At 60.0% G+C, this 115343-nt stretch carries 102 protein-coding genes, 1 tRNA gene and 1 pseudogene (1 of these 104 running past the window's edge); 57 read left to right on the top strand and 47 right to left on the bottom strand.

Features of this window, described 5'->3' with window-relative positions; translation table 11 throughout:
- Nucleotides 1-315 precede the first annotated feature (315 nt).
- Nucleotides 316-1515, bottom strand: coding sequence for a tyrosine--tRNA ligase (gene tyrS, locus AAEZ05_RS00005; protein WP_045060002.1), 1200 nt, complete (start codon nt 1513-1515; stop codon nt 316-318).
- Between the two features lie 212 nt (nt 1516-1727).
- On the opposite strand from tyrS, the gene AAEZ05_RS00010 reads away from it, so the two are divergent.
- Both AAEZ05_RS00010 and AAEZ05_RS00015 read left to right on the top strand, forming a co-directional pair.
- A complete protein-coding gene (locus AAEZ05_RS00010; RefSeq protein WP_350646411.1) occupies nt 1728-3149 on the top strand; it encodes a peptidoglycan DD-metalloendopeptidase family protein in 1422 nt (473 codons plus the stop codon).
- A gap of 3 nt (nt 3150-3152) precedes the next feature.
- Complete coding sequence (locus tag AAEZ05_RS00015; protein ID WP_350646412.1) at nt 3153-4244, top strand: anhydro-N-acetylmuramic acid kinase; 1092 nt, start codon at nt 3153-3155, stop codon at nt 4242-4244.
- 80 nt (nt 4245-4324) lie between these two features.
- Here AAEZ05_RS00015 and erpA read toward each other — a convergent pair whose 3' ends face one another.
- Nucleotides 4325-4675, bottom strand: a complete 351-nt coding sequence (erpA, locus tag AAEZ05_RS00020; RefSeq protein WP_007947969.1) for an iron-sulfur cluster insertion protein ErpA — start codon at nt 4673-4675, stop codon at nt 4325-4327.
- Between the two features lie 168 nt (nt 4676-4843).
- Nucleotides 4844-5878 (bottom strand): N-acetyl-gamma-glutamyl-phosphate reductase, encoded by a 1035-nt coding sequence (gene argC, locus AAEZ05_RS00025; RefSeq protein ID WP_045059999.1) that lies wholly within the window; start codon nt 5876-5878, stop codon nt 4844-4846.
- Nucleotides 5879-6012: 134 nt separating this feature from the next.
- Between argC and hemJ the strand changes: the two genes are divergently transcribed.
- The 6 genes from hemJ to coq7 all read left to right on the top strand — a co-directional run bounded on the left by hemJ (nt 6013) and on the right by coq7 (nt 10543).
- The gene (hemJ, locus tag AAEZ05_RS00030) at nt 6013-6441 is read left to right on the top strand and encodes a protoporphyrinogen oxidase HemJ (protein ID WP_045059998.1); all 429 of its coding nucleotides are present in this window, start codon (nt 6013-6015) and stop codon (nt 6439-6441) included.
- A gap of 33 nt (nt 6442-6474) precedes the next feature.
- Complete coding sequence (locus tag AAEZ05_RS00035; protein ID WP_045059997.1) at nt 6475-7443, top strand: NAD(P)H-dependent flavin oxidoreductase; 969 nt, start codon at nt 6475-6477, stop codon at nt 7441-7443.
- A 48-nt stretch (nt 7444-7491) separates the two neighbouring features.
- Nucleotides 7492-8463 carry a DUF805 domain-containing protein gene (locus AAEZ05_RS00040; protein ID WP_045059996.1) on the top strand — a complete coding sequence of 324 codons (972 nt, stop codon included), beginning with the start codon at nt 7492-7494 and terminating at the stop codon, nt 8461-8463.
- Nucleotides 8464-8525: 62 nt separating this feature from the next.
- A complete protein-coding gene (locus AAEZ05_RS00045) occupies nt 8526-9314 on the top strand; it encodes an SDR family NAD(P)-dependent oxidoreductase (protein ID WP_045059995.1) in 789 nt (262 codons plus the stop codon).
- 80 nt (nt 9315-9394) lie between these two features.
- The gene (locus AAEZ05_RS00050) at nt 9395-9733 is read left to right on the top strand and encodes a histidine triad nucleotide-binding protein (protein WP_045059994.1); all 339 of its coding nucleotides are present in this window, start codon (nt 9395-9397) and stop codon (nt 9731-9733) included.
- Between the two features lie 162 nt (nt 9734-9895).
- Nucleotides 9896-10543 (top strand): 2-polyprenyl-3-methyl-6-methoxy-1,4-benzoquinone monooxygenase, encoded by a 648-nt coding sequence (gene coq7 / locus AAEZ05_RS00055; RefSeq protein ID WP_045059993.1) that lies wholly within the window; start codon nt 9896-9898, stop codon nt 10541-10543.
- Between the two features lie 190 nt (nt 10544-10733).
- Here coq7 and speD read toward each other — a convergent pair whose 3' ends face one another.
- A complete protein-coding gene (speD, locus tag AAEZ05_RS00060; protein WP_045059992.1) occupies nt 10734-11528 on the bottom strand; it encodes an adenosylmethionine decarboxylase in 795 nt (264 codons plus the stop codon).
- A gap of 239 nt (nt 11529-11767) precedes the next feature.
- On the bottom strand, nt 11768-12190 hold the full coding sequence (locus AAEZ05_RS00065; protein ID WP_045059991.1) for an OsmC family protein: 423 nt from the start codon (nt 12188-12190) through the stop codon (nt 11768-11770).
- Nucleotides 12191-12450: 260 nt separating this feature from the next.
- On the opposite strand from AAEZ05_RS00065, the gene crp reads away from it, so the two are divergent.
- Entirely contained in the window at nt 12451-13095 is a 645-nt protein-coding gene (gene crp, locus AAEZ05_RS00070) for a cAMP-activated global transcriptional regulator CRP (protein WP_045059990.1), read from the top strand.
- On the opposite strand, the gene AAEZ05_RS00075 is transcribed toward crp, so the two are convergent.
- The 4 genes from AAEZ05_RS00075 to AAEZ05_RS00090 form a co-directional block, all read right to left on the bottom strand.
- Nucleotides 13092-13793 (bottom strand): lipoate--protein ligase family protein, encoded by a 702-nt coding sequence (locus tag AAEZ05_RS00075; protein ID WP_350646413.1) that lies wholly within the window; start codon nt 13791-13793, stop codon nt 13092-13094. The genes crp and AAEZ05_RS00075 overlap by 4 nt on opposite strands.
- Before the next feature lie 97 nt (nt 13794-13890).
- Nucleotides 13891-14727, bottom strand: coding sequence for an indole-3-glycerol phosphate synthase TrpC (trpC, locus tag AAEZ05_RS00080; RefSeq protein WP_350646414.1), 837 nt, complete (start codon nt 14725-14727; stop codon nt 13891-13893).
- Nucleotides 14724-15773: an anthranilate phosphoribosyltransferase gene (gene trpD / locus AAEZ05_RS00085; RefSeq protein WP_045059987.1), complete on the bottom strand. Its 1050-nt coding sequence runs from the start codon at nt 15771-15773 to the stop codon at nt 14724-14726. The genes trpC and trpD overlap by 4 nt, the downstream gene beginning before the upstream one ends.
- A 9-nt stretch (nt 15774-15782) precedes the next feature.
- On the bottom strand, nt 15783-16376 hold the full coding sequence (locus tag AAEZ05_RS00090) for an aminodeoxychorismate/anthranilate synthase component II (RefSeq protein ID WP_007980194.1): 594 nt from the start codon (nt 16374-16376) through the stop codon (nt 15783-15785).
- A gap of 407 nt (nt 16377-16783) precedes the next feature.
- Between AAEZ05_RS00090 and estP the strand changes: the two genes are divergently transcribed.
- Nucleotides 16784-18691 carry an esterase EstP gene (gene estP / locus AAEZ05_RS00095; RefSeq protein WP_350646415.1) on the top strand — a complete coding sequence of 636 codons (1908 nt, stop codon included), beginning with the start codon at nt 16784-16786 and terminating at the stop codon, nt 18689-18691.
- 78 nt (nt 18692-18769) lie between these two features.
- Here estP and trpE read toward each other — a convergent pair whose 3' ends face one another.
- The 10 genes from trpE to AAEZ05_RS00145 all read right to left on the bottom strand — a co-directional run bounded on the left by trpE (nt 18770) and on the right by AAEZ05_RS00145 (nt 31121).
- Nucleotides 18770-20251, bottom strand: coding sequence for an anthranilate synthase component I (trpE, locus tag AAEZ05_RS00100; RefSeq protein ID WP_045059985.1), 1482 nt, complete (start codon nt 20249-20251; stop codon nt 18770-18772).
- A gap of 71 nt (nt 20252-20322) precedes the next feature.
- On the bottom strand, nt 20323-21141 hold the full coding sequence (locus AAEZ05_RS00105; protein WP_045059984.1) for a phosphoglycolate phosphatase: 819 nt from the start codon (nt 21139-21141) through the stop codon (nt 20323-20325).
- Nucleotides 21138-21812, bottom strand: a complete 675-nt coding sequence (gene rpe / locus AAEZ05_RS00110; protein ID WP_045059983.1) for a ribulose-phosphate 3-epimerase — start codon at nt 21810-21812, stop codon at nt 21138-21140. Before rpe ends, AAEZ05_RS00105 begins: the two co-directional genes overlap by 4 nt.
- Nucleotides 21813-21892: 80 nt before the next feature.
- The gene (locus AAEZ05_RS00115) at nt 21893-23041 is read right to left on the bottom strand and encodes an iron-containing alcohol dehydrogenase (protein WP_350646416.1); all 1149 of its coding nucleotides are present in this window, start codon (nt 23039-23041) and stop codon (nt 21893-21895) included.
- 203 nt (nt 23042-23244) lie between these two features.
- Nucleotides 23245-24069 (bottom strand): ABC transporter permease, encoded by an 825-nt coding sequence (locus AAEZ05_RS00120; protein WP_045059981.1) that lies wholly within the window; start codon nt 24067-24069, stop codon nt 23245-23247.
- 12 nt (nt 24070-24081) lie between these two features.
- The gene (locus AAEZ05_RS00125; RefSeq protein ID WP_045059980.1) at nt 24082-25329 is read right to left on the bottom strand and encodes an ABC transporter permease; all 1248 of its coding nucleotides are present in this window, start codon (nt 25327-25329) and stop codon (nt 24082-24084) included.
- Between the two features lie 169 nt (nt 25330-25498).
- Nucleotides 25499-26542 carry an ABC transporter substrate-binding protein gene (locus AAEZ05_RS00130; protein ID WP_045059979.1) on the bottom strand — a complete coding sequence of 348 codons (1044 nt, stop codon included), beginning with the start codon at nt 26540-26542 and terminating at the stop codon, nt 25499-25501.
- A gap of 43 nt (nt 26543-26585) precedes the next feature.
- Complete coding sequence (locus AAEZ05_RS00135; protein WP_045059978.1) at nt 26586-27710, bottom strand: ABC transporter ATP-binding protein; 1125 nt, start codon at nt 27708-27710, stop codon at nt 26586-26588.
- A 229-nt stretch (nt 27711-27939) separates the two neighbouring features.
- A complete protein-coding gene (locus AAEZ05_RS00140) occupies nt 27940-28569 on the bottom strand; it encodes a response regulator (protein WP_003210977.1) in 630 nt (209 codons plus the stop codon).
- Nucleotides 28570-28724: 155 nt separating this feature from the next.
- A complete protein-coding gene (locus AAEZ05_RS00145; protein WP_045059977.1) occupies nt 28725-31121 on the bottom strand; it encodes a PAS domain-containing sensor histidine kinase in 2397 nt (798 codons plus the stop codon).
- Nucleotides 31122-31194: 73 nt separating this feature from the next.
- Here AAEZ05_RS00145 and AAEZ05_RS00150 point away from each other — a divergent pair, with 73 nt between their 5' ends.
- Nucleotides 31195-32181, top strand: a complete 987-nt coding sequence (locus AAEZ05_RS00150; RefSeq protein WP_045059976.1) for an alpha/beta hydrolase family protein — start codon at nt 31195-31197, stop codon at nt 32179-32181.
- A 5-nt stretch (nt 32182-32186) separates the two neighbouring features.
- On the opposite strand, the gene AAEZ05_RS00155 is transcribed toward AAEZ05_RS00150, so the two are convergent.
- From AAEZ05_RS00155 to AAEZ05_RS00165, 3 genes are read right to left on the bottom strand one after another with little or no spacing between them, the layout of a single operon-like run.
- Complete coding sequence (locus AAEZ05_RS00155) at nt 32187-32954, bottom strand: DnaJ domain-containing protein (protein ID WP_045059975.1); 768 nt, start codon at nt 32952-32954, stop codon at nt 32187-32189.
- A gap of 1 nt (nt 32955) precedes the next feature.
- Nucleotides 32956-33627: an N-acetylmuramate alpha-1-phosphate uridylyltransferase MurU gene (murU, locus tag AAEZ05_RS00160; RefSeq protein WP_350646417.1), complete on the bottom strand. Its 672-nt coding sequence runs from the start codon at nt 33625-33627 to the stop codon at nt 32956-32958.
- The gene (locus tag AAEZ05_RS00165) at nt 33624-34643 is read right to left on the bottom strand and encodes an aminoglycoside phosphotransferase family protein (protein ID WP_045059973.1); all 1020 of its coding nucleotides are present in this window, start codon (nt 34641-34643) and stop codon (nt 33624-33626) included. Before AAEZ05_RS00165 ends, murU begins: the two co-directional genes overlap by 4 nt.
- A gap of 130 nt (nt 34644-34773) precedes the next feature.
- Between AAEZ05_RS00165 and AAEZ05_RS00170 the strand changes: the two genes are divergently transcribed.
- From AAEZ05_RS00170 to AAEZ05_RS00220, 11 genes are all read left to right on the top strand, one after another.
- Nucleotides 34774-37572 (top strand): LPS-assembly protein LptD, encoded by a 2799-nt coding sequence (locus AAEZ05_RS00170; protein WP_045059972.1) that lies wholly within the window; start codon nt 34774-34776, stop codon nt 37570-37572.
- The gene (surA, locus tag AAEZ05_RS00175) at nt 37553-38869 is read left to right on the top strand and encodes a peptidylprolyl isomerase SurA (RefSeq protein ID WP_045059971.1); all 1317 of its coding nucleotides are present in this window, start codon (nt 37553-37555) and stop codon (nt 38867-38869) included. The genes AAEZ05_RS00170 and surA overlap by 20 nt, the downstream gene beginning before the upstream one ends.
- The gene (gene pdxA / locus AAEZ05_RS00180) at nt 38866-39855 is read left to right on the top strand and encodes a 4-hydroxythreonine-4-phosphate dehydrogenase PdxA (protein ID WP_045059970.1); all 990 of its coding nucleotides are present in this window, start codon (nt 38866-38868) and stop codon (nt 39853-39855) included. Before surA ends, pdxA begins: the two co-directional genes overlap by 4 nt.
- A complete protein-coding gene (gene rsmA, locus AAEZ05_RS00185) occupies nt 39852-40670 on the top strand; it encodes a 16S rRNA (adenine(1518)-N(6)/adenine(1519)-N(6))-dimethyltransferase RsmA (RefSeq protein ID WP_122841255.1) in 819 nt (272 codons plus the stop codon). The genes pdxA and rsmA overlap by 4 nt, the downstream gene beginning before the upstream one ends.
- Before the next feature lie 114 nt (nt 40671-40784).
- Nucleotides 40785-41165, top strand: a complete 381-nt coding sequence (gene apaG, locus AAEZ05_RS00190) for a Co2+/Mg2+ efflux facilitator ApaG/CorD (protein ID WP_045059968.1) — start codon at nt 40785-40787, stop codon at nt 41163-41165.
- Nucleotides 41165-42049, top strand: a complete 885-nt coding sequence (locus tag AAEZ05_RS00195; protein ID WP_045059967.1) for a symmetrical bis(5'-nucleosyl)-tetraphosphatase — start codon at nt 41165-41167, stop codon at nt 42047-42049. The genes apaG and AAEZ05_RS00195 overlap by 1 nt, the downstream gene beginning before the upstream one ends.
- Before the next feature lie 33 nt (nt 42050-42082).
- A complete protein-coding gene (gene glpE, locus AAEZ05_RS00200; RefSeq protein WP_205893520.1) occupies nt 42083-42412 on the top strand; it encodes a thiosulfate sulfurtransferase GlpE in 330 nt (109 codons plus the stop codon).
- Between the two features lie 296 nt (nt 42413-42708).
- Nucleotides 42709-44631 carry a PrkA family serine protein kinase gene (locus AAEZ05_RS00205; RefSeq protein WP_045059965.1) on the top strand — a complete coding sequence of 641 codons (1923 nt, stop codon included), beginning with the start codon at nt 42709-42711 and terminating at the stop codon, nt 44629-44631.
- Nucleotides 44632-44772: 141 nt separating this feature from the next.
- A complete protein-coding gene (locus AAEZ05_RS00210; protein ID WP_045059964.1) occupies nt 44773-46044 on the top strand; it encodes a YeaH/YhbH family protein in 1272 nt (423 codons plus the stop codon).
- Nucleotides 46041-47603 (top strand): SpoVR family protein, encoded by a 1563-nt coding sequence (locus AAEZ05_RS00215; protein WP_350646418.1) that lies wholly within the window; start codon nt 46041-46043, stop codon nt 47601-47603. The genes AAEZ05_RS00210 and AAEZ05_RS00215 overlap by 4 nt, the downstream gene beginning before the upstream one ends.
- 63 nt (nt 47604-47666) lie before the next feature.
- A complete protein-coding gene (locus AAEZ05_RS00220) occupies nt 47667-48890 on the top strand; it encodes a multifunctional CCA addition/repair protein (protein WP_350646419.1) in 1224 nt (407 codons plus the stop codon).
- A gap of 89 nt (nt 48891-48979) precedes the next feature.
- Here AAEZ05_RS00220 and folK read toward each other — a convergent pair whose 3' ends face one another.
- Both folK and folB read right to left on the bottom strand, forming a co-directional pair.
- Nucleotides 48980-49498, bottom strand: a complete 519-nt coding sequence (gene folK, locus AAEZ05_RS00225; RefSeq protein WP_205893522.1) for a 2-amino-4-hydroxy-6-hydroxymethyldihydropteridine diphosphokinase — start codon at nt 49496-49498, stop codon at nt 48980-48982.
- Nucleotides 49489-49845, bottom strand: coding sequence for a dihydroneopterin aldolase (gene folB / locus AAEZ05_RS00230; RefSeq protein ID WP_045059960.1), 357 nt, complete (start codon nt 49843-49845; stop codon nt 49489-49491). Before folB ends, folK begins: the two co-directional genes overlap by 10 nt.
- 74 nt (nt 49846-49919) lie before the next feature.
- Between folB and plsY the strand changes: the two genes are divergently transcribed.
- A complete protein-coding gene (plsY, locus tag AAEZ05_RS00235; protein WP_045059959.1) occupies nt 49920-50489 on the top strand; it encodes a glycerol-3-phosphate 1-O-acyltransferase PlsY in 570 nt (189 codons plus the stop codon).
- 34 nt (nt 50490-50523) lie between these two features.
- Here the strand turns inward: plsY and tsaD are convergent, their stop codons facing one another.
- Nucleotides 50524-51549: a tRNA (adenosine(37)-N6)-threonylcarbamoyltransferase complex transferase subunit TsaD gene (gene tsaD, locus AAEZ05_RS00240; protein WP_045059958.1), complete on the bottom strand. Its 1026-nt coding sequence runs from the start codon at nt 51547-51549 to the stop codon at nt 50524-50526.
- A gap of 199 nt (nt 51550-51748) precedes the next feature.
- Here tsaD and rpsU point away from each other — a divergent pair, with 199 nt between their 5' ends.
- The 5 genes from rpsU (at nt 51749) to AAEZ05_RS00265 (ending at nt 60300) form a co-directional block, all read left to right on the top strand.
- A complete protein-coding gene (gene rpsU / locus AAEZ05_RS00245; protein WP_002551877.1) occupies nt 51749-51964 on the top strand; it encodes a 30S ribosomal protein S21 in 216 nt (71 codons plus the stop codon).
- A gap of 480 nt (nt 51965-52444) precedes the next feature.
- Nucleotides 52445-54424, top strand: a complete 1980-nt coding sequence (dnaG, locus tag AAEZ05_RS00250) for a DNA primase (protein ID WP_350646420.1) — start codon at nt 52445-52447, stop codon at nt 54422-54424.
- Between the two features lie 67 nt (nt 54425-54491).
- Nucleotides 54492-56339, top strand: coding sequence for an RNA polymerase sigma factor RpoD (gene rpoD, locus AAEZ05_RS00255; protein ID WP_045059956.1), 1848 nt, complete (start codon nt 54492-54494; stop codon nt 56337-56339).
- Between the two features lie 122 nt (nt 56340-56461).
- Nucleotides 56462-60208 (top strand): EAL domain-containing protein, encoded by a 3747-nt coding sequence (locus AAEZ05_RS00260; protein ID WP_350646421.1) that lies wholly within the window; start codon nt 56462-56464, stop codon nt 60206-60208.
- A 15-nt stretch (nt 60209-60223) separates the two neighbouring features.
- A tRNA-Ile gene (locus AAEZ05_RS00265) sits at nt 60224-60300 on the top strand.
- 79 nt (nt 60301-60379) lie between these two features.
- On the opposite strand, the gene AAEZ05_RS00270 is transcribed toward AAEZ05_RS00265, so the two are convergent.
- The gene (locus AAEZ05_RS00270) at nt 60380-61033 is read right to left on the bottom strand and encodes a hypothetical protein (protein WP_045060011.1); all 654 of its coding nucleotides are present in this window, start codon (nt 61031-61033) and stop codon (nt 60380-60382) included.
- Between the two features lie 259 nt (nt 61034-61292).
- Between AAEZ05_RS00270 and AAEZ05_RS00275 the strand changes: the two genes are divergently transcribed.
- The 10 genes from AAEZ05_RS00275 to AAEZ05_RS00320 all read left to right on the top strand — a co-directional run bounded on the left by AAEZ05_RS00275 (nt 61293) and on the right by AAEZ05_RS00320 (nt 72234).
- Nucleotides 61293-61754, top strand: coding sequence for an Lrp/AsnC family transcriptional regulator (locus AAEZ05_RS00275; protein WP_045059954.1), 462 nt, complete (start codon nt 61293-61295; stop codon nt 61752-61754).
- Nucleotides 61755-61968: 214 nt separating this feature from the next.
- Nucleotides 61969-63666 carry a flavin monoamine oxidase family protein gene (locus AAEZ05_RS00280; protein ID WP_350598924.1) on the top strand — a complete coding sequence of 566 codons (1698 nt, stop codon included), beginning with the start codon at nt 61969-61971 and terminating at the stop codon, nt 63664-63666.
- An 11-nt stretch (nt 63667-63677) separates the two neighbouring features.
- Nucleotides 63678-64472, top strand: a complete 795-nt coding sequence (locus AAEZ05_RS00285) for a carbon-nitrogen hydrolase family protein (RefSeq protein WP_350646422.1) — start codon at nt 63678-63680, stop codon at nt 64470-64472.
- Nucleotides 64473-64520: 48 nt separating this feature from the next.
- Nucleotides 64521-66947, top strand: a complete 2427-nt coding sequence (pqqF, locus tag AAEZ05_RS00290; RefSeq protein ID WP_350646423.1) for a pyrroloquinoline quinone biosynthesis protein PqqF — start codon at nt 64521-64523, stop codon at nt 66945-66947.
- A gap of 156 nt (nt 66948-67103) precedes the next feature.
- Nucleotides 67104-67178 carry a pyrroloquinoline quinone precursor peptide PqqA gene (gene pqqA / locus AAEZ05_RS00295; RefSeq protein ID WP_009045898.1) on the top strand — a complete coding sequence of 25 codons (75 nt, stop codon included), beginning with the start codon at nt 67104-67106 and terminating at the stop codon, nt 67176-67178.
- A gap of 76 nt (nt 67179-67254) precedes the next feature.
- Nucleotides 67255-68166 (top strand): pyrroloquinoline quinone biosynthesis protein PqqB, encoded by a 912-nt coding sequence (gene pqqB / locus AAEZ05_RS00300; RefSeq protein ID WP_045059950.1) that lies wholly within the window; start codon nt 67255-67257, stop codon nt 68164-68166.
- Between the two features lie 101 nt (nt 68167-68267).
- Nucleotides 68268-69020: a pyrroloquinoline-quinone synthase PqqC gene (gene pqqC / locus AAEZ05_RS00305; RefSeq protein ID WP_045059949.1), complete on the top strand. Its 753-nt coding sequence runs from the start codon at nt 68268-68270 to the stop codon at nt 69018-69020.
- Nucleotides 69017-69292, top strand: a complete 276-nt coding sequence (gene pqqD / locus AAEZ05_RS00310; protein ID WP_045059948.1) for a pyrroloquinoline quinone biosynthesis peptide chaperone PqqD — start codon at nt 69017-69019, stop codon at nt 69290-69292. Before pqqC ends, pqqD begins: the two co-directional genes overlap by 4 nt.
- A gap of 4 nt (nt 69293-69296) precedes the next feature.
- Nucleotides 69297-70439: a pyrroloquinoline quinone biosynthesis protein PqqE gene (gene pqqE / locus AAEZ05_RS00315; protein WP_163019526.1), complete on the top strand. Its 1143-nt coding sequence runs from the start codon at nt 69297-69299 to the stop codon at nt 70437-70439.
- Nucleotides 70405-72234: a S9 family peptidase gene (locus tag AAEZ05_RS00320; RefSeq protein ID WP_350646424.1), complete on the top strand. Its 1830-nt coding sequence runs from the start codon at nt 70405-70407 to the stop codon at nt 72232-72234. The genes pqqE and AAEZ05_RS00320 overlap by 35 nt, the downstream gene beginning before the upstream one ends.
- Before the next feature lie 90 nt (nt 72235-72324).
- Here the strand turns inward: AAEZ05_RS00320 and AAEZ05_RS00325 are convergent, their stop codons facing one another.
- Nucleotides 72325-72483 (bottom strand): YqaE/Pmp3 family membrane protein, encoded by a 159-nt coding sequence (locus AAEZ05_RS00325; RefSeq protein WP_033050408.1) that lies wholly within the window; start codon nt 72481-72483, stop codon nt 72325-72327.
- A 194-nt stretch (nt 72484-72677) separates the two neighbouring features.
- Entirely contained in the window at nt 72678-73961 is a 1284-nt protein-coding gene (locus AAEZ05_RS00330; protein ID WP_045059945.1) for an aspartate aminotransferase family protein, read from the bottom strand.
- Between the two features lie 169 nt (nt 73962-74130).
- Here AAEZ05_RS00330 and AAEZ05_RS00335 point away from each other — a divergent pair, with 169 nt between their 5' ends.
- Entirely contained in the window at nt 74131-75027 is an 897-nt protein-coding gene (locus AAEZ05_RS00335) for a LysR family transcriptional regulator (RefSeq protein WP_045059944.1), read from the top strand.
- A 238-nt stretch (nt 75028-75265) separates the two neighbouring features.
- On the opposite strand, the gene AAEZ05_RS00340 is transcribed toward AAEZ05_RS00335, so the two are convergent.
- From AAEZ05_RS00340 to bioB, 10 genes are all read right to left on the bottom strand, one after another.
- Entirely contained in the window at nt 75266-77044 is a 1779-nt protein-coding gene (locus tag AAEZ05_RS00340) for an acyl-CoA dehydrogenase C-terminal domain-containing protein (protein ID WP_350598917.1), read from the bottom strand.
- Between the two features lie 188 nt (nt 77045-77232).
- Complete coding sequence (locus AAEZ05_RS00345; RefSeq protein ID WP_205892095.1) at nt 77233-79029, bottom strand: acyl-CoA dehydrogenase C-terminal domain-containing protein; 1797 nt, start codon at nt 79027-79029, stop codon at nt 77233-77235.
- A 90-nt stretch (nt 79030-79119) separates the two neighbouring features.
- Nucleotides 79120-80409 (bottom strand): GGDEF domain-containing protein, encoded by a 1290-nt coding sequence (locus tag AAEZ05_RS00350; RefSeq protein WP_350646425.1) that lies wholly within the window; start codon nt 80407-80409, stop codon nt 79120-79122.
- A gap of 230 nt (nt 80410-80639) precedes the next feature.
- Entirely contained in the window at nt 80640-82445 is a 1806-nt protein-coding gene (locus tag AAEZ05_RS00355; RefSeq protein WP_045059940.1) for a phenylacyl-CoA dehydrogenase, read from the bottom strand.
- 276 nt (nt 82446-82721) lie between these two features.
- Nucleotides 82722-83018, bottom strand: coding sequence for a hypothetical protein (locus AAEZ05_RS00360; protein ID WP_045059939.1), 297 nt, complete (start codon nt 83016-83018; stop codon nt 82722-82724).
- Nucleotides 83019-83125: 107 nt separating this feature from the next.
- The gene (gene bioD / locus AAEZ05_RS00365; protein ID WP_350646426.1) at nt 83126-83806 is read right to left on the bottom strand and encodes a dethiobiotin synthase; all 681 of its coding nucleotides are present in this window, start codon (nt 83804-83806) and stop codon (nt 83126-83128) included.
- On the bottom strand, nt 83803-84615 hold the full coding sequence (gene bioC / locus AAEZ05_RS00370; RefSeq protein ID WP_350646427.1) for a malonyl-ACP O-methyltransferase BioC: 813 nt from the start codon (nt 84613-84615) through the stop codon (nt 83803-83805). Before bioC ends, bioD begins: the two co-directional genes overlap by 4 nt.
- Nucleotides 84608-85339 (bottom strand): alpha/beta fold hydrolase, encoded by a 732-nt coding sequence (locus AAEZ05_RS00375; RefSeq protein ID WP_045059936.1) that lies wholly within the window; start codon nt 85337-85339, stop codon nt 84608-84610. The genes bioC and AAEZ05_RS00375 overlap by 8 nt, the downstream gene beginning before the upstream one ends.
- A complete protein-coding gene (gene bioF, locus AAEZ05_RS00380; protein WP_045059935.1) occupies nt 85332-86510 on the bottom strand; it encodes an 8-amino-7-oxononanoate synthase in 1179 nt (392 codons plus the stop codon). The genes AAEZ05_RS00375 and bioF overlap by 8 nt, the downstream gene beginning before the upstream one ends.
- Before the next feature lie 169 nt (nt 86511-86679).
- Nucleotides 86680-87735: a biotin synthase BioB gene (gene bioB / locus AAEZ05_RS00385; protein ID WP_350646428.1), complete on the bottom strand. Its 1056-nt coding sequence runs from the start codon at nt 87733-87735 to the stop codon at nt 86680-86682.
- Between the two features lie 89 nt (nt 87736-87824).
- On the opposite strand from bioB, the gene AAEZ05_RS00390 reads away from it, so the two are divergent.
- The 5 genes from AAEZ05_RS00390 (at nt 87825) to rarD (ending at nt 93637) form a co-directional block, all read left to right on the top strand.
- Nucleotides 87825-88514 carry a ComF family protein gene (locus tag AAEZ05_RS00390; protein ID WP_350646429.1) on the top strand — a complete coding sequence of 230 codons (690 nt, stop codon included), beginning with the start codon at nt 87825-87827 and terminating at the stop codon, nt 88512-88514.
- Between the two features lie 190 nt (nt 88515-88704).
- The gene (locus AAEZ05_RS00395) at nt 88705-89469 is read left to right on the top strand and encodes a TOBE domain-containing protein (RefSeq protein ID WP_045059932.1); all 765 of its coding nucleotides are present in this window, start codon (nt 88705-88707) and stop codon (nt 89467-89469) included.
- A 58-nt stretch (nt 89470-89527) separates the two neighbouring features.
- Nucleotides 89528-91429, top strand: coding sequence for a PhoX family protein (locus tag AAEZ05_RS00400; protein ID WP_045059931.1), 1902 nt, complete (start codon nt 89528-89530; stop codon nt 91427-91429).
- 213 nt (nt 91430-91642) lie between these two features.
- A complete protein-coding gene (locus tag AAEZ05_RS00405; protein WP_045059930.1) occupies nt 91643-92617 on the top strand; it encodes a serine/threonine protein kinase in 975 nt (324 codons plus the stop codon).
- 132 nt (nt 92618-92749) lie between these two features.
- Complete coding sequence (rarD, locus tag AAEZ05_RS00410) at nt 92750-93637, top strand: EamA family transporter RarD (protein WP_045059929.1); 888 nt, start codon at nt 92750-92752, stop codon at nt 93635-93637.
- 215 nt (nt 93638-93852) lie between these two features.
- On the opposite strand, the gene AAEZ05_RS00415 is transcribed toward rarD, so the two are convergent.
- On the bottom strand, nt 93853-94371 hold the full coding sequence (locus AAEZ05_RS00415; protein ID WP_045059928.1) for a glycine cleavage system transcriptional repressor: 519 nt from the start codon (nt 94369-94371) through the stop codon (nt 93853-93855).
- A 531-nt stretch (nt 94372-94902) separates the two neighbouring features.
- Between AAEZ05_RS00415 and AAEZ05_RS00420 the strand changes: the two genes are divergently transcribed.
- On the top strand, nt 94903-97080 hold the full coding sequence (locus tag AAEZ05_RS00420; RefSeq protein WP_350646430.1) for a malate synthase G: 2178 nt from the start codon (nt 94903-94905) through the stop codon (nt 97078-97080).
- An 86-nt stretch (nt 97081-97166) separates the two neighbouring features.
- Here AAEZ05_RS00420 and AAEZ05_RS00425 read toward each other — a convergent pair whose 3' ends face one another.
- Nucleotides 97167-97613 (bottom strand): response regulator, encoded by a 447-nt coding sequence (locus AAEZ05_RS00425; protein ID WP_045059926.1) that lies wholly within the window; start codon nt 97611-97613, stop codon nt 97167-97169.
- 249 nt (nt 97614-97862) lie between these two features.
- Here AAEZ05_RS00425 and AAEZ05_RS00430 point away from each other — a divergent pair, with 249 nt between their 5' ends.
- The 8 genes from AAEZ05_RS00430 (at nt 97863) to AAEZ05_RS00465 (ending at nt 106929) form a co-directional block, all read left to right on the top strand.
- Nucleotides 97863-99803, top strand: a complete 1941-nt coding sequence (locus AAEZ05_RS00430) for a putative nucleotidyltransferase substrate binding domain-containing protein (RefSeq protein ID WP_045059925.1) — start codon at nt 97863-97865, stop codon at nt 99801-99803.
- Complete coding sequence (locus AAEZ05_RS00435) at nt 99800-100507, top strand: 3'-5' exonuclease (protein ID WP_045059924.1); 708 nt, start codon at nt 99800-99802, stop codon at nt 100505-100507. Before AAEZ05_RS00430 ends, AAEZ05_RS00435 begins: the two co-directional genes overlap by 4 nt.
- Before the next feature lie 112 nt (nt 100508-100619).
- Nucleotides 100620-101138, top strand: a complete 519-nt coding sequence (locus AAEZ05_RS00440; protein WP_350598901.1) for an RNA polymerase sigma factor — start codon at nt 100620-100622, stop codon at nt 101136-101138.
- Entirely contained in the window at nt 101135-102100 is a 966-nt protein-coding gene (locus tag AAEZ05_RS00445) for a FecR domain-containing protein (protein WP_350646431.1), read from the top strand. Before AAEZ05_RS00440 ends, AAEZ05_RS00445 begins: the two co-directional genes overlap by 4 nt.
- Nucleotides 102101-102248: 148 nt before the next feature.
- Nucleotides 102249-104678, top strand: coding sequence for a TonB-dependent siderophore receptor (locus AAEZ05_RS00450; RefSeq protein WP_350598895.1), 2430 nt, complete (start codon nt 102249-102251; stop codon nt 104676-104678).
- A gap of 71 nt (nt 104679-104749) precedes the next feature.
- Complete coding sequence (locus tag AAEZ05_RS00455; protein WP_350598893.1) at nt 104750-105880, top strand: PepSY-associated TM helix domain-containing protein; 1131 nt, start codon at nt 104750-104752, stop codon at nt 105878-105880.
- On the top strand, nt 105877-106056 hold the full coding sequence (locus AAEZ05_RS00460; RefSeq protein ID WP_045059919.1) for a hypothetical protein: 180 nt from the start codon (nt 105877-105879) through the stop codon (nt 106054-106056). The genes AAEZ05_RS00455 and AAEZ05_RS00460 overlap by 4 nt, the downstream gene beginning before the upstream one ends.
- 243 nt (nt 106057-106299) lie before the next feature.
- The gene (locus tag AAEZ05_RS00465) at nt 106300-106929 is read left to right on the top strand and encodes a glutathione S-transferase (RefSeq protein WP_045060010.1); all 630 of its coding nucleotides are present in this window, start codon (nt 106300-106302) and stop codon (nt 106927-106929) included.
- A gap of 83 nt (nt 106930-107012) precedes the next feature.
- On the opposite strand, the pseudogene AAEZ05_RS00470 reads toward AAEZ05_RS00465, so the two are convergent.
- Together AAEZ05_RS00470 and rloA2 are read right to left on the bottom strand one after the other, a co-directional pair.
- A pseudogene (locus tag AAEZ05_RS00470) lies at nt 107013-107143 on the bottom strand (two-component system response regulator CreB); the annotation flags it as partial.
- Between the two features lie 74 nt (nt 107144-107217).
- Entirely contained in the window at nt 107218-107724 is a 507-nt protein-coding gene (rloA2, locus tag AAEZ05_RS00475; protein ID WP_350646432.1) for a retropepsin-like aspartic peptidase RloA2, read from the bottom strand.
- Between the two features lie 310 nt (nt 107725-108034).
- Here rloA2 and yihG point away from each other — a divergent pair, with 310 nt between their 5' ends.
- Nucleotides 108035-108922 (top strand): 1-acylglycerol-3-phosphate O-acyltransferase, YihG family, encoded by an 888-nt coding sequence (gene yihG / locus AAEZ05_RS00480; RefSeq protein ID WP_045059917.1) that lies wholly within the window; start codon nt 108035-108037, stop codon nt 108920-108922.
- A 1-nt stretch (nt 108923) separates the two neighbouring features.
- Here the strand turns inward: yihG and AAEZ05_RS00485 are convergent, their stop codons facing one another.
- Entirely contained in the window at nt 108924-109481 is a 558-nt protein-coding gene (locus tag AAEZ05_RS00485; RefSeq protein ID WP_205892084.1) for a DUF2780 domain-containing protein, read from the bottom strand.
- 328 nt (nt 109482-109809) lie between these two features.
- Between AAEZ05_RS00485 and AAEZ05_RS00490 the strand changes: the two genes are divergently transcribed.
- The 3 genes from AAEZ05_RS00490 to AAEZ05_RS00500 are packed head-to-tail and all read left to right on the top strand — an operon-like array spanning nt 109810 to nt 111775.
- On the top strand, nt 109810-110403 hold the full coding sequence (locus tag AAEZ05_RS00490; protein WP_082069185.1) for a fasciclin domain-containing protein: 594 nt from the start codon (nt 109810-109812) through the stop codon (nt 110401-110403).
- A gap of 56 nt (nt 110404-110459) precedes the next feature.
- Nucleotides 110460-111104 carry a sigma-70 family RNA polymerase sigma factor gene (locus AAEZ05_RS00495; protein ID WP_350598885.1) on the top strand — a complete coding sequence of 215 codons (645 nt, stop codon included), beginning with the start codon at nt 110460-110462 and terminating at the stop codon, nt 111102-111104.
- Nucleotides 111101-111775 carry an anti-sigma factor gene (locus AAEZ05_RS00500; protein WP_350598883.1) on the top strand — a complete coding sequence of 225 codons (675 nt, stop codon included), beginning with the start codon at nt 111101-111103 and terminating at the stop codon, nt 111773-111775. The genes AAEZ05_RS00495 and AAEZ05_RS00500 overlap by 4 nt, the downstream gene beginning before the upstream one ends.
- Before the next feature lie 139 nt (nt 111776-111914).
- On the opposite strand, the gene fdhA is transcribed toward AAEZ05_RS00500, so the two are convergent.
- The 4 genes from fdhA to AAEZ05_RS00520 form a co-directional block, all read right to left on the bottom strand.
- Nucleotides 111915-113114 (bottom strand): formaldehyde dehydrogenase, glutathione-independent, encoded by a 1200-nt coding sequence (gene fdhA / locus AAEZ05_RS00505; protein WP_045059914.1) that lies wholly within the window; start codon nt 113112-113114, stop codon nt 111915-111917.
- A gap of 209 nt (nt 113115-113323) precedes the next feature.
- Nucleotides 113324-114181: a formyltetrahydrofolate deformylase gene (gene purU / locus AAEZ05_RS00510; protein WP_122841212.1), complete on the bottom strand. Its 858-nt coding sequence runs from the start codon at nt 114179-114181 to the stop codon at nt 113324-113326.
- Between the two features lie 156 nt (nt 114182-114337).
- On the bottom strand, nt 114338-114970 hold the full coding sequence (locus tag AAEZ05_RS00515) for a sarcosine oxidase subunit gamma (protein WP_045059912.1): 633 nt from the start codon (nt 114968-114970) through the stop codon (nt 114338-114340).
- Between the two features lie 145 nt (nt 114971-115115).
- Nucleotides 115116-115343, bottom strand: the 3' portion of a protein-coding gene (locus tag AAEZ05_RS00520) for a sarcosine oxidase subunit alpha (protein ID WP_045059911.1). 2790 nt of this gene lie beyond the right edge of the window; the window shows 228 of its 3018 coding nt (coding positions 2791-3018); its start codon lies off the right edge, out of view — the gene reads right to left on this strand; its stop codon occupies nt 115116-115118.

The raw sequence follows: 115343 nt of genomic DNA on the forward strand, positions 1-115343 counted from the left end.
GTCTCAACCGAGGCGCGCATTCTACAGCAGCCTCATTTGCTGTCAAGTGATTATTTTCAGAAGTTTTCCAAGTTTCCTTAGTAACTTCAACCACTTGCGCTTTCGATCTCTCGTTAGCGGGAGGCGAATTCTACAGCGTTACACGCTGCTGTCAACACCTCTTTTTCAACTTCTTTTGCGCTTCGATGACCTGAAGCAGCTGACCGTCAAAACTGCGTAACTCATTGTTTACCAAGGAGTTTTCCGTTTCGACTGCGCCGGAAGTGGGGCGAATTATAGACCGTTACAATTCGCCGTCAAGCGCTTATTTCAGCTTTACTCGGATTTGAGCGTAATGCGCGCAAATGCCTTCTTGCCAGCCTGGCAAACGTGGGTTGCGCCCAGTACGTATATAAAGGTGCGATCAACCACTTCACCATCTATACGCACACCACCAGAATTGAGCAGGTCACGCGCCACTGCCGAATTCTTCACCAGGCCTGCCTTATTAAGGACGGCTGCGATCGGCATGTCTTCAGCTGCGGTCAATTCGATTTCAGGCAGGTCATCGGGCAACTCGCCCTCTTTCATCCGGTTGCCTGCAGCACGATGGGCATTGGCCGCCGCTTCTTCGCCGTGGAAACGCGCAACGATCTCCTCGGCCAGCTTGATCTTGATGTCACGCGGATTAGCGCCCGCTTCGACGTCGGCACGCAAGGCATTGATCTCATCCATCGAGCGGAAGCTGAGCAATTCGAAGTAGCGCCACATCAGCGCATCAGGAATCGAAACCAGCTTGCTGTACATCACACCCGGTGCTTCCTGGATACCCACGTAGTTGCCCAACGACTTGGACATCTTCTTCACGCCATCCAGACCTTCCAACAGCGGCATGGTCAGGATGCACTGAGGCTCCTGCCCATAACCCCGCTGCAGCTCACGCCCCATCAGCAGGTTGAACTTCTGATCGGTGCCGCCCAACTCCACGTCTGCGCGCAAGGCAACGGAGTCATAGCCCTGGACCAGCGGGTACAGGAACTCATGGATAGCGATTGGCTGGTTGGTGGTATAGCGCTTGTCGAAGTCATCGCGCTCAAGCATGCGAGCGACAGTGTATTGCGACGTCAGGCGAATGAAGTCCGCCGGCCCCATCTGATCCATCCAGGTGGAGTTGAACGCCACTTCGGTCTTGGCCGGATCGAGGATCTTGAACACCTGGGTCTTGTAGGTCTCGGCGTTGTCGAGAACCTGCTCGCGCGTCAGCGGCGGACGCGTGGCGCTCTTGCCGCTCGGATCGCCGATCATCCCGGTGAAGTCACCTATAAGGAAGATCACCTGATGCCCCAGCTCCTGGAACTGGCGCAGCTTGTTGATAAGCACCGTGTGACCCAGGTGCAAATCCGGCGCCGTCGGATCGAAGCCGGCCTTAATACGTAGCGGTTGGCCACGCTTGAGCTTTTCGATCAGCTCGGACTCGACCAACAGTTCTTCCGCACCACGTTTGATCAGCGCTAGCTGCTCTTCAACCGACTTCATAACAGACCCGCAAGGCTCGAATTCAAAGGGAACCAACCATACAAGATCACGGGTCAAATACAAAGTTTGGCCGGCGCAATGACGCCAATCCGCCGGCAGAGTGACCGCGGACTTGCTTCAAGGATGATTTGGTTATATTTTATACAGTTATTTCATCTTCATCATGTCATTCATCTTTTCCAATTCATCTTTTTCAAAGTCAAAAATTACCCATGACCAAAGAATCGTCTAAAGCGCCACCGCTTTACCCGAAGACCCATCTGCTCGCTGCAAGCGGTATCGCCGCCCTGCTGAGCCTGGCACTTCTGGTATTCCCTTCCAGTGATGTAGAAGCCAAAAAGACAACCCTGAGCCTTGAACTGGAAAGCCCTGCTGAACAACTGACACAAGATCAAGACGCCGCAGAAGCCGTTCAAGCCACAAATGAAACCGCCGCTTCGCCTTTCGCACAGATCGACAACAGCGCTGAACAGCCCCAGGAAACCGCTCAGGCCGAGCCAGCGCCTACGCCAGTGGTTGAAGAAAAGAAAGCCCCAACCCATCGGGAAGTGATAGTTGTCAAAGGGGACACGCTGTCCACCCTGTTCGAGAAAGTCGGCCTGCCCGCCACTTCCGTGCACGATGTACTGGCCAGCGACAAACAAGCCAAGCAGTTCAGCCAGCTCAAGCGCGGCCAGAAACTCGAATTCGAACTGAACCCGGACGGCCAGCTGGCCACGCTGCACAGCAAGGTCAGCGATCTCGAAACCATCACCCTGACCAGGAACGACAAGGGCTATGCCTTCAACCGCGTAACCGCCAAGCCGAGTGTGCGCTCTGCCTACGCCCACGGCGTGATCAACAGCTCGCTTTCGCAGTCTGCCGCTCGCGCCGGCCTGTCCCACAGCCTGACCATGGACATGGCCAGCGTATTTGGCTACGACGTCGACTTCGCCCAGGATATTCGCCAGGGCGACGAGTTCGATGTGATCTACGAACAGAAAGTCGTCAACGGCAAGGCCGTGGGCAATGGCCCTATCCTCTCTGCGCGCTTCACCAACCGTGGCAAGACCTATACCGCTGTTCGCTACACCAACAAGCAAGGCAACAGCAGCTATTACACGGCTGACGGCAACAGCATGCGCAAGGCATTCATCCGTACACCGGTAGATTTCGCCCGCATCAGCTCCAAGTTTTCCATGGGCCGCAAGCACCCGATCCTGAACAAGATCCGTGCGCACAAGGGTGTCGACTACGCCGCCCCTCGCGGCACGCCGATCAAGGCCGCCGGTGACGGCAAGGTGTTGCTGGCCGGTCGTCGCGGCGGCTACGGCAACACGGTGATCATCCAGCACGGCAACACTTACCGTACGCTGTATGGCCACATGCAAGGCTTCGCCAAGGGCGTGAAGACCGGCGGTTCCGTCAAACAGGGCCAGGTCATCGGCTACATCGGCACCACCGGCCTCTCCACTGGCCCGCATTTGCACTACGAATTCCAGGTCAATGGCGTGCACGTCGATCCCCTGGGCCAGAAAGTCGCGATGGCAGACCCGATCTCCAAGGCCGAACGCGCACGCTTCCTGGCCCAGAGCCAGCCGCTGATGGCCCGCATGGACCAGGAAAAATCCACCATGCTGGCTTCGAAGCGCTAAGCCATGACGCTCTACATAGGCGTGATGTCTGGAACCAGCCTGGATGGCCTGGACATCGCGCTGGTGGAGCTGGACCCGGCGATCAATTTGATCGCCACCCACTACATCCCCATGCCCGACTCCTTGCGCTGTGAGCTGCTGGCATTGTGCGCCAGTGGCCCCGACGAAATAGCCCGCTCGGCAATTGCCCAGCAAAACTGGGTCAAGCTTGCGGCGCAGGGCATCGCCACCCTCCTCGCTAAACAGAACCTGCAGCCCGCAAATATCCGCGCGATCGGCAGTCACGGCCAGACCATTCGGCACGAACCGGCGCGGGGTTTCACGGTACAAATCGGCAACCCTGCCCTGCTCACCGAGCTGACCAACATCACCGTAGTCAGTGATTTCCGCAGCCGTGACGTAGCGGCTGGAGGTCAAGGTGCGCCGCTGGTTCCCGCTTTCCACGAAGCGCTGTTTGAAGAACAGCCTGGCAACCGCGCAGTCTTGAATGTTGGCGGCTTTAGTAATCTGAGCCTGATCGAACCCGGCAAAGCGGTATCGGGTTTCGATTGTGGCCCGGGAAATGTGCTGCTGGATGCCTGGATTCACCAGCAACGCGGCGATAATTACGATCGCGATGGCCAGTGGGCGGCCAGCGGCAAGGTTGAACCAGCGTTATTGCGGGCCTTGCTGAGCGATCCATTCTTCGTGACCCAAGGCCCGAAAAGTACCGGGCGCGAGGTGTTCAACCTGCCATGGCTGACACAGCATCTGTCCCGGCTGACGGCATTCGCTGCACAAGACGTGCAGGCAACGCTGCTGGAGCTCACGGCATTGACCATCGTCGAGTCGCTGCAACAGGCACAATCGGCGACTCGGGAACTGCTGGTCTGCGGAGGAGGCGCGCATAACCTCGCGTTGATGGCACGCCTGGCCAGCCTGCTGCCCGACGCAACAGTCAGTAGCACCGGCGCCTATGGCGTAGATCCTGACTGGGTCGAGGCCATGGCCTTCGCCTGGCTGGCTCACTGCTGCCTTGAAGGTATCGCAGCCAATCGCCCTAGCGTCACCGGCGCTCGCGGCTTGCGCGTGCTTGGCGCCATCTATCCCGCCTGAACATCCACCGAATCCCGCACAGCAAAACGCCGCACAACCCAATGGGAGTGTGCGGCGCTTGATTTGGAATAGACGTGCGATCAGATCGAGAACGAAGAACCGCAACCACAGGTGGTCGAAGCGTTCGGATTCTTGATCACGAAGCGCGACCCTTCCAGCCCTTCCTGATAGTCGACCTCGGCACCCGCCAGGTACTGAAAACTCATAGGGTCCACAACCAGGCTGACACCTTCGCGCTCGACGATGGTGTCGTCATCGGCCACTTCTTCATCGAAGGTGAAGCCGTACTGAAAACCTGAACAACCGCCGCCCGTAACAAATACGCGCAGCTTCAAGCGATCATTCCCCTCTTCATCGACCAGGCTCTTCACCTTGTGCGCAGCACCGTGGGTAAATTGCAAAGCCGTGGGGGTGAAGGATTCGACGCTCATGCTAACTATCTCCCGGCGTTACGCCGCCATAATGCGTGATGACGGGCATTATCCGCTTCTCCTAGAAAATTGGTCAACTATTGTTACGGTATATCAATCACACCTATTGTCAGACCAGAATGCAAAAAGGCCCGCTTAACGGGCCTTTTTGCCGATCAAGGTAAGGCGTTACGGCAGCATGCCTGCGTGGGACAGCCCCAGGCGCTCATCGAGGCCGAACAGGATATTGAGGTTCTGCACGGCCTGACCGGAGGCGCCCTTCACCAGATTGTCGATGACCGACAACACCACGACCAGATCACCATCCTGCGGACGATGCACCGCGATTCGGCAGACATTCGCGCCGCGCACACTGCGGGTTTCCGGGTGGCTGCCAGCGGGCATTACATCGACGAACGGTTCGTTGGCATAGCGCTTTTCGAACAGCGCCTGCAGGTCGACGGAGCGATCGACAACCGTTGCATACAGCGTCGAGTGAATACCGCGAATCATTGGCGTCAGGTGCGGAACGAAGGTCAGACCGACTTCCTTGCCCGAGGCACGACGCAGGCCCTGGCGAATTTCCGGCAAATGACGGTGCCCTTTGACGGCGTAAGCCTTCATGCTTTCCGACGTCTCGGAGTACAGCGAACCGACTGCAGCCCCACGACCGGCTCCGCTGACACCGGACTTGCAGTCGGCGATCAGGCGAGAAGTGTCGGCCAGACCGGCTTCGAGCAGCGGCAGGAAACCCAATTGGGTAGCGGTCGGATAGCAACCCGGCACCGCGATCAGGCGCGCCTGGCTGATTTGCTCGCGGTTTACTTCCGGCAGACCGTATACCGCTTCCTCAAGCAATTGCGGGGCACCGTGAGGCTGGCCGTACCACTTGGCCCACTCATCTGCGTCCTGCAAGCGGAAGTCTGCCGACAGGTCAATGACCTTGGTGCCCGCCGCCAGCAACTCGCCAGCAAGGGCGTGCGCGACACCGTGGGGCGTGGCAAAAAACACCACGTCGCAGGCGCCCAGGGTCTTGATGTCCGGAACGCTGAAGGCCAGGCCGTCGTAATGACCGCGCAGGTTGGGATACATATCAGCCACGGCCAGACCGGCCTCGGATCGGGAAGTGATCACTGCCACTTCAGCTTGCGGATGCTGTGCCAACAGACGCAGCAGTTCGACACCGGTGTAACCCGTGCCGCCGACGATACCGACCTTGACCATAAACCTGCCCTCAACGAACCCACTGGAAAGCCGACGATAATAGGGCCCGTATCGTTCTGCGACAACCGGCAAGGTGACGTGCGGGCGCTCAAGCCTCTACTATTCGGGCTACCGTGAACCTGGGAATAACTAAAATGCTTTATCTGTGGCTCAAAGCGCTTCATATCGTCAGCATGGTCTGCTGGTTTGCCGGCCTTTTCTACTTGCCGCGCCTGTTCGTGTATCACGCGCAAAGCGAGGACACCGTCAGCAAGGAACGCTTCAGCCTGATGGAACGCAAGCTGTACCGCGGCATCATGGGCCCGGCGATGATCGCCACGCTGGTCTTCGGTGTCGCCCTGATCTACCTCAACCCCAGCATCTTCACCCAGGGCGCCTGGATTCACGCCAAGCTAACGCTGGTCGTGTTGCTGATTGGCTACCACCACATGTGCGGCGCCCAAGTGAAACGTTTTGCCCGTGGCGAAAACACCCGCAGCCATGTCTTCTTTCGCTGGTTCAATGAAGTGCCGGTTCTGTTATTGCTGGCTATCGTAATTCTGGTCGTGGTTCGGCCGTTCTAAACTCAACAGACACAACTCACCGGGGTACTTCCAATGTCGCTGCCCGCTTTGCTCGAACAACGTCTGCGCCTGCCTGTAGTGGCGGCGCCGATGTTCCTGATCTCCAACCCGCAACTGGTGCTGGCCTGCTGCAGAAATGGCGTGGTTGGCAGTTTTCCAGCACTGAACCAGCGCGAAAGCAGCGGCTTCAAGGCGTGGCTGGAAGAGATCGAAGCGGGTCTGGCGGTTCTGGACAACCCGGCGCCTTACGCAGTAAATCTCATCGTCCACAACAGCAACCCCAGACTGCAGGCGGATCTGCACATTTGCGTCGAGCATAAAGTGCCGATCGTGATTACCAGCCTGGGCGCAGTCAAGGAGTTGGTAGACGCGGTTCACAGCTATGGCGGCCTGGTGTTTCACGACGTGACGACTCGTCGCCATGCCGAGAAAGCTGCCGAGGCTGGGGTGGATGGCCTGATCGCGGTAGCGGCCGGCGCCGGGGGCCATGCCGGAACATGGAGCCCGTTCTCGCTCATTGCCGAGATCCGTCAATTCTTCGACAAGACGCTGCTACTGGCTGGCTGCCTGAACCACGGCCACGAGATCCTCGCCGCGCAACTGCTGGGGGCTGATCTCGCCTATTTCGGTACACGGTTTATCGGTACGACCGAAAGCCATGCGCCTGAAGCCTATAAACAAATGCTGCTGGACTCCCGGGCGGCGGATATCGTCCATACTCCAGCCGTGTCGGGTGTGCCGGCCAGTTTCATGCGCCAGAGCCTGGAAGCGGCCGGATTCGATACCGCGGCTTTGCAAGGGAAGGGCGAAGTGAACTTCGGTGCCAAACTGAAGCCGATCAGCGACGAAGCCAAGGCGTGGAAGACGGTGTGGTCCGCGGGCCAGGGCGTTGGTGAAATCGACGACCTGCCAAGCGTGGATGAACTGGTGGCACGCCTTGATGCCGAATACCGCAAGGCGCTGGAACTGGCCTCGACGCTGCCCAAACGCTGGCCGCGCTGAGCCCCTACCCGCCTCCTCAATGACCACTCGCGACAAGGATGCCTCGCAATGAGCGAAAACCGTTTCAAGATCATGTTCGACGGAGCTCTGCTGTCAGGCGTTGACATCACCACCGCCAAGCTCAACCTTGCCGAGCTGTTCAAGAGCGATGTGGCTGCCATCGAACGGCTATTCAGCGGCCGGCCGGTTGCGCTCAAACGCGACCTGTCGCACTCCGATGCCCAGACCTATCTTCAGGCACTGGCAAAAACCGGCATTGATGCACGGATCGAAAGTGAACCTTCGATCGAGCTGAGCCTGTCTGACGTCCCTGAACCCGCCCCTGTGGCAGCCTTCGTCCAGGATCCGCAATCGCCTTACGCGCCCCCGCACGCAGCAGTTGGTGAAACGGTGACGGGGTTCGCCCCACTCAAACCGTTCAGCTTCCAGGGTCGTATCGGTCGCTTGCGCTTTCTCGCCTGGACGATGGTCCTGACGTTGGTGACACTTGGCCTGGGCAGCGTATTGGCGCTCATGGGCCTGGCCGTCTTGAGTTCGGACTCGAGCGGCGGCCTGATTCTCGCCGGCCTGCTGGCTTTCATCCTGATCGCCGCGCTCGGGTTCGTGAGCATTCAGTTCAGCGTCCAGCGCCTGCATGACATTGGTTGGTCGGGCTGGCTGTGGCTATTGAACCTGGTGCCTTTTGTTGGCAGCTTTTTTCCTTTTGTCATGATGATCATGCCGGGCAACAGTGTCGCCAACCGCTATGGTGCTCCGCCTCCTCCCAACAGCAACGCTGTCAAAGTCCTGTCTTGCTTGTGGGTGGTATTTATTGCCCTGGTTTTCATTGGCGGCCTGGCCGGTGGCCTCTCGGCCATTCAGGATGAATACCAGAACGCGACCCAAAGCGCTTATGAAAGTGACTCCATCAGCCCTTCCGAGATCGAAGATCAAACCGCGGTGGAAACAGAGCTGGTGCCGAATTCAGCTGACGATGCAGCCGAAGAAGCCCAGCCACCTGTAGACTCTGCGAAAGAATGAACAGCACTCCCCGCCGGTGACACCTGCGTCGCGGGCGCGGAGCTGTTGCGATGGAGAACTGCATGACCCGTTACGCTCTGATCACTGGTGCCTCCAGCGGTATCGGCCTGGCGATGGCCGAAGCGCTGGCCCGGCGCGGCCGTAGCCTGCTCCTGGTGGCCCGACAGCGTGATCAGCTGGAAAGCATTGCCATTGAACTGACTCAACGTTTTGGCGTGGAGGTGCTTTTTCGCGCCTGCGACCTGGGCGAACCCTTGCGGCTGTCCGGTTTCCTGCTGGAGCTTGAAGAAGGCGACCGGCAGATCGACCTGCTGGTGAACTGCGCCGGTATTGGCACCTGCGGCCCGTTCCTCGCACAGGACTGGATGACCGAGCAGGACCTGATCGAAGTGAACATCCTGGCGATGACTCGCCTGTGTCATGCCATCGGCAATAGCATGGCGCTGCACGGTGGCGGGCAAATCCTCAACGTGGCATCGGTCGCAGCCTTCCACCCAGGTCCCTGGATGAGCACCTATTACGCCAGCAAAGCCTACGTACTGAATTTCTCCGAAGGGTTGCGCGTAGAACTGAAGAAGTGTGCGATCAAGGTTTCGGTGCTTTGCCCTGGCCCTACCCGTACCGGATTTTTCCGCACGGCCCAACTGAACACCGACAAGCTGAACAACACCCGGCTGACAATGAGCCCCGAAGAAGTCGCGCTCTATACCGTTCGCGCCCTGGAAAAAAATCGCGCGATCATCATCCCGGGGCGACGCAACCGCTGGCGGGCGTTCCTGCCGCGCCTGGGTTCACGCTGGCTCAACCGGACAATCGCGGGCATGGTCAACAAGGCCTATTGCCCGCGCTGATACCCTGCAAGGTAAAACCCTGGGCCCGGGCCAGCTCCGTGGGTACACTCAGGCCAGACCAAACAACGGAGAAAACAGCTGTGGATACTCTGTTCACCAAGATCATCAACCGGGAGATCCCGGCCAGGATCATTTACGAAGACGACCAGGTTCTGGCCTTCCACGACATCGCGCCACAGGCACCGGTGCATTTCCTGGTGATCCCGAAAAAGCCGGTGCGCACCCTCAACGACCTCACCGAGGAAGACAAAACGCTGGCCGGGCACATCCTCTTCACCGCCCAGCGCCTGGCACTGGAACTGGGTTGCGAGAAGGGTTTTCGTGTCGTGATGAACTGCAATGAAGATGGCGGGCAGACCGTCTATCACATCCATATGCACGTACTGGGTCAACGGCAGATGACCTGGCCGCCGGGCTAAGACATACCGCGACCTGTGTGTAGGAGCTGCCGAACGCGGCCCGAGCCTTCGGCAGCTCCTACATAAGCGTATAAAACATCACCGCGTGGCAAATGACCCAACGCAAACCTTCCCCGGCCGATTCGGTTAAACTGGTAGCCGAGATTCTTCCCGGAGGTCAGCATGACTACCCAACGTCACTACTCGCCCATTGACCGTCTACTGCTGCAAGCCGATGCTGCCATGCGTACCCTGCTGCCCTTCAGTGGCCAGCCGTACCGCCCATCGCCCGCTATCGTGCAACCGGATGTGCAGATGAGCGACGAAGACACCCGGCATGTCGCCGGCCTGATGCGCATCAACCATACCGGCGAAGTCTGCGCCCAGGCGCTTTACCAAGGCCAGGCCCTGACCGCCAAGCTGCCGCACGTGCGCGCTGCCATGGAACATGCTGCAGAAGAAGAGATCGATCACCTGGTCTGGTGCGAACAACGCATCCACCAGTTGGGGAGCCACACCAGCATTCTCAACCCGCTGTTCTACGGCATGTCGTTCGGTATTGGCGCAGTGGCCGGTTTGATCAGCGACAAGGTTAGCCTGGGCTTCGTTGCCGCCACCGAACACCAGGTGTGCAAACACCTGAACGAACACCTTGAGCAGTTGCCGGCCGAGGACGAAAAGTCCCGGGCGATATTGCAGCAGATGCGCACTGATGAAGAACACCACGCGGAAAGCGCGCTGGATGCGGGCGGGTTTCGTTTTCCGGCGCCGGTGAAGTTCGGGATGAGCTTGTTGGCCAAGGTGATGACCAAGAGCACCTACCGGATCTGATCTGATCTGATCTGATCTGATCTGATCTGATCTGATCTGTGGGAGCAAGGCTTGCCCGCGATGGCATTCTCCGGATCGCCATCGCGGGCAAGCCTTGCTCCCACAAGAGCGCTGCATCAGCCAGAGGTGTGCGGAAACCATAAAAAAGGCGACTACCGTTAGGAAGTCGCCTTTTTTGTACCCGTAAATCTTAGGTCGGCATGTTGCGCGCGTAGAAGATTTCCAGCATTTCGTGCTTCACACGGTCGGTCACCCGGGCGCGTTGCTCAGAGGACAGGCTGTTGGTGGCATCGCCGAACAGGTAGTTATCCAGTTCGAAGTTCTTCAACAGCATTTTGGTGTGGAACAGGTTTTCCTGGTACACGTTCACGTCGGTCATCTGGTAACTGGCGCGGGTGTCTTCGGAGAGGTAGTTCTGGATCGAGTTGATCTCGTGGTCGATGAAGTGCTTCTTGCCCTCAACGTCACGGGTGAAACCGCGCACACGATAATCCACGGTCACGATGTCCGAATCGAACTGGTGAATCAGGAAATTGAGCGCTTTAAGCGGTGAAATGACGCCACAGGTCGATACGTCAATGTCTACACGGAACGTTGCAATACCGTCATCCGGATGGATTTCCGGGTAGGTGTGCACCGTGATGTGGCTCTTGTCGAGGTGGGCCAGGATAATTTCAGGCAACGGCCCCGGAGACTCTTCGATCTGGCTGTCGGTCGGGGTGACCGGCTCTTCCGAGATCAGAATCGTGACGCTGGCACCCTGGGGTTCATAGTCCTGACTGGCAATGTTCAGGATGTTGGCACCAATGATATCGACAACTTCAGTGAGGATCTGCGTCAGGCGCTTGGCGTTGTACTCTTTATTGATGTACTCGACGTAAGCCTGTTGGTCTTGCGGGGTTTCCGCGTAGCAGATGTCATAGATGTTGAAGCTCAAGGTCTTTGTCAGGTTATTGAACCCGTGGAGCTTGAGTTTGCTTTTCACCGTTAAAAACTCTCTATGTATTGCGGCCCGGGCCGCGTGATCAAGCATGCCCGTCAGATGCGAACAACGCAGCTGCGTAGGACGGTTAACACCTCTTCGCGATGGCGATTTTGGTTGTCTGTTCGGGTGAGTGGCCTGTCGGCAGACGGTCCACGACCCTGAAAAAAGTGGCGCATTATGCAGACGTCAGCTTGGGATCGCCAGAGTCTGCACTGCATTTATGATAGTTGAATGTCGATTCAACCGAGTTCGATGATTTCGTAGTCGTGGGTGATGGCCACGCCCGCCGCCCCAAGCATGATCGAAGCCGAGCAATATTTCTCCGCTGACAGCTCGATGGCACGCTTGACCTGAGCCTCTTTGAGCCCGCGGCCCTTGACCACGAAATGCATGTGGATCTTGGTGAATACCTTTGGATCTTCATTCGCGCGCTCGGCCTCGAGGAAGGCTTCGCAGCTTTCGACAGCCTGGCGCGACTTCTTGAGAATGCTGACGACGTCGAAATTGCTGCAACCGCCGACGCCCAGAAGGAGCATTTCCATCGGCCGGACACCCAGATTACGGCCGCCGGCATCGGGAGGACCGTCCATGACCACGACATGACCGCTGCCGGATTCGCCGAGGAACATGGCTTCGCCAGCCCATTGGATGCGTGCCTTCATCGCCCAGACTCCACTACATAAAAAAGGGTCGCCAGCTTAGCACAGGGCCCGTGGTTGACAGGGTTCACCTGTGCAGGACATAACCGCTCGCCCCAGGCAAAATCTCGAAAACTGCAGAAAGTGTCTGTTATGCTGGCGCCAAATCGCTGGCGCCTTGCCAGACCTGAAGCGAACAACAAGATCGTCCGATCGCGGCCTGAACTGTCGTCAGCTCGTGCAAATAAATCCAACTTACTGCGCAGTCTTTTCGGGATACAACCATGGTTGCTATTGCCCCCACCCCCAAGATCAAGAACCTCGACAAGCTGCTCATGCATTGCCAGCGCCGTCGGTATCAGGCCAAGAGCAACATCATTTGTGCCGGCGACCGCTCCGATACCCTGTTCTTCATCATCAAGGGCTCGGTCACGATCCTGATTGAAGACGATGATGGCCGCGAGATGATCATCGCGTACCTTAACTCCGGGGACTTTTTCGGTGAGCTGGGCCTGTTCGAACAGGCCGGCCAGGAGCAGCAACGCAGCGCCTGGGTGCGGGCGAAGATTGAATGCGAAGTCGCGGAGATCAGCTATGCGAAATTTCGCGAATTATCCCTGCAGGACCCAGACATTCTTTACGTGCTCAGCGGACAGATCGCCCAGCGCCTGCGCAATACCACCCGCAAAGTCGGTGACCTGGCCTTCTTCGACGTGACGGGCCGCGTCGCGCGCTGCCTGCTGGAACTGTGCAAGCAACCCGACGCCATGACTCATCCCGACGGGATGCAGATCAAGGTGACCCGCCAGGAAATCGGGCGGATTGTCGGGTGTTCCCGGGAGATGGTCGGTCGCGTGCTCAAGGATCTGGAAGAGCGCAACCTGGTAAACGTCAAAGGCAAGACCATGGTGATCTTCGGCACGCGTTAACCACCGAACATCTGCTTGAGCATTTGCCGGTAGAGTTGGTCCAGTCGCATCAACGCTTGCGGTGCGGCGAATTTCTCATGCAACGCAATGTGGCTATCGGCGCGTACTCGCTGCTCCAGGCCACAGGCTTGATTAAAACGATTGACCGCAGCCACCATGGATTCGCGCTGGTTATCGAGCAGCAAGGCCCCATGCACCAGGCCGACCGGCCGCGTACCACCCTTGCTTTGCCGCCAGCGTTGAGCGGTGCCAACCATTTTCCGACCGTCCAGGTTGACGTTGAAGCGACCATCACAGAATGCACCTTCCACTTCACCGATGGACGACGCCCCGCCCAACTCATCCAGCAGCTGACAGATAGGATCGCAGAGGCGGCGATAGGCTGTTTCGATACGATTCTGGTCACCCTCGCTGCGCGGTGGAGCATAAACCAACGCAATGTTGATCGTGGCAGCGGACTGCGGCACGGGCTCGCCGCCGGTTTCACGCAACAAGACTGGCCAACCGGCTGCCGCTGAAACTTCGCAGGCGGATTCGAACGGAGGCAGGCGATTGAGACGACGCGGCATGACCAGCGCCTGATCATTGGGCTGCCAGAACAGCAGGCCGAATTCCGATTCACCGGTGCAGACCTGCGCAAGCAGTTCCTGTTCGGCGAGCAAGCCGGCTTCTACAGAATGAGAGATTGGCTGGGGCATGGATGACTCAGCAAGACATGACGTCTGTGGGGTTCTTGATGGCCTCTTCGCGGGCAAGCCCGCTCCCACAGGGATTGGGTTGCCTACGAAAATGCACTCAGTCGAGGGTAGAACCGCTGACTGCAGTACCACGCTCGGGGAAAAACAGACGCTGCAGTTCAGTACCCGGGCTTTCCGCGCGCATGAACGCTTCACCCACGAGGAACGCGTAGACGTCGCTGATTTCCATCAGTTCCACATCGGCACGGTTGAGAATGCCGCTTTCGGTAATCACCAAACGATCCCGCGGAATTCGCGGCAACAGATCCAGGGTAATCTCCAGGCTCACGTCGAAGGTATGCAGGTTGCGGTTGTTGATGCCCACCAGCGGAGTGTCGAGGGTTTTCAAGGCCCGCTCCAGCTCGTCTCCATCGTGAACTTCCACCAGTACGTCCAGGCCGACACCTTTGGCGACAGCCGCCAGCTCGGCCATTTTCACGTCGTCCAGGGCGGAAACGATCAACAGCACACAGTCGGCGCCCAATGCCCGGGCTTCGACGATCTGGTAAGGATCGATCATGAAGTCCTTGCGGATCACCGGCAGTTTGCACGCCGCTCGCGCCTGCTGCAGGTAAGCATCGGCACCCTGGAAGTAATCGATATCAGTGAGTACCGACAGGCAGGTGGCGCCGCCTTTTTCGTAACTTCTGGCGATATCGGCCGGTACGAAGTGCTCGCGGATCACACCTTTGCTGGGTGAGGCTTTCTTGATTTCAGCGATGACGGCAGGCTGCTTCGACTTGGCCTGGGCGATCAATGCGTTGGCAAAACCACGGGGGGCATCGGCCGCCTTGGCCAGGCTTTCCAGCTCGGCCAGACTCACACGAGCACTGCGCTCGGCGACTTCCTGGACTTTACGCGCCAGAATGTTTTCCAGAACCGTCGGTACACTCATCCTTCATTCTCCACTCTGAATACCGCGGTAAATGCACCCAGTTCCTCAAGCTTTTCCCGAGCAAGACCTGTGTGCAGCGCATCGTGCGCCAGGGCAACGCCCTCTTTCAAACTGGTGGCATGGTCGGCGGCGTACAACGCCGCACCGGCGTTGAGCACAATCATCTCGGCCGCTTTCTGACCGTTCTCGGTCTTGCGCTTGCCCAGGGCATCGCGAATCAGCTCCAGCGATGCCGCCGGACTCTCGACAGCCAGGCCGTGCAGGCTCTGGCTCTTCATGCCCAGGTCTTCAGGCTCTACCCAATACTCTGTGATCTGGTCGTTCTTCAATTCCGCAACGAAAGTCGGCGCGGCAAGACTGAATTCATCCAGGCCATCCTTGGAATGCACCACCAGCACGTGCTTGCTGCCAAGCCGCTGCAAGACTTCGGCCAAGGGACGGCACAACGCCTGGCTGAACACACCCACTACCTGATGTTTGACACCGGCCGGATTCGTAAGCGGGCCGAGCATGTTGAACATCGTGCGCAAGCCCAGCTCGCGGCGCGGGCCGGCGGCGTGCTTCATGGCACTGTGGTGGGTCTGGGCAAACATGAAGCCGATGCCGACGTTGTCGATGCAGCGCGCCACCTGGACCGGCGTCAGGTTCAAGTAGATGCCAGCAGCCTCCAGCAGGTCCGCGCTGCCGCTTTTGCCAGACACCGCACGGTTACCGTGCTTGGCGACGGTGCAGCCGGCGGCCGCGACTACAAACGAAGACGCGGTCGACACGTTAAAGATGTTGGCACCGTCACCGCCGGTACCCACCACGTCGACCACACCGTCAAGGGTCTTGAGTTCGACCTTGTCCGCAAGCTCGCGCATGGCCGACACCGCGCCGACGATCTCGTCGATGCTCTCACTTTTCATGCGCATGGCCATCATGAATGCGCCGATCTGCGCATCCGTGCATTGTCCGGTCATGATTTCGCGCATCACATCGCGCATCTCGTCCGTGCTCAGGTCGAGTTGGCCGACGATACGACTCAGGGCTGTCTTGATATCCATGGAAAGTCCTTAGCGTGTGCCGCCGGTTTGTTTGAGGAAGTTGGCGAACAGTTCGTGGCCCTGCTCGGTGAGGATCGACTCGGGGTGAAACTGCACCCCCTCGATGTTCAGCGTCTTGTGGCGCAAGCCCATGATTTCGTCGACCGAGCCATCTTCCAGCTGAGTCCAGGCCGTCAGCTCCAGACAGTCGGGGAGGGTTTCGCGCTTGACGATCAGCGAGTGATAACGAGTGACCGTCAGCGGTCGATTCAGGCCGGCGAATACGCCCTTGTCCTCGTGGAATACCGGGCTAGTCTTACCGTGCATGACCTGGCGCGCGCGAACCACGTCACCACCAAAGGCCTGGCCGATGGATTGATGCCCGAGGCACACGCCCAGGATCGGCAGCTTGCCGGCGAAATGCTTGATGGCTTCGATGGAAATGCCGGCTTCGGTCGGTGTGCAAGGACCGGGGGACACCACGATGCGCTCAGGGTTGAGGGCTTCGATTTCGGCAATGGTGAGCTCATCGTTGCGCACGACTTTGACCTGGGAGCCGAGCTCACCAAGGTACTGCACAACGTTGTAGGTAAAGGAGTCGTAGTTATCGATCATCAGCAACATGGCGCTGGGAACCTCTTGAATTCACTGATTTTTGAACATGACCTTCAGATGATTACCCGCAGGGCGCTGCGCTTTGTCGGGTGCTGGAGTGGCGCCAGCAAAGCGGCAGGTGAAACGGGCAACGAAGGTAAATCGGTACAGGTCCGGCGAGGCCGGCAAAGAATTCAGGCGCGCCAACGCCAGCGGGCGTGTGCCTTGATGACTTGATCCAGGAGTTTGCTGATGATCAACACGGGGAAGGTCTCATTCATACGTCTTGGCACAGTAACTTAGCTGGGCGGAGCGTGCAATATCGCGGTGACGCCCGCAGGCGAATCATTAGAAGGGATCGCGACGGATGGCGAAAGGCCGGTTTTTTTTGGTACTGTCGTTTCGTTCACTACAACAATAAATAAACGGACTTGCTCATGATCAAACAGACGCTGTTTGTACCGCTCGCCGGATGCTTGCTCGCAATGGCCTGCACCCAAGCGATCGCCGCTCCCAACCCATACTCCAACTTTGTCGTGTTCGGCGACAGCCTCAACGATGCCGGGACCTTTACCGATTCAGGCGGGCCGGCAGGTGCGACCCAGCGCTACACCAACCGGACGGGGCCGGTTTATCAGGATGGCAGCGGCGAGTCGCGCTCGCTCAACTCTACCCAATTGCTGGGTGGCCGACTCGGGTTCTCTGCCGACGAAACCGCAGCGTCGACTTCGGCCGTGCGGGCCAACCAGGGTTTGGCGGATGGTAACAACTGGGCGGTCGGCGGCTACCGCACCGACCAGATCCTTGACTCGATCACCACCCAGTCCGCTACAGGGGAGCGCACCCGGGTCGGTTATCTGCCGTCGAACAATTTCCAGGCTGACCCAAACGCGCTGTACTACCTCTCGGGAGGTGGTAACGACTTCCTTCAGGGGCGCATCCTCAGCCCCGCCCAGGCGAACGCCGCCGCAGACCGCCTGGCCGACAGCGTGCAAGTGCTGCAGACCGCCGGCGCGAAATACGTGATGGTCTGGTTGCTGCCGGACATCGGCCTGACGCCGGCCATCAATGGCACCGGCCTGCAAACGGCCGCCACCCAGCTCAGCAATCAGTTCAACCTGCAGCTGGTGCAGCGCCTGCAGGGCATCAACGCCGAAATCATCCCGCTGAACATTCCCCTGCTGCTGCAGGAGAGCTTTGCGGATCCGGGACGTTTCGGCCTGGCGACTGACCAGAACCTGACGGCAACCTGCTTCAGTGGCAATGGCTGCACGGAAAACGCTACCTATGGCATCAACAGTGCCACGCCAGACCCGACCAAGCTGATCTACAACGATGGGGTCCATCCGACCGAAGCCGGGCAAAAGCTGATCGCCGATTACGCCTATTCGCTGCTCGCCGCGCCATGGGAGCTGACGCTGCTGCCGGAAATGGCCCACGCCACCTTGCGCGCGCATCAGGACGAACTGCGCAGCCAATGGCAATCGGACTGGGAAGACTGGCAAGCGGTCGGGCAATGGCGAGCCATTGTTGCCGGGGGCGGCCAGCATCTTGACCTCGACAGCCAGAGCAGCGGCGCCAGCGCCGACGGCAGCGGTTACAACCTGAATGTGGGCGGCAGCTACCGGCTCAACGACGCCTGGCGCGTAGGTGTCGCCGCAGGTTTCTACCGGCAGAACCTGGATGCCGGCAATAACGACTCGGACTACAAGCTCAATAGCTACCTGGCTACAGCATTTGCCCAGTTCCAGCAGAACCGCTGGTGGGCGGATGCTGCGCTGACAGGTGGAAAGCTGGACTACGACAACCTCAAGCGCAAGTTCGACCTGGGCGCCAGCGAAGGTGCCGAGAAAGGCGATACTGACGGGCATTTGTGGGCATTCAGCACGCGCATTGGCTACGACATTGCCCAACCGGGCAGCGAGTGGCACCTGTCACCGTTTGTCAGTGCCGATTACGCCAAGGTGGAAGTCGACGGGTACTCGGAGAATAGCAATCGCGCAACCGCGTTGAGTTTTGATGACCAGACCCGTAACTCGAAACGCCTGGGCGTTGGCCTGCAGGGCAAGTACCAGATCACCTCGCAAACCCGGGTGTTTGGTGAGTATGCCTACGAGCGCGAGTACGAGGACGATGTGCAGAAGATCAACATCGCCCTCAATAGCTTGCCGGCCAATGATTTCACCCTGCAAGGCTATACCCCGCAGAGTCATTTGAACCGGGTGAACCTGGGGGTGAGTCACAACCTCACCAAAGACCTCGCACTGCGCGCGAGCTACATCATTCGCAAGGATGACGACTTTACCCAACAAGGCGTAAACCTGGGTGTGGCGCTGGATTTCTGATCGGCTGATCGACAGGTGAAAAAAAACGGCGCCCTCACAGGCGCCGCTTTTTTTGGGGGTGCCCCCCTTTGTGTCAACTCATGCGTCCGGGGTTTGCTCGGCCAGCGCCACCGCGCGGAACATGGCGCGTCGCTTGTTCAATGTTTCTTCCCATTCCAGGGCCGGCACCGAGTCGGCAACGATCCCGCCACCGGCCTGCACGTGGAGCTCGCCATTCTTGATCACCGCCGTGCGGATCGCGATGGCGGTGTCCATGTTACCGTTCCAGGCAAAATAACCCACCGCTCCACCGTAGACTCCGCGTTTGACCGGTTCCAGCTCGTCGATGATTTCCATCGCACGAATCTTCGGTGCACCCGACAAGGTGCCAGCCGGCAGAATTGCCCGCAGCGCGTCCATCGCGGTCAGCCCGGCTTTCAATTGCCCGGTGACGTTGGAAACGATATGCATCACGTTGGAATAACGCTCGATGACCATCTTCTCGGTGAGTTTCACCGAGCCGATTTCCGATACGCGACCGGTGTCATTACGTCCCAGGTCGATGAGCATCAAGTGCTCGGCGATTTCCTTGTCGTCGGACAGCAGGTCTTGCTCCAGCGCCAGGTCCGCTTCTTCGTTGGCGCCCCGTGGGCGGGTGCCGGCGATCGGGCGCACGGTGATCAGGTTGTCTTCGACCCGCACCAACACTTCCGGCGAACTGCCAACGACGTGGAAATCACCGAAGTTGAAGAAGTACATGTAGGGCGTCGGGTTGAAGCAGCGCAGTGCCCGGTACAGATCAATCGGTGCCGCCTTGAAGTCGATCGACATGCGCTGGGAAGGTACGACCTGCATGCAATCACCAGCGAGGATGTATTCCTTGATGGTGTCGACGGCTTTTTCGTAATCGTCCTGGGTGAAGCTGGAGCGGAACACCGGGTCCGCCGCTTGCTGCTTGCTGAAGTCCAGGCCACGGCGCGGAGTGATTGGCTGGCGCAGTTGCTCCAGCAACTCCTGCAGCCGTGCCTGTCCCTGCTCGAATGCACCTTCCTGAGCTGGATCAGCCAGGACAATGGCGTGCATCTTGCCGGCCAGGTTGTCGAAAACCACCACCGCATCCGAGACCATCAGCAGGATATCCGGCACGCCCAGCGGGTCCGGGTTCGGGCACTTGCCCAGGCGTTTCTCGACATAGCGCACGCAGTCATAACCGAAGTAACCCACCAGGCCGCCATTGAAGCGTGGCAAACCAGCAATGGTCGGCACGTTATAGCGCGCCTTGAATTCTTCGACGAAGGCCAGCGGGTCTTCCGTCTCGTGGGTTTCGATTTCGACTCCGTCGTGGGTCACGCTGACGTGGTGATCATGCACCCGCAACACCGTGCGGCACGGCAGGCCGATGATCGAATAACGGCCCCACTTTTCCCCGCCCTGTACCGATTCGAGCAAGTAGGAGTTCGGCTGGTCGGCCAGTTTGAGATAGATCGACAGCGGCGTATCGAAGTCGGCCAGGGTTTCGCAGGCCAGGGGAATGCGGTTATAGCCGGCAGCGGCCAAACGCAGGAACTCTTCGCGGATCATGGGGTAGCCTCGTGGCTTGAGGTGCTAACAGTCAGGTATGCAAACGCGCCGGAACGCCGGCCAGAATCGAGTCAGGCGCGCCAACGCCAGCGGGCCAGGGCCTTGATGACTTTCATCCAGAGTTTGCGGGTGACCACCACGATGGCGTTTCCATTAGGGGATTGAACAGCGTCGGGCAACGTTATCCCAGAGGCCGTATCCAGGCAACCGGGAATTAGCTTGCGCAGGTCGTCAATCACCAGTGCCGGCGATTCTTCGGCAATCGGCCGGCCATGGTTATAGCCGTAGCTCAGCGCGACGCACTTGACCCCTGCCGCTTTCGCCGCCAGCACGTCGCTGCGCGAATCACCGACGAACAACGACTGCGAAGCCGGAATGTTGGCCATTTTCATCACAAAGAACAGCGCGGCCGGGTCGGGTTTTTTTTGCGGCAGGGTATCGCCGCCGATGATCCATTTGAAATAGCGACCGATCTTCATCTGGTCCAGCAGCGGCGCGACGAAACGCTCCGGCTTGTTGGTGATCAGCGCCATTTCCACGCCCTGCTTGTGCAACCATTTGAGCGTGTCGCGAACACCAGGGTAGACCACCGTGAGCTCATGACTCTCGCTGTAGGCTTGCATGAAGATATCCAGCGCGCCTTCGGCTTCACCGTCATCAACCGTTGAGTGATCGATGCCACCGGCCAACGCACGTCGTACCAGCACCGGCGCGCCGTTGCCGACCCACTTGCGTACCGACTCGAGGCCCGCAGGCTGGCGGCCGAGCTTGAGCAGCATGTTGTCCACGGCGACAGCCAGGTCGGGGACCGAATCGATCAGTGTGCCATCCAGATCGAACATCACCAGGCGCGGCAACGCCCCCGGGAACAGCTGCTCAAAGCCACTCATGGACGGGTCAACGCCAGTTCGGAGCGCATCTTCTCGATCACTTCCTGGTAGTTCGGCGCGTTGAAGATGGCCGAGCCGGCGACAAAGGTGTCAGCCCCCGCCGCCGCAATTTCACGAATGTTGTTCACGTTAACGCCGCCGTCGATTTCCAGGCGGATGTCGCGACCGCTGGCATCGATCAGTGCCCGCGCTTCGCGCAGCTTGTCGAGGGTGCCCGGAATGAACTTCTGCCCGCCGAAGCCGGGGTTGACGCTCATCAGCAGAATCATGTCGACCTTGTCCATCACGTACTTGAGTACGTCGAGCGGAGTCGCCGGGTTGAACACCAGGCCAGACTTGCAGCCTCCCTCGCGGATCATTTGCAGGGAGCGGTCGACATGCTGCGTCGCTTCCGGGTGGAAGGTGATGTAGGTCGCGCCGGCTTCGATGAAGTCGCCGACTATACGGTCTACCGGGCTGACCATCAGGTGCGCGTCGATCGGCGCGGTCACGCCGTATTTACGCAGCGCCGCGCAGACCATCGGACCGATGGTCAGGTTCGGCACGTAATGGTTGTCCATGACGTCGAAGTGGACGAAGTCGGCGCCAGCGGCCAGGACGTTGTCCACTTCCTCGCCCAAGCGGGCGAAGTCGGCGGAGAGAATCGACGGAGCAATTACGAAGGGCTGCATGACGCACCTTTTCTGAGCAAAATCACGATGGCGCGCATTGTATACCTCATGCTTTGACGCGCGCGACGTGACTGCGATGATCAGTAAGCCGCCCGGTAGATCTTCTCGATATCGACGGCGCTCAATTGACGAGGATTGTTGCGCATCAGACGTTCGATCCCCGCGGCTTCCACGGCCATGGCCGGGATCGCATCCTCGGGAACGCCGAAACTGCGCAGGCCCTGGGGAAGTTCAACCGCAGCGCACAATGCCGCCATCGCCTCGACGGCTTTGTGCGCGGCCTCATTGGCACTCAGATGAGCAGTACGGACCCCCATGGCCTCGGCAATATCCTGCATTCGCTCAACGCAGGCCATTTTGTTCCACGTCATGACATGGGGCAGCAACAACGCATTGCTGACGCCATGGGCGATATTGAAGCGCCCGCCCAACGGATACGCCAGTGCATGCACCGCACCGACCCCGGCATTCCCGAACGCCATGCCGGCCATCAGGCTGGCAGTGGCCATGTCTTCGCGGGCCTGCAGATTGGAGGGGTTGGCGTAGGCCTTGGGCAGCGCCCCGGAAATCAGCTTGATCGCGCCGATGGCCAAGGCATCGGTAATGGGCGAAGCATTGACCGAAAGGTAGGACTCGATGGCATGCACCAGCGCATCGACGCCGCTCGCTGCCGTGACGCCGCGCGGACATGTCAGGGTCATCTGCGGGCTGACCAGCGCCACGTCCGGCAACAGGTAGTCGCTGACAATTCCTTTTTTGAGTTGCGCGACCTTGTCGGACAGGATCGCCACATTGGTCACTTCCGAGCCGGTACCGGCAGTAGTCGGTATGGCGATCAACGGCGGGCCTTTGCGGGGCACCTGGTCGACACCGAACAAATCCTCAAGCGCACCGTGATAACCGGCATAGGCTGCGACACTCTTGGCGATGTCGATCGCACTGCCACCACCCAGGCCGATGAGCCCGTCGTGCCCGCCTTCGCGATAGACCTGCATGCAATCTTCAACGATGGCGATTTCCGGATCCGGCAACACCCGGTCAAAGATCTCATAAGTGCGACCGCCCAATTGCGCCAGCGCGAGCTCGACTGTGCCGGATTTAACCAGCGCAGCGTCGGTGACGATCAGGGGGTGGTCGATGTCCAGCCGGGTGAGCTCAGCGGCCAGCTGCTCGATGGCACCTGCACCGGTGATCAGTTTGTGGGCGATTTTGAAAGAGGAAAGACTCATGTGCGCAGCCTCTTATAGGTAGGAGCTGGGCAACAATAGTAGCTGGGGATTGGAGGTTGTCTGGTATTCAGGGTGTGAATGACCTGGAACACTCAATCCCGCACAAACCCTCTGTAGGAGCTGCCGAAGGCTGCGATCTTTTGACCTTGATTCCTAAGATCAAAAGATCGCAGCCTTCGGCAGCTCCTACAGGAAGGGTCGTGTCAGACCTGTGCGGTCCGCAGTTTTTCGCTGCGCCCGCGCAGCCATTCCAGGGTCAGCAGCAGGATCACCGAGAAGGCGATCAACAGCGTCGCAGCTGCGGCGATCGTCGGGCTGAGGTTTTCGCGAATTCCGCTGAACATCTGCCGTGGCAAGGTCGCTTGTTCAGGACCGGCCAGGAACAGCGTCACGACCACTTCATCGAACGAAGTCGCAAAAGCAAACAGCGCCCCGGAAATCACCCCCGGTGCAATCAACGGCAAGGTCACACGACGGAACGCAGTCAGCGGCGAAGCCCCCAGACTTGCTGCGGCGCGCACCAGATTCTGGTTGAACCCCTGCAACGTCGCCGACACGGTGATAATCACAAAGGGCACACCCAACACCGCGTGCACCACGATCAGCGAGAAGAAACTGTTGCCCAGCCCCAGTGGTGCGAAGAACAGATAACTCGCCACACCGATGATTACCACCGGCACCACCATCGGCGAAATCACCAGGGCCATCACCAGCGCCTTGCCCGGGAAATCGCCCCGGGTCAGGCCGATCGCTGCCAGTGTGCCGAAGATCATCGCCAGCACCGTGGCCGCCGGGGCCACGATGATGCTGTTCTTCAGGGCGCGCATCCATTCCGCCGAGGCGAAGAAGTCCTGATACCAGTGCAGCGAAAAGCCTTGCAGCGGGTACACCAGGAAACTGCCCGAATTGAACGACAGCGGAATGATCACCAGCACCGGCAGAATCAGGAACAACAAAATCAAGCCGCAGAGAATCCGCAAGCTGTAGAACCACACCCGTTCGATGGGCGACATGTAAGGACTCAGCATTCCGTTCTCCCCTTAGCTCAGGCGCAGGCGACTGGCGCCTACCAGCCAGCTGTAAATCAGATAAAGCACGACGGTCGCCAACAGCAGCAGCCCACCCAGTGCGGTCGCCATGCCCCAGTTGATACTGGTATTGGTGTAGAAGGCGACGAAGTAGCTGACCATCTGGTCGTTCGGGCTACCCAACAACGCGGGCGTGATGTAGTAGCCGATGGCGAGGATGAACACCAACAGGCAACCGGCACCTACACCGGCATAGGTCTGCGGGAAGTACACCCGCCAGAAACTGGCGAACGGATGGCAGCCCAGGGAAATCGCCGCGCGCATATAGGTAGGCGAGATGCCTTTCATCACGCTGTAGATCGGCAGGATCATGAACGGCAGCAGGATGTGCACCATCGAGATGTAGACCCCGGTACGGTTGAACACCAGTTCCAGCGGCTTGTCGATGATGCCCATGGCCATTAGCCCGCTATTGATCAGGCCGCCCGATTGCAGCAACACGATCCAGGCTGCGACTCGCACCAGAATCGAGGTCCAGAAAGGCAACAGCACCAGAATCATCAACAGGTTGCTTTGCCGTGAAGGCAGGTTGGCCAGCAGGTAAGCCAGTGGATACGCCAGCACCAGGCAGATCGCCGTGATGACCAGACCCATCCAGAAAGTACGGGCGAAGATGTCGAGGTAGATCGCCTGGTCGGGAGTGGCCGGGGCCACTTCGCCGAGGTCGTCGATGCGGTGATCGACAGCAGCCAGCAGGTAATAAGGCGTGATGTTGCTGGTATTGCGGCGCACGGCTTGCCAATAAGCTGGGTCGCCCCAACGCTCGTCGAGGCTTTCCAGCGCTTCTTTATAAGAGGCTGGTTCAGTGGCGAACGGCAAGGCACGCGCAGTCTTGGTCAACAGGCTGCGGTAGCCGGCCAATTCCATGTTCAGGCGCTTGGACAGGTCTCCCAGGGTCTGATTCTTGCGAGCTTCGGCAAGGTCTTCGCTGGCGGCTTTATAGACCGGTTCAGCGGGCAGGCCTCGACCATCCCAACTGGCGATGGCAGCCACGGTGCGCGGCATACCGCCGACCACCTCCGGGTTGCCAACACTTTTATAGAGCAGCGCCACAATCGGCACCAGGAACACCAGCAGCAGGAACAGCACCAGCGGCGCGATCAAGGCTTGCGCTTTCCAGCGGTTGATCCGCTCGGCGTGCTTGAGCCGCTGCTTCAAGGTGGGGTCAGTGCCCGCGTTCAGGGGAATGGCGGTGGCCATGGCGTACTCCGGAAATCTTTGGATGGGCGGCATTACCGAAGTAATGCCGCATTACATCAACATTCATGAAACACGCCGCCCCCTGTAGGAGCTGGCGCAGCCTGCGATCTTTTGGCGGCCTTGAGATCGCTGGAGATCAAGATCAAAAGATCGCAGCCTTCGGCAGCTCCTACTTGGCCGCCCAGGAATTGAAACGCTGCTCCAGTTGCTCACCGTTGTCAGCCCAGAAGCTGACGTCGATCTGCACCTGGTTGGCGATGTTTTCCGGGGTGGTCGGCATGTCCTTCAGGACATCCTTGGCCAGCAACGGTACGGCCTGGGTATTGGCCGGGCCGTAGGCGATGTTTTCCGAGTAGGTCTTCTGCTGCTGTGGCTGCACCGAGAACGCGATGAATTTCTTCGCCGCTTCAGCACGCGCCTTGTCCAGACCTTTAGGAATGGCCCAGGCATCGAAGTCGTAGATGCCACCGTTCCACACGACCTTCAGGTTGCTTTCCTTCTGCACGGCGGCGATGCGGCCGTTGTACGCCGAGCTCATGACCACATCACCCGAAGCGAGGTACTGCGGCGGTTGTGCGCCCGCTTCCCACCACTGGATGCTTGGCTTGAGCTCGTCGAGCTTCTTGAACGCGCGGTCCTGACCGTCTTTACCCGCCAGCACTTTGTAGACGTCCTTGGGCGCTACGCCGTCGGCCATCAAGGCGAATTCCAGGGTGTACTTGGCGCCTTTACGCAGGCCACGCTTGCCCGGGAACTGCTTGGTGTCCCAGAAATCCACCCAACTGGTCGGCGCGGTTTTGAGCTTGTCGGCGTTGTAGGCCAGCACGGTCGACCACACAAAGAAGCCTACGCCGCACGGCTGGATGGCGCCCTTGACGTAGTCTTCGGTCTTGCCGAACAGTGCCGGGTCGAGTTGCTCGAACATGTCTTCGTCGCAGCCGCGGGACAGTTCTGGCGATTCAACTTCCACCAGGTCCCAGGACACGCTCTTGGTGTCGACCATGGCCTTGACCTTGGCCATCTCGCCATTGTATTCGCCCGCCACGATCTTGCCGTTGCCCGCCGCTTCCCAAGGTGCGTAGAAGGCTTTGACCTGCGCCGCCTTGTTCGCCCCGCCAAAGGACACGACAGTCAGGTCGGGACCTGCCGCCATTGCGTGTGCCGCACCGATCATGCCCATGACCAGGGCGGTGAATTTCAGGGATTTCAACATTTATATTGTTCTCCACGTGCAGGGTTGGTGTTGCAGGGGGCGATTAATTCGCCTCTAGAAGTGGGTCGAGCGCGCGAACGTGTTCGACTTGCCAGCCAAGCGGTACTACGTCACCAACGGCCAGCGCGGGATCGAGCTCGGCTATCGGCTGTTTAACAAAGAAATCGGTCTTGCCGCAGACTTCCAGGCGTACCCGGACGTGGTCACCCAGGTAGATGAATTCCGCCACCCGTCCTGAGAAGCGGTTGACGCAGGATTCGCTCGAACCGTTGAGGCTTATGCGCTCCGGGCGAATTGACAGCGTGACTGGCTCGCCGGTCTTGCCGACGTTCACTGCCAGGGCTTCAACCTTCTCGCCACGGCCCAACTCGACCACGCAGCGGTCACCGGTGTGGCTGTGCAGGCGGCCATTGAGGCGATTGTTCTCACCGATAAAGTTGGCGACGAAGGTGTTCTTCGGCTCTTCGTAGAGGCTGCGCGGCGGGGCGATCTGCTGGATTTCGCCTTGGTGGAACACGGCCACGCGGTCCGACATGGTCAACGCTTCTCCCTGGTCGTGGGTCACGTAGACCACGGTCACGCCCAGGCGCTGGTGCAGATGCTTGATCTCCATCTGCATGTGTTCGCGCAGTTGTTTGTCCAGTGCGCCCAGCGGTTCGTCCATCAGCACCAGTTGCGGCTCGAACACCAGCGCCCGGGCCAGGGCCACGCGCTGCTGCTGGCCACCAGACAGCTGCGCCGGATAGCGTTGGGCGAAGGCGTCGAGCTGAACCATGCTCAGGACTTTTTTCACCTTGTCGCTGACATCACTTTTGTTCAGGCCGCGCACGCTCAGCGGGAACGCAAGGTTCTCGGCAACGGTCATGTGCGGGAACAACGCGTAGTTCTGGAACACCATGCCGATGTCACGCTTGTGCGGCGGCACGTTGTTGATGGAGCGCCCGGCCAGCAGGATTTCGCCAGCGGTCGGGGTCTCAAAACCGGCGAGCATCATCAGGCTGGTGGTCTTGCCGGAGCCGGACGGCCCGAGCAACGTGAGGAATTCGCCTTTGCGAATATCCAGGTTGAGGTCTTTGACGATCAGGTTCTCGCCGTCGTAGCTCTTTTGCACTCCACGAAAGCTGACCAGAATGTCGCTGGCCCCTGCGCTTGAATCGACCTGGCTCATACCCACACCTTTGTTGTTGATGACTGCTGTGGACTAAGCCTAGTGGACGCTGGGGACCACGCAAATCGGGGGGCAGGAGAGAATCGCCTCAGCCGGCTGGAAGGTTGGGGGTAGGGATTGCCCTACAAGGATGGCGCGTTTGGGCAAATGCACCGGCACCTTGCCAGCTACAGGCTTGAAGCACAGGCAAAAGCGGCTTGAAGGGATGTCGCAGATAGATATGTCGCAATTAGAGGAGTTTGTGCTCCATCGCATATTTCACCAGCTCCGCCAGGGAGGTGATGTTGAGCTTCTGCATCAACCGCGCCTTGTGGGTGCTGATGGTTTTGCTGCTCAGCGCCAGTTGCTGGGCAATGTCGTTGACGTTGGCGCCCTGGGCCAGGCGCTCGAACACCGAGAATTCACGCTCTGACAGCAGCGAATGCAGCGGCCGCGAATCGGTCAGCCCCACCTCGAAGACCATTCGGTCAGCCAGGTCGGGGTCAATGTAGCGCCCACCCGCTGCGACCTTGCGGATGGCCGTCAGCAGCAGCGCCGGGTCACTGTCCTTGGTCGCGTAGCCTGCCGCGCCTACTTTTAAAGCGCGGGCGGCCATTTGCGCCTCGTCATGCATCGATAGCACCAGGATGGCCGGGGGATTGTTCAGCGCGCGAATCCGCGGAATGGCTTCCAGCCCATTGACCCCGGGCATGGAGATATCAAGCAGCACCACTTCGCAGGGAACATGACGCAGGGTCTCGAGCAACTGCTCGCCATTGCTCGCCTCCCCTACCACCAGCAAGTCCTTGGCCAGGCCGATCAACTGCTTGATGCCTTCGCGGACAATGGTGTGGTCTTCGGCTACCAGTACACGGATCACATTGTTCTCCATTCTTCTTGTTTCAGATCCAGGATCATTCGCGAGCAAAACCCCTCCCACAGGGAGACCGGGTCGAGGCACAGATCCCTATTACACTCCAACTGCTGTGGGAGCGGGCTTGCTCGCGAAGGCTTCATCATTGACAACACAAACCTTCAGGCCCCATCCAGCGGCACTCGCACCATCAGCGTCGTACCCTCACCCGGCTCACTCTCAAGCGACAACTCGCCGCCCATGATCAACACCCGTTCGCGCATGCCCACCACGCCAAAGGAAGTAGGCCGACCGGTTGAGGCGACAAATCCTGCGCCATCATCGCTGACCGTCATGAGCAACTCGTTGCCCTCGCGAACCAGCGTCAGTTCGACAGTATGCGCCTGGGCATGACGCATGACATTGGTCAACGCTTCCTGAAGGATCCGGAACAGTCCAATGGCCATAGCGTCGCTGAGCACTGGCAGGTTGTCCGGCACCTGCACCAGGCAGGGAATATGGGTGCGCGCTTCGAAGCGCCGGGCCTGCCATTCAATCGCCGAAGCGATCCCGGCGTCGAGAATTGGCGGGCGCAACGCTGTCGCCACGTCCCGAACCAGCTGGAACAACTGTGCAATCAGGCGCTTCATACTGTTCAAGCGATCCTGCAGGCCAGGATCAAGCTGCGCGTAGGACAGTTCGCACATCGAGGTCTCCAGCTTCAGCACGGTGAGCATTTGCCCCAGCTCGTCGTGGACCTCCCGGGCAATTCGCGCTTTCTCCTCTTCCCGCACGCTTTCCAGGTGCGCGGACAACTCCCGTAGCTGCTCGCGCGAGCTGGCCAGCTCCAGTTCGATGCGCTTGCTTTCGCTGATGTCCCAGACGATGCCATCCCAGACGTAGGCGCCGTCTTCCAGTCGACGGGTAATCGCCTTGATCTCGGCCCAGCGCTGTTCGCCCTGGCGGGTAAGAATTCGTCCTTGCCATGACCAGTCGCTGTCGGTGTCCAGCGCCAGGTCCTGGGTCCTGTGGTAGCTGGCTTTGTCATCCGGATGCACCAGGCTGCGCAGGCCCTTGTCGCGATGGGCGAGAGTCGCCGGGGAGTAACCGACCAGGGTTTCGCTGCCTTCACTGATGTAGGCAAAGTCGATCTGCCCTGTCACCGGCGCCCGCTCCAGGCGAAAGACCAATCCCGGGACGTTGGCGGCGATCCCCTGCAGCCGCGCTTCACTTTCCTGCAGTGCGGCCAGGGCACGGCGACGTTCAGTGACGTCGTTGAGGTAAACCACCAGGTACTCGCCTTCGCGAAATCGCAGGAAGCTCAACGACACGTCCGTTGGCAAGATACTGCCGTCCGCCCGCACGCAGTTGGTTTCGAAACTTTGCGGCCCCTCCTCGCTGGCACGGGCTCGCTTCCACAGGTTCAGCCAGCGATCCATGTGCAGGCCGGGTTCGAAATCGATCAATGGCCGGTCAATGATTCCGCCGGCGGCATAACCCAGCATGGTCTCGGCTGCACGGTTGGCATAGCGCACATGGCTGTCCCAATTCACCCACAGAATGCCGACCGTACTTTGATCGATGGAAAACTGCGTGAGCCGCAGCGCTTCTTCGCTGGCTGCACGCAAGGCAATGTCTTCACGTGCCGCGACCAGCCGCTGCTCCAGACTGTGCTGTTGGCGCCGTTGCCAGAAGACGATGGCCATGCTGCTGAACATCAGCACCGCAAACAACAGACACAGGTTTTGCCAGAAGCCTGGCGACTCGGCCAGCCGAGGGTATTTGGGCTGCAGCCACTGGTTGTGCAACTGTTCGAGGTCCTTGGCCGGAATCGCCCGCAACGCCGCCTCGACGATGCCTGCCAGTTCAGGCCAGTCACGGCGGGTCGCAACCCGCAGCAACTGCGGCAAGCCAATGTCACCCACCACCACCAGTCCGGCGAACTCCGGTTCGGCGGACAATCGACCGAGCTGCGCCTCATCGACTACTGCGTAGCTGGCCTGCTGGCTCAGCAGCAGTTGCAAGGCCTGGCGCTCGATCGGCACGCCCTGCAAATTCAGATGCGGGTAATTGCCGCGCAGATAGTCAGCAGTCGCACCTGGCATGCGCACCGCCACCCGGGTCTGGCTATCGAGTTTTTCCAGCTCTACCACGCCAGCGCTCTTCTGATCACTGACCACCAGCTGGGGCACCCGCATATAAGGGTCGGAAAACTGCCATAGCCGCAGACCTCCCGGGGTTTGCGTCAGCCCAGGGGCAATGTCGATTTCGTCTTCTCGGGCCGCCGCCTCCAGTTGCGCCAGGTCGGGGAAATTGCGCCAGCTCAATTCGACCTTGAGGGATTTGGCCACCCACTTCATAAGCTCGACATTGACCCCGGACAGCCGCTGCAAGCGCCGATCGTATTGGGCATAAGGCGTTTGCAGCACCACCCCGACGCGCAACTCGCCATGACTGGCCAACCACTGGCGCTGCGCCGGCGACAGTTGCGCAAGATGCTCGGAAGGCGCGGAGGCCGCCCAACCCGCCAGGGAAAAGCACAGACAGGCAATCATTAACAGGCAGCGCACAACCATCATTAAAGCCCCACACACTGACAAATACTGACTAACCCATTAGGCTGCCGGAATCACTTCTGGCCTGGAATATCCGATGCCCATTGTCTACCACCTGGCACTGCCAGCATTGTGCCTGTCGCTGATCCTGCCTTGCGCGTTTTCCGTCAAGGCGGCCGACCCGGCCCCTGCTGCTGATTCCCCTGCTGCATCTGCGCCAACGCAACGCCAACCGCTGCTTGAGCGTAGTCAGGAAGACGCGGCCGCACTCGAACGCACCTTGCCCGCTCAGGAACAGCAACAGCTGCAAGCGGGCAGCGAGACCTTCCTGGCGCTGTGGAAGCCGGCGAATACTGCAGAGCCCAAAGGTGCGGTGATTATCGTCCCGGGCGTCGGCGAGACAGCTGACTCACCGCAAGCGATCGGCCCATTGCGTCGTAAATTACCGGATGCCGGCTGGAGCAGCCTGAGTATCACCTTGCCAGACCTGCAAAGCGACGCCATTGCCCCTCGCGTCCTCGAAGTGCCCCCGGCGATCAAGGCCCCTGACACAGGGACCAAGGATTCGACCACTTCCACGCCCATCGAACAGGCCGCCGGCGGCGAGGCCGATGTGGCAGACAAGGCTGTGGTCGAAAGCGTCGACGAACAGCGAAGGGTCGATGCCGAACGGATTTTCGCGCGAATAGACGCGGCAGTGGCCTACGCCGAAGGGCAAAGCGCTCGCAGCATCGTCGTGCTGGGACATGGCACCGGCGGCTACTGGGCAGCCCGATACCTGAGCGAGAAGCAGCCACCGCAGGTCGAGAAGCTGGTAATGGTCGCGGTCAAGACGCCGGCATCCACCAAGCCCGAGCTGGTCGAGCTGACCTCGACGCTCAAACTGCCCACCGCAGATATTTTCTACATGGACAAGCCGCTGGACCGCGATGAAGCGCTCAAGCGATTGCAGGCGAGCAAGCGGCTGAAGACGGCAGCGTTCAGCCAGGTTTCGTTGAAAGCCTTGCCAGGAAATGCCAAGGATCAACAAGAGCAGCTGGTCCGCCGGGTGCGGGGTTGGTTGAGCCCTCAGCCGGCGGGATGAAAACGCTAGCGAAAATCCCGACGCTGACGGATTACCGTGTAGGCGTTATGCAACTCGCGGGTTTTGTCCGTCGCCTCGCGCACCTGCAACGTGGTTGCCCCACTGCCGGCGATCTTGTCCGGATGATGCCGACTCAGCAGACGACGGTAGGCGCGCTTGATCTGCGCCGGCTCACTGGTAGCCGACACCCCCAGCAGCCGCATCGCGTCCTGATAGGTCAGCGCGCTGCTGATCGCAGGTCGTTTCTGCGGTTCATATTCGCTCGCCAGGGCCTGCACCTGCTGTGGCGTCCAGCCCAGCCAACGACCCCATTGGGCAATCAGCTCCAGCTCACTGCGACCGGCACGCCCATCCGCCCAGATCATGCGCCAACAGGCGCGCAACACGCCTTCGGCAGCGAAAGGTTGGGCGCTCAGGCGTTGCAGGTATCCGCGCAGCCGGTCATGTCCTGATTTGCCGCGATTGAATGCGACAATCGCCCGGCGTTGCGCGGACTCGGTCATTTCCAGCGATCGCATCTCCTCTCGGGCCTGCTGAATGTGACCTGCCACCACCTGTCCATCGCATTTGGCCAACCGCCCGAGCAGGATGAACAGCAGTTCATCGTTGCGCAGGACTGGCCGGCCGCCGAGCTTTTCCCGCAAGTGTCCCCAGCTCTGCAGCTGTAGACGCCGGTCCAGCGCCTGCCCCAATAGCGCGCCGAGCATGGCCCCCGGAATGCTGGCGATGGCAAAGCCCGCCCCGGCTCCAATCAGAGTCCCTGGCCACAGCATCTCAGCGACTCGCTTCTATCAAGGTTTCCACTTCTGCCAGGCGCTCGTGGGTGCCGACATCTACCCAGCGTCCATCGAGGCGTTCACCAGTCACCTGCCCCTGCGTCATGGCCGCGCGCAGCAACGGCGCCAGCTTGAACGCACCCGTTGAGCAATTTTTGAACAACTGCGGGTGCAGCACCGCAATCCCGCTGTAGGTCAGCGTCGCATCATCTGCTTGCCCGTCGCGCACCAGCCCGTCGCGCAGGCTGAAATCCCCGGCAGGGTGATGCGCGGGGTTGTCCGCCAGCACCAGGTGCGCCAGCCCGTCGATGGGGTGTTTCAACACGCTGAAGTCATAGTCGGTCCAGATATCGCCGTTGACCACCAGGAAAGCGTCGTCACCCAACAATGGCAGCGCTCGGAAGATGCCGCCGCCGGTCTCCAGCGGTTCGCCTTCAGGCGAGTAGTGAATCCGCACGCCGTATTGCGATCCGTCACCCAGGTAGTTCTCGATCTGCTGGCCGAGCCAGGCATGGTTGATCACAATCTCGGTAAAACCGGCAATCGCCAGCGCCTTGAGATGATATTCGATCAACGGTATGCCGCCGGCACGCACCAGCGGTTTGGGAGTGGTCAGCGTCAGCGGGCGCATCCGTTCGCCCTTGCCTGCCGCGAGAATCATCGCCTTCATGCTTGAACTCCGGCACGCAAGCTATCAAGCAATGCACCCAGATCCGCCAGTTCCGGCCGGCGAGCGACCACAGCATCTATATAAGCAAAGAAGCGCGGCACGTCGGCCAGGTAGCGGGGTTTGCCATCACGGTGACAGATGCGGGCGAAGATGCCGATGACCTTCAGATGACGCTGCACGCCCATGAGGTCGCTGGCGCGCAGGAAGCTTTCGAAGTCCGATTGCACCGCAATGCCCAGGGCACCGGCCTGCTGCCAGTAATCTTCGAGCCAGCCGCGTACGCGTTCTTCGGGCCAGCTGAGAAAAGCGTCTTTGAACAGGCAAGTGACGTCATAAGTGACGGGGCCGTAGACCGCATCCTGGAAATCCAGCACGCCGGGATTCGGTTCGCTGAGCATCAGGTTGCGCGGCATATAGTCGCGATGCACCAGGACTTTTGGCTGCGCCAGCGCACTGTCGATCAACAGGTCGCTGGCCTGCTGCCACAGTGCCTGCTGGGTGGAGTCGAATTCGACGCCCAGTTCGTGCTTCACATACCAGTCCGGGAACAACTCCAGCTCACGGCGCAGCAAGGCCACGTCATAACTTGGCAGCGGCGCCACCATTGGCAGTTGCTGAAAGGCCAGCAAGGCTTGCAAGGCATCCTTGAACAAATCGTCGGCATTTTCGCTGTCGATCACGTCCAGGTAGGTCTTGTTGCCCAGGTCATTGAGCAAAAGAAAACCGCGTTCCAGGTCTTCGGCGTAAATTTTCGGCACATTGATGCCGGATTTCGCCAGCAAAAAAGCGATGTCAACGAAGGGTTTGCAGTTTTCCTGGGGCGGCGGCGCATCCATCACGATAAAGCTGCGGCCCGCGCCCTCCCAGCGGAAATAGCGCCGAAAACTCGCATCGCTACTGGCCGCAGTCAACGTGGCTGGGGGTACGGCTCCCCAGCCCTGCTCTGCAAAGAGGGTGGCCAACTGTTCTTCGAGCCAAACTTTCAGGTGTTGCAAACGTACATCTTGGTCAGGCATTGCAAGGGTCTCCGACGGCGCTAGCCGTCAAGCGGGTCATGCTTTATTATCCAGCATCTTTTTCAGACCATCGAGAGGCGTGCGGCCCACACCGCGGGCAGATGGCACGCAGGAAGCCCGGACTAATAAGATGGCATTGAAATCCCCCGCGTTTCGTAAAAAATTTCCGTTGTTGGTTACCGGCAGTCTGCTGGCCCTTCAACCTCTAGCCACTTCGTTCGTGGTCGCCGCGGAACAGTATGACTGCTCAGTCTCTGCTTCGGGTGCCTGGGACTGTGCGCCAAAATCCCCAGCCGCTGCTTTGCCACCTCGCCCCGTCCATGACGGCAGCGCGGTAAGTGCAAGCGGCGAGACGCCTGCCGACAGCGGTACGAGCGACGACACCGGCGCCAAACCGGCACTGGTGACCGAAGCCAAGGGCCGCGGCCTGAAGTCTCGCAGTGCAGACTACAGTCACCTCGACTGGGTTCCGCGCGAGAACCTCACCGCAGCGCAATTGGCTGAAACCGGCCCTTACTGCTCGGGTTCCTATATCGAACCCACTCGTCCTGGCATGAATGACAAGACGAATAAAAGTGACGCCCCGACCTTTATCGGCGCCAAGGCCTCTCGCTATAAGCAGGAAGAACAGGTTGCAGCACTGGCCGGTGACGTCGTCATGCGCCAGGGCAGCATGCAGGTCGAAGCCGACGAAGCCAACCTGTACCAGGCCGAGAGCCGCGGTGAGCTGAGCGGCAACGTGCGCATTCGCGACAATGGTGCACTGATCGTTGGCGATCACGCCGATGTGCAACTGGACACCGGTGAAGCCAAGGTCGACAACGCCGAATACGTTCTGCACAAATCCCGTATCCGCGGTAGCGCCCTGTACGCCAAGCGTGCCGAAAACGCGATCATCCGCCTGAAGGACGGTACGTACACCACGTGCGAACCGAACAGCAATGCCTGGCAGCTCAAGGGTAATAACATCACCCTGAACCCGGCCACCGGCTTCGGTACCGCGACCAACGTGACCTTGCGGGTCAAGGACATTCCGGTCCTGTACACGCCGTACATCTATTTCCCGATCGACGACCGTCGCCAGTCCGGCTTCCTGCCGCCGACCATCGGCACGGGCACCGATACCGGCTTCATGCTGGTAACTCCGTACTACTTCAACCTGGCACCGAACTACGACGCCACGTTGTACCCACGCTACATGAGCAAGCGCGGCCTGTTGATGGAAGGCGAGTTCCGCTACCTGACGCCGTCCAGCGAAGGCCAGTTCGGCGCTGCGTACCTGAACGACGACGACACCGAGCGCAGCAAACAGACCGACTACGAAAAAACCCGCTACATGTACAACTGGCAGCACAAGGGTGGCCTCGACTCGCGTGTTCTCACGCAGGTCGATTACACCAAGATCAGCGATCCTTATTACTTCCAGGATCTGCAGACTGACCAGATTGGCGTGAAAAGCGCGGATTATGTGAATCAGCAGGGGTCGGTGACGTACCGCGGTGATAGCTATACCGCTCGCGTGAACGCTCAGGCTTATCAACTTGCTACTGTGTCGGACATCACTCCGTACGACCGTTTGCCGCAGATCACCTTCAACGGTGCGCTGCCCTATACTCCAGGCGGCCTGAATTTCACCTATGACACTGAACTCGTGCGATTCGACCGTGATTTGAAAAACGGCGATTTCTCGGACGAAGATGGCGTTGTGACTCCCCGTCTGGACAATAATGTTACCGGCCTCGCCCGCGCTACCGGCGATCGTTTAAATTTGGCGCCTGCCGTCAGCTTGCCACTGGATTGGTCATACGGTTTCCTGAAGCCAACGCTGAAGTATCAATACACCCAGTATCAACTTGACTTGGACAGTATCGGCAAATCTCAAATTGCCACCCAGAATGCGGAACAGGACAAGCTCAACGGCACCTTCGACACCAATCAGAACCGTGGCGTGCCGATTGCTAGTATTGACAGCGGCCTTTATTTCGATCGCAAAACCACGTGGTTTGGCAAGAACTACAACCAGACTCTTGAACCGCGATTGTTCTATCTATATGTGCCTGAGACGGATCAGGAAGATATTCCTGTCTTCGACACCAGCGAATATACCTTCAACTATTCGTCGCTGTTCCGTGACAACCGCTTCTCCGGCTCCGACCGGGTCGGCGACGAAAACAAACTGTCCCTGGGCGTCACCAGCCGCTGGATCGAAGAAAACGGCTTTGAACGTCAGCGTATCAGCGTCGGCCAGGCGCTCTACTTCAAGGACCGTGAAGTCCAGTTGCCGGGTATCGATGCCAAGACCCGTGATGACGCGAGATCCAATGTTTCGCCCTACGCACTGGAATACGAATACCGCTGGAACCGTGACTGGCGCACCACTGCCGATTACAACTGGGACCCGGACAGCCGCAGCCCTCGCTCGGGCAGCGCGATGTTCCATTACCAGCCTGAAGACAACCCGAACAAGGTCATCAACGCCGGTTATCGTTATCGCAATGACCAGGTTCGTTACGACCAAACCTCCGGTAAATGGCAGGTTGGTGGCGGTGACTACGGCACCCCTGGTACGCCGGGCTACGTGAAGGACTACTACAAGATCCAGCAGCACGACTTCTCGGTTATCTGGCCGATCGTGCCGCAATGGAACGCTATCAGCCGCTGGCAGTATGACTACAACCGCAACCGTACCCTGGAAGCCTTTGGTGGCTTTGAGTACGACAACTGCTGCTGGAAACTGCGCGTGATCAACCGTTACTGGGTTGACTACGACGAAACCAGTCAAGACGCTCCGCAAAACGAAAAAGGCGACCATGGCGTCTTCCTCCAAATTGTTCTGAAGGGACTCGGCGGCCTCACCGGCGCCAAAGTAGAGAGCTTCCTCGACAAAGGCATCCAAGGTTATCGTGAACGTGAAGACCAAGCTTTCTGATTGTCTGCGCCCGCTCATGCTGGGCGCGCTGTTCCTGGGTACCGCGGCCAACGCCGCAGTGCAGTCCATCGATAGAGTGGTGGCCATCGTCGATAACGACGTGGTCATGCAGAGCCAGCTGGATCAACGGGTTCATGAAGTTCAGCAAACCATCGCCAAGCGTGGCGCCGCCGCGCCGCCGCCTGGTGTGCTGGACCAGCAGGTTCTTGAGCGCCTGATCGTCGAAAACCTGCAGTTGCAGATCGGCGAGCGCTCGGGCATCCGCATTACCGATGAAGAACTGAACCAGGCTGTCGGCACCATCGCACAGCGCAATAACATGTCGGTGGATCAGTTCCGCGCCGCCCTGACACGTGACGGCCTGTCCTACGACGACGCACGTGAGCAGATTCGTCGCGAAATGATCATCAGCCGCGTGCGTCAGCGCCGTGTGGCGGAGCGCATCCAGGTGTCCGAGCAGGAAGTGAAGAACTTCCTCGCTTCCGACCTGGGCAAGATGCAGCTGTCCGAAGAGTTCCGCCTGGCCAACATCCTGATTCCTACACCGGAAAGCGCCAACTCTGAAGCGATTCAGAATGCTGCCAAGCAGGCAGACTCGGTTTACCAGCAGCTCAAGCAAGGCGCTGACTTTGGTCAATTGGCCATCGCCAAATCCGCCAGCGAAACCGCACTGGAAGGCGGCGACATGGGCTGGCGTAAAGCTGCTCAATTGCCACCACCGTTCGACCGCATGCTGAGCACCATGGCCGTGGGCGACGTGACCCAGCCGATGCGCACACCAGGGGGCTTCATCATCCTGAAGATCCTCGACAAGCGTGGCGGTGAAGCTCAGGTGCGTGACGAAGTGCATGTACGCCACATCCTGGTCAAGCCAAGTCCGATCCGTGACGAAGCGAAGACCAAGGCGCTGGTCGAGTCGCTCTACACCCGTATCGAGTCGGGCGAAGACTTCGCCGAGCTGGCAAAAAGCTATTCGGAAGATCCGGGTTCTGCCCTCAACGGCGGCGACCTCAACTGGATCGACCCGAACGCCCTGGTGCCAGAGTTCCGCGAAGTGATGGCCAATACTCCACAAGGCAAGCTGTCCAAGCCGTTCCAGACTCAATATGGCTGGCACGTCCTGGAAGTCCTGGGCCGCCGCGCTACCGACAGCACCAACCAGGCCCGCGAACAGCAAGCCATGACCGTACTGCGTAACCGCAAATACGACGAAGAGCTGCAAACCTGGTTGCGTCAGATCCGTGACGAAGCGTACGTCGAGATCAAACTCCCTGGTGCAGACCAGGCAGCGCAGTGAACCCCAAACGTTTCGCGCTGACACCCGGCGAGCCGGCGGGCATAGGTCCTGACCTGTGCCTGCTACTCGCCTCGCAAGCCCAGCCACACCCCCTGATTGCCATCACCAGTCGCGACCTGCTCATTGAGCGGGCCGCGCAACTGGGAGTGGCCGTTAATCTGCTGGCAGTGACACCGGACAGTTGGCCAGACGCCCCGGCGCCAGCCAACAGCCTGTATGTGTGGGACACCCCGCTCAATGCCAAGGTCACTGCCGGGCAACTGGACAAGGCCAATGCCGCCTTCGTCCTGGAAACCCTGACCCGGGCTGGCCAAGGCTGCCTGGACGGGGATTTCGCCGGCATGATCACCGCCCCGGTACACAAGGGCGTCATCAACGAGTCGGGCATCGCCTTTTCCGGGCACACAGAATTTCTCGCTGACCTGACCCACACGGCACAAGTGGTAATGATGCTCGCGACCCGTGGCCTGCGCGTGGCGCTGGTCACCACTCACCTGCCGCTGCGCGAGATTGCCGACGCAATCACGCCTGAGCGCCTGGAGCGCGTGACACGTATCCTGCACACCGACCTGAAAGAGAAGTTCGGCATCGCCCAGCCGCGCATCCTGGTGTGCGGGCTCAACCCGCACGCCGGTGAAGGCGGTCACCTGGGCCATGAAGAAATCGACATCATCGAACCTACATTAGAGCGCTTGCGCGGTGAGGGCATGGACCTTCGCGGCCCCCTTCCCGCCGACACTCTGTTTACCCCCAAATATCTGGAGCACTGCGACGCAGTGCTGGCGATGTACCACGACCAGGGCCTGCCGGTGCTCAAGTACAAAGGCTTCGGCGCGGCAGTCAATGTGACTCTCGGCTTGCCGATCATCCGCACGTCGGTCGACCACGGCACCGCCCTGGACCTGGCCGGCAGCGGCAAAATCGACACCGGCAGCCTGCAAGTCGCCCTGGAAACCGCCTACCAGATGGCCGAGACCCGTATATGACCGAGCATTACCAACACAAGGCGCGCAAACGCTTTGGCCAGAACTTCCTGCACGATGCCGGCGTCATCGACCGCATCCTGCGCTCCATCCATGCCAAGGCTGAAGATCGCCTGCTGGAAATCGGCCCCGGCCAGGGCGCGCTGACCCAAGGCCTGCTCAGCAGCGGCGGCCAGCTCGACGTGGTGGAACTGGACAAGGACCTGATCCCGATCCTCAACCAGCAGTTTGCCGGCAAGAGCAATTTCAACCTGCACCAGGGCGATGCACTGAAGTTCGACTTCAACAGCCTGAACGCAGCGCCTGCCAGTCTTCGGGTGGTCGGCAACCTGCCGTACAACATCTCTACCCCGCTGATCTTCCACCTGCTGCACAACGCCCACCTGATCCGCGACATGCACTTCATGCTGCAAAAAGAAGTGGTCGAGCGCATGGCGGCAGGCCCGGGGGGCGGAGACTGGGGCCGTTTGTCGATCATGGTTCAGTATCACTGCCGGGTCGAGCACCTGTTCAATGTCGGCCCTGGCGCGTTCAATCCGCCGCCCAAGGTTGATTCGGCGATCGTGCGTCTGGTGCCTCACGCGGTGCTCCCGCATCCGGCAAAAGACCACAAGCTGCTGGAGCGCGTGGTTCGCGAAGCCTTCAACCAGCGTCGCAAGACCCTGCGCAACACCCTCAAGCTGTTGCTGAGCAATGACGAAATCGAAGCCGCCGGCGTTGATGGCAGCCTGCGTCCGGAGCAACTCGACCTGGCCGCCTTCGTGCGCCTGGCCGACAAGCTCAGCGAGCAGGTACCCCAGGCACCTGCTGCCGACTGACCAGCGATGAGCGCTATCGGGTAGGACGCCAGTCTGGTTTACTACCCGGTACTTGGCCTAGACTGACTCCCTCAGCTACGCCCCGCGTCCCGCTTCGTTTTTAAGGCCTCTTGCATGTCCGATCCTCGCTATCAGGTCGACGTCAGCGTCGTCACCCGCTATCTGGCAGAACAATCGCAACCCGAGCACGAACGCTTTGCCTTCGCCTACACCATCACCGTGCAGAACAATGGCCAGCTACCGGCCAAGCTGTTGTCGCGGCACTGGGTGATCACCGATGGCGACGGGCATGTCGAGGAGGTTCGCGGTGCGGGCGTCGTCGGCCAGCAACCGCTGATCGATCCAGGCAAGAGCCACACCTACAGCAGCGGCACGGTCATGACCTCCAAGGTCGGCACCATGCAGGGCACCTACGAAATGATTGCCGACGACGGCAAGCACTTCGACGCCGTCATTGCGCCGTTCCGCCTGGCGGTGCCCGGAGCCCTGCACTGATGGCAACGTACGCCGTCGGAGACCTCCAAGGCTGCCTTGACGCACTGCAATGCCTGCTCAAAAAAGTTGTCTTCGACCCGACTCATGACCGGCTTTGGCTGGTCGGCGATCTGGTCAACCGTGGCCCGCAGTCGCTGGAAACCCTGCGCTTCCTCTACGGCATGCGCGAGTCGCTGGTATGCGTACTGGGCAACCACGACCTGCATTTGCTGGCAGCCGGGAGGAACATCGAGCGCCTGAAAAAAGGCGACACCCTGCGTGAGATCATCGATGCGCCCGATTGCGCAGACCTGCTGGACTGGTTACGCCAGCAAAAGCTCATGCATTACGACGAACAGCGCAACATGGCGCTGGTGCATGCGGGTATCCCGCCACAATGGTCGCTGCGCAAAGCCTTGAAATGTGCCGCCGAAGTCGAGACAGCCTTGCGCGACGACAACCTGTTGCCACCCTTTCTCGACGGCATGTACGGCAATGAACCAGCGAAATGGGATAGCGAACTCAAAGGCATCACGCGCCTTCGAGTAATCACCAACTATTTCACCCGCATGCGTTTCTGCACGGCCGAAGGCAAGCTCGACCTCAAGAGCAAGGAAGGCCTGGACTCGGCACCACCGGGCTACAAGCCCTGGTTCCAGCACAAAGAACGCAAGACCAAAGGCTTGAAGATCATCTTCGGCCATTGGGCAGCGCTGGAGGGCAACGTTGTGGAGCCGGGCATCTCGGCCCTCGACACCGGCTGCGTCTGGGGCGGCGCCCTGACCCTGATGAACGTCGACACCGGCGAACGCCTGTCTTGCAAATGCGACGCGCACGGCCATGTCGCCGCTGAGCCCATCGCCCCCACACTCACCGCATCATCGTCAGCCAGCATTCAGCGCTAGGCTACGCTTTCAGCCGAGCCACAGGAGCCCGCCATGAGCGAATTCAAACGTATCCCCCCAGAGCAGGCACAAGCACTGCGCGAACAAGGCGCTGTAGTGGTCGACGTCCGCGACCCCGCTACTTTTGCCGCGCTGCACATCGCAGGTTCCAGGCACCTGGATAACCACTCCCTGCACGCGTTCATCCAGGGCGCCGACCTTGATGCACCGACGGTCGTTGTGTGTTACCACGGCAATTCCAGCCAAGGCGCGGCCGCTTATCTGATCAGCCAGGGCTTCTCCGATGTCTACAGCATGGATGGCGGTTTTGAGCTGTGGCGTACGACTTATCCTGCGCAAACCGCGCAAGGCACCTCGGAATAATATTTTTGTAACGCGTAAGCCCCAGCCACTGTGGGCTAGCGCCGTGGCAGACGAACGGTCTGCCACAACTAATTGCGTATCTCGCCTTTACCTCCCGAATTCCCAACTATCCTTAAGCCCAGGCCATCCAAAACAGGGGAGAGCCGGTACACCGGCGCGCGGGTCATCGGGAGTAGCTTTCGGAGTCGTCAGCTCTGAAAGAGTTCTGGGGGGTAAACAGCGACCGCCTGTTCGGTTGCTGCCAGCATCGACTGAGTGATCCGGCGTCGGCTCCACGTATCGAGCGAGGTGACGTCATGAGTATCTTTAGCCACTTCCAACAACGCTTCGAGTCCACACGCCAGGAAGAACTCTCGCTGCAAGAGTATCTTGAGCTGTGCAAACAGGACCGCAGTGCCTACGTTTCTGCCGCCGAGCGTCTTTTGCTGGCCATCGGAGAACCGGAACTGCTGGACACCTCGACCAACTCGAGGCTGTCGCGAATCTTTTCCAACAAGGTGATCCGTCGCTATCCGGCCTTTGAAGACTTCCACGGGATGGAAGAATGCATCGACCAGATCGTGTCGTATTTCCGCCATGCCGCTCAGGGCCTGGAAGAGAAGAAACAGATTCTTTACTTGCTCGGCCCCGTCGGTGGCGGTAAATCGTCCCTGGCCGAGAAGCTCAAACAGCTGATCGAAAAAGTGCCCTTCTACGCGATCAAGGGCTCGCCGGTCTTCGAATCACCCCTGGGTCTGTTCAACGCCACAGAAGATGGCGCGATCCTCGAGGAAGACTTTGGTATTCCCCGGCGCTACCTCAATACCATCATGTCGCCATGGGCCACCAAGCGCCTGGCTGAGTTTGGTGGCGACATCAGCCAGTTCCGTGTAGTGAAACTCTATCCGTCGATCCTCAACCAGATCGCCGTGGCCAAGACCGAACCTGGGGACGAGAACAACCAGGACATCTCGGCGCTGGTGGGCAAGGTCGATATCCGTAAACTGGAAGAATTCCCGCAGAACGACGCCGACGCCTACAGCTACTCGGGGGCCCTGTGCCGGGCCAACCAGGGCCTGATGGAATTCGTCGAAATGTTCAAGGCGCCGATCAAGGTGCTGCACCCATTGCTGACCGCTACCCAGGAAGGTAACTACAACAGCACCGAAGGCCTGGGCGCGATCCCGTTTACCGGGATCCTGCTCGCCCACTCCAACGAATCGGAATGGCACACCTTCCGCAACAACAAGAACAACGAAGCCTTCATCGACCGGATCTACATCGTCAAGGTGCCTTACTGCCTGCGCGTCAGCGACGAAGTGAAAATCTACGACAAGCTGCTGTTCAACAGCTCGCTGGCCAAAGCCCACTGCGCACCTGACACCCTGAAAATGCTCGCCCAGTTCACCGTGCTCTCGCGCCTCAAAGAGCCGGAAAACTCGAATATCTACTCGAAGATGCGGGTGTACGACGGCGAAAACCTCAAGGACACCGATCCGAAGGCCAAGTCGATCCAGGAATACCGTGACAATGCAGGCGTCGATGAAGGGATGAACGGCCTCTCGACCCGCTTCGCGTTCAAGATCCTGTCCAAGGTCTTCAACTTCGACCCGCACGAGATCGCCGCCAACCCGGTGCATCTGCTCTATGTGCTGGAACAACAGATCGAGCAGGAGCAGTTCCAGGCCGAAACACGCGAACGTTATCTGCGGTTCCTCAAGGAATACCTGGCCCCGCGTTACATCGAATTCATCGGCAAGGAGATCCAGACCGCCTACCTCGAGTCCTACAGCGAGTATGGGCAGAACATCTTCGATCGTTATGTGCTGTATGCGGATTTCTGGATCCAGGATCAGGAGTATCGCGACCCGGAAACCGGCGAGATCCTCAACCGTGTAGCGCTGAACGAAGAGTTGGAGAAAATCGAAAAACCGGCAGGCATCAGCAATCCGAAGGATTTCCGCAACGAAATCGTCAACTTCGTACTGCGTGCCCGTGCCAATAACAACGGCAAGAATCCAACCTGGCTCAGCTACGAAAAACTGCGGGTGGTCATCGAGAAGAAAATGTTCTCCAACACCGAAGACCTGCTGCCAGTCATCAGTTTTAATGCCAAGGCCAGCAAAGAGGACCAGCAGAAACACAACGACTTCGTTACACGAATGGTCGAGCGTGGATATACCGACAAACAGGTACGGCTGCTATCCGAGTGGTATCTGCGGGTGAGAAAGTCCCAGTAAGGGAGCTGCAGGCGGCAAACAACGAACCCTCCACAGATACGCGGTGTTTGCGTATTTGTGGCCATATGTCGCGCGCCGCTTGTTTCTGAAGCTTCTGTCTTGCAGCTTGAAGCTTATGACTCGAAGCTCCCCGGAGGGCCTATGAGCTATGTGATCGACCGACGTCTCAATGGCAAGAACAAGAGCACGGTAAACCGCCAGCGGTTTTTACGGCGCTACCGTGACCACATCAAGAAAGCCGTCGAAGAGGCGGTGAGCCGGCGCTCCATTACCGATATGGAACACGGCGAGCAGATCAGCATCCCTGGTCGCGATATCGATGAGCCAGTGCTTCACCACGGCCGTGGTGGCAAGCAGACCGTCGTGCACCCGGGCAACAAGGAGTTCACCAGCGGCGAGCACATTGCCCGTCCACCGGGCGGTGGCGGCGGCAGAGGGCCCGGCAAGGCCGGCAACTCCGGTGAGGGCATGGACGAATTCGTCTTCCAGATCACCCAGGAAGAATTCCTCGAATTCATGTTCGAGGACCTTGAACTGCCCAACCTGGTAAAGCGCAACCTGACCGGTACCGACACCTTCAAGACCGTCCGCGCGGGCATCAGCAACGAAGGCAATCCGTCGCGGATCAACATCATCCGCACCCTGCGCTCGGCCCATGCACGGCGTATTGCCCTGTCTGGCAGCAGCCGGGCCAAATTGCGTGAGGCCAAGGAGGAGTTGCTGAGACTGAAGCGGGATGAACCGGACAACTTCGGCGATATCCAGGAAATAGAGGCAGAAATCGAAAAACTCAGTGCGCGCATCCATCGCGTGCCTTTCCTGGACACTTTCGACCTCAAGTACAACTTGCTGATCAAGCAACCCAACCCCAGTTCGAAGGCGGTCATGTTCTGCCTGATGGATGTCTCAGGCTCCATGACCCAGGCGACCAAGGACATCGCCAAGCGCTTTTTCATCTTGCTGTACCTGTTCCTGAAACGTAACTACGACAAGATCGACGTGGTGTTCATTCGCCACCACACCAGCGCACGAGAAGTGGACGAGGAAGAGTTTTTCTATTCTCGCGAAACCGGCGGCACCATCGTTTCCAGCGCCCTGAAGCTCATGCAGGAGATCATGCAGGAGCGGTATCCAAGCAATGAGTGGAACATCTATGCGGCACAGGCCTCCGACGGGGACAACTGGAACGACGATTCACCGATTTGCCGCGACATCCTGATCAATCAGATCATGCCGTTCGTGCAGTACTACACTTATGTCGAGATTACCCCTCGGGAGCACCAGGCCCTGTGGTTCGAATACGAACGCATTGCCGAAGCCTTCTCTGACACTTTTGCCCAGCAACAACTGGTCTCGGCCGGGGATATCTATCCGGTCTTCCGTGAACTCTTCCAGCGCAGGTTAGTGACATGACCGCCAAAGAGCAGAAGCGCCAACCCATTTCCACCGGCTCCGAGTGGACGTTCGAGCTGATCCAGGCCTATGACCGCGAAATCAGTCGTATCGCCGCTCGCTACGCACTCGATACCTATCCCAACCAGATAGAAGTGATCACCGCCGAACAGATGATGGATGCGTATGCATCAGTGGGCATGCCGCTGGGCTATCACCATTGGTCCTACGGCAAGCACTTCCTCAGCACCGAAAAATCCTACAGCCGCGGCCAGATGGGGCTGGCCTACGAGATCGTGATCAACTCCGACCCGTGCATTGCGTACCTGATGGAAGAGAACACCATCTGCATGCAGGCACTCGTGGTAGCGCATGCCTGCTATGGCCACAACAGCTTCTTCAAGGGTAACTACCTGTTCCGCACGTGGACCGACGCCAGTTCGATCATCGATTACCTGGTGTTTGCCAAGCAGTACATCATGCAGTGCGAAGAGCGGCATGGCATCGACGCGGTAGAGGACCTGCTGGATTCCTGCCATGCGCTGATGAACTACGGGGTCGACCGCTACAAGCGCCCCTACCCTATTTCAGCCGAGGAAGAACGCCGCCGTCAGAAGGATCGCGAAGAACATCTGCAGAAGCAGATCAACGACCTGTGGCGCACCATTCCCAAAGGCGCGGACAAGTACAGCGAGAAGGACAATGCGCGCTTCCCCGCTGAACCTCAGGAAAATATCCTGTACTTCATCGAAAAACATGCACCGTTGCTGGAGCCCTGGCAGCGTGAGATCGTGCGCATCGTGCGCAAGATCGCCCAGTATTTTTACCCGCAACGCCAGACCCAGGTCATGAACGAAGGCTGGGCCACGTTCTGGCATTACACGCTGATGAACGACCTTTACGACGAAGGCCTCGTCACCGATGGTTTCATGATGGAGTTCCTGACTTCTCACACCAGCGTGGTCATGCAACCGGGCTTCGACAGCCCGTACTACAGTGGCATCAACCCTTATGCCCTGGGCTTTGCGATGTACCGCGACATCCGCCGCATGTGCGAAAGCCCTACCGAGGAGGATTACCGCTGGTTTCCAGACATTGCTGGTACGGACTGGCTTTCGAGCATCAAATTCGCCATGAGCAGCTTCAAGGACGAGAGTTTCATCCTGCAGTACCTGTCACCCAAAGTGATACGTGACCTGAAGCTGTTCAGCATTCTCGACGATGATCAAAAGGACGATCTGCTGGTTCCGGCCATTCACGACGAAGGCGGTTACCGCACCATCAGGGAGACCCTGGCGGCGCAGTACAACCTCGGCAATCGTGAACCCAACGTGCAGATCTACAGCATCGATCGGCGCGGCGACCGCTCCCTGACCCTGCGCCATCAGCAGCACGATCGCAAACCGCTGGGCGAGTCGACCGACGAGGTTCTCAAACATCTTCACAGGCTGTGGGGCTTCGATATTCATCTGGAAACCCTGCAAGGGGAGAAGGTGATGAAGACCCAACATGTGCCTCCCAAAGGCGAACACGCTGAAAATGATTACGGCCGGCTGGACCTGGCTGTCATTCATCTTTGAATCCGTTTGTGCCTCCGGTGGTTCGACGCAAAGGTTATTCTGTCGAGCTAACGGAGGTTTTTTATGCAGATTTATAAAGTCGGCGGTGCAGTGCGCGATCGCCTGCTGGGTATTCCGGTCACCGATATCGATTGGGTAGTGGTAGGCGCCACCACCGAAGAGATGCTCGCCAAGGGTTTCCGGCCCGTGGGCGCAGACTTTCCGGTGTTCCTGCATCCCAAAAGCGGTGAAGAATATGCCCTCGCCCGCACCGAGCGCAAAAGCGGGCGCGGCTACGGTGGCTTCACCTTCCATGCCAGCCCTGAAGTCACCCTTGAAGAAGACCTGATCCGCCGCGACCTGACGATCAACGCCATGGCCGAGGACGATCAGCAGAATCTGACCGATCCCTACCACGGCCAGCAGGACCTGAAGGATCGCCTTCTGCGCCATGTTTCACCTGCGTTCGCCGAAGATCCGCTCAGAGTACTGCGCGTTGCCCGCTTTGCAGCTCGCTACGCCGGGCTCGGATTTACGGTGGCTCCGCAAACGCTGGAATTGATGCGCCAGCTCGCCGATTCCGGTGAATTGCAGGCGTTGACGGCTGAGCGCAGCTGGAAGGAAATCTCCCGCGCACTGATGGAAGACCAGCCGCAAATATTTATCGAGGTGTTGCGCGAATGTGGCGCGCTCAAGGTGTTGATGCCTGAAGTCGACGCCCTGTTCGGGGTACCGCAACCGGAAGCCCATCACCCGGAAATCGACACCGGGGTGCATACCCTGAGCGTGTTGCAGCAGTCTGCCCTGCACAAGCTCCCCCTGACCGTGCGCTGGGCCTGCCTGCTGCACGATCTGGGCAAGGGGCTGACCCCCACGGAGGAATGGCCACGCCATATCGCCCACGAGCACACCGGGCTGAAGCTGATCAAGGCGGTCAACGAACGCTTCAAGGTACCGAAGGACTGTCAGGAACTGGCGTTGCTGGTGGGGCAATACCACACCCATGGCCACCGCGCCCTGGAGCTGAAGCCCTCGACCTTGCTGGAACTGTTGCAGAGTTTCGATGTGTACCGCCGGCCACAGCGTTTTGAAGAGTTTATTGCGGCGTGCGAGATGGATGCGCGCGGGCGCAAGGGGCTGGAGCAGCGAAGTTATCCGCAGGCGGACTACCTGCGCGGGGCGGCAGCGGCAGCCCGCGGTGTGGCGGTTCAGCCGCTGCTGGAGCGGGGATTCAAAGGGCCTGAACTGGGAGAAGCGATCAAGCGCGAAAGGCTCAAAGCAATCAAAGCCTATAAGGAGCACGCGTAGAGCAGATCAAAAGATCGCAGCCTTCGGCAGCTCCTACATGGATTGACGCAAATTCTGTAGGAGCTGCCGAAGGCTGCGATCTTTTGCTATTACAGCAGCTCAGCAGGCGTCAGTTGCTCACCGCGCCACTCAAACGCCACCGGGGCCAACACCTGATCAATCTGAGCTTCACTCCACAAGGTCGCAAAGCTTTTTCCTACACCCGGATGCACACGGTCCGGGGCAATCAGCGACAACGGCCACAACACAAAGGCATTTTTAAGAATTTCTGCCCTCGGCAGTACCAGGCCATCGAAGTTGCCCACCAGGTCACCGAACAGCAACACGTCGATATCCAGAGGCAAACCTCGGCGATCTGGCGCATAACGACCGTTATCCGCCTCGATAAACTTGAGCCGACGGTCCAGCTCGATTAACGGCAGATCAGTCCAGGCCGATACCACGAAATTGAAAAACGGCCCACTCTTGATGCCCACCGGCTGGCTTTCGAACACCGCCGAGCAGCGTATATCCACCAGAAAACCCGCAAGGGCTTCCAGGCCCGCCTGCAGATGGGCTTCGCGCTCGATATTGCTACCGAGCCCGAGATAAACCTGGGTCAGCGACATCCGCGCTCGATCTCCACACCCACACCCCCAGTCGCCGCGGGGACAGCCCCTGGCTTGGTCAGTTTGAGCCGAACCCAGGTGATCTCGAATTCGCTCATCAGGACTTCCACCAGACGCTCGGCAAAAGTCTCGACCAGTTGGTACTGCGCCTGCTCGGCAAAAGCCTGGATGCGCGCTGAAACGCTGGCGTAATCGAGTGCCAGGGTCAGGTCGTCTCCCGCCGCAGCCGGGCGGTTATCCCAGGCAAAACTCAGATCCAGACGCAAGCACTGCCGGATGCCTCGCTCCCAGTCGTAGGCACCAATGACGGTGTCGACTTCCAGGCCCTCGATAAACACTCTGTCCAAGCACTTTTCTCCGCTGCACGACAAGGGCGCAATGCGCCGTTAGAATCAGGGCGTCCTCGCCCGGAATAGTTAGCATGTTTTGGTTACTGGCGACTCTCGCCTACCTGCTCGGCTCGCTGTCCTTTGCCATCTTGCTCAGCCGCCTGACCGGTAATCCCGATCCGCGAATGAGTGGCTCGGGCAATGCCGGCGCCACCAACATGTTGCGTCTGGCCGGCAAGAAACTGGCGGTCCTGACCTTGATCGGAGACCTCTGCAAAGGCCTGGTGCCCGTATTGATCGCGGGTGTTGCCGGCCTTTCACTGCAGGAGCAAGCCTGGATCGGCGTCTGCGCCGTGATCGGCCATCTGTTCCCGTTATACTTCCGATTTCGCGGCGGCAAGGGTGTCGCCACCGCTGCCGGGATGCTGCTGGGGCTTTACCCCCCAGCGGCATTACTGGCCGTTTGCGCCTGGCTGCTGACGTTCTACCTGACCCGCACCAGCTCGCTCGCCGCGTTGATTGCCACCCCTCTGACCCTGCCACTGCTGGCGTGGCAAGAGCCCGCTGCCCTGCTACCGATGAGCGCGCTTACCGGCCTGATTGTCTGGCGTCACCGTGGCAATCTACGCGACCTGTTTGCCGGGCGCGAACGGCATTTCTAATTCAGCGCTGTGAGCGCCGTGCATCGCAGGCGGCTCAAAGCGCCGACAACTGTTCCATCGGCCAGCGGGCCTGCACACTGATCGCCAGGCTTTCATGCTGGCCAGCCTGCAAACGCTGACAACCGGCAAACGCGATCATCGCACCGTTGTCAGTGCAGAATTCCGGACGCGCATAAAACACATCGCCTTGCATTTCGCCGAGCATTTTTTCCAGCGAGGTGCGCAGTGCCTTGTTGGCGCTGACGCCCCCAGCGATCACCAGGCGCTTCATGCCGGCCTGTTTCAGGGCGCGCTTGCACTTGATGGTCAAAGTCTCCACCACGGCCTGCTGGAACGCCAGCGAGATGTCGCAACGGGCTTGATCACCGTCGTCCCCGGCGCTCACGCACTGCTGCCAGGTGTTCAGCGCGAAGGTTTTCAAGCCGCTGAAGCTGAAGGCCAGGCCCGGGCGGTCGCACATTGGCCGCGGAAAGGTGAAACGTCCGGCGACGCCCTGCTCAGCCAGGCGCGAAATTTCAGGACCACCCGGATAGTTGAGCCCCATCATCTTCGCGGTCTTGTCGAAAGCTTCACCGGCAGCATCGTCGAGCGTCTCGCCCAAGAGGGTGTATTGGCCGATCCCGTCGACCTGAACCAACTGCGTATGACCGCCTGACACCAACAAAGCGACGAACGGGAATTGCGGCGGTTGCGACTCCAGCATGGGCGCCAGCAAGTGGCCTTCCATGTGATGCACGCCGAGGGCCGGAATGCCCCAGGCAAAGGCCAGCGCCTGGGCACAAGACGCCCCCACCAGCAATGCACCGACAAGCCCGGGACCTGCGGTGTAGGCGATCGCGTCGATCTCGGTAGGCACGCAGTCAGCCTCGGCCAACACCTGACGAATCAAGGGCAGCATGCGCTTGACATGGTCACGCGAGGCCAGCTCCGGGACCACCCCGCCATAGGCGCGATGCAGGTCTATCTGGCTGAACAGCGCGTCGGCGAGCAGACCGCGCTCACTGTCGTATAATGCGACACCAGTTTCGTCGCAAGAAGTCTCTAATCCCAGTACTAGCATGGGTTTGCGCCTTGTTTAGGCTGAATTCGAAGGCGCGCATAATAGTCGCCACGCGATGCCCCGACCAGCGGTTTTCGATCAGAGGCTTTGCATTCCGAGCGATGAGGGGTTAACATCCGCAACCCTTAAAAACCGACGTCTTCAAGTGCTCTTTTGCCACGAGGATGTTGACCCCGGTAATGAATGAAGGTAGCTCTGGATGCCAGCCGTCAAAGTAAAAGAGAACGAACCCTTCGACGTAGCTCTGCGTCGTTTCAAGCGCTCCTGCGAAAAAGCCGGTGTACTGGCTGAAGTTCGTAGCCGCGAATTCTACGAGAAGCCTACTTCTGAGCGTAAACGTAAAGCAGCAGCCGCTGTTAAGCGTCACGCCAAGAAAGTACAGCGCGAACAGCGCCGCGCCGTTCGTCTGTACTAATACACAGACGTTCGTAGCAAGCTTCTGCCAAGCCCGGCCCTCAGCCGGGCTTATGGCATTTGCGGAAAACGCTTGATGCTTCACCGTCAAAGCCGCAGACGCGACCTAGACAAAATCCGCTTCACAGCGTCAGACCTGGCTCTTTTGCCAGCGGTGCACGTCTTTTCTGACGAGCCTTCCAAGGCTACTGACGAGCACACCCACTGATTCCTCTCACGACGATCAGCCCAAGGCACCCTCTTGCGTGCCCGCTTATGAGCTATCCGAGGCCACCGACTGGCGGTAGCGGATTTCAGCGCAATATTTTCAAATGGTCGAATACTGATGGGTACTAACGTCAGTTGATTTTCGACAGATACACTTCCCTACGGCGATTACGCAAACGACAGGTTCGAGCCGCCTTAACACGCGCCTCAAGCAACGGACCGCGCTCGCTCGCCGCAGGTTTTGGATCCATTCAGCGCAGATGACGAGAACGCCATGGCCGGGCTAATTCCCCAGAGCTTCATTGACGACCTTCTGAACCGCACCGACATCGTCGATGTGGTGAGCTCGCGCCTGCAAATGAAAAAAGCCGGCAAGAACTACACTGCCTGCTGCCCGCTCCACAAAGAAAAAACCCCGTCTTTCAGTGTCAGCCCCGACAAGCAGTTCTACTATTGCTTCGGCTGCGGTGCTGGCGGTAACGCCCTCGGCTTCATGATGGACCACGACAACCTGGATTTCGTCCAGGCCGTCGAAGAGCTTGCCAAAGCCGCAGGCATGGAAATCCCCAGGGAAGAAAGTGGCCGGCCGCACAAACCACGACAGCCCACCGACTCCCCGTTATATTCCCTGCTGACTGCCGCCGCCGAATTTTATCGCCAGGCGCTCAAGAGCCATCCGTCGCGCAAGGCTGCCGTGGATTACCTGAAGGGGCGCGGCCTGACCGGCGAAATAGCCCGGGACTTTGGCCTTGGTTTCGCTCCGCCTGGCTGGGACAACCTGTTCAAGCACTTGAGCAGCGACACCTTGCAGCAGAAAGCCATGGTCGATGCCGGCCTGCTGATCGAGAACGCCGAAACCGGCAAACGCTATGACCGCTTCCGCGATCGCGTGATGTTCCCGATCCGCGACAGCCGCGGCCGCATTATTGCCTTTGGCGGCAGGGTGCTGGGCGACGACAAGCCCAAATACCTGAACTCGCCGGAAACCCCGGTGTTTCATAAAGGCCAGGAACTCTACGGCCTCTACGAAGCACGCAAGAACAACCGCAATCTCGATGAAATCATCGTGGTTGAGGGCTACATGGATGTCATCGCCCTGGCGCAGCAAGGCCTGCGCAACGCCGTGGCAACGCTGGGCACAGCCACCAGCGAAGAACACTTGAAGCGACTGTTTCGTGTCGTGCCCAACGTGCTGTTCTGCTTTGACGGCGATCAGGCCGGCCGCAATGCCGCCTGGCGCGCGCTCGAAGCGACGCTGCCGTGCCTGCAGGACGGGCGGCGTGCGCGGTTCCTGTTCCTGCCCGAAGGCGAGGACCCGGATACCCTGGTCCGCTCGGAGGGCACCGATGCCTTCCGCGCAAGGATCAACCAGCACGCACAACCGCTGGCCGACTATTTTTTCCAGCAGTTGACTGAAGAATCGGACCCGCGCTCGCTCGAAGGCAAGGCCCATATGGCCACGCTGGCCGCACCGCTGATCGACAAGGTGCCCGGCGCCAACCTGCGTATCCTGATGCGCCAGCGCCTGAGTGAAATCACCGGCCTGAGTGGCGAAGCCGTCAGCCAGTTGGTGCAAAGCGCTCCGCAAGATGCGCCGCCGGCCTACGATCCAGGCATCGACTATGACGCCATGCCCGACTACAGCGACTATCATCAGCCGCAATCACCCGACATGTACACGCCGCAGCAGGAGTGGACGCCGAAGAAGCCTGGCGCCGGCGGCAAGAAGTGGGACAAGAAGCCCTGGGACAAGAACGGCAAGCGTGGCGGTGATCGCGATCAGCAGAGCGCACCACGCACGCCGATCGCTGTCGAAGCCCCTACACTGATTGCACTGCGCACGCTGATTCATCATCCGCAACTGGCCGGCAAGGTGGAAACCGCCGACCATTTCGCCAATGAAAGCAATACCTACGCACAACTGCTGGTCGCCCTTATCGAGGCGGTGCAGAAAAATCCTAAGCTAAACTCTATCCAGTTGATGGCCCGCTGGCACGGCACCGAACAGGGTCGCCTGCTCAAGGCTTTGGCGGAAAAGGAGTGGCTGATTGACGGCGACAACCTTGAACAACAGTTTTTAGACACCATTACTAGGTTATCAGCAGGTCAACACACAGACAGCCTGGAAGTTCTGATCAGGAAAGCAAGGCAGCCAGGATTGACTGCCGAGGAAGCAAATCAGATCGCAAATCAGATGCGCGACCTATTAAAACGTAATGTGGCTGTATCAAACCCGACCTCAACTGGCGCGTGAGGTCATAGCTCAGGTATAATCCTCGGCTTGTTTTTTGCCCGCCAAGACCTTCAGTGGATAGGGTGTTATGTCCGGAAAAGCGCAACAGCAGTCTCGTATCAAAGAGTTGATCACACTTGGTCGTGAGCAGGGCTACCTGACTTACGCGGAGGTCAACGACCACCTGCCGGAGGATATTTCAGATCCGGAACAGGTGGAAGACATCATCCGCATGATCAACGACATGGGGATCAACGTATTCGAGGTTGCGCCAGATAAGGATTCCCTTATGCTGGCCGACGCCGATACCGACGAAGCTGCGGCCGAAGAGGCAGCAGCAGCGTTGGCAGCGGTCGAGACCGACATTGGTCGCACCACCGACCCAGTGCGCATGTACATGCGTGAAATGGGTACGGTAGAGCTCCTCACTCGTGAAGGCGAAATTGAAATCGCCAAGCGTATTGAAGAGGGCATCCGCGAAGTGATGGGCGCAATCGCGCACTTCCCTGGCACGGTTGACCATATTCTCTCCGAGTACACTCGCGTCACCACCGAAGGTGGCCGCCTGTCCGACGTCCTGAGCGGTTATATCGACCCGGACGACGGTATTGCGCCGCCTGCTGCAGAAGTGCCGCCGCCAGTCGATCCGAAAGCCGTGAAAGCGGATGACGACACCGATGACGACGACGCCGAAGCGACTGACGACGAAGAAGAAGCCGAAAGCGGTCCGGATCCGGTCATCGCAGCACAGCGTTTTGGCGCTGTCTCCGACCAGATGGAAGTCACCCGCAAGGCCCTGAAAAAGCACGGTCGTGGCAACAAGCTGGCGATTGCCGAGCTGGTGCTTCTGGCTGAGCTGTTCATGCCGATCAAACTGGTGCCGAAGCAATTCGAAGGCCTGGTCGAGCGTGTTCGCAGTGCCCTGGATCGTCTGCGTCAGCAAGAGCGAGCGATCATGCAACTGTGCGTTCGTGATGCCCGCATGCCGCGTGCCGACTTCCTGCGTCAGTTCCCAGGCAATGAAGTTGACGAAAGCTGGACCGATGCACTGGCCAAAGGCAAAAGCAAATACGCTGAAGCCATTGGTCGCCTGCAGCCGGACATCATTCGTTGCCAGCAGAAGCTGATCGCGCTGCAAACCGAAACCGGTTTGACGATTGCCGAAATCAAGGACATCAACCGTCGCATGTCGATCGGTGAGGCCAAGGCCCGCCGCGCGAAGAAAGAGATGGTTGAAGCGAACTTGCGTCTGGTGATCTCCATCGCCAAGAAGTACACCAACCGTGGCCTGCAATTCCTTGATCTGATCCAGGAAGGCAACATCGGCTTGATGAAAGCGGTGGACAAGTTCGAATACCGTCGCGGCTACAAATTCTCGACTTATGCCACCTGGTGGATCCGTCAGGCGATCACTCGCTCGATCGCCGACCAGGCCCGCACCATCCGTATTCCGGTGCACATGATCGAGACGATCAACAAGCTCAACCGTATTTCCCGGCAGATGTTGCAGGAAATGGGTCGCGAACCGACTCCGGAAGAGCTGGGCGAACGCATGGAAATGCCTGAGGACAAGATCCGCAAGGTATTGAAGATCGCTAAAGAGCCGATCTCCATGGAAACCCCGATCGGTGATGACGAAGACTCCCACCTGGGTGACTTCATCGAAGACTCGACCATGCAGTCGCCAATCGATGTAGCTACCGTTGAGAGCCTTAAAGAAGCGACTCGCGAAGTACTATCCGGCCTCACTGCCCGTGAAGCCAAGGTACTGCGCATGCGCTTCGGTATCGACATGAATACCGACCACACCCTCGAGGAGGTTGGTAAGCAGTTCGACGTAACCCGTGAACGGATTCGTCAGATCGAAGCCAAGGCGCTGCGCAAGCTGCGCCACCCGACGAGAAGCGAGCATCTGCGCTCCTTCCTCGACGAGTGATCACAAAACCCCCGGCCCAGGCCGGGGGTTTTGCTTTATGTAGATTAAATCCCCCGCACTTCCCTCCCGCCGAATTGCCCGTCTACACTCGAAACATTCCCCCGAGCCATAACGAGAGCGTTATGCCCAGACTGCCGACCGTGCTTTTTTTACTGTCGCTGATCACCTGGACCACAACGGCTGGCGCTCTGACTCTAACCGACGAAGAACGTAGCTGGCTGGACGCCCATCCGCACCTGCGCCTGGGTGTCGATGCGTCCTGGCCACCTTTCGAGTTTCGGGACGATCAGGGCCGCTACCAGGGTCTTGCCGCAGACTATATCGACGTGATTCGGCAACGCCTGTCGGTCGACCTCAAACCGGTCGAGCCCGTCAGCTGGACGGTGGTCCTGGAGCAGGTCAAACAAGGCAAGCTGGATCTGCTGCCGGGCATCATGTCGACCCCGGAACGCCAATCTTATTTATCCTTCACGCGCCCTTACCTGGACTTTCCGATCGTCATCCTCGCCCACGTGGGGGGCGCCCAGCCGCGCAAAATCGCGGACTTATACGGGCTGAAAATAGCCGTGGTGGACAACTACGCCCCCCATGAACTGCTGCGCACCCATCATCCCGACCTGAACCTGGTGGCCATGCCCAACGTCAGCTCGGCACTGCAGGCGCTGGCGACGGATGAAGTAGACGCCGTGGTCGGCGATCTCGCCTCCAGCGTCTGGAGCCTGCGCCAGTTGAAGCTCGACGGCCTGTATGTGAGCGGCGAGACGCCCTACCGCTATCAACTGGCCATGGCCGTGCCCAAGGACAACAAAATACTGGTTGGCATCCTGGACAAGGTCCTGGCGGACATGAGCCCGGCTGAAATCAGCGCCATTCAGGAGCATTGGGTCGGCAACGTGCTGGATCACCGTACATTCTGGTCCGACCTGCTGGTTTACGGCCTGCCGGGATTATTGCTGCTGATCACCGTGCTGGCGGTCGTCATCAGGATCAATCGCCGACTGAGCTCGGAAATTTCCCGCCGGGTCGATCTCGAACAGGAATTGCGCAGCAGCGAGTATCACTACCGCGGCCTGGTCGAGAGCCTTTCGGCCATTGCCTGGGAAGCGCGTATCAGCGACTTCACCTACAGCTACGTGTCGCCGCATGCCGAAGAACTGCTCGGCTACCCGCTCTCCCATTGGCTGATCCCGGGGTTCTGGCGCAACATCATTCACCCTGCAGACCTGACCCGAGCCCAAACCTTCTGCGACCACGAAGTCCTGGCCGGGCGTGATCACACGGTCGATTACCGCGTGATCACCGCCGACGGTCGGTGCCTGTGGGTACGCGACATCGTCAGCCTGATCGAGCATGGGCACGAGCCGGTGCTGCGCGGCCTGATGATCGACATCAGCGACGCCAAACGCACCGAAGAAGCGCTACGCCTGTCCGAGCAGAAGTTCGCCTCGGTCTTCCAGCAGTGCCCTGACATTCTGGTGATTGCGCGGTTGTCCGATGGCTGCCTGCTGGAGGTCAACGAAGCGTTTGAGGAGCAGATCGGCCTCAGCGCCGAGGCAGTCATCGGCCAAACCGCCACTGACCTGAACATCTGGGGCATCCCCGGCGTCGGCCCGGGCCTGCTGCAGCGCTTGCAGGCAGGCAGCATCCGCAACCTCGAGATGCCCTTTCGCCGCAACAACGGCCAAGTGTTCACCGGCCTGATCTCCGCCGAACCCTTCGACCTGGATGCCACCCCGGCGCTGGTCGTTGTCGTTCGTGACATCAGCCAGCTCAAGGAGACCCAACAGCAGCTGCAAATCTCCGAGGAGAAATTCGCCAAGGCGTTCCACGCTTCCCCGGACGGCTTGTTGCTGTCGCGCCAAAGCGATGGCCTGTTGATGGAGGTCAACGATGGCTTCAGCCGCATCACCGGCTTCAACAGCGCGATGTCGGTCGACCGCTCCTCCCTGGAACTGGGCATCTGGGTCAACCTCAACGAGCGCAAGCAGATGCTCGACCTGCTCAATCGCGATGGTTTTGTTCGCGACTTCAGTTGCCACATCCGCCGCAGCGACGGGCAGATTCGCCTTTGCGAAGTGTCCAGCCGGCCGCTGCCGATCGGCAATGAAGATTGCATGTTGACCATCGCCCGGGACATTACCGAACGCCACCTGATGCAGGAGAAGCTGCAACAGGCCGCTACCGTGTTCGAGAGCACCGCCGAGGGCGTGTTGATCACCGACACCCAGCAGCACATCAGCGCGGTTAATCGCGCGTTCACCGAAATCACCGGTTACAGCGAAAGCGAAGCACTGGGTCACACCCCTCGCCTGCTCGCATCAGGCCTGCATGACAGCGCGTTTTATGCCGCCATGTGGCATCAACTGACCGCCGAAGGCCATTGGCAAGGGGAGATTTCCAACCGCCGTAAAAACGGAGAGCTGTACCCCAGCTGGCTGACCATCAGCGCAGTGCGCAACCGCGACCGATTCATTACCCACTTTGTTGCCGTGTTCGCCGACATTTCCAGCCTCAAGCACGCCCAGGCCAAGCTCGACTACCAGGCGCACCACGACCCACTGACCGGCCTGCCAAACCGCACATTGTTCGAAAACCGGCTGCTGACTGCGCTGAACAACCAGCAGGAAAACGGCGGCCAGGGCGCAGTACTGTTTCTCGACCTGGACCGCTTTAAACACATCAACGACAGCCTCGGCCATCCGGTCGACGACCTGCTGCTCAAGGGCATTGCCGTGCGCCTCAAAGAGCAGCTGCGGGACATCGACACCGTGGCACGACTCGGCGGCGATGAATTCATCATTTTGCTTCCAGGCCTTCAACAACCCAGCGATGCCGACTACATCGCCAACAAGTTGCTCAATTGCTTCTCGGCGCCGTTCCAGGCCGGTGAACATGAGTTCTTCATCAGCGCCAGCATTGGCACCAGCCTCTATCCCCGTGACGGCGGTGACGTAGCCACGCTGGTCAAGAATGCCGACGCCGCGATGTACCGCTCCAAGGCCAAGGGGCGCAACCGCGTCGAAAGCTACACCCGCGACCTGACCGCCCAGGCCAGTGAGCGGGTAGCGCTGGAACACGAGTTGCGCCGCGCCATCGAGCGCAATGAACTACACCTGCACTACCAGCCGAAGATCAGCCTCGACGACCATCGCCTGGTCGGCGCCGAAGCACTGATCCGCTGGCGCCACCCGACTTTCGGTGATGTGCCACCAGAGAACTTCATTGCCCTGGCCGAAGAAAACGGCATGATCCTGCAAATCGGCGACTGGGTACTGGAAACCGCCTGCCGCCAGATGCTCGAGTGGAATCAGCTCTATCAAAGCATGGGCCCGCTGTCGGTAAACCTGGCAGGCGCCCAGCTGCGCCAACCCAACCTGCTCGGGCGCATCGAACAACTGCTCAAGGACAACCGTCTCAGACCGGATCTACTGCAACTGGAAATTACCGAAAACTTCATCATGAGCCAGGCGGAAGAAGCGCTGGCAGTGCTGCACCAGCTCAAAAACCTGGGCGTGCAACTGGCAATCGATGACTTCGGTACAGGCTATTCATCCCTGAGCTACCTAAAGCGGCTCCCGCTGGACATCCTCAAAATCGACCAGTCTTTCGTCCGCGGCCTGCCGGACGACCCGCACGACGTGGCCATCGTTCGCGCAATCATCGCCCTGGGCCGCAGCATGCAATTCACCGTGATCGCCGAAGGCGTCGAGACCCAGGCCCAGCAACAATTCCTCGCTGCCGAAGGCTGCGACCAGATCCAGGGTTACATCGTCAGCCTGCCCCTGCCACCCGACGAATTCGCCGCGACATTTCTTCGTACAACAGTTTCGAGCTTTTCGGATAGCACAGCCGAGAAACCATCGTTATAATCCGCGACCTACTGAGGGCCTATAGCTCAGTTGGTTAGAGCAGAGGACTCATAATCCTTTGGTCCACGGTTCAAGTCCGTGTGGGCCCACCAAACATAAAAGCCGCGCTTTGCGCGGCTTTTGCGTTTTTCTCTTCCTGGCTTGATTCCAGTCAGAACCTCACCGCACACGTCAGTGTGGTGGTGCCACCCGAACCAATGGAATGCCCCGCACCAACCCCAAACGCTCCAGCGTCGCCGCAGGCAACACCACCTCATACGTATCCGCCGACCGGCCCCACTGCTCCACGATAGCCATGCCATCCACCAGCACGCTTGCTAACCCGGAAATCGTTTCGGCCCGTTCTTCGACGATCTTCTGAGTCCGGACCCACAAGTCGTCTGTTATCACCTTGAGCTGCGCCGCTACCTGGTCGGATGACGCTGGATGGGTGTCAGGGCAGGCTATATTGCGCAGCAGATGCTGAAGCTCTTTGACTTTTGCGTAGTCCTGCTCAGCGCCCTGCGCACCCTTGAGAATGCCTACGGCTTGCGCCTTGTCGACCCGCCTGGCAATCGAATGAGTTGAAGACAGGGTCTGTCCCATGGCCCCAGCCAGAAGCACCATCACCCTGGCCTCCAGATGCGTCTTCATCGCCTCCATGGAGGCAATCGGGCGCGCCAGGGTGATCGAAGCACCGCCTTGGTGGCGCAAGTCCATGGTCACGGACAAGGTCACTCCACCTGTTGCAAACCCCAACGCTTGGGCCACCACGTAGTGCCCCATTTCGTGATGCGCAATCTGCAGTGCGCGTTCCCGGATGACCGGGGGCAACTTGCTGGTCATTTTCATCGCCTCGCATCCCTGGACAGTGCATTCGACTACGAGCGGCGGCAGCTGTCCATCCAGCAGGCCGGATTGGGTAGCCAGGGAGGCGCCCAGAGTGGGCACGCCGAGCGGGATCGGCAGTTGCATGCGAATGACCAGCGGGCCGGTGTGCTGCACCGTCTTCATCGGAACAGTGTTGAGCCTGGATCAAACATCCGCGATGTGTGGCGGGCCTGTAACATGCAGCCCCAATGATCCATGCCGCTGGAGACGCCCCTTGCCCGACATTCGCCCGCCTGTCCTTGACGAAATCGACCGCCAATTGATCGCCGCGCTGCAGATCAACGCCCGCGAAAGCGTGGCCATGCTCGCCAGGCAACTGGGCATTGCCCGCACTACAGTGACTTCAAGGCTGGCACGGCTGGAGAAGGCCAAGGTCATCACCGGCTATGGCGTGCGTCTGGGCCAGCGATTGGTTGACGGCGGGCTTCAGGCGTATGTGGGGATCACCGTGCAACCGCGTTCGGGCAAGGAAGTGCTGCGCCGTCTCAGTGCGATGGCGCAGGTCCAGCAACTGTGTGCGGTCAGTGGTGAATTTGATTATGTCGCCTGGTTGCGGACGGATTCGCCGGAGCAGCTGGATCAGTTGCTGGATCAGATCGGCAGTGTGGATGGGGTGGAGAAAACCACGACTTCAATCATTTTGAGCAGCAAGATTGATCGCGGGCAGCCGGTATGAGTTTCGGACAGGGGTGATCCTGCTGGCCTCATCGCCGGCAATCTTTGCCGCACCGATGGTCGATATGCCTATTTAATTCGTCATTCTGATCGGTAAACCAGCAAAACGACGACACATTGCGTCTTATTAACGTATTCGACGCGCTCTAGAATGGCCGGCATCTTTTCCTATACTCAGATGCGCATTCCGCGTCGGGTCGCCAGCAAGGTCAGCCATGAACAAGAACAATCGCCATCCTGCAGACGGTAAGAAACCAGTCACCATCTTTGGCCCGGACTTCCCGTTTGCCTTTGACGACTGGATCGAACATCCGGCCGGCCTGGGCAGTATTCCTGAAGACAATCACGGTGCCGAGGTAGCGATCGTCGGTGCGGGCATCGCCGGCCTGGTGGCGGCCTATGAGCTGATGAAGCTGGGCCTCAAGCCCGTTGTCTATGAAGCCTCGAAAATGGGCGGGCGTTTGCGCTCCCAGGCTTTCAACGGCGCTGACGGCATCGTGGCCGAGCTGGGCGGCATGCGTTTTCCCGTGTCGTCCACGGCGTTCTACCACTATGTCGACAAGCTCGGCCTGCAGACCAAACCGTTCCCGAACCCGCTGACCCCGGCGTCAGGCAGCACGGTGATCGATCTGGAAGGCAAAACTCATTACGCGCAGAAACTCGCGGACCTTCCTGCACTGTTCCAGGAAGTGGCTGACGCCTGGGCGGATGCGCTGGAAGCCGGCTCGCAGTTTTCAGATATCCAGCAAGCCATCCGCGACCGCGACGTACCGCGCCTCAAGGAGCTGTGGAACACCCTGGTGCCGCTGTGGGATGACCGGACCTTCTACGACTTCGTCGCCACTTCCAAGGCATTCGCCAAACTGTCGTTCCACCACCGGGAAGTGTTTGGCCAGGTCGGCTTCGGGACAGGCGGCTGGGATTCGGACTTCCCCAACTCGATGCTGGAAATCTTCCGCGTGGTCATGACCAACTGCGACGACCACCAGCACCTGGTGGTCGGCGGCGTGGAACAGGTACCGCTGGGCATCTGGCGCCATGTGCCGGAACGCTGCGTGCACTGGCCCCAGGGCACCAGCCTCAGTTCACTGCACAGCGGCGCTCCGCGTTCGGGGGTGAAGAAGATTGCCCACGCGCCGAACGGGCGCTTCACCGTCACCGACAACTATGGCGACTCCCGCGAGTACGCAGCGGTGCTGACCACCTGCCAGAGCTGGCTGCTGACCACCCAGATCGAGTGCGACGAAAGCCTGTTCTCGCAGAAAATGTGGATGGCCCTGGACCGCACCCGCTACATGCAATCCTCGAAAACCTTTGTGATGGTCGACCGGCCATTCTGGAAGGACAAGGACCCGCAGACCGGTCGCGACCTGATGAGCATGACGCTCACCGACCGCCTGACCCGCGGCACCTACCTGTTCGACAACGGCCAGTATGAAAATGGCGTCGACAAGCCTGGGGTGATTTGCCTCTCGTACTCATGGATGAGCGATGCCCTGAAGATGCTCCCGCACCCGGTGGAGAAGCGCGTGAAGCTGGCGCTGGACTCCCTGAAGAAGATCTACCCGAAAGTCGACATTGCCGCGCGCATCATTGGCGACCCGATTACCGTGTCCTGGGAAGCCGACCCGCATTTCCTCGGCGCATTCAAAGGCGCCCTGCCCGGTCACTACCGCTACAACCAGCGCATGTATGCCCACTTCATGCAGGATGACATGCCCGCTGAGCAGCGCGGAATCTTCATCGCCGGCGATGACGTGTCGTGGACGCCGGCGTGGGTCGAAGGGGCTGTGCAGACCTCGCTCAATGCGGTGTGGGGCATCATGAAACACTTCGGCGGTGAAACTCACGCCGAGAACCCGGGTCCAGGAGATGTGTTCAACGAGATCGGTCCGATCGCCCTGCCCGAGTAAAAGGAGTTCAAATGCGCGTAGCTCTATACCAATGCCCGCCACTACCACTGGATGTCGCCGGCAACCTGCAGCGTCTGCATCAACTGGCACTGGAGGCCAAGGGTGCAGATTTGCTGGTATTGCCGGAGATGTTCCTGACCGGCTACAACATTGGCATCGATGCCGTCAGCGTACTGGCCGAAGTGCACAACGGTGAATCGGCGCAGCAAATCGCGCGCATCGCTAAAACCGCCGGCATTGCCATCCTGTATGGCTATCCCGAGCGCACCGAGGACGGGCAGATCTACAACTCGGTGCAATTGATCGACGCCCACGGTGAGCGCCTGTGCAACTACCGCAAGACGCACCTGTTCGGCGACCTCGATCACTCGATGTTCAATGCCGGCGGCAACGACTTCCCGGTGGTGGAGCTCAACGGCTGGAAGCTCGGCTTTCTGATCTGCTACGACCTGGAGTTCCCGGAAAATGCTCGACGCCTGGCCCTGGCAGGTGCCGAGTTGATCCTGGTACCGACGGCGAACATGATTCCTTACGACTTCATCGCCGACGTCACGGTCCGCTCCCGGGCCTACGAGAACCAGTGCTACGTGGCCTATGCCAATTACTGCGGGGCAGAAGGCGACATTCACTACTGCGGCCAGAGCAGCATTGCCGCACCGGATGGTAGCCGCGTGGCCCAGGCCGGTCTGGATGAAGCCTTGATCGTCGGCGAGCTGGATCGCCAGTTGATGCTCCATTCCCGGGCGGCCAATCGTTACCTGATCGATCGTCGTCCCGAGCTTTATGGCGACCTGAACAAGCGCTGATCCACCGTTATCCGCTAGCATTAGCGCTTCTCTGTACTGGAAGTGCTCATGCCTGCGTCGAATCCCTCCCGTCCCCACACTGAAACCCTGGCCAACGGCCTGCGGGTGACGCTGCGCCACGCGCCGCATCTCAAGCGCTGCGCCGCTGTGCTGCGGGTGAATGCGGGCAGTCACGACGTGCCTCTGGCGTGGCCTGGGCTGGCGCATTTTCTCGAACACCTGCTTTTTCTGGGCACCGAGCGTTTTCCCGCAGGCCAGGGCTTGATGGCCTACGTGCAAGGGCATGGCGGCCAGGTCAATGCGCGCACCAACGAACGTACCACCGACTTTTTCGTCGAACTGCCGCCAGCACTTTTCAGCGGTGGGCTGGAGCGCCTGTCGGACATGCTCGCTCACCCGCGTATGAACCTGGACGAACAGTTGCGCGAACGCGAAGTGCTGCACGCGGAATATGTCGCCTGGTCCCAGGACGCGACGGCGCAACAACAACATGCGCTGTTCGAAGGACTGTCGGCCACTCACCCGTTGCGGGGATTCCATGCGGGCAATCGCGACAGCCTGGCGGTCGAGCGGCCTGAGTTTCAGCGCGCGCTGCAGGACTTCCATCAGCATTTCTATCAAGCCGGGCAAATGACATTGAGCCTGGCGGGGCCGCAAAGTCTCGAGGATTTGAAGGCGTTGGCCGAGGTGTTCGCCCAACCTGTTGCCAAAGGTGAAAAAGCCCCGCAAACAGCGCCTGCCGCCCTGATGCAATCAGCAAGCAACAGTTATCAACAGGCCGGTGAAGGACGTGTGGATCTGCTGTTCGCGTTCGAGGCACTGCCTGGTTCGTCCCGCGAAGCGCTGGCGTTCCTGTGTCACTGGTTAAACGCGGTCAAACCCGCAGGGTTCCTCGCAGAGTTGCGCAAGGCTGGGCTGGCGGAACAATTGACCGCCAGGCCGCTGTATCAATTCGCCGGACAAGCGTTGCTGCACCTGGGCTTCACGACCACTCAACCGCACCAGGTGCTCGTGCTTCGCGAGCAACTGCAGAACTGGCTGGGCTTTTTTGCCGCCCAGCAGCATCAGCCGCAATGGCGCGACGAATTCAGCGCCCTGCTGCAACGCCAGCAGCGAATCAGCAGCGCCCTGCGCCTGGCGCAACTGGACAGCGAACAGGCCGGGACAAGCGACCACGAAGCGCTCGCGCTTGAGCAAATCCTCGCTCAAATCGGCGCTGTGGATAAGTTCAGCGGGCCATGGCAACTGCCACTTCCCAACCCGTTCCTGCAAACAGAAACTGCAGCGCCCAGCGCCGGACTGATTCGTGGGCAGACCAGCAAGCATCGCGGCCTGCGTACCTTTGCCCAGGATCGCTTGCGCAGTCGCCGCGAACAATCGCCCATGCAGTTCAGCCAGGCGTTGCCGGACAATACGGATGAAGGCGCGATCCATCTGCGCTGGCGGCTGGCAGCCAGCCCTCGGCCTGAGCTTCAGGCAAACCTGGAACAGCGTCTTCTGACCTTGCGTGAAGACGCGCGCCAGGCGGGTGTGGATTGCTCCTTCAGTGCCTGCGGCAATCAATGGCTACTGAAAATGACCGGCCTGCAGGACCCCATGCCGATCATCCTCGAGCATGCGCTAAAAGAGCTGACAAAGGCCGAGACCGATGTTCCACGGGAACCGCCCAAGCGCCTGGCGCTGATGCCTATTCGACAGTTGCTCGAGGCGTTGCCCGGGCAATGCCTGGAGCCAGTCGAGGAATCGGCAGACCTGCAGCACCTCTGGGCGGGAGCGCGCTGGGACGGGCTGGCCACCGGTCTTTCCAGCCAGACCCAGGCGGCAATGGGCCTGCCCTTGAGTCGCGTGCCAGGCGTGGCGGACACCCAATTGACCGCACCCGCTTCGATCAATACCCAGCACCTGTGGACGAAGATCGATACAGCCTCCAGTGAACACGCTCTGCTGCTGTTCTGTCCGGTCGCTACCCGGCAGATTGCTGACGAGGCGGCCTGGCGCCTGCTCGCGCACCTGTGCCAGACGCCCTTCTACCAGCGCCTTCGCGTGGAACAGCAGCTGGGTTATGCGGTGTTCAGTGCGCTGCGGCAGCTGCATGGCCAGGTGGGCATCGTCTTCGGGGTGCAATCGCCGAGCGTCGTTGCGCATGAGCTGCTCAAGCACATCGAGGCCTTCATCAGCGACCTGCCGGCGATGCTTGAGGGCATCGACGAGGCAGTCATCGACACCCAGCGCCAGGCCTTGGCGGCTCAGTTCGACATCACTGCACTGGAGCAGTCCCAGGCCAGCGAACTGTTGTGGCAGGGCAAACTGGGCGGCCGCTCGTCGGATTACCTGGAGCAGTTGCAGCGGGCACTTTTAACGACAGACTCACAGGCCCTGCTAGATGCAGCCCGCAGTGTTGATGAGGCCACCGGCGGGTGGCGCTGCCTGGCCAGCGCTGTGTCTCCCGGCCTGCCCTGGCAAGTGGCAAAATGATCATTACCGAGGCTGCAAAGAGCTTTCTCAAAGTTTCACGGGCAAGAGTTCTGTAATTTTGAGTAACATAGCCACCTAACTATCTGAACATCTCCAGCTGGAGGTGGACTATATGTATAGATCTCAACTGTCCCAACCACCTGAAGGAGCACTCCCATGTCCTGGTCCAAACCTGCTTACACCGACCTGCGTATCGGCTTTGAAGTCACCATGTACTTCGCCAGCCGCTAATAAGTTGTTCTCGCGGTTCAGCGCCTCGGTTCACCGGGGCGTTTTTATTTTTCGGATTTGAAATGTTGGAGCGGCCATGTTTGTCCAGATTCTAGGTTCCGCCGCTGGCGGTGGTTTCCCCCAGTGGAACTGCAACTGCGCGAACTGCGCAGGCTTTCGCGACGGCAGCCTGAAGGCCACCGCGCGTACCCAGTCGTCCATCGCGATATCCGATGACGGCGTCAATTGGGTGCTGTGCAATGCCTCGCCGGACATCCGCGCCCAGCTCCAGAGCTTCGCCCCGATGCAACCGGGCCGCGCACTGCGCGATACGGGCATCAGCGCGATCATCCTGATGGACAGCCAGATCGACCACACCACCGGCCTGCTCAGCCTGCGCGAAGGTTGCCCGCACCAGGTGTGGTGCACGGACATGGTTCATGAGGACCTGAGCACAGGTTTTCCGTTGTTCACCATGCTGACCCACTGGAACGGCGGGTTGAGCTGGAACCGCATCGAGCTCGACCACAGCTTCAGTATCCCCTCCAGCCCGAACCTGCGCTTCACTCCGCTGCCTTTGCGCAGTGCGGCACCGCCTTACTCGCCACACCGCTTCGACCCGCATCCGGGTGACAACATCGGCCTTATCGTCGAAGACCTGAACACCGGCGGCAAGCTGTTCTATGCACCAGGCCTGGGCAAGGTCGATGCGCCGTTGCTGGAGATCATGGCCTCCAGCGACTGCGTGCTGGTCGATGGCACGATGTGGGATGACGACGAGATGCAGCGTCGCGGCGTTGGTACTCGCACCGGTCGGGAAATGGGCCATCTGGCGCAAAACGGCCCGGGGGGCATGCTCGAAGTGCTGGAACAACTGCCTGATCAGCGCAAGGTGCTTATTCACATCAACAACACCAACCCGATTCTCGATGAAGATTCGCCGCAGCGTGCCGAGCTGGTTCGGCGCAAGGTTGAAGTGGCCTATGACGGCATGAGTATTGTGCTGTAGCTGACGGCCCCATCGCGGGCAAGCCTTGCTCCCACAGTGGATGAGCAAGGCTTGCCCGCGATGAGGCCAGCCCGGACACCACCGAACACCGGAGAACCGAAATGCCCGACACCCCGATGTCCCCCACCGAATTCGAAGCCGCCCTGCGCGCCAAGGGCGCCTACTACCACATCTACCACCCCTACCACGTGGCGATGTACGAAGGTCGCGCCAGCCGCGAGCAGATTCAGGGCTGGGTCGCCAACCGCTTCTACTATCAGGTGAACATCCCCCTCAAAGATGCGGCGATCCTCGCCAACTGCCCGGACCGCGAAATCCGCCGCGAGTGGATACAACGCCTGCTCGACCACGACGGCGCCCCCGGTGAAGACGGCGGGATCGAAGCCTGGTTGCGCCTGGGCCAGGCCGTTGGCCTCGATCCGGACCAGCTGCGCTCCCAGGAACTGGTGTTGCCCGGCGTGCGCTTCGCCGTGGACGCTTACGTCAATTTCGCCCGCCGAGCCAGTTGGCAGGAAGCCGCCAGCAGTTCCTTGACTGAACTGTTCGCACCGCAGATCCACCAGTCGCGCCTCGACAGCTGGCCGCAGCACTACCCGTGGATCGACCCTGCCGGCTACGAATATTTCCGTACCCGCCTGGGCCAGGCACGCCGCGATGTCGAGCACGGGATGGCGATTACTCTGCAGCACTACACGACGCGGGAAGGCCAGGAGCGCATGCTGGAAATTCTCCAGTTCAAACTGGACATTCTTTGGAGCATGCTCGATGCCATGAGCATGGCCTACGAACTGAACCGCCCGCCGTATCACAGCGTGACCGCACAACGGGTCTGGCATAAAGGAATCATCTTATGAGTTTTGATCGCAGCAAAACCCCCACCTGGCGCCCGGGCTACCGTTTCCAATATGAACCCGCGCAGAAAGGCCACGTGCTGCTTTACCCCGAAGGCATGATCAAACTCAACGACAGCGCCGCCCTGATTGGCGGCCTGATCGACGGCGAGCGCGACGTGGCAACGATCATCGCCGAGCTGGACGCACAGTTCCCGGGTGTGCCCGAGCTTAGTGAAGACATTGAGCAATTCATGGAGGTCGCCCGTGCTCAGCACTGGATCGAACTTGCCTGACAGCGTGTCGGACAAGTTACCGCCCAAGCCTGAAATCGGCTTGCCTCTCTGGCTCCTGGCCGAGCTGACCTATCGCTGCCCCCTGCAATGCCCCTACTGCTCCAATCCCCTGGATTTCGCCGAGCAGGGCAAAGAGCTGAGCACCGAACAGTGGATCAAGGTATTTCGCGAGGCGCGGGAAATGGGCGCCGCGCAGCTGGGCTTTTCCGGGGGTGAACCCCTGGTGCGCCAGGACCTCGCCGAACTGATCGCCGAAGCGCGCAAACTGGGCTTTTACACCAACCTGATTACCTCAGGCATCGGGCTTACCGAGCAGAAAATCAGCGACTTCAAGAAGGCTGGACTGGACCACATTCAGATCAGTTTCCAAGCCAGCGACGAGCAAGTGAACAACTTGCTGGCCGGCTCGAAAAAGGCCTTCGCGCAGAAGCTGGAAATGGCCCGGGCAGTGAAAGCCCATGGCTACCCGATGGTGCTGAACTTCGTGACCCATCGGCACAACATCGACAAGATCGACCGCATCATCGAGCTGTGCATCGCCCTCGAGGCCGATTTCGTCGAGCTCGCAACGTGCCAGTTCTACGGCTGGGCGCAGCTCAATCGGGTCGGCCTGTTGCCAACCAGGGAACAACTGGTGCGTGCCGAGCGCATCACCAACGAATACCGGGCCAAACTGGAGGCCGAAGGGCATCCGTGCAAGCTGATCTTCGTCACGCCGGACTACTACGAAGAACGTCCGAAAGCCTGCATGAACGGCTGGGGCAGTATCTTCCTGACGGTCACCCCGGACGGCACCGCCCTGCCCTGTCACGGCGCGCGACAAATGCCTGTACAGTTCCCCAACGTGCGCGATCACAGCATGCAGCACATCTGGTACGACTCGTTCGGCTTCAACCGTTTTCGCGGTTACGACTGGATGCCTGAACCGTGCCGCTCGTGCGACGAGAAAGAAAAGGACTTCGGCGGCTGCCGCTGCCAGGCCTTCATGCTCACCGGAGACGCGAGCAATGCCGACCCGGTTTGCAGCAAGTCGCAACACCACGGCGTGATTCTCAAGGCCCGCGAAGAAGCCGAGCACGCGACCCAAACCATTGAACAACTGGCCTTTCGCAATGAACGAAACTCACGCCTCATCGCCAAAAGCTGAGCCTTTCAGCGCCGCCAGGGCCGTCGCCGCCGGTGTCGACTTTGCGGAGCTGCAGCTCGGCTCCCAGGGTTTGTTCTGGAACGAGTACCGTCCTGAGGATGGCGCGTGTCGCATTTGGCATTGGCGCAATAGTCAGGCCCGCTGCCTGACGCCTGCCGGGTTCAGCGTGCGCAGTCGTGTCTACGAATATGGCGGCGGCGCGTTCTGCCTGACCGATGACGGGATTGTTTTCGTCAACGAGGCTGACCAGCAACTGTATCGACAGTCGCTGGCCGGTGAAACCCCGGTTGGGCTGACTTCAGGTGAATGCCGTTACGGTGACCTGCAGTTCGCCGATGGCCAGGTCCTGGCCGTCGAGGAGCACCGGGACCGCCATCGACTGGTCGCCATCGATATTGCCAACGGCAGCCGTCACCTGCTGGCAGAAGGTGCCGACTTCTACGCCGCGCCAACTCTGAGCAAAGGCGCCCGGCGCCTGGCGTGGATCGAATGGAGCCGACCGCATCAACCCTGGACCGCTACCCGATTGATGGTCGCCGAGCGCGACAGTGATGGCGGTTTCAACAGCCCGCGCTGCGTGGCTGGTCAGCGCAACGACGAATCACTCCAGCAACCGCGCTTCGATACCCGTGGTCGCCTGTCCTGCCTGACCGATCGCGCCGGCTACTGGCAGCCCTGGGTCGAGGCCGAAGACGGGCTTCACCCACTTCCCGCAGCCGCTGCCGATCACGCCCCCGCGCCGTGGCAGCTCGGTGGCTGTACATGGCTGCCCCTGGCCGACGACAGCTACCTGGCAAGCTGGACCGAAGAAGGTTTTGGCAAACTGGGCCTGGCAGGCAATCAAGATAAAGATTTCACGGGCGGCTACAGTCGCTTTCGGCATCTCGCCCTTGATGAGCAATTCATCTATTGCATCGCGGCTTCGCCGGTCAGCCCATCAGCCGTGATTGCCATCGATCGCGCCACCGGCGAGTTCAACGTGCTGGCCGGTGGCATCGCGCCACTGCCTGCCGATCAGATCAGCACTGCGCAAACCCTGCGTTACCCCAGCGGAACGGGTGAAGCCCATGGCTTCTTCTATCCGGCGATGAGGGCTGAGGCGAAGCCGCCGCTGGTAGTGTTCATCCACGGTGGCCCAACCTCCGCCTGCTATCCGATGCTCGATCCGCGAATCCAGTATTGGACGCAACGCGGCTTCGCCGTGGCCGATCTGAATTATCGTGGCAGCAGCGGTTATGGACGAGCCTATCGTCAGGCGCTGCATTTGAAGTGGGGCGAAGTGGACGTCGAAGACGCCTGTGCCGTCGTTTCCCATCTGGCCGACAGCGGGTTGATTGACGGTGACCAGGCATTCATCCGCGGCGGCAGCGCCGGTGGCTACACCACCCTGTGTACGCTGGCTTTTCACCACGTCTTCCGCGCAGGCGCCAGTCTTTACGGCGTGAGCGACCCGGTGGCCCTTGGCCGCGCCACTCACAAGTTCGAAGGTGACTACCTGGATTGGCTGATTGGCGACCCGGTGCAGGATGCCGAACGCTACGCCGCACGAACCCCTTTGCTGCATGCGAGCAACATTGGTGTGCCGATGATTTTTTTCCAGGGTGAACTGGATGCCGTGGTGGTACCGCAGCAGACCCGTGACATGGTCAAGGCGTTGCAGGACAACGGCATTGTGGTGGAAGCGCATTACTACGCGGACGAGCGCCACGGCTTTCGCAAGGCGAGCAACCAGGCGCACGCGCTGGAGCAGGAGTGGTTGTTCTATCGGCGGGTGCTGGGGCTGGACAAGTGCTGACACCGCAGTGCCAGCATCGCCAGCCAGCTAGCGCCTACACCTGTAGGCGCTAGCTGACTGGCGATTGCAATATAACTGACGCAACACATCTCAACGCTTGGCGATGATATAAACCGCATGCACGATCCCTGGAATATACCCGCACAGCGTCAGCAGAATGTTCAGCCAGAATGCCCCGCCAAACCCCACCTGCAGGAACACACCCAGTGGCGGCAACAGAATGGCGATGATGATTCGAATGATATCCATGGGTCAGCTCCTGATTGAAGTAGGCTCCGGTGAGCCGCACACCTAATCGACCCGCGCCGTTCGTCAGGGTTCACTGCTTCCCACGCTTAGCGCAGCCATACAGGCAAAAAAAACGCCCCACGCCAAAAAAATCAGGCCTGGGGCGATGCGTTATACCGCGAGACGGTTCGGAAATTCCTGCAGGAAGGGTCTGGTCAGACGGCAATCCCTTTGCGGCACTGCAGTTGCGCGGTGCGCACGCGAGAGAACGCACGGGCCAGGCGCAGGAGCATCTCGTCAACGTTGGCTTTGCTCACCGTGAGTGCCGGGGTGAAGCGCAGGCAAGCCGGTTGCGGGGCGTCGATCAGCAAGCCTTCGTACAGCGCGGCTTTGACCACTGCCTCGGCCGAGTCGTCGGACAGATCCAACCCCCAAAGCAGCCCTTGCCCGCGCAGTTCGCCGTGGCCGTAACGGTGCGCCAGACGCGCCAGGCCTTCGCGCAAGTGCTGGCCGACCGTGACGACATGCTCAAGAAATCCACGTTCCTGCAGCGCATCCATTACTGCCAGGCCCGCAGCGCTCATCAGCGCATTACCATGATGGGTCCCCGTCAGCTCACCCCGGTCGAAACAACAGGCAGTACCTCGGGCGAGTAAAGCGGCCAGCGGTACTCCCCCGCCCAAGCCTTTGCCCAGCACGACGATATCGGCACGGACATCACAGGATTGTTCCACGAGTAGCTGGCCGCATCGGCCTAGACCAGTCTGCACTTCATCGAAGATCAGCAAAATACCCAGCTCGCGGCACAAACGCTCGACGCCCTTGAGGTAATTCGCGGTGGCCGGGATGACGCCTGCTTCGCTCTGGATCGGCTCGAGCATAACCGCCACCGTTCTGGCGTCGACAGCCGCATGCAGAGCCGCGAGGTCGTTGAACGGAACGTGACTGAAGCCTGGAAGTTGCGGTTCGAACCGATTGGTCAGCGTCGAGCTGTCCGACGCCGAAATAGTCGCGAGACTGCGGCCATGGCAAGCATTGCTGGCCACGATGATGCGCGAGGCTCCGGCACGGTGCCGCTGCCCCCATTTACGCGCCAGCTTGATTGCCGCTTCGCAGGCTTCGGTGCCGGTGTTGAGCAAGTACGCCTGGTCGCTACCGGTGAGCTGGCACAGTCGTGCGGCGAGGCTGAGCATGCCGCGGTTGTGCAAAGCAAAGCCGGGGTTGATCAGCGCCTGCGCCTGCTCGGCAATCGCACTTACAAGCGCTGAAGGGCTATGCCCCAAGCTGTTGGCACCTCGCCCCTGGGTGAAATCCAGATACGCACGGTCGGCGCTGTCCCACAGCCAGGAGCCCTGGCCGCGCACGAATACTTGCTGAGGGCGCTCGACGCTGGGCATCAGGTACTCGCGGGAGGGGTTAACCGTTGTAGATGGCGCAATCGCGTCCAGGGCGAGGTCGTCAAGGTCCGGGAGACCACGACGCATTTTGAACAGATTCATCAGATTTCACCTCGGTGGAGGTTTTTTGCATTGCCTATGTAAATGACTTCAAGGTAATCGGTGTTCATCGTCCGCGTTGGCCCTGTAAGCCCTCTCATTGCGGTTAGACTAGGCGGATGGGCGACATTCGACCATTTCGATTTAGCAGTACTTTCGATAAGAGTTACTTATGGATTTCAAGCAACTGCGCTATTTCGTCGCGGTCTACGAAGAAGGTCATGTGGGCCGGGCGGCGGAGCGACTGGCCATCTCCCAACCCGCCCTGTCGCAGCAGATCCGTCACCTTGAGGAAAACCTCGACGTCAGCCTCTTCGAACGCAGCAGCAAGCGCCTGCTGCCGACCCTGGCCGCTCATACCTTGTACAACCACGCTTTGCCCTTGCTCGATGGCTTGCAGCGCGCACGCGAAGCGTTGGGCAACTTCAAGGGCCAGGCCCTGCGTACCCTGGCCATCGGCGTATTGCAGACCGTCCACACCAGCCTCGTGCCGCAGATGCTCGAACGGGTGCGCAAGGCCCAACCGCACCTGGTGGTGCAGATCTATGAATTGACCGGCCTGGAAATAGAACGACGGTTGCTCAATGGATCGCTGGATATCGGCATCAGCTACCTGCCGCCCCGCCAGCCTGGTTTGCACGGGGTATTGCTGTACGAAGATGAACTGACGCTGGTCATCCCGGCGGATCACCCGTTGCGTGAATTCAAGAAAGTCTCGATGAGCCAAGCCGCCGAACTGCCAATGTTGTTGCTGGGGGAGGAGTTTCAGGTGCGGCAGATCTGGCAGACACAGCTAGCCAATCTCGGGCGGCGTCCGCAAGTGCAGGCGGAACTGAATAATATGGCGGGGATTCTCGACAGTCTGCCGCACACCCGCCTGGCCACGGTACTTCCGGGACGCTCACAGAAGGCCCTGGGCAACGACGAACTGCTATGGAAACCGTTGACCGAGCCGCGGGTGCCGTTGAAAGTAGGCTTGGTGTGTCGCGATGTGCAGCGTCAACAAGCCTCGCTGGCCTTGTTGCGTACACTGCTGGAAGAGGTCATCAATGGTCCGGCCGAGCGTTAGGCGCGCAGGCCGGCATTTTCTTGCGGACAAAGAAAACCCCGCCGAAGCGGGGCTTTGCAGACTGTTTCCCTGACATCCATTTCGCTCCGCCGTCCTGGCAGAATCCTACGTGTCCGTGTTGTTGCTTTGCGCTTCCTGCGCGACGTCCATGTGAAGTAGATTAGCTCTGGATCCAATTTTCGCATAGGGCAGATCGGCAGCACGTCGTGTAAGCAAATGCTTACATGACGTTACATCTTTAAAATTGTGCTGCATCCAGCAGGAACAGCGACTCGCTGCCCGCCTGCACCGAAGCGCTCAACGAATGAATACGCGGCAGCAGACGTGCGAAGTAGAAACGCGCAGTGCCCAGTTTGCTCGCGTAGAAATCATCCTGGTTTTCCTTGCCGAACGCGGCCTTGGCCATCAGCGCCCACATATAGGCGTAGGCCACATAACCAAATGCCTGCAGGTACTCGACCGAGGCGGCGCCAATTTCATTCGGGTTGCTTTTGGCACGATCCAGCAGCCAGGCAGTCAGCTCGTCGAGCGTTGTCACAGCATCGTTGAGCGGCTTGGTGAACTCCGAAAGGTCGGCGCTTGCCGTCGCGGTGAAGTGACGGATCTCGTCAGCGAACAGGTTATAAAACGCCCCGCCGCTGCCGACGATCTTGCGGCCGACCAGATCCAGTGCCTGGATGCCGTTAGTGCCTTCGTAGATCTGCGTGATGCGCACGTCGCGCACCAGTTGCTCCTGGCCCCATTCGCGAATGTAGCCATGGCCACCAAAGACCTGCTGGCCGTGCACGGTAGTCTCCAGCCCCAGGTCGGTCAGGAACGCCTTGGCGACCGGGGTCAGCAGCGCCACCAGGTCTTCTGCGCGCTTGCGGGTGACCGCCTCCTCGCTGAACTTGGCGGTGTCGAGCTGCATGGCCACATAGGTGGAGAACGCACGGCCGCCTTCGTTCGAGGCTTTCATGGTCAGCAGCATGCGCCGCACGTCCGGGTGGACGATGATCGGGTCAGCCACCTTGTCCTTGTTTTGCGCACCTGTCGGCGAGCGGCTCTGCAGGCGGTCGCGAGCGTATTCAACGGCGTTCTGGTAAGAGCGTTCGCCAGTGGCCAGCCCTTGAATGCCGACGCCCAGGCGCTCGTAGTTCATCATGGTAAACATCGCAGCCAGGCCTTTGTTCGGCTCCCCGACCAGATAACCCACGGCTTCGTCGAAGTTCATCACGCAGGTCGCGGAGGCCTGGATACCCATCTTGTGTTCGATCGACCCACAATTGGCCGGGTTGCGCGCGCCCAGGCTGCCATCGGCATTGACCATGAACTTGGGCACCAGGAACAGGGAAATACCCTTGGGCCCCGCAGGTGCGTCTGGCAGTTTGGCCAGCACCAGGTGGATGATGTTCTCGGTCAGGTCGTGTTCGCCGCCGGTGATGAAGATCTTGGTGCCGCTGACCTTGTATGAACCGTCGGCCTGAGGCTCTGCCTTGGTGCGGATGATCCCCAGGTCGGTACCGGCGTGCGGTTCGGTCAGGCACATCGAGCCTGCCCAGACACCGGAGTACATGTTCGGCAGGTAGGCGGCCTTGAGCTCTTCGCTGGCATGGGCATTGATCGACAGGCAGGCGCCGGCGGTCAGCATCGGGTACAGGCCGAAAGACAGGCTGGCAGAGTTGACCATCTCTTCGACCTGAGCAGACACCGCCTTGGGCATGCCCATTCCACCGTAGGCCGGATCACCGCCTACACCGACCCAACCGCCTTCGGCGTAAGTCTGATAAGCCTGGGGGAAACCTGCCGGCGTGGTGACAGCACCGTCCGCCCAATGGCAACCTTCTTCATCGGCCGCGCGACTGAGCGGTGCGATACTTTTGCTGGTGACCTTGCCGGCTTCCTCGAGAATGGCCTCTACGGTTTGCGCGTCGACGGTGTCGGCCAGCGCAGGCAACTCGGCCCAGAGTTTGGCGACCTCGAACACTTCATTGAGAACGAAGCGCATATCGCGCAGGGGCGCTTTGTAGTCAGCCATGGCAAACCTCGCAGGATCTTTACAGTTGATTCACGGAAAGTATTTCGGTTGAATCGAGTGTACCCCAACAACTTTTACGACACATAGCGTCAGCTTGTGACTATTTTGTAATTTTTGGTCACCGAAAACCACGTCGCAGCCACCACCCGGCGCCCGCAGGAGCTACCGAAGACTGCGATCTTTACGACTTATAGCGCAAACAATTGCGCCGGCAATTTCATCAGGCAGTCGCTACCCGCCTCGATAGCCGCCCGGTGAGCCGTTGTTCGTGGCAGCAGGCGCTTGAAGTAGAACTCGCTGGTGGCCAGTTTAGCCCGGCAGTAATCGGCATCGCCGCCGCCCTCGTCCAGCTGCGCCTGCGCGACCAGCGCCATGCGCAACCACAGATAGCCAAGGATGATGTAGCCGCTGTACATCAGGTAATCCACAGAGGCGGCGCCGACTTCGTCGGGGTTTTTCATGGCGGCCATGCCCACCTGGGTGGTCACCTCGCCCCATTGCCGGTTCAAATCGTTCAACTGCGCCACGTAGCTGGACAACTGAGGATGCGCGGCGTTGGCGACGCAGAACTTGTGCACGACCTTGGTGAAGCCCCGCAGCAACTTGCCCTGGCTGCCGAGCACTTTGCGCCCCAGCAGGTCCAGCGCCTGGATGCCGTTGGTGCCTTCATAGATCGGCGCAATGCGGCAGTCCCGCACCAACTGCTCCATTCCCCACTCGCGGATAAACCCGTGGCCGCCGTACACCTGCATGCCGAGGTTAGTCACCTCCAGGCCGGTATCGGTCATGAAGGCTTTGCAGATGGGTGTCAGGAACGCCAGCAAGTCCTCGGCGTCCTGTCGCGCCGTTGCGTCCGCGCTCAAGTGCGCGGCGTCCAGCAACTGCGCGGTGAAATAGGTGAGTGCCCGATTGCCTTCGTTGAAGGCTTTCATGGTCAGCAGCATGCGGCGCACATCGGGGTGCACGATAATCGGATCGGCGGGCTTGTCCGGTGCTTTCGGTCCGGTCAGCGAGCGCATCTGCAGGCGATCGTTGGCGTACTTGATGGCGCCCTGAAAACTCGCTTCTCCCAGGCATAACCCCTGCATGCCAGTGCCTAGACGGGCGTGGTTCATCATGGTGAACATGCAGTTGAGGCCCTTGTTCGGCTCGCCGATCAGGTAACCCGTGGCGCCATCGAAGTTCAGCACGCAGGTGGCCGAGGCCTTGATGCCCATCTTGTGCTCGATAGAACCGCAGGTGACGCCGTTGCGCTCGCCGGCTTCACCTTGGCTATCGGGGAGGAACTTGGGCACGATGAACAGCGAGATCCCTTTGGTGCCGGCGGGTGCATCCGGCAGCTTCGCCAGTACCAGGTGAATGATGTTGTCACTCAGGTCATGCTCGCCGGCCGAAATGAAGATCTTGCTGCCAGAGACTGCATAGCTGCCATCCTCTGCAGGCACGGCGCGGGTCTTGATGATGCCCAGGTCCGTGCCGCAGTGGGCTTCGGTCAGGCACATGGTGCCGGTCCACTGGCCTGCGGTGAGTTTGCTCAGGTAGGTCTGTTTCTGCTCTTGAGTGCCGTGGGCGTGAATCGCCGACATGGCGCCGTGCGTCAGCCCCGGGTACATGCCCCAGGACGTATTGCTGGAACCGACCATCTCGCTGATCACCAGCCCCAGGGAGCTGGGCAAACCCTGGCCACCATACGCCGGATCCGCCGCCAGGCCGTGCCAGCCACCTTCAACGTATTGCGCGAAGGCTTGCTTGAAGCCTGCCGGCGTAGTCACCACACCCTTGTCGAAATGACAGCCTTCTTCGTCACCGCTGCGGTTGAGCGGTGCGAGCACGTTCTCGCAGAATTTCGCGCCCTCTTCGAGGATCGCACTGACCATGTCCGGGCTGGCGTCAGTGGCACCGAGGGCCGCGTAGTTGCTGTGAAAGTCGAAGACGTGGTCGATCAGAAAGCGCATGTCGCGCAGGGGAGCTTTGTACTCGGGCATGGTCATTTCTCCGGCAGCAGATCATTGCAACCTACTGCCGCCGAACCCGCCGGACAATCACAGTCCAGACGCTGAATGCGCCATCATCACTCAATCCGTAGCGGCTTCCATGCGCACCGCGCCCCGGCGGTTCTGCCCAAAGACCACGACGCAGTTGCGTCCCGCGCCCTTGGCGCTGTAAAGCGCCTCGTCCGCCGACTTGAGCACGCGATCTGGCGTGCGCTGCTCCAGCCGTTCGGCCACGCCGATGCTGACCGTCACCGACACACTCGACGCGCTCGCCCCCGCACGCCGCTGGCGTCCTTGTTGATCATCCTGGGGGCGGCTGTCCTGGTTACGCAGATGGATATTGTAGGTGGCGATGGATTCGCGGATGAACTCCAGATGCGGCAAACATTCCTCCAGGGTTTTCCCGGCGAACACCACGGCAAATTCCTCTCCACCATAACGATACGCCCGCCCGCCACCGCCGACCCTGGACAGCTTGCTGGCCACCAGCCGCAGCACCTGATCGCCGACATCGTGGCCATGGGTATCGTTGAATTTCTTGAAGTGATCGACGTCGCTCATCGCCAGCACATAATTGCGCCCCAGGCGTTGCATGCGTTCGTTCAGGGCGCGCCGACCCGGCAGGCCGGTGAGCTCGTCGCGAAAGGCCATTTGATAGGCTTCATGGGCCACCGCCGTCGCGATCATCAGCATCACCTGGCTGCACATGATGTTCAGGGTGAACGGCAGGATGAACGTCTCCGGCAACATCCAGAACAGGCCGAGCAGGCCGACCAATTGCGCGGCATGCAGAGGCCTGGGATGACGCCAGTATTGCCACGCCAGCAGCAGGAAAGCCGCGATAAACACCGGATAGGCCAACTGGATCAGGCTCATCCAGGCGCCGTGCACGGCGGGCCAGCGAATTTCCGCCAGCCACATTAGCAGGGCCTGGGGATAACTTTGCTCCAGCGCCAGCGCGACACTGCCAACGGCCAGTAACACCGCGAAGCGCGCCAGCATGTCCTGGAACAGATGAGTGCGCTCCTGCCAGACGGCGAATACTGCGAACAGCAGCGGCAGTAACAGGCAGCACAGATGAAACACCACCGCCGCATCATCGCGGACTTTGCCGTTGTCGCGGTAGTAGTCGGTCTGGGTGTCGAGCAGATAGTAGGCGATGTACACCGTCAACATCAGGAACAATTCGCGCTGGCGCCGATAGACCGCGCAATAGGCGCCGCCGAGCAGCAATACCAGGGTTGGCAACACATTGAACAGCGAAGTGAAAAAGACGTTGAGATCCTTGACGTAAGCAGCCGAGAGCCCCGCAATCAAGAGCAGCAATGAAGGCAGGAAATGGCTGAGACGTACAGCGGATGGACGCGGCAAGGGTAAGTTCCAGCCTGTTAAGGTTGATGGCAGTGCGCGTGAATGATTGCAGTAAAACACAGCGCCGAAAGGGATGTCATATGGCCATCTTCTATAACGGCCCCAAAGGTGCATTTCTTGATGGATCGGGGCAAATATTTATGCGTCGCCTGGCTGCTCCCGGCAAATGACAGGCACAAAAAAACCGCTGCTCCCGAGGAAGCAGCGGTTTTGTCGGACCTGCCCGAGGCTTAGTAGCCCAGTGCGAAGTTCTCTTCTTTCATGTCCATCAGGTTGCCAGCACCCGACAGCATGGTTGCCACGTGCGTACGAGTACGCGGCAGGATGCGCTGGAAGTAGAAGCGCGCGGTCTGCAGCTTGGCGGTGTAGAACGCCTCGTCGGACGTGCCGGCAGCCAGTTTTTCGGCAGCCAGGCGCGCCATGTCAGCCCAGAAGTAGGCCAGGCAGGCGTAACCGGAGTACATCAGGTAATCCACCGAAGCAGCGCCGACTTCTTCGCGGTCCTTCATGGCGGCCATGCCGACCTTCATGGTCAACTCGCCCCACTCTTTGTTCAGCGCAGCCAACGGGGTGACAAACTCCTGGACGGCTTCGTTGCCTTCGTTGGTCTGGCAGAACTTGTGGACAATCTTGGTGAAACCTTTGAGGGCTTCGCCTTGGGTCATCAGCACTTTACGGCCCAGCAGGTCGAGGGCCTGGATACCGGTGGTGCCTTCGTACAGCATCGAAATGCGGCTGTCGCGAACGTTCTGCTCCATGCCCCACTCGGCGATGAAGCCGTGGCCGCCATAGATCTGTACGCCGTGGTTGGCCGATTCAAAACCGACTTCAGTCATGAAGGCCTTGGCAATCGGGGTCATGAACGCCAGCAGTGCGTCGGCTTTCTTCTTCTCTTCTTCGTCTACGCCGTATTTGACGATGTCGACCTGTTTGGCAGTGAAGTAAACCATTGCACGGTTACCTTCAGCGAAGGCCTTCATGGTCAACAGCATGCGACGCACGTCAGGGTGCACGATGATCGGGTCCGCAGCTTTTTCCGGTGCTTTCGGGCCAGTCAGCGAGCGCATTTGCAAGCGATCGCGAGCGTATTTCAGGCCGCCCTGGAAGCCGATCTCGGCATGTGCCAGACCTTGCAGCGCGGTACCCAGGCGTGCGGTGTTCATAAAGGTGAACATGCAGTTCAGGCCTTTGTTCGCCGGGCCGATCAGGAAGCCGGTGGCCGCGTCGAAGTTCATCACGCAGGTGGCGTTACCGTGGATGCCCATCTTGTGTTCCAGGGAACCACAGGTCACAGCGTTGCGTTCGCCGATCGAACCGTCAGCGTTCGGCATGAACTTGGGAACGATGAACAGCGAAATGCCCTTGGTGCCAGCCGGTGCATCCGGCAGGCGTGCCAACACGATGTGGACGATGTTGTCGGCCATGTCGTGTTCGCCGGCCGAGATGAAGATCTTGGTGCCGGAGACTTTGTAGGAACCGTCGGCCTGAGGTTCGGCCTTGGTGCGCAGCATGCCCAGGTCGGTACCGCAGTGTGGTTCGGTCAGGCACATGGTACCGGTCCACTCGCCAGACACCAGCTTGGTCAGGTAAGCCTCTTGCTGCTCAGGCGTGCCGTGCTCGGAAATGGTGTTCATCGCGCCATGGGACAGGCCCGGGTACATGCCCCACGACCAGTTCGCTTCACCGACCATTTCGCTGACTGCTAGGCCCAGTGACTCCGGCAAGCCTTGGCCGCCGTGCGCCACGTCGTGAGCCAGGCTCGGCCAGCCGCCTTCGACGAATTGCTTGTAAGCCTCTTTGAAGCCAGTCGGGGTCTTAACGCCGGACTCGCTCCAGGTGCAGCCTTCGGTGTCACCCACGCGGTTCAGCGGAGCCAATACCTGCTCACAAAACTTGGCGCCCTCTTCGAGAATGGCGTCAACCATGTCCGGAGTCGCGTCTGCGCAAGCCGGAAGGCTCGAATAGTGCGCTTCGTAGCCGAGCAGCTCGTCACGAACGAAGCGAATATCACGCAAGGGGGCCTTGTAGTCAGGCATAGCGATAAACCTCTGCTGATGTAACCGGGGATGAACGACCGCGTTGATTTCTTGTGGCGGTCAAACAGTTGTTTGAAACATACGTTTACGACCAAAACTTGTCAAGCGCCGATCTTTTGCCGTTCGTCATCATGGCTGCGACATTTTCAACACGCAGCCGAATCCGGCCGCTGGCGCATGCAGCGGGGTATATGAAAGATTAGTTGAGGGAGAAGGACTTACGCACAAAAACGCCGCACGGAGGCGCGGCGTCAGGCTTGTAGCAGGAGAGGCGATTCAGGCATAAGTATCGATCAACGTTCCGAGCATTTCATCGGAAGCCTTGGCCACCTTCACACCCAGTTCAGCTTGAAGCCTGCCCTGGGACATTTCGATCAGGTTGCTGGCCACATCCGACTGCTGACTGCTATCGACCGAACGCAGGCGCCCGGCCTGGAGTTCGGAAGACTGACTGAGCGCCGACCGCTCGAGGCTGGTGTTGGCAATTTGCCCGGCAGCCTGGTCGATGCGGTTCTGCCCGGCTTGAACCGTACCTAGCCCGGCATAAAAAGCGCTGTTACCTGAGATTTCCATCGCAGAATCCGTCCTTGTGAAGGATCAACAACCCTCATTGAAGCAGACCTGCCGGCAAAAGACCCGACAAAAACACTAATGGCACAGTGCCTTGTCATAGGCAAAACCTAGTCCAGCAGATCCAGCTGCAGATGCTCGGCCACGGCTTCAGCGCTCACCAGCTTGAGTTTTGGGACCCGGCCGAGGCAAGGCGCAGGGATTCGCTCGGCCAGTGTCGCGAGATTTTCCTCCAGGCGCGAAGTCTTCGGATCGATGATATTGGCCACCCAGCCCGCCAGCTGCAGGCCGTCGCGGGCGATCGCTTCGGCTGTCAAAAGCGCGTGATTGATGCAGCCCAGGCGCACACCCACCACCAGGATCACCGGCAGGTTCAGCGCCTTCGCCAGGTCCGACAGATTATCCTGGTCCGCCAGCGGCACCCGCCAGCCGCCGGCGCCTTCGATCAAGGTGAAGTCCGCCTGCATGTCCAGAATCTGCTCCATGGGAATGAAAAGCGATTGCACGGTCAACGCCACGCCCGCTTCGCGGGCGGCCAGGTGGGGGGCAATGGCGGGCTCGAACGCGACCGGATTGACCTGCACATAGGTCAATGGCAAGGAACATTCTGCCAGCAATGCCAGGGCATCGGCATTGCGCAACCCCTTGGGTGTCACATCACAGCCGGAGGCCACTGGCTTGCCCGCTGCCGTGCTCATGCCCGCCGACCGCGCGGCATGCAGCAAGCCTGCGGCTACGGTGGTCTTGCCCACATCGGTGTCCGTACCGGTAATGAAATAGGCTGCACTCATAAGGGTTTCTCCAGCACCGCGTAGACCACTTGATAAGTCGCCGGCAGACCTTCGGCCTGACGAAACTGCTCATAAGCCTCGATCAAGCCGAGGATCCGCGCCCGACCGGTCAGACCACCGGGCCGACCCGGATTGATATTGTGTGCACCCAACGCCTTGAGCTCATGGGTCAAGCTGCGCACATCCGGGTAATGCAGCACATGCGCACGGGTTTGCAAGCTCGCGACACGCAATCCACTGTCGGCGCACATATGCTGATAGATACCCAGTTCGCGGAAGCGATTGACGTGCACCATGCCGTCCACCCGGCGCCAGCTGTCGCGCAACTCGAACAACGTTCCCACACACAGACTAGCAAACGCGAAAACGCCCCCCGGTTTGAGCACCCGCCGCGCTTCACTGAGCACCGAGGCGAAGTCTGCGCACCACTGCACCGCCAGGCTGGAGAAGATCAGGTCACAGCTCGCATCCTGCAGCGGCAGGCACTCTGCGTCCCCGGCGATGAAATGCGTTGCACCACCCAGAGGCCGAGCGTGCGCGAGCATGCCCTCGGCGATGTCCAGCGCCACACCCTGCGCGCCGGTAAAGCGTTCGCCCAGTGCACGACTGAAGTAGCCAGTGCCACAGCCCAGGTCCAGCCAGCGACCCGCAGAAAAATCTTCCGGCAAGCGACGCAATAACTCGCTGCCAACATCGCGCTGCAATTCGGCCACGCTGTCGTAGGTGCCCGCGGCCCTGGAAAAGGAGGCCGCCACCTGGCGCTTGTCCGGCAAACCGCCAGACAGGTTGGGAAGGGACAAATCAGTCATCGCCGCTCTCATGCAAAAAGGCCTGGATCGCCCCGGCCACTCCGTGCGGGTCCTCCAGAAGAAAAGCGTGACCGGCCTGTTCAATCAGACCGATTTCGACATCCGGCAGCAGCGCCAGCAAGTCGCCTGCCGCTTCAGCGGGTACCAGCCCGTCCAGGCCGGCGAACAGGTGCAACTGCGGACCGCGAAAAGCTTGCAATGCCTGGCGGGTATCCAGTTGCGCCAGCAACTCCAGGCCGCTCATCAACACTGCTGGCGAGCTGTGCGGAGCACCGCCCAGCAAAAGCCGTGACAGACCGCGCGAGTCCTCGGCGCCCTGGGCGCACAGCAGCGAAAAACGCTTGAGGGTCGTTCGCGGATCGTCGCGGCAACCGGCCAAAAAAGCATCAAAAGTCTCACCGGGCATCGCACTGGGCCATTGTTCATGGGCAACGAACGAAGGATTGCTTGCCAGCGTCAGCAGGCCGCAACAGCGATCACCGCGCCTGGCGGCCAACTCGGCCGCCAGCATGCCGCCCAGCGACCAGCCGCCCAGCCAGGCGTCTTGAGGTACGGTGGAGTCGAGTTCATCCAGCCAGTCGTCGAGATCACTCGACTCCAGCTCCGGCAGCGGCTCGATCTCGACATTCAGGTGTTCATCCAGCCCGTGCAACGCCGCAGCCAACGGTTCCAGGGGCGAAATTCCGAGGCCCCAGCCTGGCAGCAGAATCAGTCGATTACGCATGGCTTGGCTCAGCTCCCAATTGTTGAAAACAATCTGCCAGTGCGTTTAACAATAGCTGCACCTGCGCTTCGCTGTGCGCAGCGGTCAGGGTCACGCGCAACCGGGCGCTGCCGGCAGGCACAGTGGGTGGGCGAATTGCAGTCACCATCAGGCCGCGCTCGCGCAGCATCTGTGACAGGCGAACCGCACGCCCGGCGTCACCGATCATGATCGGCTGGATCGGCGTGAAGCTGTCCATCAACTCCAGGCCGATCTGCTGCGCCCCCTGGCGGAACTGGCCGATCAACGTCTTCAAGTGCGCCCGCCGCCAGTGTTCGCTGCGCAGCAGCTCGAGGCTTTTGAGGGTGGCGCATGCCAGGGCGGGAGGCTGACTGGTGGTGTAAATATAGGGGCGCGCGAACTGGATCAGGCTTTCGATGAGCTCTTCGCTGCCGGCAACAAAGGCTCCCGCTGTGCCGAAGGCCTTGCCCAGCGTGCCGACGAGCACCGGAACATCCTCCTGGCTCAGGCCGAAATGCTCGACGATCCCACCGCCGTTGGCACCCATCGCCCCAAAACCGTGGGCATCGTCGACCATCAACCACGCGCCCTTGGCCCGGGCTTCACGCGCCAGGGCGGGCAGGTCGGCGATATCGCCGTCCATGCTGAACACGCCGTCGGTAACCACCAGGGTATTGCCGGTGGCTTTTTCGAGCCGCTTGGCCAGGCTTGTCGGGTCGTTATGCAGGTAACGATTGAAGCGCGCGCCGGACAGCAGGCCGGCGTCCAGCAATGACGCATGATTGAGGCGGTCTTGCAGCACTGTATCGCCCTGCCCCACCAACGCGGTCACTGCGCCCAGGTTGGCCATGTAACCGGTGGTGAACAACAAGGCGCGGGGGCGACCAGTCAGGTCAGCCAAGGCTTCTTCGAGTGCGTGGTGCGGCCCGCTATGGCCGATCACCAGATGCGAGGCCCCACCCCCCACGCCCCACTTGGACGCGCCAGCACGCCAGGCTTCAATCACTTGGGGGTGATTGGCCAGGCCAAGGTAGTCGTTGTTGCAGAAGGCGAGCAACGGCTGACCATCGACCACCACTTGCGGGCCCTGGGGACTTTCGAGCAGCGGGCGGTGGCGGTAGAGGTTTTCGGCACGACGGGCTGCCAGGCGTGCGGCGAGATCAAAAGACATGCAGGCCTCGAAGGTCAAATCCCATAAAACAATGTGAGCACGCCCCCTGTGGGAGCGAGCCTGCTCGCGATGAGGCCAGAACACTCAATATCGATGCCGACTGGTCTAACGTATCGCGAGCAGGCTCACTCCCACAGGGTTTGTATTCCAATCAGCGGCAGCGGGATCTTCAAACGGCCGCGTTATAGAACTGCTCGCTACTTTTCTGCTCCACCAGCGCCTGCTCGATCGCCGCCTGATGCACCTCATCGGCATGTTCTTCACGTGCTTCCGGCAGTATCCCCAGGCGCGAGAACAACTGCATGTCCTTGTCAGCCTGCGGGTTGGCAGTGGTCAGCAGCTTGTCGCCGTAGAAAATCGAGTTGGCGCCGGCGAAAAATGCCAGGGCCTGCATCTGCTCGTTCATCGCCTCACGGCCCGCAGACAGGCGCACGTGGGATTGCGGCATGAGGATGCGCGCGACCGCCAACATGCGGATGAAGTCAAAGGGGTCGATGTCCTCGGCATTTTCCAGCGGCGTGCCGGCAACTTTCACCAGCATGTTGATCGGCACCGACTCCGGATGCTCCGGCAGGTTGGCCAGCTGGATCAGCAGGTTGGCGCGGTCATCGAGGGACTCGCCCATGCCCAGGATTCCGCCGGAACAGATCTTCATCCCCGAATCACGCACATAGGCCAGGGTTTGCAGGCGCTCGCCGTAGGTGCGGGTGGTGATGATGCTGCCGTAGAACTCCGGCGACGTGTCGAGGTTGTGGTTGTAATAGTCCAGGCCCGCCTGGGCCAGCGCCTCGGTCTGGTCCTGATCGAGACGTCCCAGGGTCATGCAGGTTTCCAGGCCCATGGCTTTCACACCTTTGACCATCTCCAGCACATAGGGCATGTCCTTGGCCGAAGGATGCTTCCAGGCCGCGCCCATGCAGAATCGCGTCGATCCGATGGCCTTGGCGCGAGCGGCCTCTTCGAGGACCTTCTGCACGTCCATCAGCTTTTCTTTTTCCAGCCCGGTGTTGTAGTGACCCGACTGCGGACAATATTTGCAATCTTCCGGGCAGGCACCCGTCTTGATCGACAGCAGCGTGGAAACCTGGACGCGATTGGCGTCGAAATGCGCGCGGTGCACCGTCTGCGCCTGGAACAGCAGGTCATTGAATGGCTGCACGAAGAGCGCTTTGACTTCGGCCAAAGACCAATCATGACGCAGGTTTGCAGTGGTGCTGGCGCTCATGGGCGTTTCCTTGTTTTATGCTTGGCAGGCGCCGGTTATGGAATAACCACAGGCGCGACACGGATGTTCGGCATATTTAAGGAAGAGCGATGCGCTGTCAACCACGTTACGATGGACCGGTTTACATCTGGTTAAAAAACAAACAGTCTTGTTTGCTGTGCCAGGAAGATGCCGAAGAGACCGCCCCGATCTGCATGGCCTGTGAAACCGAGCTGCCATGGCTGGGCGATCAATGCCAGACCTGCGCACTGCCCTTGTTCGCGCCAGGCATGACCTGCGGGCAGTGCATGAAGCAACCGCCAGCTTTTAAACAGGTCGCTGTGCCCTGGCTTTACGACTTCCCGGTGGACAGCCTGATCACCCGCTTCAAACACAGCGCAAAATGGCCATATGGGCGCCTGCTCGGCGAACTTCTCGCACAATACCTGCAGCATCGCTTTGACGAAGGCATGCAGCGCCCGGACGCGCTGGTGCCGGTTCCCATGGCTACCCGGCGCTTGCGCCAGCGGGGCTTCAATCAGGCGGCGATGCTGGCTCGCTGGCTGGGTGAACTACTGCAAATCCCCTGCGACGAGAAGCTGGTGCTGCGGGTTCAGGACACCAGCGCGCAGCAGGACCTGAAGGCTGATGCCCGGAAAAAGAACTTGCGTGAGGCTTTCGCCCTGACCCTCGATGCCTCAATCAAGGGCCGCCACCTGGCACTGGTCGACGACGTGCTGACCACCGGCGCTACCGCCCAGGCCGTCGCGCGCCTGTTGATGGAAGCCGGCGCTACCTAGGTGGACGTCTACTGCCTGGCGCGCACCCCAAAACCCTCTGAGAGCAAGGCTTGACCGCCCCCCAACCTTTGGGGCGAATCCTGTGGGAGCAAGGCTTGCCCGCGATGGACGATGACGCAGTCCACAGGCTTGACTACCAGGCGCCCAGGCGCCAACGTCCTGCAAGTCGCCACAACCAAAGCGCCCTGCCATGTCACTGCCAACGTTATTATCCCAGCACATCGTTCGACGCCCGCAGCGCATCGCCCTGCTGCAGCACATCGCCGAACAGGGCTCGATCACCCGCGCGGCGAAAAGCGCCGGGCTCAGTTACAAGGCTGCCTGGGACGCCATCGATGAGCTGAACAACCTGGCGCAAAAACCCCTGGTGGAACGCAGCGTCGGCGGCAAGGGCGGTGGCGGCGCCAGGCTTTCCAGTGAAGGTGAGCGGGTGTTGCGCCTGTATCAGAAGCTCCAGGTCGTGCAGGCCCAGGTGCTGGAAACGGCTGAGGAAGCCAGCGACCTGAACCTGCTCGGTCGCTTGATGCTCAGGACCAGCGCGCGCAATCAACTGCACGGCAAAGTCGTTGCGATCACCGCCCAGGGGCGCAACGACCGGATCCGCCTGGAGTTGGCCGCAGGGCTGGTCATCGACACGCAGATCACTCACGACAGCACCCTGCGCCTGGAACTGCAGACCGGTACCGAGGTGGTGGCGCTGATCAAGGCCGGCTGGCTTGAGTTGCTGGGCATGGATCAACAGTCGACACCCGGCACCAACTGCCTGCAGGGCAGGATCGAAGCAATAATCGACGCCGAGGACGGCCCGAGTGAAGTGCGCATCAGCCTGCCCAACGGCCAGACCCTCTGCGCGCTGGCCGAGCCGCTACACCTGCGAACACTGGTCCTGGACGTCGGCAAACCGGTACAGGTGCAATTTGCTCCCTCCAACGTACTGTTGGGTACACCGCTCTGAAACATTAGCGTCATTAATGCGCTTTAAGGTGGCTGCAAAATCCTGCAGGGAGCCTGATGTGAACCTACTAGAAGAAAACCAGTCCACTGACCTCGAAAAAATGGTCGGCCTCAGCCGCCGCGGCTTTATCAGCGCCGGAGCGCTCTGCGGCGCGGCCATGTTCATGGGCGGTAGCCTGCTGAGCCGCAGCGTCCTGGCCGCCAGCGTCAGCGCCGGCACCAGCCAGCTTCTGGGTTTCGACAGCATCCCTGCCGCGACCAACGACGCCATCAGCCTGCCTCCGGGCTACCGGTCTTCGGTGCTGATCAGTTGGGGACAGCCGCTGCACAAGGATGGCCCGGCCTTCGATCCAAGCGGCAACGGCACCGCCGAGCAACAGGAATTGCAGTTCGGCGACAACAACGACGGCATGAGCCTCTTCGAGTTTCCCGGAGAAAAAGACCGCGCGCTGATGGCGATCAACAACGAATACACCAACTACCGCTATCTCTACCCCCACGGTGGCATGCCGCAATCGGCGGCCGACGTGCACAAAGCCCTGGCCTGCGAAGGCGTGTCGGTGATCGAAGTGCAGCGCAAGGGCGACCAATGGCACTTCGTCCAGGGCTCGCGCTACAACCGGCGCATCCATGGCAACGCGCCCATCGACCTGAGCGGTCCTGCAGCCGGGCATGCGCTGGTGAAAACCAGCGCAGACCCACAGGGCAAACATGTCCTCGGTACTTTCCAGAACTGCGCCAACGGCAAGACGCCATGGGGCACTTACCTGACGTGCGAAGAAAACTTCACTGACTGCTTTGGCAGCAGCGACGCCGGACAGCCGTTCGATGCCGCGCAAAAACGCTATGGCGTGGTCGCCGCCAGCAAGGAAATCAACTGGCACCCCCACGACCCGCGCTTCGACATGGCGAAGAATCCCAACGAGCTCAACCGTCACGGCTGGGTGGTGGAGATCGACCCGTTCGACCCCCAATCGACGCCGAAGAAGCGCACTGCCCTGGGCCGCTTCAAGCATGAAAACGCTGCGCTGGCAGAAACTGCCGACGGTCACGCCGTGGTCTACATGGGCGATGACGAGCGCGGCGAGTTCATCTACAAGTTCGTCAGCCGCGACAAGATCAATCATGCAGATGCCAAGGCCAACCGCGACTTGCTGGATCACGGCACCTTGTACGTCGCACGGTTCGACGCTGGCGACAGCCATGCAGATCATCCAAAAGGTCATGGCGAGTGGATCGAGTTGACCCACGGCAAGAACGGGATCGATGCCAGTAGCGGTTTTGCCGACCAGGCGCACGTGCTGATCCATGCACGCCTGGCTGCCAGCGTGGTCCATGCCACCCGCATGGACCGCCCGGAATGGATCGTCGTCAGCCCCAAGGACGGCCAGGTCTACTGCACTCTGACCAACAATGCCAAGCGTGGCGAAGAGGGCCAGCCGGTGGGCGGCCCTAACCCGCGGGAGAAGAATGTCTACGGGCAGATCCTGCGCTGGCGCACCGATCGCGATGATCACGGCGCCAACAGTTTTGCCTGGGACCTGTTCGTCGTTGCCGGCAATCCGGGCGTTCATGCCGGTACGCCAAAGGGTGGCTCGTCGAACATCACGCCGCAGAACATGTTCAACAGCCCGGACGGCCTGGGATTCGACGATGCCGGCCGGTTGTGGATTCTCACCGATGGCGACTCAAGCAATGCCGGCGACTTCGCGGGCATGGGCAACAACCAGATGCTCTGCGCCGACCCGGTGACGGGCGAAATCCGCCGGTTCATGGTGGGCCCGGTCGGCTGCGAAGTCACCGGGATCAGCTTCTCGCCAGACCATAAAACCCTGTTTGTCGGCATCCAGCATCCGGGGGAGAACGGCGGTTCGACCTTTCCCGAGCATCTGCCGAACGGTAAGCCACGGTCTTCGGTAATGGCTATCAGCCGTGAAGATGGCGGCGTGGTCGGCGCCTGATAAAACTTCATCGCGGGCAAGCCTTGCTCACACAGCTCCATGCGCCACTTTAGAGTCGGCGCCAACCCTGTGGGAGCGGCGGTGCGACGATTCGACTTGCCCGCGAAGGCGTCCGCCCGGACGACACACATCTCAACCCCACCCCCTAAACAAGCCCCGTCTGCGCTACCATGCTTGGCCGGACGCGGCAGCCTGCTGCGCGCAGGAGTCAGCATGGCCCACCCGTTTGCAACCCTCACCCCAGATCTTGTGCTCGATGCCGTCGAAAGCATCGGTTTTCTCAGCGACGCCCGCATCCTGGCCCTCAACAGCTACGAAAACCGTGTCTATCAAGTCGGCATCGAAGACGGTGAACCGCTGATCGCCAAGTTCTACCGCCCACAGCGCTGGACCAACGAAGCGATTCTTGAAGAGCACCAGTTCACCTTCGAGCTCGCCGAATGCGATGTGCCCGTGGTGGCGCCAATGATTCATAACGGTGCCAGCCTGCACGAGCACAACGGTTTTCGTTTCACCCTGTTCCCGCGCCGTGGGGGCCGCGCGCCGGAGCCAGGCAACCTCGACCAGCTGTACCGCCTGGGTCAATTGCTCGGGCGTCTGCACGCCGTGGGCGCGACCAAACCGTTCGAACATCGCGAAGCATTGGGCGTGCAGAACTTCGGCCATGCCTCGCTGGCGACGTTGCTTGAAGGTAATTTCATTCCCAAGAGCCTGCTGCCCGCCTATGAGTCAGTGGCCAGGGACCTGCTCAAGCGCGTTGAAGAGGTCTATAAGGCCACTCCACACCAGAACATCCGCATGCACGGCGATTGCCACCCCGGCAACATGATGTGTCGAGACGAGATGTTTCACATCGTCGACCTCGATGATTGCCGCATGGGCCCTGCAGTGCAGGACATCTGGATGATGCTTGCCGGCGATCGCCAGGAATGCCTCGGCCAGTTGTCAGAACTGATGGACGGCTATAACGAGTTCCACGACTTCGATCCACGGGAACTGGCGCTGATCGAACCGTTGCGCGCGCTACGCCTGATGCACTACAGCGCCTGGCTGGCCAGGCGCTGGGATGACCCGGCGTTCCCCCACAGCTTCCCGTGGTTCGGCACTGAGCGGTATTGGGGCGATCAGGTGTTGGCACTGCGTGAACAACTGTCGGCGCTCAACGAAGAACCGCTGAAGCTTTTTTGAGATTAAAAGATCGCAGCCTCTGGCAGCTGTAGGAGCTGCCGAAGGCTGCGATCTTTTTGTTTTCCGACAGGACACATCTATACAACCGCCCTACAATCCCCTCTTTGTTAGCTGCCTAAGCAAGGATTCTGCATGCAAGCCGCCAACCCGCGTCGCGGGTACATCCTGGGCCTGAGTGCCTACATCATCTGGGGACTTTTCCCGCTCTACTTCAAAGCCATCGCCAGCGTCCCCGCCGTGGAGATCATCATCCACCGCGTGCTCTGGTCGGCGCTATTCGGCGCCTTGCTGCTGATGGTCTGGAAGCACCCAGGCTGGTGGCGCGAATTGCGTGACAACCCTAAACGGCTGGCGATACTGGCCTTGAGCGGTACGCTCATTGCGGCCAACTGGCTGACCTACGTGTGGTCGGTAAACAATGGGCGCATGCTCGAAGCCAGCCTGGGTTACTACATCAACCCGCTGGTAAACGTGCTGTTGGGCATGCTGATCCTCGGCGAGCGCCTGCGACGCATGCAGTGGCTGGCGGTGGGCCTCGCGGCGGCTGGCGTGGCACAACAGGTATGGCAAGTCGGCAGCCTGCCCTGGGTGTCGCTGGTACTGGCATTGACCTTCGGTTTCTACGGCTTGATTCGCAAGCAGGCGCCGGTCAAGGCCCTGCCCGGCCTGGTGGTGGAAACCTGGATGCTGGTGCCAATCGCCGTTGCATGGCTGCTGTTCAACCCCGCGGCGAGCAGTGCGCAAGCACAGTTCTGGACCACGTCCGAAGCCTGGTGGCTGGTGGCTGCCGGGCCGGTGACGCTGATACCGCTGGTATGCTTCAACGCCGCCGCACGCCACTTGCCCTACACAACCCTGGGATTTCTCCAGTACCTGGCGCCAACGCTGGTGCTACTGCAGGCGGTACTGTTGTTTGATGAGCACCTGTCTTCCAGCACCCTGGTGGCCTTCATCTTTATCTGGGCAGGCCTGGCGGTTTACAGCGTCGATGCCGTGATAAATTTGCGCCGGCGCAGCTGATCAAAAAACACTCAAACCTCTGCAGGCCACGACGCTCGTGGCCTGCAACCAACTGCCCCAAGGTTATCCACAGCGTGATCCCCTGCGATTGTGCGCAAGTGATTGAAACTGCTGGTTTTTTGATCAACTCTTGAAGAGGCCCGGCCCGCCTGGGCTGGCGGGCTGTCTCTACAGGTTATCCACAGGCAGGTGCACGTTTAACTTGGATAACCTTCTCAAGCCTCACTGCGCAGCACCAGTTCCACCATCAGATCATCGGCCAACGTTTCCAGGCGCGACTGCAATACATCAAGCGAAAGCGTCAGCGGCACCGCCAGAATCGCTTCGGCGTGGAACAGCGGTTCGCTGCTCATGGGTGCAGGACGTACCTCGGTAACCAGCCGCTCGAGATTCACGCCCTGCTCGCTGAGCAGGCGAGTGATGTCGCGCACGATCCCCGGACGATCATTGCCCACCAACTCCATGGCGATCGGCTTCCAGGTGCAGGACTGTTCAATGCCACTTTCGGCGATCAGCACACGGATCCCGTGGGCGGACAAGGCTTGCAGCGCATCGACCAATTCGTCATAGGCTTCGGCCGGCACCCCCACCCGCAGGATCCCGGCGAACTGCCCGGCCATCCGCGACATTCGGCTTTCCAGCCAGTTACCGCCGTGCTCGGCAATGCACTGGGCGATGCGCTCGACCTGCCCAGGCTTGTCCGGAGCGAAAACTGTGAGTACGAGGTGGTCCATGGCGCAGCCCTCTTTTGTTATAGAAAAGGAAGTATAGGCAAGGGGAGATTCTGTGTTGAATCGTCTGCCGTCATCGCGAGCAGGCTCACTCCCACACGGATTGCGTCCTGTGAGAGCGAGCCTGCTGGCGATTGGGTGACCCACGAAAAACCTGCAAACCACAAATCGTGTACAACTTTTTATATTTAGCTGGAACAATCCATCACTTTTTTGAGAACATCCCGTTCCCCGTCGCGACCGCAATGCGTCATGGGGTCGCAGAACGACGCAATTAGTCTAATTTTCACAACCGCAATTCATCATGTAGTATGCCGCAGCGCGCACTACATAACGTTGGATCGATGTCTGCCAAGGCGCAGTCGCAACCCCTGAAAGCCCCATCAGCAAGGCTTCAAGCCGTTGATTGGACCAACCCCAGCCGCCCGCAAGGGCATGTACTGGCGCCAGGGTTTGTGGTTTAAATGGCCAGAGGCTTCATTGTCATAATTGAAGAGCTGAAAAGCGAAATAGCTGAGCAGAGTGAGGCAAGCAATGACTGAACACGTTCAAGTCGGTGGCCTGCAGGTCGCCAAAGTCCTGTTCGACTTCGTGAACAACGAAGCCATTCCCGGTACCGGCCTCACCGCCGATAAGTTCTGGGCCGGTGCCGACAAGGTCATTCATGACCTGGCGCCGAAGAACAAAGCCCTACTCGCCAAACGCGATGATTTCCAGGCTCGTATCGATGGCTGGCACCAAGCGCGTGCCGGCCATGCACATGACGCCGTGGCCTACAAAGCCTTCTTGCAAGACATCGGTTATCTGCTGCCAGAAGCGGCCGATTTCCAGGCAACGACGCAAAACGTCGATGACGAAATCGCCCGCATGGCCGGCCCGCAACTCGTGGTGCCGGTGATGAACGCGCGCTTCGCGCTCAACGCCTCCAATGCCCGCTGGGGTTCGCTGTACGACGCGCTTTACGGCACTGATGCCATCAGCGAAGCCGACGGTGCGGAAAAAGGCCAAGGCTACAACAAGGTCCGCGGCGACAAGGTCATTGCCTTCGCCCGCGCCTTCCTCGACGAAGCGGCCCCCCTGGCTGCCGGCTCGCACGTAGACTCCACCAGCTACAAGATTGTTGACGGCAAACTGGTGGTCGCCCTCAAAGGCGGCAGTAATTCCGGACTGCGCGACGACGCTCAGCTGATCGGCTTCCATGGCGATGCCGGGGCACCCACCGCGATCCTGCTGAAGAACAACGGCCTGCATTTCGAAATCCAGGTCGATGCCCGCACCCCCGTCGGCCAGACGGACGCGGCCGGCGTCAAAGACATCCTGATGGAAGCCGCGTTGACGACCATCATGGACTGCGAAGACTCCGTAGCGGCTGTCGATGCTGACGACAAGGTGGTGATCTACCGCAACTGGCTCGGCCTGATGAAGGGCGACCTGGCGGAAGAAGTTGCCAAAGGCGGCAAGACTTTCACCCGCACCATGAACGCCGACCGCACCTACACCGGCGTCGACGGCAAGGAACTGAGCCTGCATGGCCGCTCCCTGTTGTTCGTGCGTAACGTGGGTCACCTGATGACCATCGACGCCATCCTCGACAAGGACGGCAACGAAGTGCCGGAAGGCATTCTCGACGGCCTGGTAACGTGCCTGGCCGCGATTCACAGCCTCAACGGCAACAATTCGCGCAAGAACAGCCGCACGGGCTCGGTCTATATCGTGAAGCCGAAGATGCACGGCCCGGAAGAAGCCGCGTTCACCAACGAGCTGTTCGGTCGCATCGAAGACGTGCTGGACCTGCCGCGCAACACCCTCAAGGTCGGGATCATGGACGAGGAGCGCCGCACCACGGTCAACCTCAAGGCATGCATCCAGGCAGCCGCCGAGCGCGTGGTGTTCATCAACACCGGCTTCCTCGACCGCACTGGCGACGAAATCCACACCTCCATGGAAGCCGGCCCGATGGTGCGCAAGGCCGACATGAAGGCTGAAAAATGGATCGGCGCCTACGAGAACTGGAACGTCGATATTGGCTTGAGCACCGGCCTGCAAGGTCGTGCGCAAATCGGTAAAGGCATGTGGGCAATGCCCGACCTGATGGCGGCGATGCTTGAACAGAAAGTCGCTCACCCTCTGGCCGGTGCAAACACCGCCTGGGTACCGTCACCAACCGCAGCGGCGTTGCACGCATTGCACTACCACAAGGTCGACGTGTTCGCTCGTCAGGCCGAACTGGCCAAGCGTGCCCGCGCTTCGGTGGACGACATCCTGACCATTCCGCTTGCCGTGAACCCGAGCTGGACTGCGGAGCAGATCAAGAACGAACTGGACAACAACGCCCAGGGCATTCTCGGCTACGTGGTGCGCTGGATCGATCAGGGCGTAGGTTGCTCCAAGGTGCCGGACATCAATGACGTCGGCCTGATGGAAGACCGTGCGACCCTGCGTATCTCCAGCCAGCACATCGCCAACTGGCTGCGTCACGGCATCGTCACCGAAGAACAAGTGATGGAAAGCCTCAAGCGCATGGCGCCGGTGGTTGACCGTCAGAACGCCAACGACCCGCTGTACCGCCCACTGGCTCCGGACTTCGACAGCAACATCGCCTTCCAGGCGGCGGTCGAACTGGTGGTGGAAGGTACGAAGCAGCCGAACGGCTACACCGAGCCGGTCCTGCACCGTCGTCGCCGTGAGTTCAAGGCTGCCAATGGCCTCTGAGTAAACGCTAGCGGCGAACAAAAAAAGGCCCTGATCTTCGGATCAGGGCCTTTTTGCATATGAATGAGATAGTTTTTGGGAGTTGACTATGGCTCCAATCCCAACTCGTGCTTCACCAAACCCAGCAGCTTCACGGTATCAATGGGCTTGAGCAGAAAGTCCACCACGCTCAGGTGCATCGCTGCGATGGCGTCTTTCACATCGGCATCGCCGGACACAATGATGATCGGCATCGCCGCCCGCACCGATTCACGAACCTGGCGGATCAGGTCCAGGCCATCGACATGCCCCATCCGCAAATCGGTGATCACCAGGCCAATCGAGGGTTTCTCGTCCAGCATCTTCAGTGCGGTTTCACCGCTGGCTGCGGTCAGGCAGCGAATACCATCCAGCGCCAGGATCTCCGACAATAATTCACGTGCATCTTTGTCATCATCGACGATCAACACACGCTGGGGCGGTAGATCGGGTTCGAGCATGACCGCACTTAGCGCCTCGCGCTCGGCGTCACTCAGGATATCTTGGTCGGACATGGCTTTCTCAAAGGTTACAAATCGTTCCTGGCCCACTCGTGAGACATCGCCAGCCAGCGGTTCAATGTGCACTTCGTCGGATTTATTTCCAATAGGTGGGGAGTGAGATTTTTCCCAACGTTACGTCGGACTCTTCCGATAGTTAATCCGGTCGTTGCCTACCTAGACTTACGTCCAATGGGCACCCTGCGCCCATGGGCCGACCATGTTGAAGTCATCCGACAACAATAATTCCAAACGACTGCGGTAATGGTTATGAGTAAAGCGGACGCCTTCACCCAGGCAGGGAAAACTGCGGTGTTGCAAAACATCCAGGGCACTTTGCAGTTCCTTCAGCGCTTCCCGCCGTTCAATCACATGGAACACGCTCACCTGGCGTACCTGGTCGAGCAATGTCAGCTGCGCTTTTACGGACCCGGCGAGAGCATCATCAAGCCTGACGATGGCCCTGTTGAACACTTCTACATCGTCAAACAAGGCCGCGTCGTGGGTGAGCGCCCGCACACCGCCAAAGGCGGCACCGAAACCACCTTCGAAATCACCACCGGCGAGTGCTTTCCTCTCGCAGCGTTGCTGGGTGAGCGGGCCACTCGTACCGAGCACCTGGCGGCTGAAGACACCTTCTGCCTGCAACTGAACAAGCTGGCGTTCATCAAACTGTTCGCGCTTTCCCACACCTTTCGCGATTTCGCCCTGCGTGGCGTCAGCAGCCTGCTGGATCAGGTCAACCAGCAAGTCCAGCAAAAAGCCGTGGAAACCCTGGGCACCCAATACTCGCTCAATACCCGCCTGGGCGAGTTGGCCATGCGTCATCCAGTGACCTGCAGCCCGGTCACGCCACTGCGCGAAGCCGTGACCCTGATGCATGAACAACAGGTCGGCAGCATTGTGGTGGTCGATGGCGATAAGGCGCCGCTGGGGATTTTCACCCTGCGCGACTTGCGGCACGTGGTGGCAGGCGGCACCAACGACTTCAATGAAGCCATAGAAAGGCACATGACCCGCGCACCATTCTTTTTAACCCCGGACCACAGTGCATTTGATGCAGCGATCGCCATGACCGAGCGGCACATTGCCCACGTCTGCCTGGTCAAGGACCACCGCCTGTGCGGTGTGGTGTCGGAACGTGACCTGTTTTCCCTGCAGCGGGTCGATCTGGTGCACCTGGCGCGGACTATCCGCAGTGCCCAGCGCGTGGAAAGCCTGGTGGCGCTGCGCGGCGAGATCGGCCAACTGGTGGAGCGCATGCTGGCCCACGGCGCGTCTTCCACCCAGATCACCCATATCATCACCCTGCTTAACGATCACACGGTGTGCAGGGTGATCGAACTGACACTGGCGGAGAAAGGCGACCCGGGCGTGCCATTCAGCTGGCTATGTTTCGGCAGCGAAGGCCGTCGCGAGCAGACGCTGCACACCGACCAGGACAACGGCATTCTGTTCGAGGCGAGGGACGCCGCCCATGCGGCAGAAATTCGCGGCAAATTGCTACCCATCGCCCAACAGATCAACCAGAGCCTGGCGCTGTGCGGTTTTACCCTGTGCAAGGGCAACATCATGGCCGGCAACCCCGAGCTGTGTTTGTCCCGGGCTGAATGGGCGCGACGTTTCTCGGCGTTCATCCGCGAGGCCACGCCGGAAAACCTGCTGGGCTCGAGTATCTATTTCGACCTGCGCGTGGTCTGGGGCGATGAGCAAGGCTGTGAACAATTGCGCAGGGGCATTCTCGACCAGGTCGCCGACAATCGTTTGTTCCAGCGCATGATGGCCGACAATGCCCTGCGCAACCGCCCACCTGTAGGACGCTTCCGCGAATTCGTGCTGGCACGCAAACATGGCGAGAAAGCCACGATGGATTTGAAAGTCCAGGGCCTAACGCCCTTCGTCGACGGCGCCCGGTTGCTGGCGCTGGCCAACGGAATCGAGACCAACAACACCTTGGAACGCTTTCGCCAACTGGTTGATAAAGAGGTCATCGACCGGCTGGACGGCGCGGCCTACGAAGAGGCCTATCATTTCATCCAGCAAACCCGCATGCAGCAGCATCAGCTACAGACCCGGGAGAACCTGCCCTACTCCAACCGGGTCGACCCCGACAGCCTCAATCAGCTGGATCGGCGAATCCTGCGTGAATCCCTGCGCCAGGCCCAGCGTCTGCAAAGCAGCCTCACAGTGAGGTATCAGTTGTGAGCCTGTTTTCCTGGTTGCGCCCCGCCGGCCCCGCGCTGTCTGGCGAAATATTGCAACGTCTGGGTCGCTTGCCGCCGGCGATCGGGCTGAGCGAATGCAGCCTTCGCGAACAACGCTGGGTGGTGTTGGACCTGGAAACCACGGGGCTTAACCTGAACAAGGATCGGGTGTTGTCGATTGGTGCGGTAGTGATCGAGGACGGGGCCATCGACTTCAGTCAGCAGTTCGAACGAACCCTGCAATGCGCCGACATGAAACTGGCCCCCAGTGTGCTGATCCATGGCCTTGGCCCAAGCGCCATTGCGGCGGGCAGCGATCCGGCGCAGGCGTTGCTGGAGTTCATGGAGTTCCTGGGGGACAGCCCGGTGCTGGCTTTTCATGCCCCCTTCGATCAGCACATGCTCGGCCGGGCACTGAAGGATCATCTGGGGTACAAGTTGCAGAATACCTTTCTCGATGTGGCAGACATCGCCCCGCTATTGTGCCCCCAGGCGCCTATCCGCGAGGCCGGACTGGACGAGTGGATAGACTGGTTCAAACTCGAAGTGTTCGAGCGCCATAACGCCAGTGCCGACGCACTGGCCACCGCCGAACTGGCACTGATCCTGTTCAGCCGGGCACGGCAGCAGCAGATTCACAGCCCGTTGAATCTGCAGCAGCGGCTGAGTCAGTGGAAGCGGCGGCAGCAGTCTCCCTCCTTCTGATAGACGGCGCCTGACTAAACCACCCGACCAGCGCCAATTGCTTACCTCCCCCGCCTCTGCCACAATCGCGAACAATTCTCGTTAGTTAACTCTTCCCAATCGGTGATGCTGCGTGCCGTCAGTCCAAAGCCCCCACAGTGAGATCGTCGGTGCGCTATATCGCGACCACCGCAGCTGGCTATTGGCTTGGCTGCGCCGCAACGTTGCCTGCCCGCAACGGGCCGAAGACCTCAGTCAGGACACGTTCGTACGACTGCTGGGGCGTGGCGAACTGCACGAGCCCCGCGAACCCCGGGCGTTTCTGGTGGCAATCGCCAAGGGTCTGCTGTTCGACTACTTCCGCCGCGCCGCCCTGGAGCAAGCCTACCTGACCGAGCTGATGCTCATTCCCGAGGGCGAACACCCCTCGGTGGAAGAGCAGCAACTCATTCTCGAAGACCTGAAAAACATCGATCGCCTGCTCGGCAAACTGTCGAGCAAGGCGCGTGCGGCGTTTCTGTATAACCGTCTCGACGGCCTCAGCCACGCAGAAATCGCCCAGCGTCTCGGGGTGTCGGTACCCCGGGTCAGGCAATACCTGGCCCAAGGCATTCGCCAGTGCTACATCGCGCTGTACGGTGAGCCAGCATGAGCCCCGTGAGCTCCAAACCGGTCTCGGCCCAGGTACTGGACGCGGCGATTGCCTGGCAGCTGTCACTGGATTGCGCCAACCCGGTGGAGCGCGAAGAGTTCGCCAAATGGCACGCCGCCCACGAAGAGCACGCGCGCGCCTGGCGTCAGTTGGGCATGCTTGACCAGCGTTTCAGTGTCGCCAGTGGCCCGGCCCGCGCCGCGTTGCTGCAATCGCGTGAGGGCATCCGCCGACGCGTGCGCAAGCTGGGCAGCGGCCTGGCCAGCATCGTGGCGGTGATTGGCCTGGCATTGTTTGCGGGAGAGCGTTACTTGCCGCTCGACTATTGGCTGGCCGATCAGCGCACGGCCACTGGCGAGCAGCGCACCTTGCGCCTGAGCGACGGCACCGTGATCAACCTGAACACCCATAGCGCCGTGGACGTGCGGTTTGACGAGACGCAGCGTCGGGTGATTCTTCAGGACGGCGAAATCCTCGTTGAAACCGGCCACGGCGATGCCCGGCCGTTTATCGTCGAAACCCGCGAAGGCAGCCTGCGCGCACTGGGAACGCGGTTCCTGGTCAAGCGCGAAGAGGATGGCACACGCCTTAGCGTGTTGAAATCCGCAGTGGCCGCCCACCCGCAGGCGAGTCGCGACGAACAGATTCTGCGCGAAGGCCAGCAGGTGCTGATGCGCAACAACGGCCTGGGCCCGGTCGTCGCGCTCAAGCCCGGCGCCGACGCCTGGACTCGCGGCATGCTGGTGGTGGACAACGCGCGCCTGGAAGAGCTGGTGCATGAACTGAGTCGTTACCGGCCGGGTTATCTGGGCGTAGCGCCCGAAATTGCAGACCTGCGGATCACCGGCAGTTTCCCGTTGAAGGATACCGACAAGGCCTTGCGCGCATTGCTGCCAACACTGCCAGTGCAGATTGAGCAGCACACGCAGTGGTGGGTGACGGTGGCGAAGGCTGAGCCTTGAAACCTGTGGGAGCAAGGCTTGCTCGCGAGGAGGCCAGGAGATTCACTGCAAAACCTGAATCAAAATTATTTTCACCTGGCCCTATCACTTTTGGAATTTCGTTCGGCACCTAGGCAATTGAGAAGTATTCCCTTTCAGGAGCCGCTTTATGTCCCGTACGCTAGACACCTTGTTGCGCCCCAGCCTGTTGGCCGTGGCCATTGCCCTCAGCGCCCCGCTGGCCAACGGCCCGCTATTGGCCGCCGAGCAGGCCTCCAGCGTGCGCGCCTACAACTTGCCCGCGGCTCCCCTGGCCAGCACCTTGAACCAGATCGCCAGCCAGGCGGGCCTTGCGCTGTCGCTGAACCCCTCGCTTGCCGCCGGTAAAACCTCGGCACCCGTCCAGGGCCAGTTCGACGCCACCGGCGCGTTGCGCGAAGCGTTGCGTGGCACCGGCTTGCAACTGGAGCAAAGCAGCGCGGGCACGTTCAGCCTGGTGGCCGTGCCTGAGGGCGTGATGGCCCTGCCGACGACCAATGTGACAGGAGTGGAAAACACCGAGAGCGCCTGGGGCCCGGTTGACGGCTACCTCGCCACTCGCACTGCTGCCGGCACCAAGACCGACACTGCCCTGGTGGAAGCACCGCGCTCGATCTCGGTCGCCACTCGCCAGCAGATGGACGACCGCAACGTACAGAACATTGATGACGCCGTGCGCTACATGCCCGGCATCGTCGCCAGCAGCTACGGCAGCGACACCCGTGCCGACTGGTTGCGTGTACGCGGCTTCGAACCGACCCAGTTCCTCGACGGCCTGCCGCTGCCAAAAGGCGTATACGCCAACCCGAAACAGGAAACCTGGAACCTCGATCGACTCGCCCTGCTGCGCGGTCCGGCCTCCTCCGTGTATGGCCAGACCCCACCGGGCGGCATGCTGGACATGGTCAGCCGCCGCCCCAGCGCCGAGTCGAGCAGTGAAATCCAGGTGGAATATGGCAGTGACAATCATCGCCAGATCAACTTTGCCAGCACCGGCAAGATCGACGAAGACGGTCGGTTCCTCTACGGCCTAAGCGCAGTGGTCCGCGACAGTGGCACGCAGATCGACCACGTCGATAACAAGCGCTACAACATTGCGCCCAGCCTGACCTGGAACATCGACGATGACACCAAATTCACCCTGCTGACGCAGTTCACCCGCGACGATACCGGCATCACCAGCCAGTTCCTGCCGATTCAGGGCACCAAAATCCACTCGCCACTGGGTGACATTTCCCATCACAAGAACCTCGGTGATCCAGACTGGGAATACTACGACCGCACCTACTACGCCTTGGGTTATGCCTTCGAGCATCGCCTGAACGATGTCTGGCAGTTCAAGCAGAACCTGCGCTACACCAAATCGGACCTGTCGTTCCAGGCGCTCACCCCCGGCGCCTACCCGTTCACCCAGGTGGACGCCCAAGGCAACGTCGGCCGTTCGAGCACCAGCGTCGACGAGGACATCAGCCAGTTCGCCGTGGACAACAACTTCCAGGCCGATTTCGCCACGGGTGATGTAGGTCACACCTTGTTGATCGGCCTCGATCACCAGCGCACCAACACCAACTACACCTCGATTTTCGGTGATGGCCTGACCACCAACGTCAACAATCCCGTCTATGGACTGCCCATCGTGCGCCCGCCGCGTTCCGATGCGTTCTACGACTACGATCAGAAGACCTACCAGACCGGCCTGTATGTGCAGGACCAGATGTACATCGATCAATGGCGACTGACGCTGGGCGGTCGTGAAGACTGGGTGCACACCGGTACCAATTTTTTCAACAAAGGTGATGCCACCAACACCGAGCGCGACAAGAAATTCAGCGCCAATGCGGCCATCAGCTACGTGTTCGACAACGGCATCGTGCCCTACCTGTCCTACGCCGAATCGTTCCAGCCAACCAGCAACGCCACGGCCTCGCCCACCGATTCGTTCAAGCCTACCGAAGGCGAGCAATGGGAGTTGGGTATCAAGTATCAACCGCCTGGGAGCAACACCCTGCTGACCGCTGCGGTGTATACCCTGACGCAGAAGAACGTCTCCGTCACCACCACCAACTCCAATAATGTCTCGATCACCAGCCAGACCGGCGAAGTGAAAGTCAAAGGGCTGGAACTGGAAGCCGTCTCCGACGTGACCGAAAACCTCAAGGTCATCGCGGCCTACACCCTGGCCAAATCCGAGGTACAGGACGGCGCGTTCAAGGGCAATCGCCTGCAACTGATGCCCAACCAGCAGGCTTCGCTGTGGACCGACTACACCTGGCACACCGGTGTGCTCGACGGCTTTGGCGTAGGCGGCGGCGTTCGCTACACCGGTAATACCTATGGCGACCAGGCCAACACCGAGCTGGGCAAGGCGGACGCTTTCACCGTGTTCGACGCCGCTGTCCACTACGATCTCGGCCGCCTGGACAACAGCCTCAAAGGCGCGTCCCTGGCACTGAACGCCACCAACTTGTTCGACAAGGATTACATCTCCACCTGTGACAGTTTCTATTGCTACTACGGCGACCAGCGCAGTGTCGTCGCCAGTGCGACCTACAAGTGGTAAACGCTTGACCTGACACACCCAACACCGGGCCGTCCTTCGAGGACGGCTTTGGTATTTCTGAAGGGCTGCAAATGAAGAGTAAAACGATCCGCCGCTGGTCCTTCGTCCATACCTGGACCAGCCTGATTTGCACCGTGTTCCTGCTGATGCTGGCGGTAACCGGCTTGCCATTGATTTTTCACCACGAGATCGACCATCTCCTGGGCGATGCACCCGAGCTCAAGGAAATGCCCGCCGGCACTTCGCGGCTGAACTTGCAGCAACTGGTGCTGGCGGCGGAAAAACATCGGCCGGGCGAAGTCATGCAGTACTTCGGTTTCGACGAAGAAGACCCCAATGCCGCGTTCGCGATCATGGCGGCCACTGCCGGAACCGAGCCGAATTCGTCCCATACCTTCATGCTCGACGCCCGCACCGGTGAAGCACTGGAAATGCCTTCGGCGAACGGCGGTTTCATGATGATCATGCTGCGACTGCACGTGGACATGTTCGCCGGCCTGCCGGGCAAGCTGTTGCTGGCGTTCATGGGCATTCTGTTCGTGGTAGCCATCGTGTCCGGGACAGTGCTGTACCTGCCGTTCATGCGCCGGTTGAAATTCGCCACCGTGCGCCAGGATAAATCCACACGCCTGCGCTGGCTCGACCTGCATAACCTGATCGGCGTCGTGGCCCTGACCTGGATGCTGGTGGTCGGTGTCACCGGAGTGATCAGCGCCTGTGCCGACCTGCTGATCGCGGCATGGCGCAATGAGGCCTTGGGCGCGATGATCGCGCCCTATGCCGACGCACCCGTGCTGACGCAGCTCGCGCCACCGACTCGCCTGCTGGACATCGCCAGCGAGGTCGCACCGGACATGCAACCCGACTTCATCGCCTTCCCCGGCACGCGGTTCTCCAGCGAGCATCATTACGCCGTATTCATGAAAGGCAACACGCACCTGACCTCCCACCTGCTGACGCCAGTGCTGATTGACGCCAGCACCCTGCAAGTCACTGCCGTGGCGGAGCGGCCGTGGTACATGGACGTCATGGGCATGTCGCAGCCGTTGCACTTTGGTGATTACGGCGGCATGCCGATGAAAATCCTGTGGGCGACCCTGGATGTGCTGACCATCATCGTGCTCGGCAGCGGGGTGTACCTGTGGGTCGTGCGGCGCAAAGCGGCAAAGCCTGTGCTTGAAACTGCGGAGGCTCAAGCATGAGGCCGCGCCAGTCGAATTTCTGGAAAGTCTTTGCCATTCCCACGGTCATCGGCCTGTTCACCGCCGCCGGGTTGTTCGCGGCGTTGCTGGGCGATGGCGTGTGGGATGCTTTGAGCTGGCTGGGCCTGGGCATTCCCGCCGCCTTCGCCCTGCGAGGCCTCCTGCAACGCCGGTAACGCGACGTCTCCGGTAGGAGCAGCCTGCGGCAGCTCCTACGGTCCCCTCGTTGCCCGCCACCTGAAAATGCAAAACCTGTGGGAGCGGACTTGCTCGCGAAAGCGGTATATCAGTCGACATCTGTGTCGGCTGATATACCGATGGCGGTGCGTCAGTTACATCAATTTCAGATGTGCTACCGTCATCGCGGGCAAGCCTTGCTCCCACCGCTGCCTGCCACCACCACTGACCGAGACGCCGCCATGTCCACCCCGACCATGACCCTCTACCACAACTCCCTCTCGCCTTTCGTACGCAAAGTCATGGTGCTGCTGCACGAAACCGGTCAACAGGACCGAGTCGCCCTGCAAAACTGCGTGCTCTCCCCAGTCGACCCAGACCCGAGCCTGATCAACGACAACCCCCTGAGCAAAATCCCCGCCCTGCGCCTGGCCGACGGCAACGTCATCCACGACAGCCGGGTGATCCTCGATTACCTCGATCACCAGCACGTTGGCAATCCGCTGATCCCCCGCGAAGGCTCGGCCCGCTGGCGCCGCCTGACGCTCGCCTCCATGGCCGACGGCATCATGGACGCCGCCGTGCTCACACGTTACGAAGTGGCCCTGCGCGCCCCGGAAAAACACTGGGATGCCTGGCTTGACGGCCAGCGCGACAAAATCCGCCGCGCGCTCGCATTGCTTGAAGCAGAGGCCATCGCCGAGCTGACCAGTCATTTTGATGTGGCGGCGATCAGTGTGGCTTGTGCCCTTGGTTATCTGGATCTGCGCCATCCGGACCTGGCTTGGCGCGAGCCTAATCCGCAGCTGGCAGCGTGGTATTTCGAGGTGAGCCAGCGGCCTTCGATGTTGGCCACAATGCCCAAGGTTTGAATTTCAGTTCAAAGTAATGGCCTCAAAAGATGGTCCGATTGGGGGCTGAACGGTTTGACTACGTAATCGTCGGCACCGATTTACAGCCCTACCACGCGATCGATTTCCGCATCGCGGGCGCTGAGGAAAATCAGATAAAGCCCTCGCCCTGCAAGGCGAATATCAGGGTATCAGCAATGGCGGCTTCGTCTTCGACCAACAGGATATGGGGCATGGCGTGCGGGCCCGTCAGTTAAGTGGGGGGAACGGTGAACCATGGTGGATGCGACGTCAATCGGCAGCCAATGCTCAGCAATCAGGCTTATCCGCGGTAAAACGCCGAGCTGGATTCACCGCCGCACCAAACTCACGCAGCGCCTTTGCCCCAATCAACAACGGATAGTTAAAACTGCTGCGATCCGTCAAATTGACCTCAACCGTGCGCTTGACATTACCCAGGCACAGCTCCAGATCCACCACCGGACGCTTGGTCGGCGCCGCCGACTCATCATCGTCCGCATCCTCTTCCGAGCGGGTCTTGATCTTGCTGATCCGCGCAATCTTGTGCTCGTAGACCTTATTGCTCGCATCCTTGGTCGCAAGGCGGAAACGCACCCACTCATCACCGTCACGGGTGAAGGTCTTGATGTCTTTGGCCGACAGCGACGCGGTCAGGGCGCCGGTGTCCATTTTGGCCTTGAGCACTTCGCCGCCGATTTCCGGCAGCGCGATGTATTCGTAGCGACCGTACAGGGTCGGCTCGGCGGCCATCACTGGCAGGGCCACCAAGGTCAGCAGGGCGAAGAGGGATTTCACGTAGTGGGCATCCTTGAAAAGTGGGCAGCGCAATTTTAGACAGCCAGTGGGCAATTCGTTCGTTCTAACGATCGCGTCGCGGGCAAGCCCGCTCCCACAGGGTTTTGGGTGGTTCAAAAAATCTTGCACACCTCAATCTACTGGGGCGCGGGATTGCCCGCGAAGAGGTCGGATCAATCACCACAAGACCTGAGGACCGTTAATGAGGTCAAGCATACCGCCAGCCAGGTGAAACATTCGTCATCACCGATTTGGCCTCGCGCCCGAAGCTGCTTATCATGACGCGCCCAAATGATTTCAAGAGTGACTTATGCGCCGACTGCTCACCGGCTGTTTCGTTACCCTGCTGCTGTTGCTCAACACCCTGGTCCTGTTCGGGCCGCTGATGGTGTTTGCCTTGCTCAAGCTGGTGCTGCCAGGGCGCCTGCGCGACTACGCGTCGGGGGCGGTGATGTGGATCGCCGAGACCTGGGCGGAAGTCGACAAGCTGATCTTCCGGCTGTGCATCCCCACGCAATGGGACATCCGTGGCGGCGATAACTTGCGCACTGACACGTCCTATCTGGTGATCAGCAATCATCAATCCTGGGTCGATATTCCGGCGCTGATTCAGACGCTGAACCGGCGCACGCCGTTCTTCAAGTTTTTCCTCAAGAAAGAACTGATCTGGGTGCCCTTCCTGGGGCTGGCGTGGTGGGCACTGGATTACCCGTTCATGAAGCGCTACACCAAAGCCTTCCTGGCAAAGAACCCGGAGCTTGCCGGCCAGGATCTGAAAATCACCAAGGCGGCCTGCGAGCTGTTCAAGCGCCAGCCGGTGACGGTGGTCAATTACCTGGAAGGTACCCGGTTCACTGCCGCGAAAAGCGCCCATCAGCAATCACCCTTCACCCACCTGCTCAAACCCAAGGCGGGCGGTGTGGCGTTTGTGCTGGCGGCGATGGGCGAGCAGCTGGATGCGATTCTCGACGTCACCGTGGTCTATCCGCAGCAGAAAATCCCGGGCTTCCGGGACCTGATCAGCGGCAACTTGCCGAGGGTCATCATCGACATCAACACCCGCGAACTCGACCCCGCGCTGTGGCAGGGCGATTACGAAAACGATCCGGTTTTTCGCGAAAAAATCCAAAACTGGGTCAACCAGCTCTGGATCGAAAAAGATCAGCGCATCGACGCCTTGCGCGCCGGGCGCCGCTGAATCAGGTGCCGGTACCTGCGCCCCAGATGCTGCCGAGGCTTTGTAGCAGCGAACCACCAACGCCTTGTTGACCGAGGTATTGCAGGATCAAGGGGGCAAACTGGCCGATCATGCCGGTGTCCATGCCCAGGGCGCTGAACGCATTGTTCAGGTCGTTGGTGTCCTTGACGGTGCCCAAGGCATTGTCCAGCCCTGCCGCCTTGCCGTTCGAGCCGAGCAAACCGGCCAACGCGCCCAGCTCACCACCGCCCGACAACTTGTCGATCCCCGGAACGCTTTTGGCCAGTTCGGAATAGTCGGTCGAACTCAGCTGATTCTTCGCCAGGCCCAGCATCGCCGCGGCGCCACCGACGGCTTGCTCGGGTTTTACATTCAACTGCGAAGTCAGCGCGCCGAGCAGACCCGCCGTTTCCGAGGTCGGCGCCGCTTTAGTGGCCGCATCACCGCCCTGCATGCTCGACGCCGCTTTGGTCAGATCGTCCAGGGTGAACCCGGCGAACACCGGGCTGGCCGCCAGGGTCATGAGCGAAGCCAGTGCAAAACCGCGTGAAATCTTCATCGAGACAACCTCTTTAGGCATAAACCGCCCACCCATGAGCGGCGAAAAGCTGTGCGTTCGACTGGTTTCCCGGAGGATTGTTCCCGCATCTGTAAGCCTGTCGCAGCTTCTGTAGGAGCTGCCGAAGGCTGCGATCTTTTGATCTTCAGCGCATTCAAGCCCGCCCAAAATCAAGATCAAAAGATCGCAGGCTTTGCCAGCTCCTACAAGGTCCGGCGTTGTGACCCGTAAAAAGAGTTTCTTCGTGGTGCATCCAGTCTAGACCCGGCCGCGTATATCAAGCACGGACAGACATTCCTGGCCGATTCCCTCCTCAAGGATCACTACCATGAAACGCACTTCGATGAAAACGCCGTTGATTGCCAGCCTGCTGACCCTGGCCCTTGGCGGCGGATCCGTCCTGAACACCGTGCAAGCGGCAACCATGAGCCATGACGCGGTGATGGTCGGCGGCCAAAGCATGCTGCCGAGCAAAGACATCGTCGACAACGCGGTGAACTCCTCAGACCACACCACGCTGGTCGCCGCCGTGAAAGCCGCCGGCCTCGTCGACACGCTCAAAGGCAAAGGCCCATTCACCGTGTTCGCACCGGTCAATTCGGCCTTTACCGCCCTGCCCGCCGGCACCGTCGATACGCTGCTCAAACCTGAAAACAAGGCCACCCTGACCAAAATCCTCACCTACCACGTCGTCGCCGGCAAACTCGACATGATGACCCTGACCGAGAAGATCAAGGCCGGTGGCGGCAAGACCGAACTCACCACCGTCGCTGGCGGCAAGCTCTGGGCGATGATGAACGGCCCGCACAACATCACCATCAAAGATGAAAAAGGTGATGTCGCCGATATCACCACCTACGACGTGTACCAGTCAAACGGCGTGATTCAGGTCATCGACAAAGTGCTGATGCCGAAAGGTTGAGTTGTACCGCCGGCCCTGCGCATCAGGGTCGGCGGATTTTTCCGAGGTGTCTGCCCGTGAATGGAACAACTGCGCGCTGTGAACTAACCTCTGCCTGCAACCGGCACCGCACGCAGCCTCACCTCACCACCTCGACTGATTGGAGAACCGTTATTTCCATTGCCGACACCGATCAGCTCAGGCAGCTTCTGGCCCAGTGTTCGCTGGGTGACCGCCGCGCATTCGAGACGCTTTACCGCAGTGTCGGCCCGCGTTTGCACGGTATTGCCCTGCGGTTCATGGGGCGTCAAGACCTGGCCGAAGAAGTGCTGCAGGAAAGCTTCGTGCGCATCTGGAAAAACGCTTCGCGCTATGAGGCACATCTGTCGGCGCCGCTGACCTGGATGGTCAACATCACCCGCAATCAAGCCATCGACCAGCTGCGCAAACACCGCGACCGACCGTTGACCGATCTCGAAGAACAGGCGCTGGTGGATGAAAGTCCATCCGCCCACGAATTATTAAACACCGCACGCGAGGCCAATGCCTTGAACCGCTGCCTGGAAAGCCTCGACGGCATGCAGCGTCAATCGATCACCGTCGCCTACTTTCAAGGGCTGTCCTGCTCGGAACTGGCGGAACACCTGGCCGCGCCGCTGGGCTCGGTCAAATCCTGGATCCGCCGTGGTATGGAGCGCCTGCGCAGGTGCCTTGAATCATGAACTATCAAACCCCGAGCCTGCGCCGAGCCCTCGCCGCCGACTACGCCATTGGCTTGATGCCAGCAGCAGCTCGTCGGCGCTTTGAACAGTTGCTGCTGGAAGACGCGGCATTACGCGCAGAACTGGCGCACTGGCAGGACAGTCTCGCCAGCCTGACCGAAGCATTGCCCGAGCAACCGGTGCCGGAACGCGTGTGGCAAGGCATCACGGCGCGCATCGACCCACAAAAACTGTATGTGCCACAGAAGCGTTCCTTCTGGAACTGGATGCGGGTGACGGCGGCGTTGTGTTCGCTGGTGGTCGTCGTGTTCCTGAGCGTGCTCTACAACCGTGATGAAGCGCGGTACAGCGCGACATTGCTGGCGGCCGATTCGCAACCGGCGCTAAGGGTTCAGGCCCACGACAACTATCTGCAAGTGGAGCCGCTGGCGTTGGCTGCGATTGATCCGGGACGCAGCCTGGAGTTGTGGGCGATACCGGCGAATGGCAAACCGATTTCCCTCGGCGTGATTCCGGCGGGTGGCAAGGGCAAGGTTGAGCTGAGCGATGCGCAAAAGGTGCTGATAGGCAAGCCGATTGCGTTGGCGGTGAGCCTGGAGCCCAAGGGGGGCTCGCCGACCGGGCAGCCGACGGGGCCGGTGTTGTATCAAGGGTCGTTGGCGGTGTTGTGAGCAAACGAAAAGATCAAAAGATCGCAGCCTTCGGCAGCTCCTACAGGGTTACGCGTTCGGCATAGAAGCTGCCGAAGGCTGCGATCTTCTGATGTAAAAACGGCGACCCTGAGGTCGCCGTTTTGTTTTGCGTAACCGTTTACGCCGCGCTGAACAACTTGTGCGGATCAATCACAAACTTCTTCGGTACACCTGCATCAAACTCGCCGTAACCTTCCGGTGCCTGATCCAGGCTGATCACCTGCACGCCCACCACTTCGGCAATGTTGATACGGTCCCACATGATCGCCTGCATCAGCTGGCGGTTGTACTTCATCACAGGCGTCTGGCCGGTGTGGAAGCTGTGGGATTTAGCCCAGCCCAGACCAAAGCGAATGCTCAGGCTGCCCATTTTTGCTGCGGCATCCACTGCACCTGGATCTTCGGTCACGTAAAGGCCCGGGATGCCGATTTTGCCGGCAACACGAACCACGCCCATCAACGAGTTGAGCACCGTGGCCGGAGCCTCGTGTTTCGCACCATCGTGGCCATGACCGCGCGCTTCGAAGCCGACGGCGTCTACGGCGCAGTCTACTTCAGGCTCGCCCAGCAATGCGGCGATCTGTTCGTGCAGCGGGGTGTCCAGGGACAGGTCGGCAATTTCGAAGCCCTGGGCCTTGGCGTGTGCCAGGCGCACGGTGTTGACGTCGCCGATGATGACCACAGCGGCGCCCAGTAGACGAGCGGAAGCTGCAGCGGCCAGGCCGACTGGACCCGCGCCTGCAATGTACACGGTGCTGCCCGGGCCAACGCCGGCAGTGACTGCGCCGTGGTAACCGGTCGGCAGGATGTCGGAGAGGCAGGTCAGGTCACGGATTTTTTCCATCGCGCGATCGCGGTCAGGCAGTTTCAACAGGTTGAAGTCGGCGTAAGGCACCAAGGCGTATTCAGCCTGGCCGCCGGTCCAGTCGCCCATGTCGACATAACCGTAAGCACCGCCCGGACGTGCCGGGTTAACGCTGAGGCAGACACCGGTGTGCATTTCCTTGCAGGAACGGCAGCGCCCGCAAGCCACGTTGAACGGCACGGACACCAGGTCACCGATTTGCAGGTTCTCGACGTCGCTGCCCTTCTCAATCACTTCACCGGTGATTTCGTGCCCCAGCACCAGGCCGGTTTGAGCGGTGGTCCGACCGCGCACCATGTGCTGGTCGGAACCACAGATGTTAGTGGACACCACGCGCAGGATCACAGCGTGGTTGATCTTCCTGCCGCGCGGGTCCTGCATTTTCGGATAGTCAATTTTCTGTACTTCGACCTTGCCAGCGCCGAGATACACCACACCACGATTGCCAGACATGCTTTCACCTCGCTGTTGTTTTTATGTCGCACTCACGTCGCCTTGTAGCGGCGGCGCGTTGATTGCTCGGGTTATTGCCTGTGGGTCTTGTGTCTTGTGTTGTGTTTGAGGGCCTCATCGCGGGCAAGCCCGCTCCCACAATGTTAGGGTTGTGCACATTTTCTGAGCGACCTCAGCCCTGTGGGAGCTGGCTTGGCAGCGATAGCGATTTAAAGAACGACGGTGCGATTGGCGTTCAGGAACACCCGCCGCTCAATGTGATAACCCACCGCTCGCGCCAAGGTCAGCCCTTCGATATCCCGCCCCTTGGCGATCAGGTCTTCCGGGTAGTGACTGTGATCCACGGCCTCCACGCCCTGGGCAATGATCGGCCCTTCGTCCAGGTCGTTGTTGATGTAGTGCGCCGTGGCGCCCACCAGTTTCACACCCTTGTTGTAGGCCTGGTGATACGGCTTGGCGCCCTTGAAACCGGGCAACAGGGAGTGATGGATATTGATCGCCTTGCCATCGAGCTTGCGGCACAGCTCCGGTGACAGGACCTGCATGTAGCGCGCAAGAATCACCAACTCCGCACCGCACTCTTCGATCACTTGCCACACCTGACGCTCTTGCGATGGCTTGTCGTTCGGGTCGAGCGGGAAGTGGTAGTAAGGAATCTGGTGCCAGTCGGCCAGCGGCTTGAGGTCCGGGTGATTGGAGACCACTGCGGCCACGTCCATGGACAGTTGGCCAATGCGTTGGCGATAGAGCAGATCGTTGAGGCAGTGATCGGCCTTGGACACCATGATCACCACTTTTGGCCGATAGTTCGGCGCAGTCAGTTCGAAGATCATGCCGAACGCTTCACCGCGCTCCTGCAAGCCGGCGCGGAATGACTGTTCATCGAACCCGTCAGGCTGACGGAATTCCACCCGGATGAAAAACCGTCCCGAGAGCCGATCATCGAAGGAGTGGTGCTCGGTGACGTAGCAGCCCTGCTCGAAAAGAAACCGCGTCACCGCGTCCACGGTGCCGAGGACGCTAGGGCAGTCGGCGGTCAGAATCCATGTGTCTGGGGCGCGGCTCATAGTGCAGTGACTCCTGAGGTATCGGTAAACGACGCTACCTCTGTAGGAGCGAGCTTGCTCGCGATGGGCGCCAACGATAACGCGTACTGCCTGGGTTAACGCGTCGTCCTCAAGTCCATCGCGAGCAAGCTCGCTCCTACAGGTGAGCGGTTGTGATCAAGCCTGGACGCTAAGGCCGTACTCGGCTGCGGCATCCTGCAACCACAACCACCAGTAATCAGAGAAGCTGCGACGGATCAGCAGCTCCCAGGTGTCTTCGGCGGTATGGCGGATCACCAGTTGCGACTTGGCGAACACCGTGCCCACGGCCTTGCCCACCGGGAAGCTGTTGGGGTGCACGTCGTAGCTGGTCGATTTCATCAGGACCTGGCGCACATTCGGGCCGCTCAGTTCGAGGATCTGCTGGCCGCCGCTGACGTTGACGATCTGGATGTGCAAATCACCCAGCGCTTCACGCAGCTTTTGCTCGGCGGCAAATTCTTCACCGGTCGGCACGATCAGCAGCCACTCATCCGGCCCCATCCACTGCAGGCTGGTCTCGCCCTTGACGATAACGCTCAGAGCGCCCGGCAATTCAATGCCGAGGGCCTTGTGCACCCCTTCGGAAAACGCGGCATCGTGGCCATCGCCACGGATGGTCAGGTGGCCGAGGAGTTTCTTCTCACGCACGATCACGCCGGCATTCTTGCGACCCTTGCCTACCAGGCTGGCGAGGTCGGCATGATGCAACGACGACTCGGCCTTGGCGCCGGTGGTTGGGCGTTGTTGGTACACATTGGCTGCGGTCATAAAGCACCTGTTCCTGAATTCTGTTGGTTCCTGTGGTGGCTGCACTGCCGTCATCGCCAGCAGGCTAGCTCCCACATTCAACCGCGTTCCCCTGTGGGAGCTAGCCTGCTAGCGATTGGTAGCCCGCCCACAGATCTCGAGGTCATCAAATGTTCTGGCGCTCGCCCTTCGGATCAAAGAACACCGAAGAAACGATTTCCGCCTCGATCACGCTGCCATCCGCCAGCGGGGCGAACACTCGCTCGCCCATGCGGTTCAGGCCGCCCTTGACCACGCCCATGGCAAACGAATAGCCCAGGGAGTTGTGCGCGTAGCTGGAGGTCACGTGGCCGACCATGCTCATCGGGATCGCCTGCTTGGTGTTGAACACCAG

Source organism: Pseudomonas sp. HY13-MNA-CIBAN-0226, from assembly GCF_040310305.1.
GTDB lineage: Bacteria > Pseudomonadota > Gammaproteobacteria > Pseudomonadales > Pseudomonadaceae > Aquipseudomonas > Aquipseudomonas gregormendelii.

Coding starts and splice junctions, on each gene's coding strand:
- AAEZ05_RS00045 (WP_045059995.1), top strand. CDS start 8,526: ATGACCCGTTACGCTCTGATCACTGGTGCCTCCAGCGGTATCGGCCTG.
- AAEZ05_RS00125 (WP_045059980.1), bottom strand. CDS start 25,329: ATGGCCACCGCCATTCCCCTGAACGCGGGCACTGACCCCACCTTGAAG.
- hemJ (WP_045059998.1), top strand. CDS start 6,013: ATGCTTTATCTGTGGCTCAAAGCGCTTCATATCGTCAGCATGGTCTGC.
- AAEZ05_RS00335 (WP_045059944.1), top strand. CDS start 74,131: ATGGATTTCAAGCAACTGCGCTATTTCGTCGCGGTCTACGAAGAAGGT.
- tsaD (WP_045059958.1), bottom strand. CDS start 51,549: ATGCTAGTACTGGGATTAGAGACTTCTTGCGACGAAACTGGTGTCGCA.
- AAEZ05_RS00395 (WP_045059932.1), top strand. CDS start 88,705: ATGTCACTGCCAACGTTATTATCCCAGCACATCGTTCGACGCCCGCAG.
- rpe (WP_045059983.1), bottom strand. CDS start 21,812: ATGCAGCCCTTCGTAATTGCTCCGTCGATTCTCTCCGCCGACTTCGCC.
- AAEZ05_RS00165 (WP_045059973.1), bottom strand. CDS start 34,643: ATGCCTGACCAAGATGTACGTTTGCAACACCTGAAAGTTTGGCTCGAA.
- AAEZ05_RS00485 (WP_205892084.1), bottom strand. CDS start 109,481: ATGAAGATTTCACGCGGTTTTGCACTGGCTTCGCTCATGACCCTGGCG.
- pqqC (WP_045059949.1), top strand. CDS start 68,268: ATGCCCGACACCCCGATGTCCCCCACCGAATTCGAAGCCGCCCTGCGC.
- AAEZ05_RS00390 (WP_350646429.1), top strand. CDS start 87,825: ATGCGCTGTCAACCACGTTACGATGGACCGGTTTACATCTGGTTAAAA.
- trpC (WP_350646414.1), bottom strand. CDS start 14,727: ATGAGTGTACCGACGGTTCTGGAAAACATTCTGGCGCGTAAAGTCCAG.
- rsmA (WP_122841255.1), top strand. CDS start 39,852: ATGACCGAGCATTACCAACACAAGGCGCGCAAACGCTTTGGCCAGAAC.
- AAEZ05_RS00130 (WP_045059979.1), bottom strand. CDS start 26,542: ATGTTGAAATCCCTGAAATTCACCGCCCTGGTCATGGGCATGATCGGT.
- dnaG (WP_350646420.1), top strand. CDS start 52,445: ATGGCCGGGCTAATTCCCCAGAGCTTCATTGACGACCTTCTGAACCGC.
- AAEZ05_RS00075 (WP_350646413.1), bottom strand. CDS start 13,793: ATGCCCCAGCCAATCTCTCATTCTGTAGAAGCCGGCTTGCTCGCCGAA.
- AAEZ05_RS00210 (WP_045059964.1), top strand. CDS start 44,773: ATGAGCTATGTGATCGACCGACGTCTCAATGGCAAGAACAAGAGCACG.
- AAEZ05_RS00195 (WP_045059967.1), top strand. CDS start 41,165: ATGGCAACGTACGCCGTCGGAGACCTCCAAGGCTGCCTTGACGCACTG.
- AAEZ05_RS00090 (WP_007980194.1), bottom strand. CDS start 16,376: ATGTTGCTGATGATCGATAACTACGACTCCTTTACCTACAACGTTGTG.
- yihG (WP_045059917.1), top strand. CDS start 108,035: ATGCGCCGACTGCTCACCGGCTGTTTCGTTACCCTGCTGCTGTTGCTC.
- AAEZ05_RS00360 (WP_045059939.1), bottom strand. CDS start 83,018: ATGGAAATCTCAGGTAACAGCGCTTTTTATGCCGGGCTAGGTACGGTT.
- murU (WP_350646417.1), bottom strand. CDS start 33,627: ATGAAGGCGATGATTCTCGCGGCAGGCAAGGGCGAACGGATGCGCCCG.
- AAEZ05_RS00135 (WP_045059978.1), bottom strand. CDS start 27,710: ATGAGCCAGGTCGATTCAAGCGCAGGGGCCAGCGACATTCTGGTCAGC.
- estP (WP_350646415.1), top strand. CDS start 16,784: ATGATCAAACAGACGCTGTTTGTACCGCTCGCCGGATGCTTGCTCGCA.
- pqqF (WP_350646423.1), top strand. CDS start 64,521: ATGCCTGCGTCGAATCCCTCCCGTCCCCACACTGAAACCCTGGCCAAC.
- AAEZ05_RS00155 (WP_045059975.1), bottom strand. CDS start 32,954: ATGCTGTGGCCAGGGACTCTGATTGGAGCCGGGGCGGGCTTTGCCATC.
- AAEZ05_RS00465 (WP_045060010.1), top strand. CDS start 106,300: ATGTCCACCCCGACCATGACCCTCTACCACAACTCCCTCTCGCCTTTC.
- AAEZ05_RS00120 (WP_045059981.1), bottom strand. CDS start 24,069: ATGCTGAGTCCTTACATGTCGCCCATCGAACGGGTGTGGTTCTACAGC.
- purU (WP_122841212.1), bottom strand. CDS start 114,181: ATGAGCCGCGCCCCAGACACATGGATTCTGACCGCCGACTGCCCTAGC.
- rpsU (WP_002551877.1), top strand. CDS start 51,749: ATGCCAGCCGTCAAAGTAAAAGAGAACGAACCCTTCGACGTAGCTCTG.
- AAEZ05_RS00040 (WP_045059996.1), top strand. CDS start 7,492: ATGAGCGAAAACCGTTTCAAGATCATGTTCGACGGAGCTCTGCTGTCA.
- AAEZ05_RS00445 (WP_350646431.1), top strand. CDS start 101,135: ATGAGCCCCGTGAGCTCCAAACCGGTCTCGGCCCAGGTACTGGACGCG.
- rarD (WP_045059929.1), top strand. CDS start 92,750: ATGCAAGCCGCCAACCCGCGTCGCGGGTACATCCTGGGCCTGAGTGCC.
- AAEZ05_RS00430 (WP_045059925.1), top strand. CDS start 97,863: ATGGTTATGAGTAAAGCGGACGCCTTCACCCAGGCAGGGAAAACTGCG.
- AAEZ05_RS00355 (WP_045059940.1), bottom strand. CDS start 82,445: ATGCCTGACTACAAGGCCCCCTTGCGTGATATTCGCTTCGTTCGTGAC.
- trpE (WP_045059985.1), bottom strand. CDS start 20,251: ATGATCCGCGAAGAGTTCCTGCGTTTGGCCGCTGCCGGCTATAACCGC.
- AAEZ05_RS00330 (WP_045059945.1), bottom strand. CDS start 73,961: ATGAATCTGTTCAAAATGCGTCGTGGTCTCCCGGACCTTGACGACCTC.
- AAEZ05_RS00415 (WP_045059928.1), bottom strand. CDS start 94,371: ATGGACCACCTCGTACTCACAGTTTTCGCTCCGGACAAGCCTGGGCAG.
- pqqB (WP_045059950.1), top strand. CDS start 67,255: ATGTTTGTCCAGATTCTAGGTTCCGCCGCTGGCGGTGGTTTCCCCCAG.
- AAEZ05_RS00405 (WP_045059930.1), top strand. CDS start 91,643: ATGGCCCACCCGTTTGCAACCCTCACCCCAGATCTTGTGCTCGATGCC.
- AAEZ05_RS00215 (WP_350646418.1), top strand. CDS start 46,041: ATGACCGCCAAAGAGCAGAAGCGCCAACCCATTTCCACCGGCTCCGAG.
- AAEZ05_RS00205 (WP_045059965.1), top strand. CDS start 42,709: ATGAGTATCTTTAGCCACTTCCAACAACGCTTCGAGTCCACACGCCAG.
- AAEZ05_RS00450 (WP_350598895.1), top strand. CDS start 102,249: ATGTCCCGTACGCTAGACACCTTGTTGCGCCCCAGCCTGTTGGCCGTG.
- argC (WP_045059999.1), bottom strand. CDS start 5,878: ATGGTCAAGGTCGGTATCGTCGGCGGCACGGGTTACACCGGTGTCGAA.
- crp (WP_045059990.1), top strand. CDS start 12,451: ATGGTTGCTATTGCCCCCACCCCCAAGATCAAGAACCTCGACAAGCTG.
- glpE (WP_205893520.1), top strand. CDS start 42,083: ATGAGCGAATTCAAACGTATCCCCCCAGAGCAGGCACAAGCACTGCGC.
- AAEZ05_RS00425 (WP_045059926.1), bottom strand. CDS start 97,613: ATGTCCGACCAAGATATCCTGAGTGACGCCGAGCGCGAGGCGCTAAGT.
- AAEZ05_RS00515 (WP_045059912.1), bottom strand. CDS start 114,970: ATGACCGCAGCCAATGTGTACCAACAACGCCCAACCACCGGCGCCAAG.
- AAEZ05_RS00420 (WP_350646430.1), top strand. CDS start 94,903: ATGACTGAACACGTTCAAGTCGGTGGCCTGCAGGTCGCCAAAGTCCTG.
- AAEZ05_RS00150 (WP_045059976.1), top strand. CDS start 31,195: ATGCCCATTGTCTACCACCTGGCACTGCCAGCATTGTGCCTGTCGCTG.
- coq7 (WP_045059993.1), top strand. CDS start 9,896: ATGACTACCCAACGTCACTACTCGCCCATTGACCGTCTACTGCTGCAA.
- trpD (WP_045059987.1), bottom strand. CDS start 15,773: ATGGATATCAAGACAGCCCTGAGTCGTATCGTCGGCCAACTCGACCTG.
- AAEZ05_RS00015 (WP_350646412.1), top strand. CDS start 3,153: ATGACGCTCTACATAGGCGTGATGTCTGGAACCAGCCTGGATGGCCTG.
- AAEZ05_RS00345 (WP_205892095.1), bottom strand. CDS start 79,029: ATGCCCGAGTACAAAGCTCCCCTGCGCGACATGCGCTTTCTGATCGAC.
- pqqD (WP_045059948.1), top strand. CDS start 69,017: ATGAGTTTTGATCGCAGCAAAACCCCCACCTGGCGCCCGGGCTACCGT.
- AAEZ05_RS00105 (WP_045059984.1), bottom strand. CDS start 21,141: ATGAGTGGCTTTGAGCAGCTGTTCCCGGGGGCGTTGCCGCGCCTGGTG.
- bioB (WP_350646428.1), bottom strand. CDS start 87,735: ATGAGCGCCAGCACCACTGCAAACCTGCGTCATGATTGGTCTTTGGCC.
- AAEZ05_RS00455 (WP_350598893.1), top strand. CDS start 104,750: ATGAAGAGTAAAACGATCCGCCGCTGGTCCTTCGTCCATACCTGGACC.
- plsY (WP_045059959.1), top strand. CDS start 49,920: ATGTTTTGGTTACTGGCGACTCTCGCCTACCTGCTCGGCTCGCTGTCC.
- erpA (WP_007947969.1), bottom strand. CDS start 4,675: ATGAGCGTCGAATCCTTCACCCCCACGGCTTTGCAATTTACCCACGGT.
- bioC (WP_350646427.1), bottom strand. CDS start 84,615: ATGACTGATTTGTCCCTTCCCAACCTGTCTGGCGGTTTGCCGGACAAG.
- folK (WP_205893522.1), bottom strand. CDS start 49,498: ATGTCGCTGACCCAGGTTTATCTCGGGCTCGGTAGCAATATCGAGCGC.
- rpoD (WP_045059956.1), top strand. CDS start 54,492: ATGTCCGGAAAAGCGCAACAGCAGTCTCGTATCAAAGAGTTGATCACA.
- AAEZ05_RS00220 (WP_350646419.1), top strand. CDS start 47,667: ATGCAGATTTATAAAGTCGGCGGTGCAGTGCGCGATCGCCTGCTGGGT.
- AAEZ05_RS00260 (WP_350646421.1), top strand. CDS start 56,462: ATGCCCAGACTGCCGACCGTGCTTTTTTTACTGTCGCTGATCACCTGG.
- AAEZ05_RS00500 (WP_350598883.1), top strand. CDS start 111,101: ATGAACTATCAAACCCCGAGCCTGCGCCGAGCCCTCGCCGCCGACTAC.
- bioF (WP_045059935.1), bottom strand. CDS start 86,510: ATGTCTTTTGATCTCGCCGCACGCCTGGCAGCCCGTCGTGCCGAAAAC.
- AAEZ05_RS00115 (WP_350646416.1), bottom strand. CDS start 23,041: ATGAGTCTTTCCTCTTTCAAAATCGCCCACAAACTGATCACCGGTGCA.
- apaG (WP_045059968.1), top strand. CDS start 40,785: ATGTCCGATCCTCGCTATCAGGTCGACGTCAGCGTCGTCACCCGCTAT.
- AAEZ05_RS00320 (WP_350646424.1), top strand. CDS start 70,405: ATGAACGAAACTCACGCCTCATCGCCAAAAGCTGAGCCTTTCAGCGCC.
- AAEZ05_RS00285 (WP_350646422.1), top strand. CDS start 63,678: ATGCGCGTAGCTCTATACCAATGCCCGCCACTACCACTGGATGTCGCC.
- AAEZ05_RS00340 (WP_350598917.1), bottom strand. CDS start 77,044: ATGGCTGACTACAAAGCGCCCCTGCGCGATATGCGCTTCGTTCTCAAT.
- AAEZ05_RS00035 (WP_045059997.1), top strand. CDS start 6,475: ATGTCGCTGCCCGCTTTGCTCGAACAACGTCTGCGCCTGCCTGTAGTG.
- AAEZ05_RS00325 (WP_033050408.1), bottom strand. CDS start 72,483: ATGGATATCATTCGAATCATCATCGCCATTCTGTTGCCGCCACTGGGT.
- tyrS (WP_045060002.1), bottom strand. CDS start 1,515: ATGAAGTCGGTTGAAGAGCAGCTAGCGCTGATCAAACGTGGTGCGGAA.
- AAEZ05_RS00170 (WP_045059972.1), top strand. CDS start 34,774: ATGGCATTGAAATCCCCCGCGTTTCGTAAAAAATTTCCGTTGTTGGTT.
- AAEZ05_RS00280 (WP_350598924.1), top strand. CDS start 61,969: ATGAACAAGAACAATCGCCATCCTGCAGACGGTAAGAAACCAGTCACC.
- AAEZ05_RS00375 (WP_045059936.1), bottom strand. CDS start 85,339: ATGCGTAATCGACTGATTCTGCTGCCAGGCTGGGGCCTCGGAATTTCG.
- AAEZ05_RS00065 (WP_045059991.1), bottom strand. CDS start 12,190: ATGAAGGCACGCATCCAATGGGCTGGCGAAGCCATGTTCCTCGGCGAA.
- bioD (WP_350646426.1), bottom strand. CDS start 83,806: ATGAGTGCAGCCTATTTCATTACCGGTACGGACACCGATGTGGGCAAG.
- AAEZ05_RS00270 (WP_045060011.1), bottom strand. CDS start 61,033: ATGACCAGCAAGTTGCCCCCGGTCATCCGGGAACGCGCACTGCAGATT.
- AAEZ05_RS00460 (WP_045059919.1), top strand. CDS start 105,877: ATGAGGCCGCGCCAGTCGAATTTCTGGAAAGTCTTTGCCATTCCCACG.
- AAEZ05_RS00010 (WP_350646411.1), top strand. CDS start 1,728: ATGACCAAAGAATCGTCTAAAGCGCCACCGCTTTACCCGAAGACCCAT.
- fdhA (WP_045059914.1), bottom strand. CDS start 113,114: ATGTCTGGCAATCGTGGTGTGGTGTATCTCGGCGCTGGCAAGGTCGAA.
- AAEZ05_RS00490 (WP_082069185.1), top strand. CDS start 109,810: ATGAAACGCACTTCGATGAAAACGCCGTTGATTGCCAGCCTGCTGACC.
- AAEZ05_RS00145 (WP_045059977.1), bottom strand. CDS start 31,121: ATGATGGTTGTGCGCTGCCTGTTAATGATTGCCTGTCTGTGCTTTTCC.